The 111880-nt window shown below is 75.7% G+C and carries 106 protein-coding genes and 6 tRNA genes (1 of these 112 cut by a window edge); 47 read left to right on the top strand and 65 right to left on the bottom strand.

What is annotated here, in order from left to right; all coding sequences use genetic code 11:
- Positions 1-866, top strand: partial view of an AMP-dependent synthetase/ligase gene (locus AC3WUG_RS03975; protein WP_492326458.1) — the final stretch only. It extends 949 nt beyond the left edge of the window; 866 of the gene's 1815 nt are visible here — the last part of the coding sequence; the start codon falls outside the window, past its left edge; it ends in the stop codon at positions 864-866.
- 91 nt (positions 867-957) lie between these two features.
- Here the strand turns inward: AC3WUG_RS03975 and AC3WUG_RS03970 are convergent, their stop codons facing one another.
- The 8 genes from AC3WUG_RS03970 to AC3WUG_RS03935 all read right to left on the bottom strand — a co-directional run bounded on the left by AC3WUG_RS03970 (position 958) and on the right by AC3WUG_RS03935 (position 10441).
- Complete coding sequence (locus tag AC3WUG_RS03970; RefSeq protein ID WP_492326457.1) at positions 958-2160, bottom strand: baeRF2 domain-containing protein; 1203 nt, start codon at positions 2158-2160, stop codon at positions 958-960.
- 164 nt (positions 2161-2324) lie between these two features.
- Entirely contained in the window at positions 2325-2690 is a 366-nt protein-coding gene (locus AC3WUG_RS03965; protein ID WP_492326456.1) for a chorismate mutase, read from the bottom strand.
- 31 nt (positions 2691-2721) lie between these two features.
- Positions 2722-4008, bottom strand: a complete 1287-nt coding sequence (gene clpX, locus AC3WUG_RS03960) for an ATP-dependent Clp protease ATP-binding subunit ClpX (RefSeq protein WP_147796220.1) — start codon at positions 4006-4008, stop codon at positions 2722-2724.
- Positions 4009-4264: 256 nt separating this feature from the next.
- Positions 4265-4975, bottom strand: coding sequence for an ATP-dependent Clp protease proteolytic subunit (locus AC3WUG_RS03955; RefSeq protein WP_203667823.1), 711 nt, complete (start codon positions 4973-4975; stop codon positions 4265-4267).
- A 41-nt stretch (positions 4976-5016) separates the two neighbouring features.
- Positions 5017-5637: an ATP-dependent Clp protease proteolytic subunit gene (locus AC3WUG_RS03950; RefSeq protein ID WP_147796218.1), complete on the bottom strand. Its 621-nt coding sequence runs from the start codon at positions 5635-5637 to the stop codon at positions 5017-5019.
- 179 nt (positions 5638-5816) lie between these two features.
- The gene (gene tig / locus AC3WUG_RS03945; protein ID WP_492326455.1) at positions 5817-7208 is read right to left on the bottom strand and encodes a trigger factor; all 1392 of its coding nucleotides are present in this window, start codon (positions 7206-7208) and stop codon (positions 5817-5819) included.
- A gap of 185 nt (positions 7209-7393) precedes the next feature.
- The gene (locus AC3WUG_RS03940; protein WP_492326454.1) at positions 7394-7831 is read right to left on the bottom strand and encodes a DoxX family protein; all 438 of its coding nucleotides are present in this window, start codon (positions 7829-7831) and stop codon (positions 7394-7396) included.
- A gap of 129 nt (positions 7832-7960) precedes the next feature.
- Positions 7961-10441 carry an RCC1 domain-containing protein gene (locus AC3WUG_RS03935; RefSeq protein ID WP_492326453.1) on the bottom strand — a complete coding sequence of 827 codons (2481 nt, stop codon included), beginning with the start codon at positions 10439-10441 and terminating at the stop codon, positions 7961-7963.
- 167 nt (positions 10442-10608) lie between these two features.
- Here AC3WUG_RS03935 and AC3WUG_RS03930 point away from each other — a divergent pair, with 167 nt between their 5' ends.
- The gene (locus AC3WUG_RS03930) at positions 10609-11361 is read left to right on the top strand and encodes an ABC transporter permease (protein WP_492326452.1); all 753 of its coding nucleotides are present in this window, start codon (positions 10609-10611) and stop codon (positions 11359-11361) included.
- A 43-nt stretch (positions 11362-11404) separates the two neighbouring features.
- Here the strand turns inward: AC3WUG_RS03930 and AC3WUG_RS03925 are convergent, their stop codons facing one another.
- Positions 11405-12331: a phosphotransferase family protein gene (locus AC3WUG_RS03925; protein WP_492326451.1), complete on the bottom strand. Its 927-nt coding sequence runs from the start codon at positions 12329-12331 to the stop codon at positions 11405-11407.
- Positions 12332-12345: 14 nt separating this feature from the next.
- Positions 12346-12422: transfer RNA gene (locus AC3WUG_RS03920), tRNA-Pro, on the bottom strand.
- Between the two features lie 127 nt (positions 12423-12549).
- Between AC3WUG_RS03920 and AC3WUG_RS03915 the strand changes: the two genes are divergently transcribed.
- Positions 12550-12620 (top strand) — tRNA-Gly (locus tag AC3WUG_RS03915).
- Here AC3WUG_RS03915 and AC3WUG_RS03910 read toward each other — a convergent pair.
- Entirely contained in the window at positions 12592-13854 is a 1263-nt protein-coding gene (locus AC3WUG_RS03910) for a TIGR03862 family flavoprotein (RefSeq protein WP_492326450.1), read from the bottom strand. The two genes, AC3WUG_RS03915 and AC3WUG_RS03910, sit on opposite strands and share 29 nt — an antisense overlap.
- Positions 13855-13938: 84 nt before the next feature.
- Here AC3WUG_RS03910 and AC3WUG_RS03905 point away from each other — a divergent pair, with 84 nt between their 5' ends.
- From AC3WUG_RS03905 to AC3WUG_RS03890, 4 genes are all read left to right on the top strand, one after another.
- Entirely contained in the window at positions 13939-14658 is a 720-nt protein-coding gene (locus AC3WUG_RS03905; protein WP_492326449.1) for an MSMEG_4193 family putative phosphomutase, read from the top strand.
- A gap of 9 nt (positions 14659-14667) precedes the next feature.
- The gene (locus AC3WUG_RS03900; protein ID WP_492326448.1) at positions 14668-15228 is read left to right on the top strand and encodes a DUF3090 domain-containing protein; all 561 of its coding nucleotides are present in this window, start codon (positions 14668-14670) and stop codon (positions 15226-15228) included.
- A 122-nt stretch (positions 15229-15350) separates the two neighbouring features.
- The gene (locus AC3WUG_RS03895; RefSeq protein WP_147796193.1) at positions 15351-15749 is read left to right on the top strand and encodes a DUF7144 family membrane protein; all 399 of its coding nucleotides are present in this window, start codon (positions 15351-15353) and stop codon (positions 15747-15749) included.
- A gap of 66 nt (positions 15750-15815) precedes the next feature.
- Complete coding sequence (locus AC3WUG_RS03890) at positions 15816-16589, top strand: SCO1664 family protein (RefSeq protein WP_492326447.1); 774 nt, start codon at positions 15816-15818, stop codon at positions 16587-16589.
- 28 nt (positions 16590-16617) lie between these two features.
- Here the strand turns inward: AC3WUG_RS03890 and AC3WUG_RS03885 are convergent, their stop codons facing one another.
- Both AC3WUG_RS03885 and AC3WUG_RS03880 read right to left on the bottom strand, forming a co-directional pair.
- Complete coding sequence (locus AC3WUG_RS03885) at positions 16618-17346, bottom strand: tyrosine-protein phosphatase (protein ID WP_492326446.1); 729 nt, start codon at positions 17344-17346, stop codon at positions 16618-16620.
- A 118-nt stretch (positions 17347-17464) separates the two neighbouring features.
- A complete protein-coding gene (locus tag AC3WUG_RS03880) occupies positions 17465-18430 on the bottom strand; it encodes an alpha/beta hydrolase (RefSeq protein WP_492326445.1) in 966 nt (321 codons plus the stop codon).
- 531 nt (positions 18431-18961) lie between these two features.
- Here AC3WUG_RS03880 and cysK point away from each other — a divergent pair.
- Positions 18962-19897 carry a cysteine synthase A gene (gene cysK / locus AC3WUG_RS03875; protein WP_492326444.1) on the top strand — a complete coding sequence of 312 codons (936 nt, stop codon included), beginning with the start codon at positions 18962-18964 and terminating at the stop codon, positions 19895-19897.
- Between the two features lie 5 nt (positions 19898-19902).
- On the top strand, positions 19903-20616 hold the full coding sequence (gene epsC, locus AC3WUG_RS03870; protein WP_492326443.1) for a serine O-acetyltransferase EpsC: 714 nt from the start codon (positions 19903-19905) through the stop codon (positions 20614-20616).
- A gap of 124 nt (positions 20617-20740) precedes the next feature.
- Here epsC and AC3WUG_RS03865 read toward each other — a convergent pair whose 3' ends face one another.
- Positions 20741-21187, bottom strand: coding sequence for a methylglyoxal synthase (locus tag AC3WUG_RS03865; protein ID WP_147796187.1), 447 nt, complete (start codon positions 21185-21187; stop codon positions 20741-20743).
- A 275-nt stretch (positions 21188-21462) separates the two neighbouring features.
- Between AC3WUG_RS03865 and AC3WUG_RS03860 the strand changes: the two genes are divergently transcribed.
- The 10 genes from AC3WUG_RS03860 (at position 21463) to AC3WUG_RS03815 (ending at position 32599) form a co-directional block, all read left to right on the top strand.
- Positions 21463-22254, top strand: a complete 792-nt coding sequence (locus AC3WUG_RS03860; RefSeq protein WP_492326442.1) for a class E sortase — start codon at positions 21463-21465, stop codon at positions 22252-22254.
- Positions 22254-22415, top strand: a complete 162-nt coding sequence (locus AC3WUG_RS03855; protein WP_218706293.1) for a hypothetical protein — start codon at positions 22254-22256, stop codon at positions 22413-22415. Before AC3WUG_RS03860 ends, AC3WUG_RS03855 begins: the two co-directional genes overlap by 1 nt.
- Positions 22416-22508: 93 nt before the next feature.
- On the top strand, positions 22509-23543 hold the full coding sequence (locus tag AC3WUG_RS03850) for an LLM class F420-dependent oxidoreductase (protein WP_492326441.1): 1035 nt from the start codon (positions 22509-22511) through the stop codon (positions 23541-23543).
- Positions 23544-23759: 216 nt separating this feature from the next.
- Positions 23760-25049: a benzoate/H(+) symporter BenE family transporter gene (locus AC3WUG_RS03845; protein ID WP_492326440.1), complete on the top strand. Its 1290-nt coding sequence runs from the start codon at positions 23760-23762 to the stop codon at positions 25047-25049.
- A 483-nt stretch (positions 25050-25532) separates the two neighbouring features.
- On the top strand, positions 25533-26420 hold the full coding sequence (locus AC3WUG_RS03840; protein WP_492326439.1) for an ABC transporter ATP-binding protein: 888 nt from the start codon (positions 25533-25535) through the stop codon (positions 26418-26420).
- Between the two features lie 51 nt (positions 26421-26471).
- On the top strand, positions 26472-27551 hold the full coding sequence (locus AC3WUG_RS03835; protein ID WP_492326438.1) for an aliphatic sulfonate ABC transporter substrate-binding protein: 1080 nt from the start codon (positions 26472-26474) through the stop codon (positions 27549-27551).
- Positions 27552-27724: 173 nt separating this feature from the next.
- Positions 27725-28603, top strand: coding sequence for an ABC transporter permease (locus tag AC3WUG_RS03830; protein ID WP_492326437.1), 879 nt, complete (start codon positions 27725-27727; stop codon positions 28601-28603).
- A complete protein-coding gene (gene acs / locus AC3WUG_RS03825; RefSeq protein WP_492326436.1) occupies positions 28600-30666 on the top strand; it encodes an acetate--CoA ligase in 2067 nt (688 codons plus the stop codon). The genes AC3WUG_RS03830 and acs overlap by 4 nt, the downstream gene beginning before the upstream one ends.
- Positions 30663-32105 carry an O-acetylhomoserine aminocarboxypropyltransferase/cysteine synthase family protein gene (locus AC3WUG_RS03820; RefSeq protein ID WP_492326435.1) on the top strand — a complete coding sequence of 481 codons (1443 nt, stop codon included), beginning with the start codon at positions 30663-30665 and terminating at the stop codon, positions 32103-32105. Before acs ends, AC3WUG_RS03820 begins: the two co-directional genes overlap by 4 nt.
- Positions 32105-32599, top strand: coding sequence for a CoA-binding protein (locus AC3WUG_RS03815; RefSeq protein WP_492326434.1), 495 nt, complete (start codon positions 32105-32107; stop codon positions 32597-32599). The genes AC3WUG_RS03820 and AC3WUG_RS03815 overlap by 1 nt, the downstream gene beginning before the upstream one ends.
- Positions 32600-32754: 155 nt before the next feature.
- On the opposite strand, the gene AC3WUG_RS03810 is transcribed toward AC3WUG_RS03815, so the two are convergent.
- Positions 32755-33435 (bottom strand): TetR/AcrR family transcriptional regulator, encoded by a 681-nt coding sequence (locus AC3WUG_RS03810; RefSeq protein ID WP_492326433.1) that lies wholly within the window; start codon positions 33433-33435, stop codon positions 32755-32757.
- A gap of 138 nt (positions 33436-33573) precedes the next feature.
- On the opposite strand from AC3WUG_RS03810, the gene AC3WUG_RS03805 reads away from it, so the two are divergent.
- On the top strand, positions 33574-35109 hold the full coding sequence (locus AC3WUG_RS03805) for an MFS transporter (protein ID WP_492326432.1): 1536 nt from the start codon (positions 33574-33576) through the stop codon (positions 35107-35109).
- Between the two features lie 192 nt (positions 35110-35301).
- Here AC3WUG_RS03805 and AC3WUG_RS03800 read toward each other — a convergent pair whose 3' ends face one another.
- From AC3WUG_RS03800 to AC3WUG_RS03785, 4 genes are read right to left on the bottom strand one after another with little or no spacing between them, the layout of a single operon-like run.
- Positions 35302-35718 (bottom strand): HepT-like ribonuclease domain-containing protein, encoded by a 417-nt coding sequence (locus tag AC3WUG_RS03800; RefSeq protein WP_492326431.1) that lies wholly within the window; start codon positions 35716-35718, stop codon positions 35302-35304.
- Positions 35715-36026: a nucleotidyltransferase family protein gene (locus AC3WUG_RS03795; protein ID WP_492326430.1), complete on the bottom strand. Its 312-nt coding sequence runs from the start codon at positions 36024-36026 to the stop codon at positions 35715-35717. Before AC3WUG_RS03795 ends, AC3WUG_RS03800 begins: the two co-directional genes overlap by 4 nt.
- 41 nt (positions 36027-36067) lie before the next feature.
- The gene (locus AC3WUG_RS03790; RefSeq protein ID WP_217616558.1) at positions 36068-36397 is read right to left on the bottom strand and encodes an MGMT family protein; all 330 of its coding nucleotides are present in this window, start codon (positions 36395-36397) and stop codon (positions 36068-36070) included.
- 3 nt (positions 36398-36400) lie between these two features.
- A complete protein-coding gene (locus tag AC3WUG_RS03785) occupies positions 36401-37498 on the bottom strand; it encodes a PP2C family protein-serine/threonine phosphatase (RefSeq protein ID WP_492326429.1) in 1098 nt (365 codons plus the stop codon).
- A 108-nt stretch (positions 37499-37606) separates the two neighbouring features.
- Here AC3WUG_RS03785 and AC3WUG_RS03780 point away from each other — a divergent pair, with 108 nt between their 5' ends.
- Positions 37607-38884 (top strand): GNAT family N-acetyltransferase, encoded by a 1278-nt coding sequence (locus AC3WUG_RS03780; protein WP_492326428.1) that lies wholly within the window; start codon positions 37607-37609, stop codon positions 38882-38884.
- A 110-nt stretch (positions 38885-38994) separates the two neighbouring features.
- Here AC3WUG_RS03780 and AC3WUG_RS03775 read toward each other — a convergent pair whose 3' ends face one another.
- Positions 38995-39447, bottom strand: coding sequence for a ribose-5-phosphate isomerase (locus AC3WUG_RS03775; protein WP_166940651.1), 453 nt, complete (start codon positions 39445-39447; stop codon positions 38995-38997).
- 141 nt (positions 39448-39588) lie between these two features.
- On the opposite strand from AC3WUG_RS03775, the gene AC3WUG_RS03770 reads away from it, so the two are divergent.
- Complete coding sequence (locus tag AC3WUG_RS03770) at positions 39589-41565, top strand: M13 family metallopeptidase (RefSeq protein ID WP_492326427.1); 1977 nt, start codon at positions 39589-39591, stop codon at positions 41563-41565.
- 66 nt (positions 41566-41631) lie between these two features.
- On the opposite strand, the gene AC3WUG_RS03765 is transcribed toward AC3WUG_RS03770, so the two are convergent.
- On the bottom strand, positions 41632-42189 hold the full coding sequence (locus AC3WUG_RS03765) for a hypothetical protein (protein ID WP_492326426.1): 558 nt from the start codon (positions 42187-42189) through the stop codon (positions 41632-41634).
- 63 nt (positions 42190-42252) lie between these two features.
- A complete protein-coding gene (locus AC3WUG_RS03760; protein WP_492326425.1) occupies positions 42253-42876 on the bottom strand; it encodes a mycothiol-dependent nitroreductase Rv2466c family protein in 624 nt (207 codons plus the stop codon).
- A 248-nt stretch (positions 42877-43124) separates the two neighbouring features.
- Between AC3WUG_RS03760 and pepN the strand changes: the two genes are divergently transcribed.
- Positions 43125-45764 (top strand): aminopeptidase N, encoded by a 2640-nt coding sequence (gene pepN, locus AC3WUG_RS03755; protein ID WP_492326424.1) that lies wholly within the window; start codon positions 43125-43127, stop codon positions 45762-45764.
- 163 nt (positions 45765-45927) lie between these two features.
- On the opposite strand, the gene AC3WUG_RS03750 is transcribed toward pepN, so the two are convergent.
- Positions 45928-46500 (bottom strand): P-loop NTPase family protein, encoded by a 573-nt coding sequence (locus tag AC3WUG_RS03750; RefSeq protein ID WP_492326423.1) that lies wholly within the window; start codon positions 46498-46500, stop codon positions 45928-45930.
- A 40-nt stretch (positions 46501-46540) separates the two neighbouring features.
- A complete protein-coding gene (gene malQ, locus AC3WUG_RS03745; RefSeq protein WP_492326422.1) occupies positions 46541-48694 on the bottom strand; it encodes a 4-alpha-glucanotransferase in 2154 nt (717 codons plus the stop codon).
- A gap of 130 nt (positions 48695-48824) precedes the next feature.
- Here malQ and AC3WUG_RS03740 point away from each other — a divergent pair, with 130 nt between their 5' ends.
- Positions 48825-51050, top strand: a complete 2226-nt coding sequence (locus AC3WUG_RS03740) for a prolyl oligopeptidase family serine peptidase (RefSeq protein ID WP_492326421.1) — start codon at positions 48825-48827, stop codon at positions 51048-51050.
- Between the two features lie 117 nt (positions 51051-51167).
- Positions 51168-52175, top strand: coding sequence for a mechanosensitive ion channel family protein (locus AC3WUG_RS03735; RefSeq protein WP_492326420.1), 1008 nt, complete (start codon positions 51168-51170; stop codon positions 52173-52175).
- A gap of 232 nt (positions 52176-52407) precedes the next feature.
- Here the strand turns inward: AC3WUG_RS03735 and AC3WUG_RS03730 are convergent, their stop codons facing one another.
- Positions 52408-52785: a PTS sugar transporter subunit IIB gene (locus AC3WUG_RS03730; RefSeq protein ID WP_492326419.1), complete on the bottom strand. Its 378-nt coding sequence runs from the start codon at positions 52783-52785 to the stop codon at positions 52408-52410.
- Between AC3WUG_RS03730 and AC3WUG_RS03725 the strand changes: the two genes are divergently transcribed.
- The 3 genes from AC3WUG_RS03725 (at position 52784) to AC3WUG_RS03715 (ending at position 55336) form a co-directional block, all read left to right on the top strand.
- Complete coding sequence (locus tag AC3WUG_RS03725) at positions 52784-53284, top strand: globin (RefSeq protein ID WP_492326418.1); 501 nt, start codon at positions 52784-52786, stop codon at positions 53282-53284. The two genes, AC3WUG_RS03730 and AC3WUG_RS03725, sit on opposite strands and share 2 nt — an antisense overlap.
- 75 nt (positions 53285-53359) lie before the next feature.
- Positions 53360-54253 (top strand): acyl-CoA thioesterase, encoded by an 894-nt coding sequence (locus tag AC3WUG_RS03720; protein WP_492326417.1) that lies wholly within the window; start codon positions 53360-53362, stop codon positions 54251-54253.
- A gap of 87 nt (positions 54254-54340) precedes the next feature.
- Positions 54341-55336, top strand: coding sequence for a DNA topoisomerase IB (locus tag AC3WUG_RS03715; RefSeq protein ID WP_492326416.1), 996 nt, complete (start codon positions 54341-54343; stop codon positions 55334-55336).
- A 31-nt stretch (positions 55337-55367) separates the two neighbouring features.
- Here the strand turns inward: AC3WUG_RS03715 and AC3WUG_RS03710 are convergent, their stop codons facing one another.
- Entirely contained in the window at positions 55368-56051 is a 684-nt protein-coding gene (locus AC3WUG_RS03710) for an O-methyltransferase (RefSeq protein ID WP_492326415.1), read from the bottom strand.
- Positions 56052-56183: 132 nt separating this feature from the next.
- Here AC3WUG_RS03710 and AC3WUG_RS03705 point away from each other — a divergent pair, with 132 nt between their 5' ends.
- Positions 56184-57884: an SDR family oxidoreductase gene (locus AC3WUG_RS03705; RefSeq protein WP_492326414.1), complete on the top strand. Its 1701-nt coding sequence runs from the start codon at positions 56184-56186 to the stop codon at positions 57882-57884.
- A gap of 205 nt (positions 57885-58089) precedes the next feature.
- Here AC3WUG_RS03705 and AC3WUG_RS03700 read toward each other — a convergent pair whose 3' ends face one another.
- From AC3WUG_RS03700 to AC3WUG_RS03670, 7 genes are all read right to left on the bottom strand, one after another.
- Positions 58090-58626, bottom strand: a complete 537-nt coding sequence (locus tag AC3WUG_RS03700; RefSeq protein WP_492326413.1) for an acyl-CoA thioesterase — start codon at positions 58624-58626, stop codon at positions 58090-58092.
- A gap of 261 nt (positions 58627-58887) precedes the next feature.
- Positions 58888-60525: a GTPase family protein gene (locus AC3WUG_RS03695; RefSeq protein WP_492326412.1), complete on the bottom strand. Its 1638-nt coding sequence runs from the start codon at positions 60523-60525 to the stop codon at positions 58888-58890.
- Positions 60522-62591, bottom strand: coding sequence for a dynamin family protein (locus tag AC3WUG_RS03690; RefSeq protein ID WP_492326411.1), 2070 nt, complete (start codon positions 62589-62591; stop codon positions 60522-60524). Before AC3WUG_RS03690 ends, AC3WUG_RS03695 begins: the two co-directional genes overlap by 4 nt.
- Positions 62592-62839: 248 nt before the next feature.
- A complete protein-coding gene (gene ettA, locus AC3WUG_RS03685; protein WP_147796161.1) occupies positions 62840-64522 on the bottom strand; it encodes an energy-dependent translational throttle protein EttA in 1683 nt (560 codons plus the stop codon).
- Between the two features lie 151 nt (positions 64523-64673).
- On the bottom strand, positions 64674-65240 hold the full coding sequence (locus AC3WUG_RS03680) for a single-stranded DNA-binding protein (protein WP_492326410.1): 567 nt from the start codon (positions 65238-65240) through the stop codon (positions 64674-64676).
- 242 nt (positions 65241-65482) lie between these two features.
- Complete coding sequence (locus AC3WUG_RS03675) at positions 65483-66967, bottom strand: GTPase (protein WP_492326409.1); 1485 nt, start codon at positions 66965-66967, stop codon at positions 65483-65485.
- Positions 66964-68655, bottom strand: coding sequence for a dynamin family protein (locus AC3WUG_RS03670; RefSeq protein WP_492326408.1), 1692 nt, complete (start codon positions 68653-68655; stop codon positions 66964-66966). Before AC3WUG_RS03670 ends, AC3WUG_RS03675 begins: the two co-directional genes overlap by 4 nt.
- Positions 68656-68817: 162 nt before the next feature.
- Here AC3WUG_RS03670 and AC3WUG_RS03665 point away from each other — a divergent pair.
- Positions 68818-68890, top strand: a tRNA-Arg gene (locus AC3WUG_RS03665).
- A gap of 412 nt (positions 68891-69302) precedes the next feature.
- Here AC3WUG_RS03665 and AC3WUG_RS03660 read toward each other — a convergent pair.
- The 6 genes from AC3WUG_RS03660 to AC3WUG_RS03635 all read right to left on the bottom strand — a co-directional run bounded on the left by AC3WUG_RS03660 (position 69303) and on the right by AC3WUG_RS03635 (position 77038).
- A complete protein-coding gene (locus AC3WUG_RS03660; RefSeq protein ID WP_492326407.1) occupies positions 69303-71645 on the bottom strand; it encodes an exo-beta-d-1,3/1,6-glucosidase in 2343 nt (780 codons plus the stop codon).
- Positions 71642-72619, bottom strand: a complete 978-nt coding sequence (locus AC3WUG_RS03655; RefSeq protein ID WP_492326406.1) for an ABC transporter permease — start codon at positions 72617-72619, stop codon at positions 71642-71644. Before AC3WUG_RS03655 ends, AC3WUG_RS03660 begins: the two co-directional genes overlap by 4 nt.
- A gap of 3 nt (positions 72620-72622) precedes the next feature.
- Positions 72623-73690, bottom strand: a complete 1068-nt coding sequence (locus AC3WUG_RS03650; RefSeq protein ID WP_492326405.1) for an ABC transporter permease — start codon at positions 73688-73690, stop codon at positions 72623-72625.
- Positions 73687-74484: an ABC transporter ATP-binding protein gene (locus AC3WUG_RS03645; RefSeq protein WP_492326404.1), complete on the bottom strand. Its 798-nt coding sequence runs from the start codon at positions 74482-74484 to the stop codon at positions 73687-73689. Before AC3WUG_RS03645 ends, AC3WUG_RS03650 begins: the two co-directional genes overlap by 4 nt.
- Complete coding sequence (locus AC3WUG_RS03640) at positions 74481-75302, bottom strand: ABC transporter ATP-binding protein (protein WP_492326403.1); 822 nt, start codon at positions 75300-75302, stop codon at positions 74481-74483. Before AC3WUG_RS03640 ends, AC3WUG_RS03645 begins: the two co-directional genes overlap by 4 nt.
- A gap of 62 nt (positions 75303-75364) precedes the next feature.
- Positions 75365-77038 (bottom strand): ABC transporter substrate-binding protein, encoded by a 1674-nt coding sequence (locus AC3WUG_RS03635; RefSeq protein ID WP_492326402.1) that lies wholly within the window; start codon positions 77036-77038, stop codon positions 75365-75367.
- Between the two features lie 218 nt (positions 77039-77256).
- Here AC3WUG_RS03635 and AC3WUG_RS03630 point away from each other — a divergent pair, with 218 nt between their 5' ends.
- On the top strand, positions 77257-77916 hold the full coding sequence (locus AC3WUG_RS03630) for a TetR/AcrR family transcriptional regulator (protein WP_492326401.1): 660 nt from the start codon (positions 77257-77259) through the stop codon (positions 77914-77916).
- 81 nt (positions 77917-77997) lie between these two features.
- On the top strand, positions 77998-78414 hold the full coding sequence (locus tag AC3WUG_RS03625) for a PGPGW domain-containing protein (RefSeq protein ID WP_492326400.1): 417 nt from the start codon (positions 77998-78000) through the stop codon (positions 78412-78414).
- 84 nt (positions 78415-78498) lie between these two features.
- Here the strand turns inward: AC3WUG_RS03625 and AC3WUG_RS03620 are convergent, their stop codons facing one another.
- Entirely contained in the window at positions 78499-79023 is a 525-nt protein-coding gene (locus AC3WUG_RS03620) for a MarR family winged helix-turn-helix transcriptional regulator (RefSeq protein ID WP_492326399.1), read from the bottom strand.
- 103 nt (positions 79024-79126) lie between these two features.
- Here AC3WUG_RS03620 and AC3WUG_RS03615 point away from each other — a divergent pair, with 103 nt between their 5' ends.
- The 5 genes from AC3WUG_RS03615 (at position 79127) to AC3WUG_RS03595 (ending at position 81704) form a co-directional block, all read left to right on the top strand.
- A complete protein-coding gene (locus AC3WUG_RS03615; RefSeq protein WP_492326398.1) occupies positions 79127-79744 on the top strand; it encodes an NADPH-dependent F420 reductase in 618 nt (205 codons plus the stop codon).
- A 2-nt stretch (positions 79745-79746) separates the two neighbouring features.
- A complete protein-coding gene (locus AC3WUG_RS03610) occupies positions 79747-80412 on the top strand; it encodes an alpha/beta hydrolase (RefSeq protein WP_492326397.1) in 666 nt (221 codons plus the stop codon).
- 185 nt (positions 80413-80597) lie between these two features.
- Positions 80598-80801: a hypothetical protein gene (locus AC3WUG_RS03605; protein WP_492326396.1), complete on the top strand. Its 204-nt coding sequence runs from the start codon at positions 80598-80600 to the stop codon at positions 80799-80801.
- A gap of 107 nt (positions 80802-80908) precedes the next feature.
- Complete coding sequence (gene orn / locus AC3WUG_RS03600; protein WP_492326395.1) at positions 80909-81571, top strand: oligoribonuclease; 663 nt, start codon at positions 80909-80911, stop codon at positions 81569-81571.
- Positions 81572-81628: 57 nt separating this feature from the next.
- Positions 81629-81704 (top strand) — tRNA-His (locus AC3WUG_RS03595).
- Positions 81705-81903: 199 nt separating this feature from the next.
- On the opposite strand, the gene AC3WUG_RS03590 is transcribed toward AC3WUG_RS03595, so the two are convergent.
- Together AC3WUG_RS03590 and AC3WUG_RS03585 are read right to left on the bottom strand one after the other, a co-directional pair.
- Positions 81904-82821 (bottom strand): ATP-grasp domain-containing protein, encoded by a 918-nt coding sequence (locus AC3WUG_RS03590; RefSeq protein WP_492326394.1) that lies wholly within the window; start codon positions 82819-82821, stop codon positions 81904-81906.
- A gap of 10 nt (positions 82822-82831) precedes the next feature.
- A complete protein-coding gene (locus AC3WUG_RS03585; RefSeq protein WP_492326393.1) occupies positions 82832-83881 on the bottom strand; it encodes an ABC transporter ATP-binding protein in 1050 nt (349 codons plus the stop codon).
- A gap of 118 nt (positions 83882-83999) precedes the next feature.
- Here AC3WUG_RS03585 and AC3WUG_RS03580 point away from each other — a divergent pair, with 118 nt between their 5' ends.
- The 3 genes from AC3WUG_RS03580 (at position 84000) to AC3WUG_RS03570 (ending at position 86577) form a co-directional block, all read left to right on the top strand.
- Positions 84000-84680: an ABC transporter permease gene (locus tag AC3WUG_RS03580; RefSeq protein ID WP_492326483.1), complete on the top strand. Its 681-nt coding sequence runs from the start codon at positions 84000-84002 to the stop codon at positions 84678-84680.
- A 3-nt stretch (positions 84681-84683) separates the two neighbouring features.
- Positions 84684-85406 carry an ABC transporter permease gene (locus AC3WUG_RS03575; RefSeq protein WP_492326392.1) on the top strand — a complete coding sequence of 241 codons (723 nt, stop codon included), beginning with the start codon at positions 84684-84686 and terminating at the stop codon, positions 85404-85406.
- Between the two features lie 169 nt (positions 85407-85575).
- Positions 85576-86577 (top strand): glycine betaine ABC transporter substrate-binding protein, encoded by a 1002-nt coding sequence (locus AC3WUG_RS03570; RefSeq protein WP_492326391.1) that lies wholly within the window; start codon positions 85576-85578, stop codon positions 86575-86577.
- Between the two features lie 82 nt (positions 86578-86659).
- Here AC3WUG_RS03570 and AC3WUG_RS03565 read toward each other — a convergent pair whose 3' ends face one another.
- Positions 86660-88174, bottom strand: coding sequence for a dihydrolipoyl dehydrogenase family protein (locus AC3WUG_RS03565; protein WP_492326390.1), 1515 nt, complete (start codon positions 88172-88174; stop codon positions 86660-86662).
- A 229-nt stretch (positions 88175-88403) separates the two neighbouring features.
- Here AC3WUG_RS03565 and AC3WUG_RS03560 point away from each other — a divergent pair, with 229 nt between their 5' ends.
- Positions 88404-88616, top strand: coding sequence for a hypothetical protein (locus tag AC3WUG_RS03560; RefSeq protein ID WP_217614241.1), 213 nt, complete (start codon positions 88404-88406; stop codon positions 88614-88616).
- A gap of 121 nt (positions 88617-88737) precedes the next feature.
- Here the strand turns inward: AC3WUG_RS03560 and AC3WUG_RS03555 are convergent, their stop codons facing one another.
- From AC3WUG_RS03555 to AC3WUG_RS03535, 5 genes are all read right to left on the bottom strand, one after another.
- Positions 88738-90363, bottom strand: coding sequence for a methyl-accepting chemotaxis protein (locus AC3WUG_RS03555; protein WP_492326389.1), 1626 nt, complete (start codon positions 90361-90363; stop codon positions 88738-88740).
- A gap of 120 nt (positions 90364-90483) precedes the next feature.
- On the bottom strand, positions 90484-90855 hold the full coding sequence (locus tag AC3WUG_RS03550; protein ID WP_492326388.1) for an STAS domain-containing protein: 372 nt from the start codon (positions 90853-90855) through the stop codon (positions 90484-90486).
- Positions 90856-91054: 199 nt separating this feature from the next.
- Positions 91055-91127: transfer RNA gene (locus AC3WUG_RS03545), tRNA-Lys, on the bottom strand.
- A 78-nt stretch (positions 91128-91205) separates the two neighbouring features.
- Positions 91206-91526: a hypothetical protein gene (locus tag AC3WUG_RS03540; RefSeq protein ID WP_492326387.1), complete on the bottom strand. Its 321-nt coding sequence runs from the start codon at positions 91524-91526 to the stop codon at positions 91206-91208.
- Between the two features lie 81 nt (positions 91527-91607).
- On the bottom strand, positions 91608-91904 hold the full coding sequence (locus tag AC3WUG_RS03535) for a GroES family chaperonin (protein WP_246855405.1): 297 nt from the start codon (positions 91902-91904) through the stop codon (positions 91608-91610).
- Between the two features lie 131 nt (positions 91905-92035).
- Here AC3WUG_RS03535 and bcp point away from each other — a divergent pair, with 131 nt between their 5' ends.
- From bcp to AC3WUG_RS03520, 3 genes are all read left to right on the top strand, one after another.
- On the top strand, positions 92036-92506 hold the full coding sequence (gene bcp / locus AC3WUG_RS03530) for a thioredoxin-dependent thiol peroxidase (protein WP_492326386.1): 471 nt from the start codon (positions 92036-92038) through the stop codon (positions 92504-92506).
- Positions 92507-92540: 34 nt separating this feature from the next.
- Positions 92541-92623, top strand: a tRNA-Leu gene (locus AC3WUG_RS03525).
- Positions 92624-92820: 197 nt separating this feature from the next.
- Positions 92821-94431: a methyl-accepting chemotaxis protein gene (locus tag AC3WUG_RS03520; protein WP_492326385.1), complete on the top strand. Its 1611-nt coding sequence runs from the start codon at positions 92821-92823 to the stop codon at positions 94429-94431.
- 72 nt (positions 94432-94503) lie between these two features.
- On the opposite strand, the gene trxA is transcribed toward AC3WUG_RS03520, so the two are convergent.
- Positions 94504-94875, bottom strand: a complete 372-nt coding sequence (gene trxA / locus AC3WUG_RS03515; protein WP_492326384.1) for a thioredoxin — start codon at positions 94873-94875, stop codon at positions 94504-94506.
- A 144-nt stretch (positions 94876-95019) separates the two neighbouring features.
- Between trxA and AC3WUG_RS03510 the strand changes: the two genes are divergently transcribed.
- Together AC3WUG_RS03510 and AC3WUG_RS03505 are read left to right on the top strand one after the other, a co-directional pair.
- Complete coding sequence (locus AC3WUG_RS03510) at positions 95020-95574, top strand: NUDIX hydrolase family protein (RefSeq protein WP_147796132.1); 555 nt, start codon at positions 95020-95022, stop codon at positions 95572-95574.
- 10 nt (positions 95575-95584) lie between these two features.
- Positions 95585-96280, top strand: coding sequence for a Pr6Pr family membrane protein (locus AC3WUG_RS03505; protein ID WP_492326383.1), 696 nt, complete (start codon positions 95585-95587; stop codon positions 96278-96280).
- A 16-nt stretch (positions 96281-96296) separates the two neighbouring features.
- Here the strand turns inward: AC3WUG_RS03505 and AC3WUG_RS03500 are convergent, their stop codons facing one another.
- The 7 genes from AC3WUG_RS03500 to clpS form a co-directional block, all read right to left on the bottom strand.
- Positions 96297-97913, bottom strand: a complete 1617-nt coding sequence (locus AC3WUG_RS03500; RefSeq protein ID WP_492326382.1) for an ABC-F family ATP-binding cassette domain-containing protein — start codon at positions 97911-97913, stop codon at positions 96297-96299.
- The gene (gene rdgB, locus AC3WUG_RS03495; protein ID WP_492326381.1) at positions 97906-98538 is read right to left on the bottom strand and encodes an RdgB/HAM1 family non-canonical purine NTP pyrophosphatase; all 633 of its coding nucleotides are present in this window, start codon (positions 98536-98538) and stop codon (positions 97906-97908) included. The genes AC3WUG_RS03500 and rdgB overlap by 8 nt, the downstream gene beginning before the upstream one ends.
- The gene (gene rph / locus AC3WUG_RS03490) at positions 98535-99380 is read right to left on the bottom strand and encodes a ribonuclease PH (RefSeq protein ID WP_492326380.1); all 846 of its coding nucleotides are present in this window, start codon (positions 99378-99380) and stop codon (positions 98535-98537) included. The genes rdgB and rph overlap by 4 nt, the downstream gene beginning before the upstream one ends.
- A 29-nt stretch (positions 99381-99409) precedes the next feature.
- Positions 99410-100213 carry an MBL fold metallo-hydrolase gene (locus AC3WUG_RS03485; RefSeq protein WP_492326379.1) on the bottom strand — a complete coding sequence of 268 codons (804 nt, stop codon included), beginning with the start codon at positions 100211-100213 and terminating at the stop codon, positions 99410-99412.
- Positions 100214-100389: 176 nt separating this feature from the next.
- Positions 100390-101205, bottom strand: coding sequence for a glutamate racemase (gene murI / locus AC3WUG_RS03480; RefSeq protein ID WP_218706045.1), 816 nt, complete (start codon positions 101203-101205; stop codon positions 100390-100392).
- Positions 101206-101215: 10 nt separating this feature from the next.
- Entirely contained in the window at positions 101216-101974 is a 759-nt protein-coding gene (locus AC3WUG_RS03475) for a DUF2017 family protein (RefSeq protein WP_492326378.1), read from the bottom strand.
- A complete protein-coding gene (gene clpS / locus AC3WUG_RS03470; protein WP_371300440.1) occupies positions 101975-102262 on the bottom strand; it encodes an ATP-dependent Clp protease adapter ClpS in 288 nt (95 codons plus the stop codon).
- A gap of 59 nt (positions 102263-102321) precedes the next feature.
- Between clpS and AC3WUG_RS03465 the strand changes: the two genes are divergently transcribed.
- Positions 102322-103659 (top strand): nicotinate phosphoribosyltransferase, encoded by a 1338-nt coding sequence (locus AC3WUG_RS03465; protein ID WP_492326377.1) that lies wholly within the window; start codon positions 102322-102324, stop codon positions 103657-103659.
- A gap of 92 nt (positions 103660-103751) precedes the next feature.
- Here the strand turns inward: AC3WUG_RS03465 and AC3WUG_RS03460 are convergent, their stop codons facing one another.
- The 9 genes from AC3WUG_RS03460 to AC3WUG_RS03420 all read right to left on the bottom strand — a co-directional run bounded on the left by AC3WUG_RS03460 (position 103752) and on the right by AC3WUG_RS03420 (position 111770).
- The gene (locus tag AC3WUG_RS03460) at positions 103752-103907 is read right to left on the bottom strand and encodes a hypothetical protein (RefSeq protein ID WP_168217007.1); all 156 of its coding nucleotides are present in this window, start codon (positions 103905-103907) and stop codon (positions 103752-103754) included.
- Positions 103908-104091: 184 nt separating this feature from the next.
- Positions 104092-105897 (bottom strand): DEAD/DEAH box helicase, encoded by a 1806-nt coding sequence (locus AC3WUG_RS03455; protein WP_147796122.1) that lies wholly within the window; start codon positions 105895-105897, stop codon positions 104092-104094.
- Positions 105894-106277 carry a DUF3039 domain-containing protein gene (locus AC3WUG_RS03450; protein WP_492326376.1) on the bottom strand — a complete coding sequence of 128 codons (384 nt, stop codon included), beginning with the start codon at positions 106275-106277 and terminating at the stop codon, positions 105894-105896. The genes AC3WUG_RS03455 and AC3WUG_RS03450 overlap by 4 nt, the downstream gene beginning before the upstream one ends.
- A gap of 151 nt (positions 106278-106428) precedes the next feature.
- Positions 106429-107394, bottom strand: a complete 966-nt coding sequence (locus AC3WUG_RS03445; RefSeq protein WP_492326375.1) for a hypothetical protein — start codon at positions 107392-107394, stop codon at positions 106429-106431.
- A 259-nt stretch (positions 107395-107653) separates the two neighbouring features.
- On the bottom strand, positions 107654-108004 hold the full coding sequence (locus AC3WUG_RS03440) for a DUF2200 domain-containing protein (RefSeq protein ID WP_492326374.1): 351 nt from the start codon (positions 108002-108004) through the stop codon (positions 107654-107656).
- Positions 108005-108006: 2 nt separating this feature from the next.
- Positions 108007-108801 carry a glucosamine-6-phosphate deaminase gene (nagB, locus tag AC3WUG_RS03435; protein WP_492326373.1) on the bottom strand — a complete coding sequence of 265 codons (795 nt, stop codon included), beginning with the start codon at positions 108799-108801 and terminating at the stop codon, positions 108007-108009.
- On the bottom strand, positions 108801-109829 hold the full coding sequence (locus tag AC3WUG_RS03430) for an ROK family protein (protein WP_492326372.1): 1029 nt from the start codon (positions 109827-109829) through the stop codon (positions 108801-108803). The genes nagB and AC3WUG_RS03430 overlap by 1 nt, the downstream gene beginning before the upstream one ends.
- A gap of 1 nt (position 109830) precedes the next feature.
- Positions 109831-110802: a carbohydrate ABC transporter permease gene (locus AC3WUG_RS03425; protein WP_492326371.1), complete on the bottom strand. Its 972-nt coding sequence runs from the start codon at positions 110800-110802 to the stop codon at positions 109831-109833.
- Positions 110799-111770 (bottom strand): carbohydrate ABC transporter permease, encoded by a 972-nt coding sequence (locus tag AC3WUG_RS03420; RefSeq protein WP_492326370.1) that lies wholly within the window; start codon positions 111768-111770, stop codon positions 110799-110801. Before AC3WUG_RS03420 ends, AC3WUG_RS03425 begins: the two co-directional genes overlap by 4 nt.
- Between the last annotated feature and the right edge of the window lie 110 nt (positions 111771-111880).

The raw sequence follows: 111880 nt of genomic DNA, 5'->3' as shown, positions 1-111880 counted from the left end.
CGTCCGGCCCGTCCGCGCAGCTCAAGGCCGCGCACGCCCTCGCCTCCTCGCTGGTGCTCCGCAAGCTCCGCGACGCGATGGGCGGCTCGCTCCGGTACGCGATCTCCGGCGGCGCCCCGCTGGGCGAGCGCCTGGGCCACTACTACCGCGGGCTGGGCCTCGTGGTGCTCGAGGGCTACGGCCTGACCGAGACCACCGCGCCGTCCGCCGTGAACCGCCCCGGCCTCATCAAGATCGGCACCGTCGGCCCGGCGTACCCGGGCACCTCGCTGCGGGTCGACGACGACGGCAACGTGTTCGCCAAGGGCCCGCACGTGTTCCGCGGCTACCACGACAACGCCGCGGCGACCGCCGAGGTGCTGGACGCCGACGGCTGGTTCGCGACCGGCGACATCGGCACCCTGGACGACGACGGCTACCTGCGGCTCACCGGCCGCGCCAAGGAGCTCATCGTCACCGCGGGCGGCAAGAACGTCGCGCCGGCCGTGCTGGAGGACCGGTTCCGCGGCCACCCGCTGGTCAGCCAGGTCGTCGTCGTCGGCGACGGCCGCCCGTTCATCGGCGCGCTGGTCACCCTCGACGCCGACATGCTCCCCGGCTGGCTGTCCATGCACGGCCTGCCGCCGATGGACGTCCGCGCCGCCGGGAAGCACCCCGAGGTGCTCGCGGCCCTGGACCGCGCCGCCGCCCGCGCGAACGAGGCCGTGTCCCGCGCGGAGTCGATCCGCAAGGTGCGGGTGCTCGACGGCGACTTCACCGAGGCGAACGGCTACCTGACCCCCTCGCTCAAGGTGAAGCGCGCGCTGGTGCTCAAGGACTTCGCGGCCGACGTCGAGGAGCTCTACGTCGACACCCGGGAGCACTGACCGCACCCCCGCGCGCTGACAGTGGAAGGTTCTGACCGACACGCCGTGCGCGCGCCGGTCAGAACCTTCCACCGAGCGAGGGCCTCGCGGATCAGACCACGTCGTGCAGCCGGCGCTGGTCGGCCGACTGCGTCGGCACCGCCTCGCTGGGCGTCGACCCGTCCGTGTAGCGCAGCACCGCGCCCACCCCGTCGACCGCCTCGACCTGCCCGTCGAGCGCGATGGCGAGCCCGGCGTCCTGCCCGAGCGCGGCGCGCAGCAGCGCCACGTCGGCGGGCATCCTCCGGGCGCCCTCGGTGACGCCGATGCCGGCGAGGTCGTCCTCGCTGGACGCGATCTGCAGCGGGTCCGGGCCGACCCACAGCTGCCGGTCGCCGAGCGCCGAGCCCGGCAGCGTGACGTCCTCGTGCAGGACCAGCGCGCGGACCTGGCCGCGCTGCAGCACGGTCACCACGTCGTCGACGGAGGTCACCGCCGCTCCCCCGCGGCCGAGCTCCTCGCGGTAGCGCGCCAGCGTCTCCTCGCGCCGGCGCTGCCGGAACGCCTCGAGCGCCTCCGCCACCCGCTGGTGGAACACGTCCTGCTTGACGCCGTCGGCCCGGGAGCCGCCCGGGACCTCGACCAGGAGGTCCTTGGTCCGCGGCGCGACCGCGTGGCAGAGCAGCGACACGGCGCGCACGTCCCCGGTGACGAGCACGATCTCGGGCTTCTTCTCGACGACCTGCTTGTCGAGCTCGGCGGCGACGGTCTCCGCGTTGCGCTCCCAGGAGTCCTCGGCGCGCATCTGCACCCGCCGGGCCTTCCAGCCGTCGCCGCTCTCCTTGACCTTGCGGAGCTCGTCGTGGTCGCCCTCGACGGACTCCTTCTGCGCGGTGCGCAGGCCCGAGCCGTCCGACCAGGTGAGGTCCGCGCCCTGCCGGTCGACCTCGACCAGCAGGAACCGGGTGGCCTGGTCCGCGGCGCGCACCGCCGGCAGCAGCACCGGCACGTCGTCCAGGTGCGCGGTCGACTGCGCCGGCGCCTCCTTGAGCACGCGGTCCACGACGACGCCGTCGGCGTCCGCGATGACCACCCGCCCGTGCGGGCCGGCGACGCCGGTGGGCCGCGTGACCCGCTCCTCGATCTCGTCCAGCACGGCGGTGGCCGCCCCCGAGCGCTCGAGCTCCTTGCGCAGGGCGCGCCAGCGGCCCTCGACCTCCTCGTCGCCCGACGCGTCGGCGCGCGTGGCGTCGAGATGGATCGTGATGAACGGGGCGGGACGTCCGAGCAGGGGCTTGAGCCAGTGCAGTTCCACGAGCGACCTCCGAGGGTCCGGTTGCGTGGGTCGTGCCGGCGCAGCGTCGTCCGGGCCGCACCGACCGACCGGTCCTGACCCCTCCCACCCTCTGACAGCCGGTCGCGCGGCGCCACCCCGGAGGGCGGCGAGTTCCCGGCCGGGCGCCTCGTGGGCCGCGGCGGTCAGTCGGTGACCGGGTCGTCCGAGGCGGTCACCGGGGCGCGCTGGCCGTCCGGGCCCGCCGCGATCTCCTCGTGGTGCCGGATGACCTCCTCGACGATGAACGCGAGGAACTTCTCGGCGAACACCGGGTCGAGGTCGGCCTGGTGCGCGAGGTCCCGCAGCCGCGCGACCTGGCGCGCCTCGCGGCCCGGGTCGGACGCGGGCAGGCCCAGGCGGGCCTTCAGCACGCCGACCTGCTGGGTCGCCTTGAACCGCTCCGCGAGCAGGTGGATCAGGGCCGCGTCGATGTTGTCGATGCTGCCGCGCAGGCGGGCGAGCTCGGGCGGGAGCGCGGGGGTGCCGGCCGGGGTGCTGGGAGTCGTCACGCCCTCGATCGTAGGGGGCGGGCGGGACCGCTCAGGCGCTCTTCTCGCGGGGCGTGCGCTTGGCGGGCGCCTGCCGCGGGACGAGCGTCGGGTTGACGTTCTCCAGGACCACGCCGCGGTTCACGACGACGCGCTCCACGTCGTCGCGGCTCGGCACCTCGAACATCACCTGCTGGAGGACCTCCTCCATGATCGCCCGCAGGCCGCGCGCGCCGGTGCCCCGGAGCAGCGCCTGGTCGGCGATCGCCTCGACGGCGTCCTGCGTGAACTCGAGCTCGACGCCGTCGATCTCGAACATCCGCTGGTACTGCTTGACCAGGGCGTTGCGCGGCTCGGTGAGGATCCGGACGAGCGCCGACTGGTCCAGCGGCGAGACGGTGGTGATGACCGGGACGCGGCCGATGAACTCGGGGATCAGCCCGAACTTCAGCAGGTCCTCCGGCATGACGTCGCCGTAGACGTCCTTGTCGTCCGCGCTGTGCAGCGGGGCGCCGAACCCGATGCCCTTGCGGCCCGAGCGGCTGGTGATGATCTCGTCCAGCCCGGCGAACGCGCCGGCCACGATGAACAGCACGTTCGTCGTGTCGATCTGGATGAACTCCTGGTGCGGGTGCTTGCGGCCGCCCTGCGGGGGCACCGAGGCCGTCGTGCCCTCGATGATCTTGAGCAGGGCCTGCTGCACGCCCTCGCCGGAGACGTCGCGCGTGATCGACGGGTTCTCGCTCTTGCGGGCGATCTTGTCGATCTCGTCGATGTAGATGATCCCGGTCTCGGCCTTCTTCACGTCGAAGTCGGCGGCCTGGATGAGCTTGAGCAGGATGTTCTCGACGTCCTCGCCCACGTAGCCCGCCTCCGTGAGGGCCGTGGCGTCCGCGATCGCGAACGGGACGTTGAGCATCCGGGCGAGGGTCTGGGCGAGGTACGTCTTGCCGCAGCCGGTGGGGCCGATCAGCAGGATGTTCGACTTCGCGATCTCGACCGAGTCCTCGGCCTGCGCGGTGCCGACCGACGGGGTCGCCTCGCCCGCCTGGATCCGCTTGTAGTGGTTGTAGACCGCCACCGCGAGCGACCGCTTGGCGGGCTCCTGGCCGACGATGTACTGCTCGAGGAACCCGAAGATCTCCTTCGGCTTGGGCAGCTCGACCATCCCGATCTCGGTGGCCTCCGCCCGCTCCTCCTCCATGATCTCGTTGCAGAGCTCGATGCACTCGTCGCAGATGTAGACGCCCGGACCCGCGATGAGCTTCTTCACCTGCTTCTGCGACTTCCCGCAGAACGAGCACTTGAGAAGGTCCGCGCCGTCCCCGATGCGAGCCACGTGCGTCCCCTTCCCTCGGTGCGACCGGTCGGTCGCGAGTCACTGCGCTCCCGGGCGGACCGGCCACGGCCGACCGCCCATCGGTCCATTGCACACCACGGCGGGCCCGGTGTCAGCCCGCCACGCACCGGGCGCCGGGCGTGTCGGCCGGGTTCGCCCGTCCGGCGGTGGTCGCGCGCCCCGTCGCAGCCGCCCGGGGGCGGTCACGACGGGGCGCGCGGGGTGCCGCGGGGGCCTCAGCGGCCCCCGGGCTCCGTCACGGCTCGACGCGGGTGGCGATCGCGCCCTTGCGGCTCTCGAGCACCTGGTCGACGATCCCGTACTCGTGCGCCTGCTTGGCGGTGAGGATCTTGTCGCGCTCGATGTCCTGGCGGACCTTGTCCAGCGGCTGGCCGGTGTGGTGCGCGATGGTCTCCTCGAGCCACTCGCGCATCCGGATCAGCTCGTTGGCGTGGATCTCGATGTCCGACGCCTGGGCGTAGCCGCCGCCCTCCATCGCGGGCTGGTGGATCAGCACGCGGGCGTTCGGCAGCGCCAGGCGCTTGCCCGGGGTGCCGGCGGCCAGGAGGACCGCGGCGGCCGAGGCCGCCTGGCCGAGGCACACCGTCTGGATCTGCGGCTTGATGTACTGCATCGTGTCGTAGATCGCGGTCAGCGCGGTGAACGAGCCACCGGGCGAGTTGATGTACAGCGTGATGATGCCGTCGGGGTCGGTCGACTCCAGGACCAGCAGCTGGGCCATGATGTCGTCCGCGGAGGCGTCGTCCACCTGCACGCCGAGGAAGATGATCCGGTCCTCGAACAGCTTGGTGTACGGGTCCTGCCGCTTGAAGCCGTAGGCGGTGCGCTCCTCGAACTGGGGCAGCACGTAGCGGGACGACGGCGAGGTCGCGACGGACCCGGCGGTGCCGCCCCAGCCGCCGGCGAGGCGCCCGGCGCGGGCGATGAACTGCGACTCGGTGCTCACGAGTTCTCCTTACGAGGTCTGTTCTGGTCGGCGGGGGTCGGTCAGGCCGCGGTGCCGCCGCCGCCGGTGACGGCGCCGGCGTGGGTGACGACCTTGTCGACGAACCCGTACTCGAGGGCCTCGGGGGCGGTGAACCAGCGGTCGCGGTCCGAGTCCGCCGTGATCTGCTCGACCGACTTGCCGGTCTGCTCGGCGATCAGCTCCGCGAGCACCGTCTTCATGTGCAGGATCAGCTGGGCGTTGATGCGCACGTCGGTCGCCGTGCCGCCGATGCCGCCGGACGGCTGGTGCATCATCACGCGGGCGTGCGGGGTGGCGTAGCGCTTGCCCTTGGCGCCCGAGGAGAGCAGGAACTGCCCCATCGAGGCCGCCATGCCCATGGCCACCGTGGCGACGTCGGGCTGGATGTACTGCATGGTGTCGTAGATCGCCATGCCCGCGGTGATCGAGCCGCCGGGCGAGTTGATGTACAGGAAGATGTCCTTGTCCGGGTCCTCCGCCGCGAGCAGCATCATCTGGGCGCAGATGGCGTTCGCGTTCTCGTCCCGGACCTCCGACCCCAGCCAGATGATCCGCTCCTTGAGGAGCCGGTTGTAGATGGAGTCGTTGAGGCCGAGTCCCCCGGACTCTGCCCGGGCGATGGCCGGCGTCTGGTCGTTCACGAACGCTCCCTCGATCAGGACTGGTTGCTTGTCAGCGACCCTAACGCCCGGCCCGCCCGGCATCAGTCCCGGTCGGGCCCCGTTTCGCTGTCGGCGCAGGGGGTGCGCCCGCCCCCGGACGCGCGAGGGCCCCGCACCGTCGCCGGTGCGGGGCCCTCGCGTCGAGCGGGTGCCGGGGCTCAGGCCTTGGCGTCCTCGGCGGGCGCCTCGGTGGCCTCGGCCGCGTCCTCGTCGCCCTCGGCGGCCGCGGTGGCGGCGTCCTCGAGCGCGGTCTGCGCCGCGTCCTCCTCGTCCGTCCCGATGTACTCCGACAGGTCGACCGCCGCACCGGAGCCGTCGACGACGGCGACGTGCCGCAGCGCGACCGCGAGGGCCTTCGAGCGCGCGACCTCGGCGACCATCGCGGGGATCTGACCCTGCTGGTCGATGGTCTGGATGAACGTGTTCGGGTCCATGCCGTACTGGCGGGACGCGCTCACGAGGTAGTCGACGAGCTCGCCCTGGTTGACCTTGACCTCGAGGTTCTCGGCCAGGGTGTCCAGGAGGATCTGGTTGCGCAGCGCGGTCTGCGCCTGCTCCGTCACCTCGGCGCGGTGCACGTCGTCCTCCAGGCGGCCCTCGGACTCGAGGTGGCGGTGCACCTCGGCCTCGACGGCGCCGGCCGGGACCGGGATCTCGAGCTGCTCGAGCAGCTGCTCCAGGAGCAGGTCGCGGGCCTGGACGGCCTGGTTCTGCGCCTTGATCTTGGTGGCCTGCTCGCGCAGGTCCGCCAGCAGCTCGTCGACCGTGTCGAACTCCGACGCCATCTGCGCGAAGTCGTCGTCGGCCTCGGGCAGCTCGCGCTCCTTGACGGAGGACGCGGTGACGGTGACCTCGGCCTGCTCGCCGGCGTGGTCGCCGCCGACCAGCGTGGTCGAGAACGTCGTGGTCTCGCCGGCCGACAGGCCGGTCAGCGCCTCGTCCAGGCCCTCGAGCATGTTGCCCGAGCCGATCTGGTAGGAGACGCCGGAGACCGTGTCGACCTCCTCGCCGTCGATCTTGGCGACCAGGTCGATGACCGCGAAGTCCTTGTCGGCGGCCGGGCGGTCGACGCCGACCAGCGTGCCGAAGCGCTCGCGCAGGGTGTCCAGGCGGCCCTGGACGTCCTCGTCGGTGATCTCCGAGTCGTCCACGGTCACGGACAGGCCGTCGAGCGACGGGATCTCGATCTCCGGGCGGACCTCGACCTCGGCGGTGAACACCAGGTCGCCGTCGGTCTCGCCGGGCACCAGGCCGGGGACCTTCGTGACGTCGACCTCGGGCTGGCCGAGCGGGCGCAGCTTGTTCTCGCGGACGGCCTCGGCGTAGAAGCCGGACAGGCCCTCGTTGACGGCGTGCTCCATGACCGCCGGGCGGCCGACGCGCTGGTCGATGATCCGCGGCGGGACCTTGCCCTTGCGGAAGCCGGGGATGTTCACCTGCTCGGCGATGTGCGAGTAGGCGTGATCGATGCTCGGCTTGAGCTCGTCGTACGGAACCTCGACGGTCAGCCTGACCTTGGTGGGCTCCAGGGTCTCGACGGCGCTCTTCACTTCAGTGCTCTCCAACTGCTCGGATTCGTCTGCGCCGGGGTGCCCGGCGTGGGCGCTGGGGCGGGCCGGTCGGGCGGTTCCCCGCTCTACCCCGAGGGGCGGCACGCTTCGGCGCGCGCGGGCATGGCTCGCCGCACCGGCCCACGAAGCCTACGCCACCGCGCCGCGCCGCCGCCAAAGGGCGGTCAGCCCCGGCGGCGGTTCCGCCACTCGCGCCACGCGCCCGTCGACCACAAAGACCACGCGACCAGCGCGCCCTGGCCGGGGAGCCTGGCGAGCCGCTTGGCGTCGGTGTCGAGCCCGAAGGCGTCCGTGTGCGTGAGGTACTGCGACACGTTGCCCGGGAAGATCGCGACGAAGAACGCGGCCGCGGCCCACCCGACCGTCGTGCGGTGCCGCGCGGGCGCGACGGCGAGCGCGGTGCCGAGCGCGATCTCGACGACCCCCGAGCCGAGGACGACGAGGTCCTCGTCCAGCGGCACCCACGGCGGGACCTGCGCCCGGAACTCCTCGCGCGCGAACGTGAGGTGGCTGGTGCCGGCGAACGCGAGCACCGCCCCGAGGCCGATCCGGCCCACCGTCCGCGCGAGGCCGCCGCCCGGCCGCCTCTGCTGCTCCGCCATGTCCGCTCCCTGGGTAGACGAGTTCGTCTACCCATCGAAGCACAGGTGCGGGGGCGGCCGCACCCGTTGTCGCGCGGGCGCCGGCGCGGGCGCCGCGCCGGGCCGTCGGCCCGGGCGCGACCGGCGCGATCAGCCCGCGGGGTCGACGCGCCGACGGGCGGAGGCCCGCCCTCGCCCGGACCAGACGACCAGCGCTGCGCCCACCGCCCCGGCTGCACCGGCGAGGGCGGCCGCCGCCAGCACCGCCGTCCCCGTCGCGGCGAGGCCGGCGGACGGCCGCGTGGCGCGCGCGCCGGGGTCGCCGGCCGTCGCGGCCGTGGTCCGCGGCCCGGGCACCGGCCCGGGCGCCGAGCCGGGTGCGGAGCCGGGTGCGGAGCCGGGTCCGGCCCCGGGGACGGAGCCCGGCGCCGTCACCGCGACGTCGCCCGTCAGGACGCCGGACACCTCGCCCCGGAGCACCAGCGGCAGCGATCCGCCGGGCGGGACCTCGGCCGCCGTGGCGGTGACCGCGACGGACCCCTCGGCGTCGGCCGGCACCGTCCCGAGGTCGGCCCCCCCGAGCGTCACGCCGACGAGCTCGCCCGGCTGGAACCCGGCGGCGCCCAGGGACCCGGCGCGGCCCGCGACGAGGGCCGCGGCGGTGATCCCGGGCAGCCCGACGCGCCAGCGCACCGCGGTCGACGCGTTGCCGGCGGCGTCCTCGGCCTCGATGTCCAGGCGGTCCCCCGGCGCCGCCGCCGGCGTCAGGGCGAGCGACCACGTGCCGTCCGCGGCGGCCGTCGCCGTGCCGGCGAGCGCACCGTCCGCGTGCCGGACGCGCAGGAGGGCTCCCGGCTCGGCGGTCCCGGTGAGCGCGCGGCCGTCCGTCGGGCGCAGGACCGGCGCGGCGGGAGCGACGGCGTCCACCGTGACCGGCGCGCCCGGCCCGGCGACCCCGCGCACGGCGGCGACGGCCGTGAGGACCTCGCCGTGGAACGCTGCCGGGGCGAGGTCGACGACGACGGCCCCGTCGGGGCCGGCCACCGCCGACCCGAGGTCGGCGCCGCCGGCGTCCCGCACGGTCACGGTGCTGCCGGGCGCCGCCCGCGCGGTCAGCCGGGCGGCGGACGCGACGACGTCCCGGGGGGCGGCGGGCGGGTCGACGTAGGTGAACGGGGCGTCGAGCTCGAGGTCCGGGCCGGCGGTCACCCCGTCGCGCAGGACCGTGGCGAGCCGGACCGTGACGGGCCCGGCGGCCTGCGCCGGGGCGGTCGCGCGGACGTGACGGTCGTCGACGACCGTCACGTCCGTCCCCGCCACGGCGCCGAACGACACGGCGGCCACCCCGAGCGGCGGCCGGACGCGTGTCGGCACCGCGCTGTCCGCGCCGGTGCCGTCGGACGTCGCCCCGGCGGTGCCCGACCCCCAGGTCCACAGCGTGCCGTCGTCGAGCACCACCTCGGTGTGCTCGCCCTCCGACGCCAGGGCACGCGCCGGCCCGGGCAGCGGCACGCGCGCGGGTGCGGACGCGAGCGGGCGGGCCGGGTCGCCCAGGGCCGCGCCGCTCCCCCAGCTCCACACCTCGCCGTCGGTGGTCCGGACCACGGTCGCGGTGGCCGACAGCGCGGCCTGCGCGACGCGCGCGTCCGCCAGGCCCGGCACCTGCTGCGGCACCGCCGCCACCCCGCCGAGCGCCCCGTCCCCCAGCTGACCCCACCCACCGGAGCCCCACACCCAGAGCGTGCCGTCCTCGGCGACGGCCGCCGAGTGGTCGGCGCCGGCGCCCACCGCGACGATCCGCCGCGCACCCCAGCCGGTCACCTGGACCGGGGTCGACGAGGACGTCCTCGCGCCGTCACCGAGCTGGCCGAGCTCACCGCGGCCCCAGGCCCAGACCGTGCCGTCCTCCCGGAGCGCGAGCCCGTGCGCGGTCCCCGCGGCGACCGCGACGGACCGGGGCGTGTCGGCGAGCCCCCCGACCCGCACCGGCAGCGAGACCCCGACCTGGGCCGGCCAGCCCAGCTGGGCCTCGTCGTTGGCTCCCCAGGCCCACGTCCGCCCGTCCTCGGTGACGGCGAGGCTGAACTCCGCACCGGCGGCCACGGAGACCACGGGGACGTCGACGAGGAGCACCTGCCCCGGCACGTCGCGCCCGGCGCCGGAGCCGTGGCCCAGCTGGCCCGAGGACCCGTCGCCCCACGACCACAGGCTCCCGTCACCGGCCACCGCCAGGGTGTGCCGCTGACCGCCGGCGACCTGCGTGACCCCGCCCGGCAGACCACCGACGGGGACGCGGGTCGCCCGGTCGGCCGACGCGCCGTCGCCGAGCTGCCCGGCCGCCCCGCTGCCCGCCGCCCACAGCCGCCCGTCCGACGTGACCGCGAACGACGACGAGGCGCCGGCCCAGACGTCCGCGTACGTCGACCCGGGGACCTCGAGCTCGACCACCGCGCCCCCGGCGGTCGACCCCGCGTCCGGGCTCGGCGGCGCCGCGGCCGCCGACACCGGCACCCCGACCGCGAGCGCCACCGCGGCCACCGCCACCAGGCGCCGCGCGAACCCGGGCCGCGCGGGGCGGCGCCCGACCCGTCCGGGCGCGGCGGCGGGCGGCACGGTGCGGGCGGGCGGCATGCACGCGTCCTTCGGGTCGGGGGTCCCGCAGGGCACGGGTGGACGTCGCGGACGGTACTCGACGGGCGCGGGGGCACGGAAGACGGTTCCCTCCGGCGGCCCACACGGGGCCGCCGGCGGACGCGGTACGGTCAGACGGTGCCCGCCGCCCCCGCCCGCCGCGCCGCGTGACCGGCGGCTCCGCCCTGCGGACGGGTCTCGCGCTGGTCGCCCTGCTCGCCGTGTTCCTCGCGGTGACGACGGCCGCCCGGGTGCCGGTCCGCCGGGAGACCGTCGTGGCGGTGCTGCGGGGTGCCGTGCAGCTCGTCGCCGTCGCGGTCGTCATCGCGTGGGTGTTCCGGCATCCCGCCGCAGCGGGCCTCTACCTGGCGGTCATGGTGGCGGTGGCGGCCTGGACCGCGACCCGGCGCGTCGGCCTCGGCCCGCGCACGCTCGGCGCGGTCGGGCTCGCGGTGCTGGCGGGGGCGACCACCGCCGTCGTCCCCGTCGTCGCGAGCGGCGCGCTCGCGCTCGGCGCGCCCACGCTCGTGCCGTTCGGCGCGCAGATGATCGGCGGCGCGATGGCGGCCGCCTCCGTGACCGGCCTGCGGCTCCGGGACGACCTGCGCACCGAGTGGGACGTCGTCGAGGGCTGGCTCGCGCTCGGCGCGACGGGTCGGCAGGCGGTCGCGGGCCACGCGCGGCGCGCGGTGGCGCGGGCGCTGGTGCCCGGGATCGACCAGACCCGCAGCGCCGGGCTGGTGACGCTGCCGGGGGCGTTCGTCGGGCTGCTGCTCGGCGGGGCGAGCCCGGCGGTGGCGGCGCAGGTGCAGGTGCTGGTGCTCGTCGGGCTCCTGGCGGCGCAGGCGGTGTCGGGGGTCCTGACCTCGACGCAGCTCGCGGGGCGGCTGGGGGCGGCGCGCCCGGCGGCGGTGGTCTGAGGCCCCGAGAGACGCGGCCCGGGCCGGTCGAGCCGCGCCGGCGTCAGACCCGGGCGCGCAGCAGCCCGTCGAGCCGATCCACCGACTCCCGCCACCGGGACGGTCGGTCGACCGCGACCCACACCCGCTCGGCGAGCAGGTGCAGCACCTCGTGCACCCCGAGGCGCGCCGTCTCGTCCGTGGTGAGGCCGCGGTACCCGTCGAGCAGCGCCCCGGCGTCCCCCGGCACGTGCTGCCGCACGTGCACCAGCGTCAGGGCCAGGTCGGCCACCGGGTCGTCCCACGCGGCCCGCTCCAGATCGACGATCCCGCTCACCCGCGCCGGGTCGCGGTCGTCCACCAGAACGTTCCCGTCGACCAGGTCCCGGTGGCAGAGCACCGGGACGACATCGGCGTCGAGGGCGTCGCGCCGCTCCGCCAGCAGCGCGCGGACGCCCTCGCCCACCACGGTCGGCCCGCCGACCCGCCGGTAGGCCGCCACCAGCTCGTCGGCGCGGGCCGTCACCCGGTCCCCCGCACCGGCCCGGCGCGGTCCGGCCGCCGCGACGTCGCCGAAGGACTCCCCGGTGACGGTGTGCACCCGGCGGAGCACCGCGCCCACGGCCGCCGTGAGCGCCGTGGTGGCCGCCGCCCCGAGCGTCGACCGCCGGTCGGCCCAGCGCGCGCCGCCCAGCCGGGACATCAGGAGGTAGCCGGCGCCGCCCGCCGTGACCCCGCGAGCGTGCACGACGGGCACCGGCACGCCCGGCACGTCGCGCAGCAGGCCGAGCGCCGTGACCTCGGCGGGCAGCCGGTCGCGCACCCGGGGGCCGAGCACCTTGAGGACGTACCGCGTGCCGTCGTCGCCCGTTAGCCCGCGCACGTGGCCGACCGCGCCCTGGACCGACGGCGACCAGCCGTCCGCGCGGAGCCCGGGCACGTGGACGGCGAGGTCGGCCAGGACGGCGGGCAGCAGGTCCGCGTCCGGCACCGGGCCTCCTCGCGTGGTCGGGATGGCGGGATTCGAACCCACGACCTTCCGCTCCCAAAGCGGACGCGCTACCAACCTGCGCCACATCCCGTCGGGCCGGAGTCTAGTGGCGCCACGCGCACCCCCGGCGGCGGCGTGGGTGCCGTGCGGGCGCGCAGGTGCGGGTGGTGGTCGCGCGAGCCGGTACCCTGGTCCGGCGGCCCGCCCGGCGGGCCTGCGCGGATGTAGCTCAATGGTAGAGCCCCAGTCTTCCAAACTGGCTACGCGGGTTCGATTCCCGTCATCCGCTCCGAGCGCCCCGCGAGCCACCCGAGCATCCCCCGCGCCGCGGCGACCCCGGTGCTGAACGACGCCTGCAGCAGGTACCCCCCGGTGGGCGCCTCCCAGTCGAGCATCTCCCCCGCCACGAACGTGCCCGGCAGCGCCCGCAGCATGAGCTGCTCGTCGACCGCGGACCAGCGGATGCCGCCGGCGCTGGAGATCGCCCGGTCGATCGGCTGGGTGGCGGGCACCTCGACCGGCACCGCCTTGACCAGCGCGGCCACCGCGGCCGGGTCGTCCGGCACCGCGTTGCCGGTCGCCTCGCGCAGCAGCCCCACCGCCACCGGGTCGAGGCCGACGGAGCGCTGCAGCCAGGTCGACCGGGAGTCCTTGGGGCGCCGCCGCGCCAGCCGCTCGGCCAGCCGGTCCGCCGGGGTGTCCGGGCGCAGGTCGACCTCCAGCACGCAGCCGCCCGCGTCCAGCGCCGCGCGCACCGCGGCCCCGACCGCGTACAGCGGCCCGCCCTCCAGGCCGGTCCGGGTCACCATCGCGTCGCCGCGCACGGGCGCCCGGTCCTGACCGCGGACCGTCAGCGCGACGTGCTTGAGCGGCACGCCCTGGAACCGGTCCGCGAACGCCGGCGTCCAGCCGACGCGGACGCCCACGTTGGCCGCGCGCAGCGGCGCGGTCGCCACCCCGCGCGCCTCGAACGCCGGCACCCACGACCCGTCGGAGCCGAGCCGGGGCCAGGACGCGCCGCCGAGCGCGAACAGCACGACGTCGTGCTGCGCGGTCCGGCGCTCGCCGTCGACGGACCCGCCGACGCCCGCGAGCCGCAGGCCCGAACCGTCCTCGGCCCAGCCGTCCCAGCGCTGCCGCCGCTCGATCCGCACGCCCAGCGCGTCGAGCCGCGCGAGCCACGCCCGCACCAGCGGCGTCGCCCGGAACGACCGCGGGAACACGCGGCCGCTCGTGCCGACGAACGTCTCCTCGCCCAGGCCGGCGCACCAGGCGCGCAGGTCGTCGGCGGTGAAGGCGTCCACGAACGGGGCGAGTCGCCCGGCGGCGTCGCCGTACCGCGGCAGCATCCGGTCCCGGCCCTCGGAGTGCGTGATGTTGAGGCCGCCGTGGCCGGCCAGCAGGAACTTGCGGGTCGGGGAGGGCATCCGGTCGTAGACGGTGACCGCCACGCCGGCCCCGGCCAGCACCTCCGCGGCGATCAGCCCCGCCGGGCCGCCGCCGACCACTCCCGCCGTTCGCACCGGCCGACCGTAGCCCACCGCGCCGCCCAGCCCGGGCGCGGCCCGCCCGGCGCCCCGACCCCGCACCTGCCTACGCTGCACCGCATGGCCACCGTCCTGCTCGTCCGCCACGGCCGCACCACCGCCAACGCCTCCGGCGTGCTCGCCGGCCGCACCCCCGGGGTGCTGCTCGACGCCGTCGGGCACGAGCAGGCCGCCCGCACCGCCGAGCGGCTGGCCGCCGTGCCGCTGGTCGCCGTGGTGACCAGCCCGCTCGAGCGGTGCCGGGAGACGGCCGACGCGCTGCTGGCCCGCCAGGCGGAGGCGCCGGCGACGCGGGTCGAGGACCGGCTGACCGAGTGCGACTACGGCGCGTGGCAGGGCCGGCCGCTGCGCGAGCTCGCCGACGAGCCGCTGTGGCGCACCGTCCAGGGCCAGCCGTCCGCGGCGGTGTTCCCGGGCGGCGAGTCGCTCGCGGCGATGCAGGCCCGCGCTGTGGCCGCCGTGCGGGAGCAGGACGCGGCGGTCGAGGCCGAGCACGGACCGGGCGCCGTGTGGGCGGCGGTGACGCACGGCGACCTGGTGAAGGCGCTGCTCGCGGACGCGCTCGGGATGCACCTCGACCTGTTCCAGCGGCTGCACGCGGGCCCGGCGTCGGTGTCGGTCGTGCGGTATGGTCCCGCGCGGCCCGAGGTCGTGGCCACGAACACGGACGCCGGCGACCTGTCCTGGCTGCGCGCGGCGGCGCCCGCGGGGGACGCGGCGGTCGGCGGCGGCGCGGGCGCGGCCGAGGCCGCGCGCGACGGTGTCGGTCCGCGCTCCTAGCATGGGGTCATGGCCACCCTCCTCCACCTGCACGACTGGCCCGACCGCGCGGTCATCGGCACCGTCGGCCGGCCCGGGGCCCGCACCTTCTACCTCCAGGCGCGCACCGGGCGCCGGCTGACCTCGGTCGCCATGGAGAAGGAGTGGGCGGCGACGCTCGCCGAGAAGATCGACGAGATCCTCGACGAGCTCATGACCACCGACGGCAACCCGTACAGCGTGCCCGCGGAGGCGTTCGCCGAGCTCGTGGACGCGGACCCGGTCGAGCAGCCCGTCGAGGAGGACTTCCGCCTCGGCCAGATGCGCCTGCACTTCGACCGGGCCACCGGGCAGATCGTCGTCGAGGCGTTCCCGCTCGTGCTGGTCGACTCCGAGGAGGAGGCCGAGCGGCTGGCCGCGGAGGACCCGGAGCCCGAGGAGGCGATGGTGCTGCGCATGCCCGTGGGCTCGGCACGCGCGTTCGCCGAGCGCGCCCGCCGGGTCGTCGCGCAGGGCCGCCCTGCCTGCCCGCGGTGCGGCGAGCCGATGGACCCCGAGGGCCACGTCTGCGGCGCGGCCGACCCCCGCTGACCGGCGCGGGCCCCCTCAGCCACTCGGCGCGGGTGATGCCGCCGCTGCCCGACCCTCCCTAGCGTCGGTCCCGGCTGCGGGTCCACCTGGCCCGATCGGCCCGGAGCGAGAGGGGTACCGGGATGAGCGAGCGTCGCAGCGGCCTGGCGGTCGGGATGACCGTCTTCGCCGGCACGATCATGATCATGATCGGCGTCATGCACGTCTTCCAGGGCATCGTCGCCCTGGTCAACGACACCTTCTACGTCGCCGGCGAGGAGTGGGTCCTCCAGCTCGACGTCACCTCGTGGGGCTGGGTGCACCTGATCCTCGGCGCGGTGGTCGCGCTCGCCGGGTTCTTCGTGTTCAGCGGCGCGGTCTGGGCCCGGACGATCGGCGTGATCATGGCCGTCGTCAGCGGGCTCGCGTCCTTCGCCTGGCTGCCGTACTACCCGGTGTGGGCGCTGGTCGTGATCGCGCTGGACGTGTTCGTGATCTGGGCGCTGACGGCGCACGGGCGGGAGATCGCCGAGCCGATGTGACGCGCTCGCGAGGGTCCGGGCCCGGCGAGCGGGCCCGGGTCCGCGCCCGCTCCTAGCATGGGCCGCATGCCCGCCGTGACCCCGCCCGACCTCGAGTCCGGCCCGCTCGAGGTGCTCGGCCGGATCACGGTGGCGTCGAACGCGACGTTCCTCGCCGAGATCGCCGGCACGCGCGTCGTCTACAAGCCGGTCGCGGGCGAGAAGCCGCTGTGGGACTTCCCCGACGGCACGCTCGCGCACCGCGAGGTCGCGGCCTACCTGGTGTCGGAGGCGACCGGCTGGGGGGTGGTCCCCCGCACCTGGCTGCGCGACGGTCCCCTGGGCCCCGGCATGGCCCAGCTGTGGCAGGAGCCGGACCGCGAGCAGGACCCCGTCGACGTCGTCCCGACGGCCGACGTGCCCGCGGGCGTCCGCACGGTGCTGGAGGGCGGCGACGAGCAGGGCGACCCCGTCACGCTGGTGCACGAGGACTCCCCCGCGCTGCGCCGGATGGCCGTGCTCGACGTCCTGCTGAACAACGCGGACCGGAAGGGCGGCCACGTGCTGCCGATGCCGGACGGCCGGCGGCTCGGCGTCGACCACGGGGTGACGTTCCACGTCGAGCCCCGGCTGCGCACGGTGCTGTGGGGCTGGCTCGGCGACGACCTGACGGCCGACGAGGTCGCGGGCGTCGAGCGCGTCCGCGTCGGCCTGGACGGCGACCTCGGTCGGCTGCTCGGCGCGCTGCTGGCGCCCGCCGAGGTGACCGCGCTCGCGGCGCGGTGCGACCGGCTGCTGCGCGACCCGCGGTTCCCCGGCCCCGAGGGCGAGATGCCCGCGGTGCCCTGGCCGCTGTTCTGACGCCGGCGCCGCCGTCCCGGCCCCGGGGTCAGGCCGGCACGAGCAGCGTCGCGCGCAGCCGGTCCAGGTCGTCCGCGCCGACACCCACCGACGCGAGGTAGCCCGCCACCCCGCCCCGCTCGCGGTCGAGCCACGCCAGCTCGTCCCGGAGCACGGCCGCCGGGCTGCTGCCGATCATCGCCCGCAGCCGCGCGTCGGGCCGCACGCCCAGCAGGCGCAGCCGCCGGAGCATGCGGTCGGTCCACTCCCCGGCCAGGTGCCCCTCGCTCGCGGCGTAGTCCGCGACCACCTCGTCCGGGTCGGCGCCGAGGACGAGGAGCACCAGGGCGACCACGATCCCGGTGCGGTCCTTGCCGGCGGTGCAGTGCACGACGACCGGCCCGGGCGACCCGGCGACGGCACGCACCGCCGCCCGCACCTCGGGCCCGTGCCCGACCAGGATCTCCCGGTAGACGTCGGACAGCTCCCAGCGACCCAGGAAGCTCGCCGTGGAGCCGCCGAGCATCGGGATGCGCACCACCTCGACGCCCCCGCCGAGCCGGTCCCGGCCGCCGAGCCGGCGGTCCCGGTCGGACCGCAGGTCCACGACCCGCCGGATCCCGAGCGCCGTCAGCGCGGCGCGCCCCTCCCGCCCGAGCCGGGACAGCGCGTCGGAGCGGAACAGGTACCCCGGGCGCAGCCGGTACCCGCCGCCCACGGTCGCGCGGACCTCGCGGAAGTTCGCGGTCCCCGGGACCTGCACGTCGGTGTCGCTCATGGTCGGACCAGTACACGGCCCCCGGCGCCCTGGGTGGTGCCCCCGGTACCGCTGCGTGGGTACCGCGCGCGACGCGGGCGTCGGTCAGGCGCGGGCGTCGGTCAGGCGCGGGCGTCGGTCAGGCGCGGGCGAGCGTCACGTCCAGCCAGCCGACGACCTCGTCCAGGTACCGGGTCCGGGCGGGCAGCGGGGACAGCGCGAGGTCGTGCGCCCCGCCGCTGATCTCCTCGAACGTGACGTCCCGCCCGAGCCGGGGCGCCAGCCGCCGCATGTCCGCGGGGTCCAGCACCGAGTCGGTGGTGAGCAGGCCGTCGTGCCAGCGGTCGTCCGGCCCCGAGGCGTCCGACGCGAGCACCAGCACCGGCACGTCGATGTCGAGCCCGCGCGCGACCTCCGCCTGCCCGCGCTTGATCGCGCGGACGAACCCCGCCCGCACCGGGAAGCCCGCGTACGGCTTCCAGGCCAGGTCGTACGACCACTCGCCGCCGCCCTCCGCGTGCAGCGCCCGGCCGTAGTGCTCGCCCACGTGCGACACCACCAGCCGCGGGGCGACCCGGCCGACGACGTGGTCGATCGTCCACGCGAGGACCGTGCGCTCGACGAACGAGCCGCGGACGTCCAACCACGGCGAGTTCAGCACCACCGCGTCGACCAGCCCCCGCCCGCGCCGGTGCTGGGCCCAGAGCGCCGCGATGAGGCCGCCTGTGGAGTGGCCCAGCAGCACCACGCGGTCGTGCCGCTCCCGCACGAGGCGGACCGCGGCGTCGATCTCCTCGGCGTAGACCGCCAGCGACCGGGTGTCGTTCGGCTCCCGGCCCGCGCGGATCGACCGGCCGTAGTCGCGCAGGTCCAGGGCGTACAGGTCGTAGCCGCGGTCGCCGAGCGCGTCGGCGACGTGCGTCTGGAAGAAGTAGTCGACGAAGCCGTGCACGTAGAGGACGGCCGGCCGCGCCCGGTCGCCGCCGGCGTCCCGCCGGTGCACCAGGGTCGCGACGGCGTCGCCCTGGGCGTCCGGGCGCAGGTGCAGCGTGCGCCGCACCCAGTCGCCGCCGAGCACGTCCTCCGCCGCGTCGTCCACCCGCATGCCGGTGATCCTGCCACCCGCGCTCACCTCCGCCTGACCCGCCGCGCGGCGGGTGCCCGCGCCGGCGTCCTCGCGGGTCGTGCGCCGCGTCGCCGCTGCTCCCGGTGGCGGCGCGCCTGGCGGTGCCGCACGGTGGAGGGGTGGAAGCCGGCCGTCGACCGGGCCCGCGCCGGGGTCCGCGGACCACCCGATCGGGGCGCCCGGGCATCTTTGTGGGCCCGCATGCGTTGGCGCTACTGTCGGCGCTGTCGGGTGCCGACCACCAGGGAGAGGGGACCGGGCATGCGCCTCGCGCCGAGCACCGCGCTCCTCCCGTCGCGCCCCGCCCCGCGCACCCCCGCCGCGCACACCGTGCCTGCTGCGCCCACGGCGACCCGCTGTCGCTGTCTGTAGAGCGCTGGCCGCACCGCCGCACGCCGGCTCCCGGCCCGACCCGGGCCCACCCCGGGCCAGCGCTCGCCCTCGACCCGCGGCCGGGCGCGCCCCGCGCCGTTCCCCCTGCACCGCCGACACTCCCAAGGACGGACTGACATGGCACGCATCTACGACGACGCGACGCAGCTCATCGGCAACACCCCGCTGGTGCGGATCAACAAGCTGACCGAGGGCGTCGACGCGACGGTCGTCGGCAAGCTCGAGTTCTACAACCCCGCCAGCTCGGTGAAGGACCGCATCGGCGTCGCGATCGTCGACGCGGCGGAGCGCTCGGGCGAGCTGCGGCCCGGCGGCACGATCGTGGAGGCGACCTCGGGCAACACGGGCATCGCGCTCGCGTTCGTCGGCGCGGCCCGCGGCTACGACGTCGTGCTCACCATGCCGGAGTCCATGTCGAAGGAGCGCCGCGCGCTGCTCCGCGCGTACGGCGCCGAGCTCATCCTCACCCCCGCGTCCGAGGGCATGAAGGGCGCCGTCAACCGCGCGAACGAGATCGTGGCGGAGCGCCCGGGCGCGATCCTCGCCCGCCAGTTCGCCAACGAGGCCAACCCGGAGATCCACCGCCGCACCACCGCCGAGGAGATCTGGGCGGACACCGACGGCGGCGTCGACATCCTGGTCGCCGGCATCGGCACCGGCGGCACGATCACGGGCGTCGGCCAGGTGCTCAAGGAGCGCAAGCCCGGCGTGCAGATCGTGGGCGTCGAGCCCGCCGAGTCGCCGATCCTCAACGGCGGCCAGCCCGGCCCGCACAAGATCCAGGGCATCGGCGCGAACTTCGTCCCGGAGATCCTCGACACCGACGTCTACGACGAGATCATCGACGTGGACGCCGACACCGCCGTCGCCGTCGCGCGCCGGGCCGCGAAGGAGGAGGGGCTGCTCGTCGGCATCTCCTCCGGCGCCGCCCTGCACGCCGCGATCGAGCTCGGCAAGCGCCCCGAGAACGCCGGGAAGCTGATCGTCGTGATCATCCCGTCGTTCGGCGAGCGCTACCTCTCCTCCATCCTGTACGCCGACCTCCTGGACTGATCGCCATGACCTCGACCACGCGACCGCCGCTCACGGGCGGCACCTCCCGGCCCGGTGGCCGCGGGGTGCCGACCCCGGCGCGCGCGTCCTCCGCCGAGCGCAGGGCGACCGGGGCCACCGGCGCCGGCGAGCACTGGCGCAGCCTGCGCCGGTTCGCCCGCACTCTGCGCGAGGACCTGGAGGCGGCGCAGCGCCGGGACCCGGCCGCGCGGTCGCGGGTCGAGGTCGCCCTGGCGTACCCGGGCCTGCACGCGGTGTGGGTGCACCGGGTCGCGCACCGGATGTGGCGCGAGCCGGCGCTGCGGCTGCCGGCCCGGCTGCTGTCCCAGGTGTCCCGGGCCGTCACCGGGGTGGAGATCCACCCCGGCGCGACGATCGGCCGGCGGCTGTTCATCGACCACGGCATGGGCGTCGTCGTCGGCGAGACCGCCGTGGTCGGCGACGACGTGGTGCTGTTCCACGGCGCGACGCTCGGCGGCAAGACGATGAAGCGCGGCAAGCGGCACCCGACGGTCGGCGACCACGTCGTCATCGGCGCGGGCGCGAAGGTGCTCGGGCCCGTGTGGATCGGCGACGGCGCGCAGGTCGGCGCGAACGCGGTGGTGCTCAAGGACGTGCCCGCGGGCGCGGTGGCGGTGGGCGTCCCGGCGCAGATCCGGCAGAAGCCGAGCTCGGCCCCGCCGGAGCCGGAGGTCGACGACCCGGCGATCTACATCTGACGACCCGGCGACGCGCGCGCCCGGCACCCGCCCTACGGCTTCCGGCCCCGCCTCCTGCGATCGCAGGGTGCGGGGCCGGAGACCGTAGGGCAGGCGGCCGCCGGCCGACCGCGACGACGCGAGGTCAGGCGACCGGGGAGCTGCCGTCCCAGGCGCGCGGGGTGATCTCCGGGCGGCTGGTCCACTCCTCGCCCAGCATCGGCGACGAGATCAGCATGTCGGCGGTCGCGACGTTCGCCGCCATCGGGACGTTCCACACCGCGGCGATCCTGAGCAGCGCCTTGACGTCGGGGTCGTGCGGCTGCGGCTCCAGCGGGTCCCAGAAGAACACCAGCATGTCGATGGTGCCCTCGGCGATCTTGGCGCCGATCTGCTGGTCGCCGCCGACCGGGCCGGACAGCAGCCGGGTCACCGGCAGGCCGAGCTCGAACTCCAGCATCGTGCCGGTGGTACCGGTCGCGTACAGGTGGTGCCGCGACAGGGTGCCGCGGTTGAACTCCGCCCAGCGGAGCAGCTCGACCTTCTTGTTGTCGTGCGCGACGAGGGCGATGTGGTGGGCGGCGCCGGGCATGGGCGGGGTCCTTCCGTGGAGCGGTGCATCGGTGGGCGGGCTGCGACGACGGCGGGGCGCCCGGAGCACACCCTAGGGCCCGCGGATGTCGGCCCGGTGCGGGCGCCCCGACCGGCTCACCGGGACCGGCCCACGCGCCCACCGGGGCGGCACCGAGCCGCCCACCGGGACCCCCCGATCCCCCACCCGGACCGTCCGCGCGCGCACTCACTCCCCCGCCCGTGCACCACTCAGCCGCCGACTGAGTGGTGCGCGGGGCACCTAGCGTCGACGGCGTGACCCAGCCGCCCGCACCCGCCCCCGCGCCCGTGCGCGCCCGGACGCCCGCCTCGGCCCGCGTCCGCCGCGCGCCCGCGCCGGTGTCGGCGACCGGCGTCGTCGGGGAGCTGCTCCTCACCCTGGGCGCGCTGCTCGCGCTGTTCCTCGTGTGGCAGCTGTGGTGGACGACGGTCACCGCCCGGCAGGACGCCGATGCCGTGCTCGCCGAGGTCCGCGTCGGGTTCCCGCCCGCCGCCGTGACGGCGCCCGCGCTGCGCACGGACGACCCGCCGGTCCCCGAGCCGGTCGCGCACGGCGAGGTCGTCGGCGTGCTCACCGTGCCGCGCTGGGAGGGGCTGACCCGGAACGCGATGCCGGTCGTCGAGGGCACCACCCCGGACCTGCTCGACCGTGCGATGGCCGGACGGTACGCGGGGACGCAGCAGCTCGGCGAGGTGGGCAACGTCGCGCTCGCCGGGCACCGGCGCACCTGGGGCGACTCCTTCCGGCACGTCGACCGGCTGGTCCCCGGCGACCCGGTGGTGGTCGAGACGGCCAGCACCTGGTACGTCTACGAGGTCACGTCGCACGAGATCGTCGAGCCGTCGGAGTCGTCCGTGCTCGCGCCCGTCCCCCGGCAGCCCGGCGTCGCGCCGACCGAGCGGCTGCTCACGCTCACCACCTGCCACTCGCGCACGCTCGGCGAGTTCGGCAACGACCAGCGGTGGATCACCTACGCCACCTTCGTCGGCTGGCTCGACCGGGCCGAGGGGACGCCCGAGCCGGTCCTCGCCCTGGGAGGCGCCTGATGTACGCGTGGCTGTTCCGCCGGCTGCCCGGGCCGCTGCCGGTGCGGGTGCTGCTCGCGCTGGTCGTGCTCGCCGCGGTGCTCGTCGGGCTGTTCGGGTGGGGGTTCCCCGCCGTGGCACCGCACCTGACCTGGCTGACCGGCGACCCGTCGCTCGGCTGACGCGCGCCCGACCTCCTCGCGCCGCGCGGCCGCGCACGGCAGCATGGGCCGCGGCCGCGCTCACCGGCGAGCGCGCGAGGACGAGGAGGCGGCATGCGGCTCGGCTACCACACCGGGTACTGGTCGGCGGGTCCCCCGCCCGGGGCCGCGGAGGCGGTGCTGACGGCCGACCGGCTCGGGCTCGACTCCGTGTGGACGGCCGAGGCGTACGGCTCGGACGCGTTCACCCCGCTCGCGTGGTGGGGCGCCCGCACGTCGCGGGTCCGGCTCGGCACCGCCGTCGCGCAGGTCGCCGCCCGGACCCCGACCGCCACGGCGATGGCCGCGCTCACCCTGGACCACCTCTCGGGCGGGCGGTTCACGCTCGGCCTCGGGGTGTCCGGGCCGCAGGTCGTCGAGGGCTGGTACGGGCAGCCGTACCCCCGCCCGCTCGCCCGGACCCGCGAGTTCGTCGCGATCGTCCGCGACGTGCTCCGCCGGGAGGGGCCGGTGCGCGCCGGCGGGCCGTTCTACCGGCTCCCGCTGCCCGAGGACGAGGGCTCGGGGCTGGGCAAGGCGCTGCGCTCGACCGTGCACCCGCTGCGCGCCGACCTGCCGATCCACCTCGCCGCCGAGGGGCCGAAGAACATCGCGCTCGCCGCGGAGATCGCCGACGGCTGGCTGCCGCTGTTCTACGCGCCGCGGCTCGACGACGAGTTCCGCGGGCTGCTCGCCGAGGGCTTCGACCGCCGGCTCGCCGGGACGCGACCGGTCGAGGACTTCGAGGTCACCGCCACGGTGCCGGTCGTGCTGGGCACCGACGTCGAGTCCGCCGCGGACGCCGTGCGGCCGTTCGTCGCGCTGTACGCCGGCGGGATGGGCGCCAAGGGGGCGAACTTCCACGCGAACGCGCTGGCCCGGCTCGGCTACGCGGAGGCGTGCGCGGAGATCCAGGCGCACTACCTCGCGGGCGACCGCGCGCGGGCCGCGGCCGCGGTGCCGACCGAGCTGGTGCGGGACGTGGCGCTGGTCGGCACGCCGGACGACGTGCGCCAGCAGGCGGCGGCGTGGCGCGGCACGGCGGTGACGACGCTGCTGCTCCAGGCGGCCCCCGACCAGCTGGAGCAGATCGCGGGCCTGCTCGGCTGACCGCGGGGGGCGCCGCACGTCGGGCGGGCGCCGCCGCCGGTGAGGTCGTCACAACCTGGTGAGGTCGTCACTCGTGTGTGACGACCTCACCACGATGTGACGACCTCACCGCGGTGCTCCGACCTCACGAGCCCGCCTCGGACGCGGTCCCGGCCGCCGGCCCGACGGGCGGACGGCGCAACGCGGTGGACACACCGCGGGGATAGCGTCCGGCGCGTGACCCTGCCCGATGCGCAGCCCGACGACGCACCCGGCGGCCCCGACGCACCCCTGCACGGCGCCACCGGAGCCCCACCGCTCCCGCGCACGCCGTCCGCGGCGTCGCAGCCGGCACCCGGCTCCGCAGCGCCGCGGGACGGCGGCACGCACGTCGCCGCCGGCGTCGTCACGGCGCTCGTGGGGTTCACCAGCGCGTTCGCCGTCGTGCTCGGCGGGCTGCGCGCGGTCGGCGCGACCCCCGCGCAGGCGGCGTCCGGGCTGCTGGCCGTCACGCTGGCGATGGGCGCCGCGACGATCCTGCTGGCGTGGCGCACCCGGCTGCCGATCACGGTCGCCTGGTCGACCCCCGGCGCCGCGCTGCTCGCGACCACCGGGACCGCGGCGGGCGGGTGGCCGGAGGCGGTCGCGGGGTTCGTCCTGTGCGGGGTGCTGCTCGCGGCGGTCGGGCTGTGGCGGCGGCTCGAGCGCTGGGTGCGGCTGATCCCGGTGCCGCTGGCGAACGCGATGCTCGCGGGCGTCCTCGTCGACCTCTGCCTGCAGCCGGTGCTCGCGCTCGCGGACCGGCCGCTGCTGGTCGGACCGGTGGTCGTCGTGTGGCTCGTGCTGCTGCGGCTGGCGCCGCGGTGGGCCACGCCCGCGGCCATCGGGCTCGCGGTGGCGATCGCCGTCGCCTCGCCCGGCGTGCGCGCGCTCGACGCCGCGGACCTGGTGCCGTCGCTGACCTGGACCACGCCGCAGCCGTCCTGGTCCGCCGTGGTGTCGGTAGCGGTGCCGCTGTTCGTCGTGACGATGGCGTCGCAGAACATCCCGGGCGTCGCCGTGCTGGCCGGCTTCGGCTACGCCGCTCCCCTGCGCCGGGTCATGCTCGTGACCGGCGCGGGGACCGTGCTCGCGGCCCCGTTCGGCGGCCACGCGATCAACCTCGCGGCGATCAGCGCGGCGCTCGCCGCCGGCCCCGAGGGCGGGCCGGACCCGCGGCGGCGGTGGCGGGCGGCGGTCGTGGCGGGCTGCGGGTACGTGCTGCTGGCCGTGGCCTCGGCGGCGGTGGCGGCCGTGGCGCTGGCGGCGCCCGCCGGGCTGATCGCCGCGGCGGCGGGGCTGGCGCTGGTGGGGACGCTCGCCGCGTCGCTGGGCGGGGCGTTCGGCCCGGCCGGGCACCGCGAGGCGGCCGCGGTGACGTTCCTGGTCACGGTGTCGGGCGTGAGCGTCGGCGGCGTCTCGGCGGCGTTCTGGGGCCTGCTCGCGGGCATCGCCGTCCACCTCACCCTGCGCGCCGCCCGCCGCTGACGGGCGGCGGGATCCTCTCGCCCACGGTTTCCGGCCCCGCCGCCGACGATCGGAGCGCGCGGCGCCGGGAACCGTAGGCCGCGAGACACCCAGGCCGGCGCGACGGCTGAGCGCGGCCGGGCGGGCTTGTCGCGTCGGGCGGCGGACGCTACTGTCGGCGGTGATCCCGAGACGTGAACACTTGCGTCTCGCCAGGCGAGACAACGTGAGGAGGCGGCCCGTGGCCCGGTCGATGCACCCGCGCACGACCCAGCGCCCGGGCCTGCCGATGCCCGCGTCCGCGCGCTGCTGTCGCCCCTCGGCGAGCTGTCCGCGCACCTCCCGCGCCGCCTGACCCGCGTCCTCGACGCCCACCGGCCGCGCCCCGGCAGCACCCCGCCCGCCCGCGACCCGTCCGACCCGCGCACCGCCGCCGGTCGCCGACAGGTCCGGGCCCGCCGCCCCGCGCCGCGTCCACGTGGCCCCGACGACCCGGGAACTCCCATGACCTCCGCCCCCAGCGCCGCCACGGCCCACGCCGCCACCACCGCCCGCGCCACCGCCGGCCCCGCGAGCGCCCCCGCCGCCGCACGCCCCGTCGCGCTCCGCGGCGTCGCCCGCACCTTCGCGACCCCGGCCGGCCCGCGCCCGGTGCTCGCCGCCCTCGACCTGGAGGTCGCCGCCGGCGAGATCGTCGCCGTCATCGGCCCGTCCGGCTGCGGCAAGTCGACGCTGCTGCGCCAGGTCGCCGGCCTCGACGCCCCGGACGCGGGGTCGATCCTGATCGGCGACGCGCCGGTCGCGCCGTACGACCCGCGCACCGCCGTCGCGTTCCAGGAGCCGCGCCTGCTGCCGTGGCGGACGCTGGCGCACAACGTCGCGCTCGGCGTCCCCCGCGGCACCCCGCGCGCCGAGTCCCGCGAGCAGGTCGCCCGGCTGCTGGACCTGGTCGGGCTCGCCGGGTCGGCGGGGCTGCGCCCGCGGCAGGTGTCCGGCGGCATGGCGCAGCGCGCGTCCCTGGCCCGGGCGCTCGCCCGCCGGCCGGGGGTGCTGCTCCTCGACGAGCCGTTCGGCGCGCTCGACGCCCTGACCCGCCTGCGGATGCAGGACCTGCTGCTCGAGGTGCACGCCACCCGCCCGACGACCGTGCTGCTCGTGACGCACGACGTCGAGGAGGCCCTGTACCTGGCCGACCGCGTCGTCCTGCTCGGCGCCCTCGACCCCGCCGCGCCGGACGCCGCCTCGGTCCGCTCCGTCATCGCCGTCCCCGGCGACCGGCCCCGCGACCGCGCGGACGCCCGGCTGGCCGAGCTGCGCGCCGAGCTGCTGGACGGCCTCGGCGTGCCCTCGCACCACCCGACGCACGACCCCGACGCGCACCACTCGATCTGACCGCGCACCACCCGAGACCCCGACACCCCGACACCCCACCTGGAGCCCGCCATGACCGCCCTGACCACCGCCCTCCGTCGCCGAGCGCGCGGCCCGATCGCCCTCGGCGCCGCCGCCGTCGCCGCGACCCTGCTGCTCGCCGGCTGCGTGGCCGGCGAGGGCGAGACCGCCCAGGCGGCGGACGCCCCGGAGGACGGCGCCACAGCCGCCGACGGCTGGAGCGCCGACACCCTGACGGTCGACTTCGCCACCTACAACCCGCTGAGCCTGGTCATCAAGGACCAGGGCTGGCTGGAGGAGACGCTCGGCGATGACGTCGACGTCGAGTGGGTGCAGTCCGCCGGGTCGAACAAGGCCAACGAGGCGCTGCGCGCCGGCGCGATCGACGTGGGCTCCACCGCGGGCTCGGCGGCGCTGCTCGCCCGGTCCAACGGCTCGCCGATCCGGACCATCGACATCTACGGCCAGCCGGAGTGGGCCGCGCTCGTCGTCCCGGCCGGCTCGGACATCACCGACGTCGCCGACCTGGCCGGCCGCTCGGTCGCCGCGACCAAGGGCACCGACCCGTACTTCTTCCTGCTGCAGTCCCTGGAGGAGGCGGGCGTCGACCCGGCGGACGTCGAGGTGCAGAACCTGCAGCACGCCGACGGCAGGGCGGCGCTGGAGAACGGCTCGGTCGACGCGTGGTCCGGCCTGGACCCGCTGATGGCCGCGAGCGAGGCCGAGGCCGGCTCGACGCTGCTGTACCGGAACGTCGACTTCAACACCTACGGGTTCCTCAACGCGACCCAGGACTTCCTGGACGCGAGCCCGGACCTGGCGCAGGTCGTCGTGGACGCCTACGAGAAGGCGCGCGCCTGGGCGCAGGAGAACCCCGACGAGGTCGTGAACATCCTCGCCGAGGTCGCCGGCATCGACCCGGCCGTCGCCGAGACCGTCATCACCGAGCGCACCACGCTCGACATCGACCCGGTCCCCGGCCAGGCGCAGCGCGACGTGCTCGAGGTCGTCGGCCCGATCTTCGTCGAGTCCGGCGACGTGTCGAGCCAGGACCTGGTGGACACCGCCCTGGACGAGCTGTTCGACCCGCAGTTCGCCGAGAACGCCGACCCGTCGACGATCGCGGACTGACCCGCACCGGGCCTGTCTCTTCTCCACATCTGACGCTGCCGACGAAGGCCGTGGAGTGTAGATCTCTGTGGTCGCCNNNNTACGCCCCCCCCCCCCCCCCCCCCCCCCCCCCCCCCCCCCCCCCCCCCCCCCGGCCCCGGCACCACCGACCACCCCCGACGGAAGAGCCCGCCATGACCAACGCCTCCGCGACGATCACCGGCTCCGCCGCGCCCGTGACGGACGCCCGCGGCCGCGCGCTGCCCGGGCTGAACCCGTTCAGCCTCGGCCTGGCCGCCCGGCCCGGCGCCGGCCCGCTGTCCCGCCGGCCGGTCCGGATCGCGCTCGGGCTGGTCGTCCCCGCGGTGCTCCTGGTCGCGTGGCAGCTCGTCACGACGTCCGGCCTGGTCGCCCCGTACCAGCTGCCGAGCCCGGCGTCCGTCTGGACGGCCGCGGTCGACCTCGCGGAGCGCGGCCTGCTCGGCCAGTACGTCGCGATCTCGACGCAGCGCGTCGTCCTCGGGTTCCTGATCGGCGCGGCGCTCGGGCTCGCGGTCGGGTCCGTCGTCGGGCTGTCCCGGCTGGCGGGCGCGCTGCTGGAGCCGGTGCTCGGCGCGATCCGGGCGGTGCCGTCGCTGGCCTGGGTGCCGCTGCTCATCCTCTGGATGGGGATCGCCGAGGACTCCAAGCTGACCCTCATCGCGATCGGGGCGTTCTTCCCCGTGTACACGACCGTCGTCGCCGCGCTGCGGCACGTCGACGCGCACCTGGTCGAGGCCGGGCGTGCGTACGGGCTGCGCGGCGCGCGGTTGCTGGGCGCGGTGCAGCTGCCCGCGGCCGTCCCCTCCGTGGTGGCGGGCCTGCGGCTCGCCCTCGCGCAGTCCTGGCTGTTCCTGGTGGCCGCCGAGCTCATCGCGTCGTCGATGGGCCTCGGCTTCCTCCTGATGGACAGCGGGCAGAACGGCCGCGTCGACCGGGCGATCCTCGCGATCGTCCTGCTGGCGCTGCTGGGCAAGCTGACCGACGCGCTGATCGGCCTGGCCGAGAAGTCGCTCCTGAGAAGGTGGGCATGACGAGCACGACGAGCGCGACCATCGCCGCGCTGCAGACCGAGACCCGCGCGTACCCGGCCCCGGCCGGCGACTGGAACGTGGGACCGGAGGAGGCGGCCCGGCTGCGGGCGCACGCCGACGCCGACCACGTGGGCTTCTGGGAGGACGCCGCGCGCCGCCTGGAGTGGGCCGAGCCCTGGCACACCGCGCACACCTGGTCCCCCGCGGTCGAGGGCCCGGACGGCGAGCTGACGGTGCCCGAGGCGCAGTGGTTCGTCGGCGGCCGGCTGAACGCCGCGGTGAACTGCGTCGACCGGCACGTGGCCGCCGGCCGGGGCGACAAGGTCGCGATCCACGCCGAGGGCGAGCGCGGCGACCGGCGGTCGATCACGTACGCCGATCTGCAGCGCGAGGTGTCCCGAGCGGCCAACGCGCTGACCGACCTCGGCATCGGCCCCGGCGACCGGGTGGTCGTCTACCTGCCGGTGATCGCCGAGACGATCGTCGTCACCCTGGCGATCGCCCGGATCGGCGCGGTGCACTCGCTGGTGTTCGGCGGGTTCTCCGCGGAGGCCGTGCGGTTCCGGGTGCAGGACACCGGCGCGAAGCTGCTCGTCACGTCCGACGGCCAGTTCCGCCGCGGGCAGGCCGTCGAGGTGAAGTCCGCCGCCGACGCCGCGGTCGAGGGCCTGGACCACGTCGAGCACGTGCTGGTCGTGCGCCGCACCGGGCAGGACGTGGCCTGGACCGCGGGGCGCGACGTCTGGTGGCACGACGTCGTGGACACGGCCTCCGACGAGCACGAGGCGCAGGCCTTCGACGCCGAGCACCCTCTGTTCATCATCTACACCTCGGGCACCACCGGGAAGCCCAAGGGCCTGGTGCACACCACCGGCGGCTACCTCACGCACGCGTCGTGGACGCACTGGGCGATGTTCGACGCCAAGCCCGACGACGTGCACTGGTGCACCGCCGACCTCGCGTGGGTCACCGCGCACACCTACGAGATCTACGGGCCGCTGAGCAACGGGCTGACCCAGGTGATCTACGAGGGCACGCCGGACACCCCGCACCGCGAGCGGCACCTCGAGGTCATCGAGCGGTACGGCGTCACCGTGTACTACACCGCGCCGACGCTGATCCGGACCTTCATGACCTGGTTCCCCGAGGGGCTGCCCGCCGGGTACGACCTGTCGACGGTCCGGCTGCTCGGCACGGTCGGCGAGGCGATCAACCCCGAGGCGTGGGTGTGGTTCCGCGAGCAGTTCGGTGCCGGGACCGCGCCGGTCGTCGACACCTGGTGGCAGTCCGAGACCGGCGCGGCCGTCATCGCCCCGCTCCCCGGCGTCACGACGCTGAAGCCCGGCTCGGCGACCCGCGCGCTGCCCGGGTTCTCGGCGAAGGTCGTCGACGACGCCGGCGCCGAGGTGCCACGCGGGTCCGGCGGCTACCTCGTGCTCGACCGGACCTGGCCCGGCATGGCGCGGACCGTCTGGGGCGACCCGGCGCGGTTCCGCGACTCCTACTGGCGGCCGTTCGCCGCGCACGGCTACTTCCTGGCCGGCGACGGCGCGTCCTGGGACGCCGACGGCGACGTGTGGCTGCTCGGCCGGGTGGACGACGTCGTGAACGTGGCGGGCCACCGGCTGTCGACCATCGAGATCGAGTCGGCCCTCGTCGCGCACCCGGCGGTCGGCGAGGCCGGCGTCGCGGGCGTCGTGGACGCGGTCGGCGGGCAGGCGGTGGCGGCGTTCGTCGTCCCGGCCGTCGCCCCCGGCCCGGTCGAGGACCTGGCCGCCTGGCGGGCCGCCGCCGCGGCGCTGCGCGAGGACCTGCGGGCCCAGGTGCAGCGCGAGATCGGCCCGGTCGCCAAGCCGAAGCACGTCGTCCTCGTCCCCGAGGTCCCCAAGACCCGGTCCGGCAAGATCATGCGGCGGCTGCTGGCCGAGCTGCACGACGGCCGGCCACTGGGCGACGTCACCTCCCTGCAGAACCCCTGGGCCGTGGACCAGGTCGCCGCGCTGCTGCGCGACGGCGCTAGCCTCGCCCCGATCCCCGAGGCCGAGGAGGCCACCGCCCGATGAGCTCCGAGCACCGCTTCGGCTTCCGCACCCGCGCCCTGCACGCCGGGGCGATCCCCGACGCCGCGACCGGCGCCCGCGCCGTGCCGATCTACCAGACGACGTCGTTCGTGTTCAGCGACACCACCGACGCCGCGAACCTGTTCGCGCTGCAGAAGTACGGCAACATCTACTCCCGGCTCGGCAACCCCACGGTCGCCGCGTTCGAGGAGCGGATCGCGTCGCTCGAGGGCGGCATCGGCGCCGTCGCCACCGCGTCCGGCATGGCGGCGGAGTTCATCACGTTCGCCGCGCTGGTCGGGGCCGGGGACCACATCGTCGCCTCGGCGCAGCTCTACGGCGGCACCGTCACCCAGCTCGACGTGACCCTGCGCCGGTTCGGCGTCGAGACCACGTTCGTCGCCGGCACCGACCCGGCCGACTACGCCGCGGCCATCCGCCCCGAGACCAAGGCCGTCTACACCGAGGTCGTCGCGAACCCGTCCGGCGAGGTCGCCGACCTGGCCGGGCTGGCCGAGGTCGCGCACGCCGCGGGCGTCCCGCTGGTCGTCGACGCCACGCTGTCGACCCCGTACCTGGTGCGGCCGATCGAGCACGGCGCGGACATCGTGATCCACTCCGCCACCAAGTTCCTCGGCGGGCACGGCACCACGCTGGGCGGCGTCGTCGTCGAGTCGGGCCGGTTCAACTGGGGCAACGGCAAGTTCCCGCAGATGACCGAGCCGGTGCCGTCGTACAACGGCGTGAAGTGGTGGGAGAACTTCGGCGAGTACGGCTTCCTCACCAAGCTGCGCTCCGAGCAGCTCCGGGACATCGGCCCGTCGCTGTCCGCGCAGTCGGCGTTCCAGCTGCTGCAGGGCGTGGAGACGCTCCCCCAGCGGCTCGACGCGCACCTCGCCAACGCCCGGGCCGTCGCCGAGTGGCTGGACGCGGACCCGCGGGTCACGTCGGTGCAGTGGGCCGGCCTGCCGTCGCACCCGCACCACGAGCGCGCGCAGCGCTACCTGCCGCTCGGCCCCGGGTCGGTGTTCGCGTTCCGGCTCGCCGCGACCGCGGACCGCGACGGCCGCGAGGTCGGGCGCGGGTTCATCGAGAACCTGCAGCTCGCCAGCCACCTGGCCAACGTCGGCGACGCGCGCACGCTCGTCATCCACCCGGCGTCGACCACGCACCAGCAGCTGTCCGCGGAGCAGCTCGCCACGGCGGGCGTCCCCGAGGACCTGGTGCGGATCAGCGTCGGGCTCGAGGACCCGGAGGACATCCTCTGGGACCTGGACCAGGCGCTCACGGCGGCGACGGCGCCGCGCGAGGCGTCCGACGGCGCCACCGACGGGGCCGCGGCCGCGGCCACCCGCCCGAGCGTTCCCGCCGCGCCCGTCGTCGGTGCGGCCGTGACCGGCATCGCCGGCGGCGCGTCCTGCTCTGTCCCGGAGGCGAACTGATGACCACGACCCCCGAGCGCACCTGGCAGGGCCCGAGCGCGCCCGAGCGGCTGGCGCTGCTCCGCCGCACCCGGTCGATCGCGATCGTCGGCGCGTCGAACAACCCGGCGCGCGCGTCGTACTTCGTCACGACGTACCTGCTGTCCAGCACGCCGTACGACGTCTACCTGGTGAACCCGCGCGAGACGTCGATCCTCGGCCAGCCCGTCTACCCGTCGCTCGACGCGCTGCCGGTCGTCCCGGACCTGGTCGACGTGTTCCGCCGGCACGACGACCTGCCGACCGTGCTCGACGAGACGCTGGCGGTCGGCGCGAAGGCCCTGTGGCTCCAGCTCGGCTCGTGGCACGAGGAGGTCGCGGAACGCGGCGAGGCGGCCGGCCTGACGGTCGTCATGGACCGCTGCGTGAAGATCGAGCACGCCCGCTTCCACGGCGGCCTGCACCTCGCGGGCTTCGACACGGGCGTGATCAGCAGCAAGCGCGCCCTGGCGTAGGCCCCCTCCTGCCGCCGAGATGGCAACTCTCGGCTGTGCGCGGGCGCCCCGCCGCAGCCGAGAGTTGCCATCTCGGCGTCGTGTCCGCGCGAGGCGAGCGGGCGCGGGCGGGCGCAGGCGGCGCGTCAGCGGGGCGGCGTCGCCCGCGTGGCGCGTCAGCGCGCGTCGGCGAGGAGGGCCTGCTCGCCCGCCGCGGCGTCGGCCGGGCGGCCCGTCGCCAGCGGCAGGATGATCGTGTCGATCAGCCGCTCGGCGAACTCCGCGTCCATCGGGCGGTGCGCCACGACCTTGCGGTAGTGCGCCATCGCCGGCGCGACCGCCGCGACCATGTCGAGGTCGACCCCCGGCGCCGTGTCGCCCCGCAGCCGCGCGCGCTCGAGCACCTCGCGCGCGAGCCGGACCCGGCCGGCCACGAACTGCTCGTGGAACACCTCGCGCACCTCGGGCTCCTCGCGGACCGCCGTGAGCAGGCCGGTCATGAGGTCGTCGCTCTTCATCCGGGTGGCGCGCACGAAGATGCTCAGCAGGTCGTCGCGGATCGACCCGGTGTCGGGGACCTCGTCGATCGTCATCTGCTTCGCGCACAGCAGGCAGTCGACGGTGAGCTGCACCTTCGACGGCCAGCGGCGGTAGACGGTCGACTTGCCCGCCCCGGCACGCTCGGCGACCGCGTCCATCGTCATGCCGTCGTAGCCGCGCTCGATGAGCAGCTCGCGGGCCGCGGCGAGGATGACCTCGTCCTTCGACTCGTCGCGGCGCCGGCCGGGTCGGCGGGCGGCGGAGGCGGTCCCGCCCGCGGGCGCGCCGACGGCCGCGGCGTCCTCGCGCGCGGTCATCCGGGCTCCTCTCGACGTCGTCATCATGCCCGCCCGGCGCCGCGGAAACAAATCGAGACTCGGGGGTTTCGAAACTGACCGGTCCTGGTTTACGGTCGTGCCATCCCCCCACACCGTCGTCCCGACCGGAGCACCCGCATGTCCTCATCCGCCGCACCCACCACCCCGGCCGCGGCCGCCGCCGGCCCGGCCGGCGTCCCGCACCGGCGCCGCTGGTTCGTCCTCGCCACCGTCGCGCTGGCGCAGCTGATGGTCGTCCTCGACGCCACCATCGTGAACATCGCCATGCCCTCCGCCCAGGCGGAGCTCGGCTTCAGCGACAACGACCGGCAGTGGATCGTCACCGCCTACGCCCTCGCCTTCGGCAGCCTGCTGCTGCTCGGCGGCCGGCTGTCCGACATGTTCGGGCGCCGCCGCATGTTCCTCATCGGCCTGGTCGGCTTCGCCGTCGCGTCGGCACTCGGCGGCGCGGCCAGCACGTTCGAGCTGCTGGTCGCCGCCCGCGCGCTGCAGGGCGTGTTCGGCGCCGTGCTCGCCCCCGCCGCGCTGTCCGTGCTGACCACCACGTTCACCGTGCCGAAGGAGCGCGCCCGCGCGTTCGGCATCTTCGGCGCGATCGCCGGCATGGGCGGCGCCATCGGCCTGCTGCTCGGCGGCTACCTCACGGAGAACTTCGACTGGCGCTGGAACCTGTACGTCAACGTCGTGATCGCCGCGATCGCCCTCGTCGCGGGCAGCGTGCTGCTCTCGCGGGCCGGCGGCGCCGCGGGGCACCGGCTGGACGTCCCCGGCGTCGTGCTCGGCTCGGCCGGGCTGTTCGCCCTGGTCTTCGGCTTCTCGCAGGCCGAGCCGCAGGGCTGGGACTCGCCGCTGACCTGGGGCTCGCTCGCCGCGAGCGCCGTGCTGCTCGTCGCGTTCGTCGTCCGGCAGCGCACGGCCCCGAACGCGGTGCTGCCGCTCGACGTCGTGCTCGACCGCGACCGCGGCGCCTCGTTCCTCGGCATCCTCGTCGCCGGGTCGGGCATGTTCGGCGTGTTCCTGTTCCTCACCTACTACCTGCAGACGACCCTCGGCTACACCCCGATGCGCACCGGCGTCGCGTTCCTGCCGATGGTGCTGTCGATCATCGTCACCGCGCAGATCCAGTCGAACCTGCTCATCCCGAGGTTCGGGCCCAAGGTGCTGGTGCCGATCGGCATGCTGCTGGCGGCCGTCGCGATGCTCACGTTCACCCGGCTCGAGCTGGACAGCACCTACGCCGCGCACGTGCTCCCGGGCCTGATCCTCATGGGCATCGGCATGGCCTCGATCATGCCCGCGTCGTTCCAGCTCGCGACCCTCGGCGTCGAGTCCCGGCTCGCGGGCGCCGCGTCGGCCCTGGTGTCCACGAGCCAGCAGGTCGGCGGCGCCATCGGCACCGCGCTGCTGAACACGCTGGCCGCGACCGCCGCGTCGGCCTACCTCGCGGACCACGCCCCGGTCACGCCCGAGGTCGCGGCCGAGGCCGCGCTGCACAGCTTCGACACCGCGTACGCGTGGTCGGCGGTGATCTTCGCGGGCGGCGCCGTCATGGCGGCCCTGCTGTTCCGCACCCGCGCCGACCGCCAGGCCCGCGCGGCGCTGGCCCCGGCCCCGGCGGCCGCCGTGGCGGAGGCGCCGGTCGCGGCGCACTGACGACCGCCCCCCGAGTCGGCGGAGGACCTCGGCGCGAGGGAGGACCGAACACGGCTGTCTCTTCTCCACATCTCCGCGCCCACGAGACATGGCGCCTGATCTGGGGGGGCGCGAGGGAGGACCGAACACGGTGCTCCCTCGCGCCGGGATCCGCTCCCGGCCTCCGGGCGCCCGGGCGGGACGCCGACCGGGTCAGGACGGGTCGAGCGGGCGCAGGTGGCCGGCGCGCCAGGCCTCGGCATCACCGGCCGTGCGGCGCGCGTCGCCGACGACCGCCCGCGCCGCCCGGAGGTCGTCCTCCATGCGAGCGCGCGCGACCGGGACGTCGTCGACGAGGGACCGCCAGAGCACCGCCTCGTCGATCCCGAGGTAGTGGTGGGCGAGCCGGTTGCGCATGCCGCGCAGCTGACGCAGGCCCTCGGCGGTGAGGTAGCGCTCGGCCTGGTCCCGGTCCAGGGCCTCCGCGGCCTGGTGAATCCGCTCGACCACCCGTTCCGCGGCCAGCCGCAACCACGGCGGGCGGTGCCCCTCCGGCTCCGACGCGAGCGCCGCGGCGGTGTCGAGCTCCTCCGCCAACGCGACGACGCGCTCCGCCTCCTCGGGAGTCACAGCGGGACGGTCTCGGCGAGGATCCGGCCGCCGATCCCGGTCCGGCTCGCGCGGTCGAGCACCTGCTCGTCGTCCACCACGTCGACGCGGACCCCGGTCAGCGACTCGAGCGCGGCGGTCAGCGCCACCAGGTCGCGCCTCGCGCCGGCCCCGAAGTGCACGATCAGGTCGAGGTCCGAGTCGGCTCCGTCCTCGCCCCTCGCCACAGAGCCGAACACCCCGGCCGCCACCACCCCGTGGTCGGTCAGCACGCGCAGCACCGCGTCGTGGTGACGCGCGAGCGCGTCCCGCGGCAGGTCTCGCTGCACGACTCCTCCTCCGGCTCCGAGCCACCAGGCTAGCGACCGCATCAGTCGTCCGGGAACCAGATCGCCCGGCGCAGCGCCACCCGCGTGCCGTCCGCCGACAGCGGCGTCCCCTCCGCGCGCAGGTGCTCCAGCGCCGCCCGCGCGTGGTGCGCCGGCGGGGACCCGGCGGCGTTCACCACCCGCCACCACGGCACCCCGGACCCGCCGCGGGACATGATCTGGCCGACCTGCCGGGGCCCGCCCCGTGCGGGCAGCCCCTCGGCGACGAACCGGTCCGCGACCACCTCGGCGATCGTCCCGTAGGTCATCGCGCGGCCGGACGGGATCGCGTCGACCAGGTCGAGCACCGCCTCCAGGTACGCCTCGTCCACGCCTCAGCCCCGCCGCACCAGCACGAGCGCCCGGTCGTCGCCCTCGCCGGCACCGACCCGCGCGATCACGTCGTCGGCGTCGCCGCGCCCCGTCGACAGCACGCTCTCGACGGCCCCGCAGAGCCGGTCGATCCCGAGGTCCAGGTCGCCGCCCGGCGTCTCCACGAGGCCGTCCGTGTACAGCAGCAGGACGTCGCCCGGGTCGACCCGGCCCCGCACCGACGGGAAGACCGCCCCCTCGAGGACGCCGAGCGCGGGCCCGCCGCGGGCGGGGACCAGGCCCACCGCCCCGGAGCCGGCGTCCAGGTGCACCGGCGGCAGGTGGCCCGCGGAGTACACGGTGTACTCCCCCGTCGCGAGGACCAGGCTCACGTGCACCGCGGTCGCGAAGCCCTCGTCCCAGTCCTGCGCCAGCAGGTAGGCGTTCGCCGCGGGCAGGAAGTCCGGCGGGGGCAGCTGCCCGATGAGCCCGGCGAGCGCGCCGGAGAGCTGGAGCGAGCGCACCCCCGCGTCCTGCCCCTTGCCCGAGACGTCGACCAGCGCGATCTCCAGCACGGCGCCCTGCAGCCGCGGCGCCGCGACCACGAAATCCCCGGAGAACGCCTCGCGGTGCGCGGACCGCAGCGCCGTCTGCACCGTCCAGCCGTCGGGCAGCGCCGGCACGGCGCCGTGCGCGGCGAGCCGGTCCCGCAGGTCGACGAGCATCAGCTCGCCGGGCGCGCCCTGCAGGCCGAGCCGCTCGCGGTGCGCGGCGAACGCCAGCAGCGCGCCGATCGCGATGCCCTGCAGCACGAACGTGCCCGGCGTGAAGTCCCCGAGCCCGGCGAGCGGGATCGCGACGAACTGCACGACGATCGCCCCGCACAGCACGACCATCCCCCGCATCCGCAGCAGGAACGCGCCCAGCAGCTCGATGAGGATGAACGTCGACGGCGGCACCCACGGCCGCGCCCAGACGATGCCCGCGGACGCCAGCAGCGTCAGGCCGACCAGCATCGTGGTCAGCGCGGGCTGGGAGCCGACGCCGTACCGCCGCAGGCAGGACCGGACCCGGTCGAGCACGCTCGCGGCCCGGCGGCGGCGCGGGGCGGGCGGGGTCACGCCGCGAGGGTACCCAGCACCCTGAGGGCGCGGCCAGGTGCCGCCACGGCAGGGTCGGCGGGCGAAATCGCGTGACCCGCCGCGACGCCGGCCAGCAGGATGGCGGCCATGAGCACCGCGACGACCACCGGGTACCGCCAGTTCGAGATCACCGCCGACCGCGTCGAGGAGTACCGCGCCCTCGACGCCATGGCCTTCGCCGAGCCGGCCCACGACCCGGCGCTGGACGCCGAGGTGCCGTTCGCGGTGCCGCTGGACCGCGCGGTCGCCGTCGAGACCGACGCGGGCGAGGTCGTCGCCGTGCACGGCTCGTACGCGTTCACGCTCCCCACCCCCGGCGGCGAGGTGCCGTGCGCCGGGCTGACCTGGGTCGGCGTCCGGCCGGACCACCGGCGCCGCGGCCTGCTGTCGACGATGATCCGGGCGCACCTCGACCGGTCGCTCGGCCGGGGCGAGCCGGTGTCGGCGCTGTTCGCGGCCGAGCCGGGCATCTACGGCCGCTACGGCTACGGCTCGGCCTCGGACCACCTGCGCCTGACGCTGCCCCGCGGCGCCGCGCTGCGGGACGTGCCCGGGTCGGCCGACCTGACCGTGCGGTTCGCGACGCTCGACCCGGCGGCGCACGAGGGCCTGGTCGAGGACGTGTACGCCGCGGCGGGTGCGGGCCGGCCGGGCTGGATCCGGCGCGGGTCGGACGCCCTGCGGCGCATCGCGGTCGCGGACCCGGCGGCCTGGCGGAGCGGCGGGGAGCCGGCGCGGCTGGTCACGGTGCACGCCGCCGACGGCGCGGCGCGGGCCTTCGCGATCCTGCGGCGCAAGCAGACCTGGGGCGACGGCGGACCCGAGTACCCGGTGCAGGTGCGGCTCGCCGCCTCCGTCGACGCCGCGGCCGCGCACCGGCTGTGGTCGATGCTGCTCGACCTCGACCTGACGACGACGGTGGCGACCCCCATGCTGCCCGTCGACGACCCGCTGCTCGCGCTGCTGGTCGACACCCGGCGGCCCGTGCCGAAGGTCAGCGACAACCTGTGGGTCCGGCTGCTCGACGTGCCCGCCGCGCTCACCGGCCGCCGGTACGCGGCGCCGGTCGACGTGGTGCTCGGGGTGCGCGACGCGCTGCTGCCCGGCAACGACGGCGCGTGGCGGGTCGTCACCGGCGAGCCCGGGGCCGACGGCACCTACGCGGCCCGGGTCGAGCGCGCCGGCACGGCCGCGCCGGACCTCGAGCTGGACGTCCGCGAGCTCGGCGCCGCCTACCTGGGCGGCCGCAGCCTGACGGCGCTGGCCGCGGCCGGCCAGGTCACCGCCGCCCGCCCCGACGCGCTGCACCGCGCGGCGACGGCGTTCGGCTGGCCCGTCGCCCCGGTGTGCCCCTGGGTGTTCTGAGCGACCCCCGTTCGCCGAGATGGCAGCTCTCGGCTGTCCGCGGCGCCCGCGAGACAGCCGAGAGCTGTCGCTTCGGCGGCGCAGCGCGCGCGAGGCGGCGGTGCGGCGCGTCAGGCGCGCGCGGCCTCGTACGCCGCGAGCTGGTCGATCCGGCGCTGGTGCCGCGGGTCCTGGGAGAACGGCTCGTCCACGAACACGTCGACCAGCTCCAGAGCCTCGTCGACCGAGTGCTGCCGGGCGCCGATCGCGACGACGTTCGCGTCGTTGTGCTGCCGCCCGAGCCGCGCGGTGTCGGTGTTCCAGGCGAGCGCGGCGCGCACGCCGGTGACCTTGTTCGCGGCGATCTGCTCGCCGTTGCCGGACCCGCCGATGACGACGCCCAGGCTGCCCGGGTCGGCCACCACGGCCTCCCCCGCGGCGAAGCAGACGGCCGGGTAGTCGTCCTGCGGGTCGTACTCGGCGGCCCCGTGGTCGACGACGTCGTGCCCCGCGGCGCGCAGGTGCTCGACCAGCGCGACCTTGAGCTCGAACCCGGCGTGGTCAGCGGCGACATGGATACGCATGGGGCCATCCTGCCGCACGCCCGGCCGCGGCGTCGCGGGCATCCGCGTCCGGCGGGGCAGCGCGCCGTCGGCCCCGCGACCTAGGCTGGCTCCCGGTGCGCGCTCGCGCGCCTGCCCGACCGGAAGGGACCCTCCTCGACCATGACCCGCAGCGGCATCGACACCTCGGCCCTCGACCCGGCCGTCCGCCCCCAGGACGACCTGTACGCGCACGTCAACGGCCGCTGGGTCGCCGAGCACGTGATCCCCGCCGACCGGGCGATGGACGGCTCGTTCCGCGCGCTGCACGACCAGGCCGAGGAGCAGGTCCGGGACATCATCGTCGAGGCCGGGGAGGCCGCCGACGCCACCGGCGTGCAGGCGCAGATCGGCGCGCTGTACGCGTCGTTCATGGACGTCGACGCCGTCGAGGCCGCCGGCACCGACCCGCTGCGCCCCGACCTGTCGGCCGTCGCCGCCGCGAGCAGCCGCCAGGACCTCACCGACGTGCTCGGCACCCTGCAGCGCACGGGCGCCGCGGCCGGCACCGGGTTCTGGGTCGACAACGACGCCAAGGACCCGGAGCGGTACGTCGTCTACCTGTACCAGTCCGGGCTGGGCCTGCCCGACGAGTCGTACTACCGCGACGAGCAGTACGCGTCCGTGCTGGCCGCCTACCGCCCGCACGTCGCGCGGATGCTGCGGCTCGGCGGCTGGTCCGCGGACGAGGCGGCGGCCGACGAGGCCGCGGGCCGGGTCGTCGCGCTGGAGGCGAAGATCGCCGCGGGCCACTGGGACGTCGTGAAGGACCGCGACGCCGACCTCACGTACAACCCGACCACGCTCGCCGCGCTGGCGACCACCGCCCCCGGCTTCGACTGGGAGGCGTGGTCCCGCGCGCTCGGCGCCCCGCGGGGCTCGCTCGACGAGCTCGTGGTGCGCGAGCCGTCGTTCGCCACCGCGTTCGCCGGCCTGTGGGCGTCCGAGCCCCTCGAGGACTGGCAGGCCTGGCTGGCGTACCACGCGATCACCGCGCGGGCCCCGTACCTGTCGTCCGAGCTGGTCGAGGCGAACTTCGACTTCCACGGCCGCACGCTGACCGGCGCCCAGGAGCTCCGCGACCGCTGGAAGCGCGGCGTCTCGCTCGTGCAGGGCGTGCTGGGCGAGGCCGTCGGCGAGGTGTACGTCGCCCGGCACTTCCCGCCGGCGCACAAGGAGCGGATGGAGGTGCTCGTCGGCCACCTCGTCGAGGCGTACCGCGAGTCGATCACCGCGCTCGACTGGATGGGCGAGGACACGAAGGCCAAGGCGCTCGCCAAGCTCGACGCGTTCACCCCGAAGATCGGCTACCCGGTGAAGTGGCGCGACTACTCGGGCCTGGAGGTCCGCGCCGACGACCTGGTGGGCAACGTCCGGCGCGCGTCCGCGTTCGAGCAGGACTTCGAGCTGAACAAGATCGGCAAGCCGATCGACCGCGACGAGTGGTTCATGACCCCGCAGACGGTCAACGCCTACTACAACCCGGGCATGAACGAGATCGTGTTCCCCGCCGCGATCCTGCAGCCGCCGTTCTTCGACGCCGACGCGGACGACGCCGTGAACTACGGCGGCATCGGGGCGGTCATCGGCCACGAGATCGGCCACGGCTTCGACGACCAGGGCTCCAAGTACGACGGCCAGGGCCGGCTCGAGGACTGGTGGACCGAGCAGGACCGCGCGGAGTTCGAGAAGCGCACCTCGGCGCTCATCGAGCAGTACAACGCGTTCTCCCCCGCGCAGCTGAACGGCTCGCACCACGTCAACGGCGCGCTCACCATCGGCGAGAACATCGGCGACCTGGGCGGCCTGTCGATCGCGCTCAAGGCCTACCGCATCGCGCTCGGCCGCTCGCTGGACGAGGCGCCCGAGGTCGACGGCCTCACCGGCGTGCAGCGGGTGCTGCTCGGCTGGGCGCAGGTGTGGCGGGCCAAGGGCCGGGACGAGGAGATCATCCGCCGGCTCGCGGTCGACCCGCACTCCCCGGACGAGGTCCGCTGCAACGCGGTCGTGCGGAACGTGGACGAGTTCTACACGGCGTTCGACGTGCAGGCCGGCGACGGGCTGTACCTCGCGCCCGAGGAGCGCGTGCGCATCTGGTGACGCACGACCGCGGCGCCCGTCCCCGGCCGGGGGCGGGCGCCGCGGCGCGTCGCGGGGGGTCCGCCGTCAGGGCAGCGTCGTCAGCGCCGCCGTCGCGACCCGGAACCCGGTCCCGGTCTCGTCGACCACGCAGGACATGCCGTTCGAACCGCTCGTGCAGGTGTACGGCCCGACGGTCTGCGTCTGCCCGTACTCGAGCACGGGCGTGTCCGCCGAGGCCGGTGCCGGCGCCGGACCCTCGACGCACGGCGTGCTGACGCCGTCGGCCTCGTTCAGCACCACGGTGTGCCCGGTGGTGCCGGTGCACCCCTCGGACGCCGGGACCTCGTACTGGATGTTCGCGATCGTGCAGGTCACGCCGTCGGGCGACATGGTGCACGCGATGTTCCCCGTCGGGGACGCGAACGACGTCGCGACGTCGCTGGTCGCGCCCGTCGTGGCGCCGTCCGTCGCGGCGCCGGACGCGGCCTGCGAGGCGGGGGCCGACGGGCTCGCGGTCGCGCCGCCGCCGTCGGAGCCGCCGCCGAGCACGACGATCGCCGCGACGACCAGGCCGAGGACCAGCACGACGTCGACGGCCAGGAAGATCTTGACGCCGCGGCTCAGGTTCGCGAGGGCTGCCATCTGCTACCTCCGGGGGTGGGGCGGGTGCGGCGCGCTCCCGGGGGCGGGTGCGCGCGCCGGCGCTCAGTCGAAGACGGGGCCCTTGGTGCGGGTGCGCTTGAGCTCGTAGAAGCCGGGGACGCCGGTGATCAGCACGAAGCCGTCCCAGAGCCGCCCCGCCTCCTCGCCCTTCGGGGCCGGCGTCATCACCGGGCCGAAGAAGGCGGTGCCGTTGACCGCCACGACCGGGGTGCCGACCTCGTCGCCGACCAGCGCGATCGCCTCGGCGTGCGAGGCCCGCAGCTGCTCGTCGAACTCGTCGGTGTCGCCGTAGGCCACGAGCGACTGCGGCAGGCCGACCTCGTCGAGCGACTCGCGGATGATCGCCCAGGTGTCCTTGCGGCCGCCCGGGTGCCGACGGGTGCCGAGCGCGTCGTACAGCGGCTTGAGGTGCTCGGCGCCGTACAGCTCCTTGGCGGCAGTGAGCACGCGCACGGCGGCCCAGGAGTCGTCCATCAGCTCGCGGTACTCGTCGGGGAGGTCCCGGCCCTCGTTGAGCACGGACAGGCTCATCACGTGCCAGCGCACGTCGACGTCGCGGACCTGCTGCACCTCGGTCATCCAGCGCGACGTCATCCACGCCCAGGGGCACGCGGGGTCGAACCAGAAGTCGGCGGTGTCGCGGTCGGGCGCGGTCGTCTCGGTCACTGGGAGGGCTCCTCGGGCTGTCGACGTCGGGGTGCGTGCGCGCGGACACGGGCGCCGTCCGGTCGACCGCGCCGTCCGCCATCATGCCTCGTGACCCCGGGGCCGTGTCACGCGGGGGGTCGGGCCGCGGGACGTGCGGCCGGGGCACCGGCGGACGCACGCACCCGCCGGTTGGTGGAATGATGCGGCGACGGTCAGGCAGCCTGACCACCGCACACCTGCGACCCCGCACCACGAGGAGACCCCGCGTGCCCGCAGAGAACCTGACCCGCGACGAGGCCCGCACCCGGGCCGGGCTGGTCGACGTCCAGTCGTACGACGTGGCGCTCGACCTGACGACGGGGCCGGTGACGTTCACCTCGACGACGACCGTCCGGTTCACCGCCCGGGAGGCCGGAGCCGGCACGTTCCTCGACCTCATCGCCCCGGCCGTGCACCGCGTCGTGCTGAACGGGACCGAGCTGGACCCCGCCGACGTCGTCGCCGACTCGCGCATCCGCCTGGACGGTCTGGCCGAGCAGAACGAGGTCGTCGTCGTCGCCGACGCCGCCTACATGAACACCGGCGAGGGCCTGCACCGGTTCGTCGACCCGGTCGACGACGAGGTCTACCTCTACTCGCAGTTCGAGGTCGCCGACTCCCGGCGCGTGTTCGCCGTGTTCGAGCAGCCCGACCTCAAGGCCACCTTCGCGTTCACGGTGACCGCGCCGGCGCACTGGGTGGTCGTGTCGAACTCCCCCGCCGTCGGCCAGCCCGTCCCCGTCGAGGGCGGCACCAACCGCAACGGCGGCCGCGACGAGGGCACCGCCACCTGGACCTTCGAGCCGACGCCGCGCATCGCGTCCTACATCACGGCGGTGGTGGCCGGCCCGTACCACCACGAGCACGGCGAGCTCACGTCGCGCGACGGCCGCACCATCCCGCTCGGCGTCTACTGCCGCGGCTCGCTCGCGCAGCACCTCGACACCGACAACATCCTCGACATCACGCGGGCCGGCTTCGCGTTCTACGAGGAGCAGTTCGACTTCCCGTACCCGTTCGCCAAGTACGACCAGCTGTTCGTGCCGGAGTTCAACGCGGGCGCGATGGAGAACGCCGGCGCGGTGACGTTCCTCGAGTCCTACGTGTTCCGGTCCAAGGTCCCGGAGGCCACGGTCGAGCGCCGTGCGGTGACGATCCTGCACGAGCTCGCGCACATGTGGTTCGGCGACCTGGTGACCATGCGCTGGTGGGACGACCTGTGGCTGAACGAGTCGTTCGCCGAGTACGCCTCCACCCTGGCGACCGCCGAGGCCACCCGCTGGACGACCGCCTGGACCACCTTCTCCTCGCTGGAGAAGGGCTGGGCCTACCGCCAGGACCAGCTGCCGTCCACGCACCCCATCGCGGCGGACATCCGCGACCTCGAGGACGTCGAGGTCAACTTCGACGGCATCACGTACGCCAAGGGCGCGAGCGTGCTCAAGCAGCTCGTCGCCTGGGTGGGCCAGGAGCAGTTCTTCGCGGGCGTCCGGCAGTACTTCGCCAAGCACGCGTGGGGCAACACCGAGCTGCGCGACCTGCTGACCGAGCTCGAGGCCACCTCCGGCCGCGACCTGTCCGCGTGGTCGGCGCTCTGGCTGCAGCAGTCCGGCGTCACGCTGCTGCGCCCGGAGGTCGCGTCCGAGGTCGGCGAGGACGGCGTCGAGCGGATCACCGCGCTCGCCGTGCGCCAGGAGGTCCCCGCGACGCACCCCGTGCAGCGCCCGCACCGCCTGGTGGTCGGCGGCTACGACGTCGTCGCGGACGCCGCCGGCGAGACCCGCCTGGAGCGCGTCGTGCGCGTCGAGCTCGACGTGGACGGTGAGCGCACCGAGGTGCCCGAGCTCGTCGGCACGAAGCGGCCCGACCTGCTGCTGCTCAACGACGAGGACCTCGCCTACGCCAAGGTCCGGCTCGACGAGCGCTCGCTCGCCACCGCGATCGCGCACCTCGGCCACTTCACCGAGTCGCTCCCCCGCACCCTCGTCTGGGCGGCGGTCTGGGACGCGACCCGCGACGGCGAGACCCCGGCGCGCGACTACGTCGACCTGCTGCTCGGCAACATCGCGCACGAGACGGACTCCTCGGTCGTGCTCGTGCTGCTCCGCCAGCTGCACACCGCGCTCGACCTCTACGTGGCCGCCGAGCACCGGCCGGCCACCGAGGTCGCAGCCGCGGACGCGCTGTGGACGCTCGCGACCGACGCCGAGGGCGGCAGCGACACCCAGCTGCAGCTCGTCAAGGCGTTCGCCGCCCGCGCGTCGACCACCGAGCAGCTCGACGCCGTCGCGGCGCTGCTGGACGGCGGCACCCGCCTGGAGGGCCTGTCGATCGACACCGACCTGCGCTGGGAGCTGCTGACCTCGCTGGTCGCCGGCGACCGCGCGGGCGAGGCCGAGATCGACGCGCAGCTCGCGGCGGACCCGACCGCGACCGGCCAGCGCGCCGCCGCGGCCGCCCGCGCCGCGCTCCCGACGGCCGACGCCAAGGCCGCCGCCTGGGCCGCCGTCGTCGAGTCCGACGCGCTGCCGAACGCCCTGCAGGCCGCCACCATCGGCGGGTTCGGTCGCGTGCACGACCGCGCGCTGCTCCGCCCCTTCGTGGCGCCGTACTTCGACGGGCTCGAGCGCGTGTGGTCCGAGAAGACCAACGAGATGGCGCAGAACATCGTGACCGGCCTCTACCCGACCGAGCTGGCGGACGACGCCGGCGACGGCGCGGTCGACGTGGCCGGGGCGACCGACGCGTGGCTGGCCGCGCACCCGGACGCAGCCCCGGCGCTGCGCCGGCTGGTGGTCGAGGCCCGCGACGGCGTGCGCCGGCTGCTGGCGGCCCAGGCGGCCGACCGGCACTACCACGAGGTCTGACCCGCACCCCGGCCCGGCCTGACGCGCCCGGCGCCCGACCTCGCACGCGGGGACGGGCGCCGGGCGCGTCGTCGTCCCGGGCGGCGACCCAGGGGTCGATCGTCGAGATAGGACCCACGCGCCGAGATAGGACCGCCCACGGCCCTATCTCGGCGCAGCGGTCCTATCTCGGCGAGCGGTCGGCGGGCGGCGCCTGCGGGAGGGCCGCCAGCCAGCGGCGCGCCGCGCGCGGGGTGCGCAGGCGCACCACCGGGACCGTCCCCGTCGCCGCGAGCCGCCGGTACCGCTCCCGGTAGGCCGCGTGCTCGGTCCACGACCACAGCACGATGTTCTCCTCCGGGTCGGTGCGCAGCAGCGACGCGAGCGACTCGGTGTTGCCGTGGTAGATCGGCCGGCGCAGCACCGCCCGCGCCAGCGTCCGACGCACGACCCGCGCCATGACGAGCGGGCGCGGGTAGTCGAGCCACACGACGGCGTCCACGTCGTCGGCGAGCCCCTGCCGGACGTCGTTCCAGTTGCCGTCGACCACCCACCCGCGCGGTGCCCCGTCGAGGAACTCCCGCAGGATGCCCCGGGCGACCTCCGGGTCCTTCTTCACCCAGCCCGGCCCCCAGAACACCTCGTCGAGCTCGCGGTGCGGGACGCCGAGGCGCCGGGCGAGCGCGCGGGCGAACGTGGTCTTGCCGGCGCCGGAGTTGCCGACGACGCGCACGCGCCGCGGGGGCCAGGTGGTCATCGGGGCAGCCTAGCGAGGGGCCCGGCGCCGCCCGCGGGGCTCAGCCCTCGGCCAGCACCGCCGCGAGCGACCGCAGCCGCGCGTTGGTGAACAGGTCGTCCAGCAGCACCAGCCGCCCGGCGCCGTCGGCCAGCGGCACCCGCCAGTTCGGGTACTCCTGGTCGGTCCCGGGCTGGTTCTGCGCGCGCCGCTCCCCCACCGCGTCCGCCAGCGACACCCCGACGAGCACGCTCGGCGTCCGGAGCACGTACCGGTGCAGCGCCTCGACGACCTCGCGCTCGCTCGGGTCGTCGCCCAGCAGCCCGCGGTCGCGCAGCACCGCCAGCATCGCCTCGCGCTCGGCCCGCGCCGCGCGCCGTACCTGCTCGACCGGCTCCGTGAGCAGGCCCAGCCGCTCGCGGAGCGCGACGTGCTCCTCGGCGAGGTAGCCCGCCGTGGGCGGCAGGTCGTGCGTGGTCACCGAGGACAGCGCGAGCCGCCGGTAGCCCTCGGGCGGCAGCGGCCGGCCCTCGGCGTCCTTCTCGAACCACAGGATCGAGGTGCCGAGCACGCCGCGGTCCAGCAGGTAGTCGCGGACCCAGGGCTCGACGTTGCCGAGGTCCTCGCCGATGACGGCCGCGCCCGCGCGGTGCGCCTCCAGGGCGAGGATGCCGATCATCGCGTCGTGGTCGTACCGGACGTAGGTCGCCTCGGCGGGGCTGTTGCCCTGCGGGATCCACCAGAGCCGGAACAGCCCGATGATGTGGTCGATCCGGACGGCGCCCGCGTGCCGGAGGACGGTGCGCAGCATGTCCCGGTACGGCCGGTAGGCGACGCGCTCCAGCTCGGCGGGGTGCCACGGCGGCTGCGACCAGTCCTGGCCCTGCTGGTTGTACATGTCCGGCGGGGCGCCGACCGACGCGCCGCGGGCGAGCACCGAGCCGAGCGCCCACGCGTCCGAGCCGTCCGGGTGCACCCCCACCGCGAGGTCGTGCATGACGCCGATCGACATGCCCGCCTCGTGGGCGGTGCGCTGCGCGGTGCCGAGCTGCTCGTCGCACAGCCACTGCAGCCAGCAGTAGAACCGCACGCGGTCGGCGAGCTCGGTCCGGGCGCGCAGAGCGCCGGGGGCGGCGGGGTCGCGGAGATCGGCGGGCCAGGGCGGGGCGCCGTGCTGCTCGGCCAGCGCGCACCACAGCGCGAAGTCCTCGAGCCCGCGGCCCTCGCGCCGCCGGAAGTCGTCGAACGCCGACTGCCGGGCGGCCGACCGGGGCGCGGCGAACACGACCTCCAGCGCGGCCTTCTTGGCGGCCCACACGACGTCGCGGTCGATCGGCCCGTCGTCGGTGTCGAGCGCGAGCGCCTGCTCGGCGGACCACGCGACCAGCGCGCGGTCGGCCGACGACAGGTACGCCGTCTCCGGCACGTCCTCGACGCGCAGGTACAGCGGGTTCACGAACCGGCGCGTGGTCGGCAGGTACGGCGACGGCGTGAGCGGCGGGACCGGCTCGGCGGCGTGCAGCGGGTTGATGAGCAGGAACTGCGCGCCCGCCTCGTGGCCCGACAGCCACGCGAGGTCGGCCAGGTCGCGCAGGTCGCCCGCGCCCCAGGACGCCCGCGAGCGCACCGAGTACAGCTGCACCATGAGGCCCCACGCGCGCTTCTCGTCCAGCGCCGCGGGCAGCTCCAGGCGGTCGGGCGTCACGGCCAGCGGGCTCGCCGCCTCGCCCGACGGGCCGGACGTGCGCAGCAGGTGCCAGCCGAGCGGCAGCCCCGCGGGCACCACGAACGTCGCGCGCCCGACCTCGCGGCCGTCGACCGTCCGCGGCTCCACGACGACGTCGGCCTGCTCCAGCTCGACCCGCTCGGTCACCGCCCCCGCAGCGCGGCGGCCGCGGCCCTCGGCGCCGTCGATCTCGACCCAGGCGCGGACGGGGTCGCCGTGCGTGACGTGCACCGGGACCCGGACGTCGTCCGACTGCCGGACGACGACCACGGGCGGCAGCACCCGGCGCCAGGGGACGTCCTCGGCGTGCCGCAGCGCGACCTCGACCCGCTCGGGCGTCGAGGCGTCGACGCCCAGCGCGCCCAGCACGGCGACCAGGGTGGCGGGCGCGACGTCGCGCATCCCGCCGTTGAACTCCTGGAACTCCGTGGCGACGCCGTGCGCCCGTGCCAGGTCCAGCAGGGACTCGGGGGCGGTGTGCTCGGCCACACGCCGATCCTGCCAGAGGGGGACCACTCACGCCGGGCAGCCGCGCTGGTGGCTGCGGGTGCGGGCCGGTCCCGGCACCCGCCCGGAGCCCGCGGCGGCCCCCGTCGCGCCGGGCCGTAGGGTGGCGCGCATGACCGCCGAGCACGCCGCCGCCGCGGCCGCCGCCGCCACGCCCACCACCGGCTACCCCGCCGCCCGCCGCCTCGACCTGGTCGAGGACCTGCACGGCCGCGCGGTCGCCGACCCGTACCGCTGGCTGGAGGACGCCGACGACGCCGAGACCGAGGCCTGGTCGACCGCCCAGGACGACCTGTACGCCGCGTACCGCGCGCGGGTCACGTCCGGCTCCCTCGCCGAGGGCCCGCTCGCGACCGGCCCGCTGACCGGCCGGCTGCGCGCGCTGCTCGGCGCCGGCTTCGTGGGCGCCCCGGCCTGGCGCGGCGACCGCCGGTTCTTCTCCCGCCGCACGGGCGACCAGGAGCACGGCGTCGTCGTCGTGGCCGAGCCGGACCCGGACGCCCCCGGCCGCGAGCGCGAGCGGGTCCTGGTCGACCCGGTCGCGCTCGACCCGGCCGGCACGACCACGCTCGACGCGTGGCAGCCCAGCAAGGAGGGCGACCTGCTCGCCTACCAGGTGTCGCACGGCGGCACCGAGGAGAGCGTGCTGCACGTGCTCGATGTGGCGACGGGCGAGCTCGTGGACGGACCGGTCGACCGCGCGCGGTACTCCCCCGTCGCGTGGGAGCCGGGCGGCGGCTCGTTCTTCTACGTGCGCCGCCTGGCGCCCGAGCTGCTGCCCGAGGGCGAGAAGCAGTACCACCGCCGGGTGTGGCGCCACGTGGTCGGCACCGACGCGGCGCAGGACGTCGAGGTGTTCGGCGCCGGCCTCGACCTGACCAACTACTACGGCGTCTCCGTGTCCCGCGACGGCCGGTGGCTCATCGTCTCCGCGTCGGCCGGCACCGCGCCGCGCACCGACGTGTGGATCGCCGACCTGCACGCGACCGAGCCGGGCGCGGTGCCCGCGTTCCGCGAGGTCGCCGTCGGCCACGACGCCGAGATCGCCGCCTGGGTCGGCCGGGACGGGCGGCTCTACGTGCACACCACGCTCGACGCCGACCGCGGCCGGCTGGCCGTCGGCGACCCCGAGGACCCGGGCGTCCCGCACTGGACGACCCTGCTCGCCGAGGACCCCGAGGCCGTCCTGGAGGACGTCGCGTTCACCGACGGCGGCGGCGACGACACGACCCCGCGGCGGCTGGTCGCGGCCTGGCGCCGGCACGCGGTCAGCGAGATCACGGTGCACGACCCGGCGACCGGCGAGCGGCTCCCGGACGCCGCGGGCACGGTGCCGCTGCCCGGGCTGGGCTCGACGGGCGGGCTCGTGACCCGGCCCGACGGCGGCGCCGACGTGTGGTTCACCTACACCGACCACACGACGGTCACCGAGGTGCACCGGTACGACGCGGAGTCCGGCACGACGACGCTCTGGGCCGCCCCGCCCGGCGCCGTGGCCGACCTGCCCGACGTCCGGGTGCAGCGCGTGGTCGCGACCAGCGCCGACGGCACGGAGGTGCGCGCGTTCGTCGTGGCGCGCGCCGACGCGCTGGACTCCGACGGCCGCCCGCTGGCCCCGGCGCCGACGATCCTCTACGGCTACGGCGGCTTCCAGATCTCGCTCGACCCCGCCTACTCCGCGACCACGCTCGCGTGGGTCGAGGCCGGCGGCGTGTACGTCGTCGCCAACCTGCGTGGCGGCGGCGAGGAGGGCGAGGAGTGGCACCGCGCCGGGCGCCGCGGGCACAAGCAGCACGTGTTCGACGACTTCCACGCCGTCGCCCGGCTGCTCGTCGACGAGGGCTGGACCACCACCGACCGGCTGGCGTGCTGGGGCGGGTCGAACGGCGGCCTGCTGGTCGGCGCCGCGCTCACCCAGCACCCGGAGACGTTCGCGGCGGTCGTCTGCTCGGCCCCGCTGCTCGACATGGTCCGGTACCAGCGGTTCGGGCTCGGCACGACGTGGAGCGACGAGTACGGCGACGCGGACACCCCGCGCGAGCTGGACTGGCTGCTGTCGTACTCGCCGTACCACCGGGTCGTCGAGGGCACCGCGTACCCGGCGACGCTGTTCACGATCTTCGACGGCGACACCCGCGTCGACCCGCTGCACGCCCGCAAGCTCGGGGCCGCGCTGCAGGCCGCCACGTCCGCCCCGGTCGAGGACGCGCCGGTCCTGGTGCGCCGCGAGAAGGGGGTCGGCCACGGCGGGCGGGCGCTGTCCCGCACGATCGCCCTGACGGTCGAGCAGCTGCAGTTCGTCGCGGACCGCACGGGCCTGGCGGCCGCCGGGCGCTGACCCCGCCCCGCCCCCGCGCGGGACCCGTGTGAGGGTCCCGTGCGGGCCGCGTGCGGGGGCGGCGGGCGCCCTGCGCCGGGGCGGCGGGCGGCCGCGCGCTCCCGCTAGCGTGGTCCGGTGATCTTCTCGTCCCTCCCCTCCGCGTTCGCCGCCGCGGGCGACGACCCGGGCGCCGAGCTCGCCGACAACGCGAACGCGCTCGTCGACTGGCTGCTCGGCCCGGGCCTGCGCATCGCGATCATCGTCGTGATCGGCGTGGTCGCGCTGCTGGTGGTCCGCCGGCTCATCAAGGCCGTCACCGAGCACATCGCCGACGGCACGTCCCTGCTCCAGCGCGGGATCGCCAAGCCGCTCGGCGGCGGCGAGGTGGCCGCCGCGCTGCGCAAGGTCAACCCGATCGCGAACGCCCGGCGCACCCAGCGGGCGCGCACCATCGGCTCGGTGCTGCGGTCCACGGCGGGCATCGTCATCGGCACGATCGTCGTGCTCTCGGTGCTCGACCAGGTCGGCGTGAACATCGCACCGTTCATCGCGTCGGCCGGCATCGTCGGCGTGGCGCTCGGCTTCGGCGCCCAGAGCCTGGTGAAGGACTTCCTGTCGGGCATGTTCATGCTGCTGGAGGACCAGTACGGCGTGGGCGACGTGGTCGACGTCGGCCCCGCGCAGGGCACGGTGGAGTCGGTCGGCCTGCGGGTGACCAAGATCCGCGACGCGGACGGCACCCTCTGGTACGTCCCGAACGGCTCCATGCTCCGGGTCGGCAACAAGACCCAGGGCTGGGCGAACGCCGTCGTCGAGGTGAAGGTCGACTACTTCGCCGACCTCGACCGCGTGGGCGACGTGCTGGTCGGCGCGGCCGCGCGGCTCGCCGAGGACCCGGCGCTCGGCCCGTCGATGGAGGGCTCGGCCACCGTCACCACCGCCGAGGACCTGTCGTTCGACGCGGTGACCGTGAAGCTCGTGCAGCGCACCGCCCCGGCGCGGCAGTGGGCGGTCGCCCGCGCGCTGCGCACCGCGGTCCGCGAGGCGCTGGAGGCGGCGGACATCCCGCTCGCCGGGCAGCGCGAGGCGCTGGAGGCGCACCGCGAGCGCGTCTCGGCGACGGACGACCCGACGACGGACTGACCCGGCGCGCCCGGTCCGCCGCCCGCACCGCTGCCGCGGCAGCCCCGCGGCCCGGACCAACCTCCGTGAGGCCGTCACAAGACCGTGAGGTCGTCACTCGTTCCTGCCGACCTCGCGAGCTCGTGCCGACCTCACCGCCAGAGCCCGCCGGACGCGCGACGGCCCCGGCCGCACCGGACCCGCTCGGGGTCGGGTGCTGCCGGGGCCGTCGTCGTCCGCGGGGCGGCCTGCCTCAGCGCAGGCCGTCGAGCTCCGCGGCCAGGTTGTCGGCCTCGGGGCCGACGATGACCTGCACGATGCGCCCGGAGCGCACGACGCCGAACGCGCCGGTCGCCTTGAGGGCGTCCTCGTCGACGCGCTGCGGGTCGGTGACCTCGACCCGCAGGCGCGTGATGCACGGCTCCAGGTCGACGACGTTGCCGCCGCCGCCCAGCGCCACCAGGATCTGCTCTGCCTTGCTCAATGGAACCCCCGTCGTGCTGTTCGTGCCGGACTGCCCCCGCGGCCACCCGCGCGGGCGGTCGCCTGCCGTCCAGCCTAGTCCGCGCGGCGGCCCGCGACCCGGTGCGACGCCCGGACCCCGCCGCGCGCGGTGCGAGACTGGGGCCATGTCCGAGCAGCCGCCGCTCCCCGCGCCCCGCCCGGCCGGCCCCACCCTCCCGCTGACCGCCGCCGCGCCCGCCCCGTCCCCCGTCGCCCCGGCGCCCGAGGGCAGCTCCGAGGCCCGGCGCCGGGAGTCGTTCTACGAGGCCGTCGGCGGCCACGTGACGTTCACCCGGCTGGTCGACGCGTTCTACGAGGGCGTCGCGACGGACCCGGTCCTGAAGCCGATGTACCCCGAGGAGGACCTCGGCCCGGCGAAGCGCCGGCTCACGATGTTCCTCGAGCAGTACTGGGGCGGGCCGACCGCGTACTCCGAGGAGCGCGGGCACCCGCGGCTGCGGATGCGGCACATGCCGTTCGCCGTCGACCCCGACGCGCGCGACCGGTGGCTGCGGCACATGCGCGCGGCGGTCGACACCCTCGGGCTGGCGCCGCTGTACGAGGCGACGCTGTGGGACTACCTGGAGCGGGCCGCGCACTCGCTGGTGAACACCGCGGGACGCTGAGCCGGGCGGGCGCGGGCACGCAGCCGACGCCGACGGGCACCGTCCGGGGCCCGGGGGCGTGAGACGCTGGCCCGCGTGACCGACGCCGCGCCCTCGACCGCTCCCGCCACCGCCCCCGACCCGATCACCGCGCTGCTGGCCGTCCTCGACGTCGCCCCCGGCGCCGGCCCGGACGCCTTCACCGCCGCGAGCCTGCCGAAGCCCGGCGGCCGGGTGTTCGGCGGCCAGGTCGTCGCGCAGGCGCTGGTCGCCGCCGGCCGCACCGTGCCCGCGGGCCGGCTGCCGCACTCCCTGCACGGCTACTTCCTGCGCGCGGGCGAGGTCGGCACGCCGATCGAGCTCGGCGTCGAGCGGCTGCGCGACGGCCGGTCGTTCTCGGCCCGGCGCACGCACGCCGCCCAGGACGGCGACCCGATCCTGTCGATGATCGCGTCCTTCCAGGAGGACCAGCCCGGCGTCGAGCACACCGAGCCCGCCCCGGACGTCCCGGCGCCCGAGGACGTCGAGTCGGCGATGGACCGCATGGGTCACCTCGACCACCCGGTCGCCCGGTTCTGGACGCACGAGAGCGCGTTCGACGTCCGGCACGTCGGCGGCTCGCTCTACCTCGGCCCGGCCCCGACGCCCGAGGGCCGGCAGCGGGTGTGGATGCGCGCCAAGGGCGCCCTCCCGGACGACCAGCTGCTGCACCGCGCGCTGCTCGCGTTCGCGTGCGACCAGATCATGCTCGAGCCCGTGCTCCGTCGCGCCGGGCTCTCCTGGCTGACGCCGGGCCTGTCCGTCGCGAGCCTCGACCACGCGATGTGGTGGCACCGGGACGTGCGGGTCGACGACTGGCTGCTGTTCGACCAGGACAGCCCGTCGGCGCAGGGCGGCCGCGGGCTCGGCAGCGCCCGGGTGTTCGACCGGTCGGGCGCGCTGGTGGCGACGATCGCGCAGGAGGGCATGGTCCGGGTCCCGACGGCCTGACCCGCGGCGCGGCCGTGGTCGCGCCGCCTCCCTGACGGCTCAGGCGCTCCGCTGGCGGGGCCCCGCACCCCGGTGCACAGTGTCCCGGTGGTGAGGCTGCGACGGGTCAGGATCGACTCCCCGGGGTGGACCCGGCGACGTGCAGGGAAGGGCTTCTCCTACCTCGACGTCGACCGCGTCACGCGGATCACCGACGTCGAGCACCTGGACCGGATCACCGCGCTGGCCATCCCGCCGGCCTGGCAGGACGTGTGGATCAGCCCGTGGGCGAACGGCCACATCCAGGCGGCCGGGCTCGACGACGCGCAGCGGCGGCAGTACCTCTACCACGAGCAGTGGCGCCGCCGGCGCGACCGGCTGAAGCACGACCACGTGCTCGACGTCGCCCGGCGGCTGCCGGCCGCACGCCGGTCGGTGCGCCGCGACCTCGCCCTCCCGGGGTTCCCGCGGGCGAAGGCGCTGGCCCTGGCGTTCCGGCTGCTCGACCTCGCGTACTTCCGGGCCGGCGGCGAGGGCTACGCGCAGCGCAACGGCTCGTACGGCCTGGCGACGCTGCGCCGCGAGCACGTCCAGGTGCTGGCCGACGACGACGGCGCCGAGACCGCCGTGCGGTTCCACTACCCGGCCAAGTCGGGGCAGATCCGGGACGTCGTCGTCGAGGACGCGCAGGTGGCGGAGCTCGTCGGCACCCTGCTGCGCCGGCGCGGCGGCGGACCCGAGCTGCTGGCGTGGCGCGACGACGACGGCTGGCACGACATCACCAGCGCCGAGGTCGGCGCGGACGTGAAGCACCGGCTCGGCGACGACGCCAGCCCGAAGGACTTCCGCACCTGGCACGCGACGGTGCTCGCGGCGCGCGGGCTGGCGGCGTCCGGCGCGGCGCCGAAGTCCGAGCGCGGCCGGCGGCGGGTCGTGGCGACGGTCGTCAAGGCGGTGTCCCACGAGCTCGGCAACACCCCCGCGGTGTGCCGGGCGTCCTACATCGACCCGCGCGTCGTCGACCTGTGGACCCACGGGACCACGATCCGCCCCACCCGCTCCCAGGCGGTCGCGGAGAAGGAGACCCTGGCGCTGCTCTCCTGACCTCGCCGGTGACCTCGCCGGAGGCCGGGTGTCAGTCCCGGACGCGGGCCAGGGCGAAGCCGTCCCAGCCCTTCGCGCCGACCGTCTGCAGGGCGGTCGCGTCCAGGCGGGGGTGGCTGCCGAGCGCGCGCAGCACCTCCCGGGAGCCGACCACGCGCGGGTCCCCGGACGCCGCGTCGGCCACCTCGCCCCGGCGCACCACGTTGTCGACCACGATCACCGTCCCGGGGTGCGACAGCCGCACCGCGAGGTCGAGGTAGCGCGCGTTGCTCGGCTTGTCGGCGTCGATGAACACGAGGTCGAACGGGTCCTCGCCCTGCGCGACCAGCCCCTCGACCGAGTCGCCCGCCGGCCCCTCGACCAGCCGCACCCGGTCCGCGACGCCGGCCCGCTCGAAGTTGTCCCGCGCCACCGCGGCGTGCGCCGGGTCGATCTCCAGCGTGGTCACGTGCCCGCCCGGCCCGACGGCGTCGGCGAACCACAGCGTGCTGTACCCGGCGAGCGTGCCGAACTCCAGCACCCGCCGCGCGCCCGCGATCCGGCACAGCAGCCACAGCAGCCGGCCCTCCGTCGGCGCGACCTCGATGGCCGGCAGCCCGGCCGCGCGGCCGGCGTCCCGCGCCGCGACCAGCGCGGCGCTCTCCGGCACCAGCTCCTCGACCAGGTACGCCTCGACCGCGGCCCAGCCCTGCTCCCCCGACCCCTGCTCGCCCATGGTCCGATCATGCACCCACCCGCGGCGCGGACGCTGTGGCGCGGGCACGCCGCGGGTGGGTCGGGCCGGACCGACCACGTCCCGGCAGGGCCACCGGATGCGGGCCGCCCCGGGGCGTCGGAGACTGCGGACGTGCCCCAGGACCCCGCCGTGACCACCCCGGGCGCGGACGCGCCCACCGCCGACGACCTGCTCCACGAGCCGGTCGCCCGCACCCTGACCGGGATCGTCCCCGGCGTCGGGCCCGACGGCCGCCCGCGCCCCGACGCCCCGCTCGTCGCCGTCACCGGCGTGACCGGCTACGTCGGCGGCCGCCTCGTGCCCGAGCTGCTGGCCGCCGGGTACCGGGTGCGCGCCATCGCCCGGCGCCCCGAGCGGCTGCGCGGCCGCCCCTGGTACGACGCGGTCGAGGTCGCCCAGGCCGACGCGGCCGAGCCCGAGGAGATCCGCGCCGCGCTCGAGGGCGCCGACGTCGCGTACTACCTGATCCACTCGCTCGGCTCGGGCCGCCGGTTCGAGCAGCGCGACCGGCACACGGCGCTGGTGTTCGGCGCGGCCGCGCGCGAGGCGGGCGTCGGCCGGATCGTCTACCTCGGCGGGCTGTCCCCCGACACCGAGGACCTGTCCCCGCACCTCGCGTCGCGCAAGGAGGTCGGCGAGATCCTGCTGGCTTCCGGCGTCCCGACGACGGTGCTGCGCGCGGCGATCATCCTCGGCTCGGGCTCGGCGTCGTTCGAGATGATGCGGTACCTCACCGAACGGCTGCCCGCCATGACCGTGCCCAAGTGGCTGGACAACCGGATCCAGCCGATCGCCGTCCGGGACGTGCTGCGCTACCTGGTCGGGTCGGCGTCGATGCCCCCGGAGGTCAGCCGGGAGTTCGACATCGGCGGGCCCGACGTCCTGACCTACCGCGACATGATGCAGGGGTACGCGAAGGCCGCCGGGCTGCCGCGGCGGCTGATCGTCAAGGTGCCGGTCCTCACCCCGCGCCTGTCGAGCCACTGGGTCGGACTGGTGACCCCCGTGCCGTCCGGCATCGCCCGGCCGCTCGTCGAGTCGCTGATCCACGAGGTCGTCTGCGACGAGCACGACATCGCCCAGTACGTGCCCGACCCGCCGGAGGGGCTGATCTCGTTCTCCCGCGCGCTGGAGCTCGCGCTCGCCCGGATCCGGGAGGCGGACGTGACGACGCGCTGGTCGTCGGCCGGCGTGCCCGGTGCGCCGTCCGAGCCGCTGCCGTCCGACCCCGACTGGGCCGGCGGCTCGCTCTACGAGGACGCCCGGAGCGTCGACGTCGACGCGTCGCCCGCGGCGCTGTGGCGGGTGCTGGAGTCCGTCGGCGGCGAGCGCGGCTGGTACTCGTGGTCGCTGGCCTGGCGGGTCCGCGGGCTGATGGACCGGGTCGTCGGCGGACCGGGTCTGCGGCGCGGCCGGCGGGACCCCAGGCGGCTCGTCGTCGACGACGCGGTGGACTTCTGGCGCGTCGAGGAGGTGCAGCCCGGCCGGCTGCTCCGGCTGCGCGCCGAGATGCGGCTGCCGGGGCTGGCGTGGCTGGAGCTGCGGGTCGAGCCGGAGGGCGGCGAGCCCGCGCGCCCCGCGACCGGCTCCACCGGCGCCGACGACCGCCCCGCCGACGTGTCCCCCGACCGCTGGACCACGCCGCCGACCCGGTTCGCGCAGCGCGCGGTGTTCCACCCGCACGGCCTGCTGGGGCAGCTGTACTGGTGGTCGGTGTACCCGTTCCACGGGGTGGTGTTCGGCGGGATGCAGCGCAACATCGCCCGCGCGGCGGAGACGGCGGAGCGCTCGCGCCGCGACCTCCCCCGCTGACCCGGCGCGGGCCCGCGCCGCGCCCGCCCGCGCCCGCCTGCACCCGCCCGCCCGCCTCTACGCCGAGATAGGACCGCCGCGCCGAGATAGGACCGTCTGCGGCCCTATCTCGGCGCGCGGGTCCTATCTGGGCGAACTGGAATCCCCGGCGTCGGTGGTCGGGAGCACCCGTCTCGGGTCGCGGGCAGTCGGCGCACGCGAGGAGTCAGCGGCCGCGGCGGCGGAAGGTCGGCGGAGCCTCGACGTACGGGAGCCAGGCGGCGCGCTCCGTCTCGCCGATCCGGCGGGGCGAGCCGCTCGCGGCGTCGACCAGGACCAGCGTGGTCACCGCGCGCGCGTAGGGACCCGGCGCACCGGCGCCCGCGTCGTCGGGGGACGCGTCGTGCACCTCGTAGCAGACGTCGATGCTCGCCCCGCCGAGGTGGCCGATCCACATGTCGACGACGACCGGCGTCCGGCGGTAGCCCAGCGGGCGCAGGTACTCGACCTCCTGGTGGGCGACCAGCGTCGCGGTGCGCGCGCCCGGCCCGGCGTCGAGCACGGCGGTCGGCCACGTCTCGCGGTCGGCCGGTCCCGTCGCGGGCGTGGCGCCCTCGCCCAGCGGGTCGGCGGGCGCGGGGTGCGCCCAGAACGCCTCGATGCGCGCCTCCTCGAGCAGCCGGAGCAGCTCGACGTTGTTCACGTGCCCGTACGCGTCCATGTCGGACCAGCGCAGCTGGACCGGCACCCGGAGCCTGGTCATCCGTCCCCCGTTCCTCGGTGCGGCGCCGCGGGGTGGCGCCCCCAGCATCCTGCCCCTCCCGCCGGGGCGCGCGGGTGCGGCGCGCGTGTGGCGTCGGCCGCACCCGATCCCGGCACGCCGCCGGGGCCGCCGGCAGGGCGCCGTCCGGCTCGACGGCCCCGGTCCGCCCCCGCGTCGCGCGCGGGTGCGGGCACGGCACCGGGCACCGGGCACCGGGCACCGGGCACCGGGCACCGGGCACCCGAGCGTCGACCCGCCCGGTCACCGCCCCCGGTCGCCCGCCGCGCGGAGCGCCTGCTCCCGGCACGCCGCCAGGTCGCCCAGCACCGCGGCGGCCGGGTCGGCGACCCGCTCCCGCGCGACCCGCGTCACCGCCGCGAGCAGCCGCGCCCGCGCCGCGCGCGCCCGACCACGGGCCCGCAGGCGCGCGAGCCCGGACGCCAGGAGCGCCAGCAGCGCACCCGCGAGCAGCCCTCCGACGAGCAGGACGGTCGGCGCCGGGAACGGGCCCCACTCCGGCGTCCGCGGCACCGGCAGCTGCAGGTACGCCAGCCCGGCGAGCGCCGCGAGCCACAACGCCCCCGCGACGGCCGCCGCGAGCAGCAGCCACTGCAGCCACCCGGCGACCCGCACCCACGCCCCCGGGCGGTCGGGCAGGAGCGGCGTGCCGCCGACGGCCCGGTCGAGGTCGTCGGCCAGGTCGGCCACGCCCACCGCGTCCCGGACGGCGAGCGCCCAGGCGTCCGGGACGTCCGCGGTGGCGGCGTCGACGTACCGCCGCACGGCCGACGACGCGGCGGCGCGGGCGGCGGGGCCAGCGGGCGGGAGCGAGGTCCGCTCGACGGCTCCCGGCTCGGCGTCGTCGGCCGACGCGCCCCGACCTCGGCGGCCCGCGCCCGCGCCCGTCGCCAGGTGCAGCCGCCGCAGCGGGTCCGGTCGGAGCCGGGCGAGCCAGCGCACCGGCGGCCAGCCGGCCCGCGCGCCCGCCCGGCGCACCGCCGCGCGCCGCACGGCCTCGACCACCACCGGCACGCCCGCCGCCTCGGCGAGCGCGTCCGCGAGCGCCGGCAGGCCGCCGTCGTCCCGGCCCCGCCGCCGACCCGGTGCCGAACCGCACCCGTCGAGCACCCGGCGTGCGGCCACCTCGACGTCGGCCGTCATCCGCGCGACGGCGACCCGGCGGCGCTCGGCGGCGTCGTCGAGCAGGTCGCGCAGCGCGGGCACCCCCTCCCCGGTGCGCGCCGACACGGCCAGGGTCCGCACCCCGGGCAGCCCGTCGGCGGCCGCCAGCCGGCGCAGGTCGCCGAGCACGGCGTCGACCTCGGCGGGCGCGAGCCGGTCGGCCTGGTTGAGCACGAGCACGACCACCTCGGCGTGCCGGGCGAGCGGCCGCAGGTAGCGCTCGTGCAGGGCCGCGTCGGCGTACTTCTGCGGGTCGACGACCCAGACCAGCAGGTCCACCCGCTCGATCAGGTGCTCGGCCCGCAGCCGGTGCGCCTCGACGACCGAGTCGTGGTCCGGCAGGTCGAGCAGCACCAGCCGCGATCCCGCCGCGCCCGGCCCCGCCGGCAGCCCGTGCCGCCGCCGCACCCCGAGCCAGTCGAGCAGCGGCTCCGCGCCGGGCCCGCGCACCGCGGCCAGCGCCTCGCCGGTGGTGGGCCGCTGCACCCCCGGACGCGCGATCTCCTCGCCGACGAGGGCGTTCACCAGCGACGACTTGCCCGACCCGGTGGCGCCGGCGAGCGCGACGACGGTGTGCTCGGCGGAAAGCGCCGCCCGCTCGCCGACCCGCGCCAGCACGGCGCGGCCGTCCGCGACGGCGTCCGCGGGCAGCCGACCCTCCCCCACGTCGAGCGCCGCGGCGAGGGCGGCGACGCGGTCGTGCAGCGGGAGGCTCATCCGCGGTCCTCCCGGCCGAGCAGCCGCCGCCAGAACCCGCCGCCGCGGGGGTGCTCGCCGGCGCCGTCGGCGGCGTGCGTGCCGTCGGCGTGCGCGGCCCCCGGTCCGGCGCCTGCCCGATCACCGGCTCCGGCCGACACGGTCGCCGCGGACCACGTCCCGCCGCCCGCGCCCGGCGTCCGGCCCGGCCCGGCGCCGCCGGACACCGCGCGCCACCGGTCCGCGCCGCGCAGGCTCGTCGTCGTGCCGGCCGGGGCGGGGACGTCGGCGGCGGTCGCCTGGAGGGCACCCGCGCGCCCCGCCCGTTCGGCCCGCGCCGCGTCCGCCACCGCCGTGGCCGCGCCACGCAGCGCCTCCCCACCCGTGAGGACGAGCGCGTCGAGCTGCGCCGTGTACCGGGCCGCCTCCCCGGCGAGCAGCGCGCGCACCCGCGCGTCCAGCCGCTCCCGAGCCTCTGCGGTCAGCCGGCGCACGGCGTCGTCGCCGAACACCGCCTCCAGCAGCTTCTGCGCCACCACGGCCGTGCCGCCCGCGATGCCGACCTCGACCCCGGTGAGCCCGCCGGTCGAGGCGAACGCCAGCACCATGAGGCTGACGCCGAGCGCATTCACCCCGAACGACAGCGCCCGGGCCGTGCCGCGCCGCTGCGCGCCCTGCTCGCCGACCAGCGCCAGCACGTCCGCCTGCCACGCACGGATCTCCCGGTCCACGTCGGCCCGCAGCGTCGCGGACGACCGGGACAGCCCGAGGTCCGGCAGCAGCCCGGCGCCGGACGGGTCGCCGCGCCACGCGGCGTGCGTGCGCTCGGCCGCCGCGTCGGCGGCGTCCAGGACGACGGCGGCGAGGCCGTGCGCGATCGCCTGCTCGACGGGCGCCGGTGCGGCGGGCCGGCCGCGCAGGAACCCGACGACCGCGTCCCGCACCCGGCCGACCCCGCGCTCGACCGAGCGCAGCAGGTCCCCCGTTCCGACGAGCTCCTGCCAGCGGGCCAGCACCTCGCCGCGGAGCATCGCGCCGTCCGACGTCGCCGCCCCGACCTGGGTCGCCGCCTCGGCGTAGGCGCGCGCGACCGCGTCCCGCAGCCGGGCCGCCGCGACCACCTGCTCGTCGGCCGCCCGGGCGAGCGCCAGCCCGCGACCGGCGAGGTCGTCGACCACCCCGTCCCGGGTCGCGACCGCGACCGCGCGCCGGGCGGCCGCGTCGCCGCCGAGGTCCGACAGCCAGGCCGCGACCGGGCCGACCACGTCCTCCGGCAGCAGGCCGTCCGGGCCGACGCCCTCCGCCACGGCGAACAGCGGGGCGGCGGCCAGGCCGTTCGCGTCCAGCATGCGACGCAGGTCCTCGACCGCCGCCTCGGACCCGGGGTCGACCCGGTCGACGACGAGCGCGACCTGGGCGTGCCGCTCTGCGGCGGTGTGCAGCAGGTCCCACGGCACCGCGTCCGCGTACCGGGCGGCGGTCGTGACGAACAGCCACAGGTCCGCCGCGGCGAGCAGCTGGGCCGCGAGCCGGCGGTTCGCCTCCTCGACGGAGTCGACGTCCGGCGCGTCCAGCAGCGCGAGGCCGCGGGGCAGCGCGGGGCTGGGGACGAGCCGGACCGCCGCGGCCCCGGGCTCCGCGGCCCCGACGTCGGCGGCCGCGCCCCCGTCCGGCCCGCGGTCCCCCGCCAGGCGGGCGAGCCCCGGAAGCACCCGGTCGCCGGCGAACCAGCCCGCGTCCAGCGGGTGGTGCACCAGCACCGGGGAGCGGGTGGTCGGCCGCAGCACGCCGGGGTCGCTGACCCGCTCGCCGAGCAGCGAGTTCACCAGCGTCGACTTCCCGGCCCCCGTGGAGCCGCCGACCACGACCAGCAGCGGCGCCCCGGCGGAGCGGAGTCGCGGCAGCAGGTAGTCGTCGAGCTGGTCGAGCGCGGCCCGGCGGCCGCCGCGGGCCTGCGCGGCGCCCGGGGCGTCGAGCGGCAGCGCGAGGTCGCGCAGCCGGGCGCGGAGCCTGTCCAGGGCGTCCGCGAGCGCGGCGTCCGCGCCGGTCACCGCGCCGGCGGCGGGCGGGGGCGTGTCGTCGGCCATGACGCCCATCCTGCCGTCCGCGGCCCCTCCCCGCCCTCCCGCCCGGTACCCACCCACGGGTCGGGCCCGCAGGTCGGGCGCGAGAGCCGGACCAGCGGGTCGGGCTTGCGGGTCAGGCCCGCGGGTCGGGCGTGCGGGTCGGGCCGGAGAGTCGGACGAGCGGGTCGGACCAGCAGGTCAGGCCGGGACGCGCAGCGGCCGCCGCCCCCGGGAGGGGACGACGGCCGTCGCGGGTGGTGCGGGGACGCTCAGTCGCGCGTGAGCTTGCGGTACGTCACGCGGTGCGGGCGGGCGGCGTCGGCGCCGAGCCGCGCCACCTTGTTCTCCTCGTAAGAGGCGAAGTTGCCCTCGAACCAGTACCAGCTCGCCGGGTTCTCCTCGGTGCCCTCGTACGCCAGGATGTGCGTCGCCACCCGGTCGAGGAACCACCGGTCGTGGGACACCACGACGGCGCAGCCGGGGAACTCCAGCAGGGCGTTCTCCAGCGAGCCGAGGGTCTCGACGTCGAGGTCGTTGGTGGGCTCGTCGAGCAGCAGCAGGTTGCCGCCCTGCTTCAGGGTGAGCGCGAGGTTCAGCCGGTTGCGCTCACCACCGGACAGCACGCCCGCGGGCTTCTGCTGGTCCGGGCCCTTGAAGCCGAACGAGGCGACGTAGGCGCGGGACGGCATCTCGACGTTGCCGACCTTGATGAAGTCGAGCCCGTCGGACACGACCTCGAACAGCGTCTTCTTGGGGTCGATGCCGCCGCGAGACTGGTCGACGTAGGACACCGACACCGTCTCGCCGACCTTGAGCGAGCCGCCGTCGAGCGGCTCCAGGCCCACGATCGTCTTGAACAGCGTGGTCTTGCCGACGCCGTTCGGGCCGATGACGCCGACGATGCCGTTGCGCGGCAGCGTGAAGCTCAGGCCGTCGATGAGGACGCGGTCGCCGAAGCCCTTCTCGAGCTTCTCGGCCTCCAGCACGACGCTGCCCAGGCGCGGGCCCGGCGGGATCTGGATCTCCTCGAAGTCGAGCTTGCGGGTCCGGTCGGCCTCCGCCGCCATCTCCTCGTAGCGGGCGAGGCGGGCCTTCGACTTGGCCTGGCGGCCCTTGGCCGAGGAGCGCACCCACTCGAGCTCGTCCTTGAGGCGCTTGGCGAGCTTGGCGTCCTTCTTGCCCTGCACCTCCATGCGGGCGGCCTTCTTCTCCAGGTAGGTGGAGTAGTTGCCCTCGTAGGGGTACAGCCGGCCGCGGTCGACCTCGCAGATCCACTCCGCGACGTGGTCCAGGAAGTACCGGTCGTGGGTGACCGCCAGGACGGCGCCGGGGTACGTGGCGAGGTGCTGCTCGAGCCAGAGCACGCTCTCGGCGTCGAGGTGGTTGGTGGGCTCGTCGAGCAGCAGCAGGTCGGGCTTCTCGAGCAGGAGCTTGCAGAGCGCGACGCGGCGGCGCTCACCACCGGAGAGCACCGTCACGTCGGCGTCCGGCGGCGGGCAGCGCAGGGCGTCCATCGCCTGCTCGAGCTGGGCGTCGAGGTCCCACGCGTCGGCGGCGTCGATGGCCTCCTGCAGCTGGCCCATCTCGGCGAGCAGCGCGTCGAAGTCCGCGTCGGGCTCGGCCATGAGGGCGGAGATCTCGTTGAACCGGTCGATCTTGCCCTTGATCTCGGCGACACCCTCCTGGACGTTGCCGAGGACGGTCTTCTCCTCGTTCAGCGGCGGCTCCTGCTGCAGGATGCCGACCGTGAAGCCGGGGCTGAGGCGCGCCTCGCCGTTGGAGGGCTGGTCCAGCCCGGCCATGATCTTGAGGATGGTCGACTTGCCCGCGCCGTTCGGCCCGACGACGCCGATCTTGGCGCCGGGCAGGAAGTTCAGCGAGACGTCGTCGAGGATGACCTTGTCGCCGTGCGCCTTCCGCGCCTTGTACATGCTGTAGATGAACTCAGCCACTGGCTTCTCGTCCGCCTCGGGGTCGTCGGTTCCGGTGTCGCGCGCGCCGGGCGACCTCGCGGTTGCCGGGCGACGGCGCGATCCCCCAGCCTAGGCGATCCCGGCCCGTCGGACCGCGCCGCCGCCGCGAGCAGCCGCCCGGCGGCGCGCCTCAGGCCGTGAGCCGCTCGGCCCGGGCGAGCCCGTCGCCCAGCGGGTCGTCGTCCGGCAGCTCCACCGCCCGGCTCAGGTCGACCGGGACGGGCTCGCCGGCCTCCGCGCCCGATCCACCGGCCACGTCGTCCCGGTCCTCGGCCGCGTCGCCCGGCCCGCCGTCCTCGCCGCCGGCACCCGGACCGCGCATCGCGTGCACCGTCCGCGTGAACCGCGTCGTGCCACGGGACAGGTCGTGCCCCACGGCGTCCGCCGTCAGCTCGGCGGTGGTGCGCGGCCGACCGTCGGGGGCGACCCAGTCGACGAGCCGGAGCCGGCCGTGCACCACCACCGGCTCGCCGCGGCGCACCGCGTCCGCGACGTTGAGCGCGAGGTGCCGGAACGTCTTGACCGTGAACCAGCTGGTGTCGGCGTCGACGTACCCGTCCTGGTCGCGGTCGTACACGCGCGGGGTGCTGGCCAGCCGGAACTTGGTGAACGGCACCTGCCCGTCGTCCCCGAGGTAGCGGACCGGGTCGCTGCCGACCCAGCCGACCACCGTGACCGTGAGCTCGTTGACCGCCATGCGTCCTCCTGGTGCCCGGGGCCGGCGCCCGTGCGGGCCGGCCGTGGGGACGACGCTGCCGGGTCCCGCGCCGGCCGGGTGCGGCACCCGCGCCGACGCTGGGGACGACCCGCGGCACCGAGGCCTGTGGACGGGTCGGCGCCCCCTGATCACGCGGCCGCACCGCCGGGGTAGGCGGGCAGCGCCGTGACCGGCGTGCGGGCGGTCGCCGCGCGGGTCTCAGGCCTTCCGCGCGACCGGCCTCAGGCCTCGCGCGCCCCTGCGGCCAGCTCCCGGACCCGGCGGTGCTCCGCGAGCACGGCCGTCGTCGGCTCCGCCAGGCACCGCCGCGCGACGCCCTCCAGCGCCTCGCGCCCGTCCCGCCGCACCCGCTCGGCCCGCCGGGTCGCCGCCGCGCGCCGCGCCCGCACCGCCAGCCACGCGCACAGCGCGGCCAGCACCGCGAGCCCGGCAGCGAGCGGCCAGCCCAGCCGCAGCAGGTCCTCCGGGCCGGTGCCCGACCCCCACGTGCGCCACGCGCCTGCGCCGGCCGCCGCGACCGCACTGACGCCGAGCACCACCGCCAGCACCAGCAGGGTCACCGCGAGCCGCGACCGCCGGGTCACGACCGCCACCCGGGACAGCGCCTCGTCCGCCGCCGACCGGATCTCGTCGGTCGGGGCCAGCGCGCCGCGCACCGCCTCGACCCAGCGCCGCGGCAGCCGGGCCGTGACCGCGTCGGTCCACTGGCTGCGCGCGAGAGCGACGGCGCCCTCCTGCACGGAGACGAGCTCGGGGACCGTCGTCGCGCTCCCGCGGACCACCGCGGCCACCGCGTCGGCGAGCGCCGGCAGCCCCGCCGCGTGCGCCAGGGTCACCGCCACCGGGGTCACGTCGAGCGCGTCCGCCGGCGGCTCGGCGTCGCCGACCTCCCCCTGCACGAGCCGCGCCGCGTCGGTGATCTCCGCGGACGCGCGCCGCGCCGCGAGGCTCTGCCGCCCGACGACCTCGGCCAGCGTGTCCCGCATCTCCGCGACGCCCTCGCCGGTGCGCGCGGACGTGGCCCGCACCTCGACGCCGGTGAGCCCGTCCGCGGCCAGCAGCCGGCCGACGTCGGCCACCAGGGCCTCCCGCTGCTCGGCCGGCACCGTGTCGACCTGGTTCAGCACCACGAGCATCGCGCCCTCGTGCCCGACCAGCCCGCGCAGGTAGCCGGAGTGCAGCGAGTCGTCGGCGTACTTCTGCGGGTCGACGACCCAGATCAGCAGGTCGGCCATCGGCAGCAGCCGGTCGACGGCCTCGCGGTGCGCGTCCTCGATCGAGTCGTGGTCCGGCAGGTCGAGCAGCACGAGCCCGCGGAGCGGGGCCTCGGTGTCCCCGTCGAGGGCGCTCTCCCGCTCGATCCGGCGGTCGTCGGCGACGTCCAGCCAGTCGAGCAGCTTCTCGCCGCCCCCGCCCCACACGCACGCGGTCGGCTGCGAGGTGGTGGGCCGCTTCACGCCGACCTCGGCGAACTCGAGGCCGCAGATCTCGTTGAACAGGCTCGACTTCCCGGAGCCGGTGCCGCCGAGCAGCGCGACGACGGTGTGGTCGACGCCGAGCGCCAGCCGGGTCCGCACCTGGTCGCCGATCCCCCGGACCCGGGTCGCGACGGCCGGGTCGACGCGGTCGCCGGCCACCGCGAGCGCCTCGTCCAGCCGGGTGAGCCGCTTGGTGAGCGCCGCGGTGTCGCTGCGCGGGTCGGTCATGTCAGCCCCTTGATCACGGCCAGCCGCAGCCGCAGCGTCGACGCGGCGTCCGGTGCGAGCGCCGGACGGTCGAGCACGGCGAGGGCCGCGTCCCGCTCGCGCTCGGCCTGGTCGGCGGCGTGCTGCGCGAGCCGGTCGCGGAGGGTGGCCGCCACGGCGGTGCCGCGGTCGCCGAGCAGGTCGACGAGCATCCGGTCGGCGGGCTCCAGCCCCGCGGCCGCGGCCAGCGCCAGCGCCGCCAGCCCCTCGTCCCCGAGCGCGCGCTGCGCGGCGGCGGCCCGCTTGGCGGCCTTGGCCGCGGCGCGCCTCGCGGTGCGGTCGTCGGTGGCGGGCGCGGGCGGGGTGTCGTCGGCGGTGAGCACCTCGACGGCGCCGCCGACCCAGTCCCGGGCGGCGCGCTCGACCTCGCGCGGCCGGTCCGCGGCGCGGTCCGTGGTCGACCAGTCGCCGGCGAGCGTCGTCGCCCCCGCGGGGCCCGACGCCAGCGCGTCGCGCAGCGCGGTCTCGGTGGCCGCGCCGACCGCCGACAGCGTGGAGCTCGCCGACGAGACCAGGTCCTGCACCAGCGGCAGCACCGCGGCCGCGCGGTCGCGGCCCGCCCGCCGGGACCGGTCCACCCGGCCGCCGCCCTTGAGCACGTCCGCGAGCGCCGCACCCGGAGCCGTGAGCTCGGTCCAGCGCGCCTGGACCGTGCCCTGCGCGACGGCGCCGCGGGTGATCGTCCGACGCGCGTCCTCGGCCGGCGCGCGCACCGCGTCGTCCAGCGCCGTGCGCACCGCAGCCGCGGCCTCGGCCTGGCGGTCGACCGCCTCGATCAGCTCGTCGACCCAGGGCCGCAGCGCGGTGAACGACCCGCGCAACGTCCGGGCCACCACCGTGCGCGCCCGGTCGGCCCCCGCGAGCATCGTCAGCCAGCGCGTGATCGGCGCGACCAGCGGCGGATCCATGAGCCCCTCGTGCGGGCCGAGGTCCGGGACCACGAACAGCGGGGACCCCTGCATGCCGTGCGAGCGCAGCCGGTCCAGCAGGTCGCCGCGCACCGTCGGCAGCGAGGCCGGGTCGACGCGGTTCAGCACCATCGCCACGGACGCGCCGCGCTCGGTCGCGCCGGTGAGCACCCGCCACGGCAGCGCGTCGCCGTACCGGGCGGCGGTCGTGACGAACAGCCACAGGTCGGCCGCCTCGAGCAGCCGGTGCGCCGAGCGCCGGTTGGCCTCCTCGACCGAGTCGACGTCCGGGGCGTCCATCAGCGCGATGCCGCGGGGCACCTGCTCCGACGCCACGACCTCGACCGCGTCCGTGACCGGGTGCTCGCGCACCAGCTCGGCGTCGTCCGGGTGGTGCACCAGGACCGGCCGCCGGGTGGTCGGCCGCAGCACGCCGGCGGTCGTCACCTCGGTCCCGACCAGCGAGTTCACCAGCGTGGACTTGCCCGCCCCGGTCGAGCCCGCGACCACGACGATCGCCGGCGCGGACAGCTGCCGCAGCCGCGGGACCAGGTGGTCCGCGAGCTGGTCGACCAGCCGGGTGCGGGACGCGCGCGCGGTGCCGACGCCGGGCACTTCCAGGGGGAACTCGGTCGCCCGGACGTCGCGCAGGAGGTCGGTCAGGGCGTCGAGCAGGGACGTCGCGGCGAGCGGCCGGTCGAGGACGTCCCGCGCCGCCGAGCTCTCCGCCTGCACGTTCACGCCGTCATCCTCTCGTGTGAACGGGGAGGCGGCCAAACGTCCGCGCCGTGTGACCTGCGGCGACTTCTGCGAGCGGCCCGTCTAGGGGCGCCGGACCGGGCCGCGGCGGGCGCGTACCCTGGGTCCGCCGGTCGCGCGCCCCGCCGCGCGGCGACCGGCGACGCCTCCATAGCTCAATGGATAGAGCAACGGCCTTCTAATCCGTCGGTTGCAGGTTCGAGTCCTGCTGGGGGCACCTGACCGCCCGCGTGCGGTCGCGCCGCTGCGGCATCCGCCGCGCGCGGAGCCCTCGCGGCTCCGTGGCAACGATTCTCAGCCGCGAGTACCGGTGCGACGCTCCGGGATGACTGCAGACGCTGCTCCCGCGTGATCGTTGGCGTTTCGTAGGCGTCCCACAGGAGGTTCACGATCAGCAGAAAGTCGGCCAGCAGGAAGAGGCCGAGCCCGATGGTGACGCTCGAATGGTCGGTTCGGCGGTCGAGGTTCCGGCGCGCTGGCCACCCCGCCGCCGGACGTCTCTGCCACGAGTGAGCATGAAACGTGTCGAGTGCCTATCCCGCAGATAGGCACTCGACACGTTTGCTACTCACTCGGCGCTGCTCACCCAGCACACGGTGGGCGGTCGCACCGCGCGGCCTACCGCGCCCTCAGCGCACCTCGAACGCCGCCCGCAGCAGGTCCGCGTCCCGCGAGGACCGCCCCACCAGCACGTCGAACCGCCCCGGCTCCACGACCCGCCGCCCCGCGGCGTCGACGATCGTGCAGTCCGCCACCGCCAGGTCCACGGTCACCTCGACCGACGCGCCGGGCGCGACGTCGGCCTGCGCGTACGCCTTGAGCTCCTTGTCCGCCCAGGACACCGAGGTCACCGCGTCCGAGACGTAGAGCTGCACGGTCTCCCGCGCCGGCCGCGTCCCGGTGTTGGTCAGCGTCACTGTCGCCCGCACGGTGTCCCCCACCGCCGCCACCGACCGGTCCAGCCGCAGGTCCGCGTACTCGACCGTGGTGTACGACAGCCCCTCGCCGAACACGTACGCCGGCTCCTGGGTGAGGTCGGCATAGCGGTCGCCGTGCTGGCCGCGGATCTGGTTGTAGTACGTCGGCTGCTGGCCTGCGTGCCGGGCGAACGAGATCGGCAGCCGCCCGGACGGCTCGGTGAGCCCGAGCAGCACCTCGGCGATCGCCTGCCCGCCCTGCATGCCCGGGTTCGCGACCCAGAGCACCGCGTCGGCCGACGAGACCGACGGGGGCAGCACCAGCGGCTTGGACGCCAGCAGCACGACGACCAGCGGCTTGCCGGTGGCGGCGAGCGCGTCGAGCAGGGCGACCTGGCCACCGACCAGCTCGAGCGTCGCCGTCGACCGGCCCTCGCCCACGAGCTGGATCTGGTCCCCCACCACGGCCACGACGTAGTCCGCGTCCTCGGCGGCGGCCACGGCGTCGGCGACGAGCGCCGCGTCGGGCGGGCACGGCACGCCGATCTTCGGGCGGGGCTGGCCGTCGGGGTAGAGCTCCCCCGCCGGGTCCGGCACCAGGTCGAGGATGTCGGCGCCCCGGCTGTGCGACACGGCCCAGCCGACCGGCGCCGCGGCGCGCAGGCCGTCGAGGATCGTCACGATCATGTCGCGCGGGTGGCCGTCGGGCAGCCAGTCGGCCTGACCGGAGTTGCCGGCCCAGTCGCCGAGGTGCGCCTCGTGGTCGTCCGCGAGCGGGCCCACGACCGCGACCCGGCGCGGGGTGTCGTCGCCGCCCGAGGCCCGCAGAGCGCCCGGCGCGGGCACCCCGCCGCCGTCGGCCGCCCGCGCGGCCGCCCCCGGCACGCCCGCGAAGCCGCCCGCGAGCGGCAGCACGCCGGAGTTCCGCAGCAGCACCACCGAGCGCCGCGCGACGTCCAGGTTGAGGTCCGCGTGCGCCGCCGCACCCACGACGGTCGCCTGCGCCGACGCGGACGGCCGGCGCGGGTCCTCGAACAGCCCCAGCCGGAACTTCAGCGTGAGGATGCGGCTCACGGCGGCGTCGAGCTCGGACTCGGCGAGCAGCCCGGACTCGATGGCCTCGAGCGCGCCGGCGAAGAAGCCCGGCGTCGTCATCACCATGTCGTTGCCCGCCTTGACCGCGGCCGCGGCGGCGTGCGCGTAGTCGGGCTGCACCTTCTGCTCCCAGACCATGCGGCCGACGTTGTCCCAGTCGGTGATGAGGGTGCCGGTGTAGCCCCACTCGCCGCGGAGCACGTCGTTCAGCAGCCAGTCGTTGACCGTGATCGGCACGCCGTCCATCGTCTGGTAGCCGAGCATGAAGGTGGCGCAGCCCTCCCGGGCCACCCGCTCGAAGGGCGGCAGGAACCAGGACCGCAGCTTGCGCCGGGAGATGTCCGCCTCGGACGCGTCGCGCCCGCCCTGGGTCTCGGAGTACCCCGCGAAGTGCTTGGCGGTCGCGAGGATCGCCGTGGGGTCGTCCAGGCCGGTGCCCTGGTAGCCGCGGACCATCGCGGAGGCGAGCTCGCCGATCAGGAACGGGTCCTCGCCGAACGTCTCGTCCACGCGGCCCCAGCGCAGGTCGCGGGCGATGCAGAGCACCGGGCTGAACGTCCAGTGCACGCCGGTGGTGGCGACCTCGCGGGCCGTGACCCGGGCGACCTGCTCGACGAGGTCGACGTCCCAGGACGCCGCCATGCCGAGCTGGGTCGGGAAGATCGTCGACCCCACGAAGAACGAGTGCCCGTGGATGCAGTCCTCGCCGACCAGCAGCGGGATGCGCAGCCGGGTCTCGGCCGTCAGGTCGTGGGCGTGCGCCAGCCGCTCGGGCGACGCGTGCAGGATCGACCCCACGTGCTTGTGCAGGATGTCGTCCGCGTAGTCACCTCGGGCGTCGAGCTGGAGCATCTGCCCGACCTTCTCCTCGACGGTCATCCGGGCGAGCAGGTCCCGCACGCGGTCGGCGACGGGGAGGCCGGCGTCGAGGTAGCGGGCGTCGAGGGACGTGGCGTTCATCTGGTGGTCGGTCCTTGCGTCGTGGTCGAGGTGACGGCGGTGACGCCGTCGGTGGCGTCGAGGCCCTTGCGCCGCATGGCGCGGGCCAGCTCTCCGGCGGAGCGCAGGCGTGGGTTGATGTACTCGTCGATGCCGAAGTTCAACAGTGCCAGGGCGACGCCGATCGCGGCGATGCAGAGCCCGGGCGGCAGGAACCACCACCACTGGTTCTGGGTGAACGCGCCCTGGGCCGAGGCCCAGTTCAGGATGGTGCCCCAGTTGTAGGCGTTGACCGGGATGACGCCGATGTAGGACAGCGTGGTCAGGCCGAGGATCGCCGCGGTGACCGAGCCGACGAACGACGAGGCGATCAGGGCGGTGAGGTTCGGCAGCATCTCGACCCCGATGATCCGGCGCAGCGGTTCGCCGTTGAGCTTCGCCGCCTGCACGAAGTCGCGGTTGCGCAGCGACATCGTCTGGGCCCGCAGCACGCGCGCGCCCCAGCCCCAGCCGAGGATCCCGAGGATCGCGGCGACCACCCACAGCGGCGGGTTGGTGAACCGCGAGGCGATGATGATGAGGATCGGGATGCCCGGGATGACGAGGAAGACGTTCGCCAGGGCCGACAGCGCCTCGGAGCGCCACCCGGGCAGGTAGCCGGCGAGGACCCCGATCACGAGGGCGATCGCCATCGAGATGAGCGAGGTCAGCGCCCCGACGACGACCACGCCGCGGGTGCCGTAGATCACCTGGCTGAGCACGTCCTCGCCGAGGTGGGTCGTGCCGAACCAGTGCGTGCCGCTCGGCGGCTGCAGCCGGGCGGTCGCGTCGATCTGCGTCGGGGAGAAGGGGGCGAGCTGGTCGGCGAAGACGGCGACGACCACGAACACCGCCAGGATGGCCAGGCCGGTGACCGACTTGGTGTTGCGGAACATCGCGAAGGACGCGCCGAGCCGGGCGCCGCGGCTCCGCGGGGTCAGGGGGGTGATCGACATCTCTCAGGCCTCCGACTGGCGGGTACGGGGATCGAGGACCGCGTAGGCGACGTCCGCCAGGATGTTGGCGACCAGGACGGCCAGCACGATCACCAGGAAGCCGCCCTGCATGAGCGCGTAGTCCTTGGCGTTCGTGGCGTCGAGCAGCATCTTGCCGACGCCGGGGTAGGAGAAGACCTGCTCGACGATGATCGCGCCGCCGACGATGAAGCCGATCGACAGGGCGAACGACTGGATCTGCGGCAGGACGGCGTTGCGCGCGGCGTAGCGCCACAGCACGCGCCGGTTCGGCATGCCCTTGGCCTGCGCGACGGTGACGTAGTCCTCGTCGAGGACCGTGAGCATCATGTTGCGCATCCCGAGCATCCAGCCGCCGAGCGAGGCGACGACGATCGTGGCCAGCGGCAGGGTCCCGTGCTCGACGACCTCCCCGAGGAACTCCAGGGACAGGCCGGGCGTGGTGCCGATGCCGTAGGCCTTGCCGATGGGGAACCAGCCGAGCGTGACGGCGAACACCGAGATCGCCATCAGCCCGATCCAGAAGTACGGGACGGTCGACAGGAAGGTCGTCACCGGGATGAGCGCGTCCAGGCGGGACCCGCGCCGCCAGCCGACGACCGCTCCCCCGACGGTGCCGATCACGAAGGAGACCACGGTCGCCAGCCCGATCAGGCCCACGGTCCACGGCAGCGCGTTGGCGATGACCTCGCCGACCGGCTGCAGGCCGTGGGTGATGGCGATGCCGAGGTCGCCGCGGGCGAGCATCCCCAGGTAGTCGACGTACTGCTGCCACAGCGTCCGGTCGGAGTCCAGGCCGAGCAGGGCGCGCAGCGCGTCGGCCGCCTCCGGGGACATCCCGCGGTTGCGGGCGAGGTAGTTGTCGACCGCGTCGCCCTTCATCAGGCGGGGCACGAAGAAGTTGATGGTGATCGCGGCCCACAGGGTGAACAGGTAGAACGCGACGCGCCGGCCGATGAACCGCCAGGGCACCCGCGCCCTGGTCCTGGCGGCCCGGGTCGCGGTCGTGCCGTCGGCGACCACGTCGGTCTCCGGGCTGCTGATGGTGGTCATCGCGCACCTCCCACGTGGTCGGCGAAGAAGGACTCCGGGTCGGGGGACGCCTCGCGGAGCTCCCGGGTGTACGGGTGCTGCGGGCGCAGGATGACGTCGTCGGCGGGGCCGTGCTCGACGACCCGCCCCTGGTTGAGCACGATGATCTCGTCCGAGAAGTACCGGGCCGTCGCGAGGTCGTGGGTGATGTAGAGCACCCCGAGCCCGTCCTCGGCCTGGATGTCGGACAGCAGGGACAGCACCCCCATCCGCAGGGACACGTCGAGCATCGAGACCGGCTCGTCCGCGACGAGCAGGGCCGGGCGCGGGGCCAGGGCCCGGGCGATGGCGACCCGCTGCCGCTGGCCGCCGGACAGCTCGTGCGGCCGGCGGTCGACGACCCCGGCGTCGAGCTGGACCCGGTCCAGGAGGCGGTGCACCTCGGCGTCGACCTGCGCGGGCGGCACGACACCGGAGAGCACGAGCGGGCGCTCCACGTGGTGCCGGATCGAGTGATACGGGTTCAGCGACGCGAACGGGTCCTGGAAGACCATGCGCAGCTGCTGCCGGTAGGCGCGCAGCGCGGCACCCCGGGTCGGGATCGGCTCGCCGTCGAGGAGCACCTGCCCGCTGGTGGGCCGCTCCATCTGGGTGAGGATCTTGGCGACGGTCGACTTGCCGGAGCCGGACTGGCCCACCATGCCGATGGTCTGCCCGCTGGAGAGCGTGAACGACACGTCGGACAGCGCGTCGATGGATCCCGCGCCGCGGACGCGGTAGGTCTTGGAGACGCCCTGGACGTCGATCGAGGTCATCGGTTCACCGCCCGCTCGGCCGTCAGCCGCGGGAACGACGACAGCAGGGTCCTCGTGTACTCGTGCTGCGGCCGGAACCAGATGTTGGCCGCGGTGTCGAGCTCGACGATCTGCCCGGCGCGCATGATCGCGATCCGGTCGGAGATCTCCAGCAGCAGCGGCAGGTCGTGGGTGATGAAGACGACCGAGAACCCGAACGCCTCGCGCAGGCTCGTGATCTCCCGCAGGATCTCCCGCTGCACCAGCACGTCCAGCGCCGTCGTCGGCTCGTCCATGACGACGAGCTGCGGGCGCAGGGCGAGCGCCATGGCGATCATGATGCGCTGGCGCATCCCGCCGGACAGCTCGTGCGGGTAGCTCTTGATGCGGGCCGCACCGACCTTGACGATCTCGAGCAGCTCGACGACCGCGGCGGTGCGCTCGGCCCGGGACATCGCGGGCCGGTGCACCTCGAAGACGTCGGCGAGCTGGGCGCCGACGGTCGCCACCGGGTTCAGGGCGCTCATCGCGCCCTGGAACACCATGGAGATCTTGTCCCACCGGAACGCCCGCAGCGCGGCGGCGTCCAGGGCGAGGAGGTCGGTGTCGGTGCCGTCGGCGTCGTGCCAGGTGACCGAGCCGCCGGGGATGACGGCCGGGGGCTTGAGCAGGCGCTGGACGCCGTAGGCCAGGGTGGTCTTCCCGCACCCGGACTCGCCGGCGAGCCCGAGGACCTCGCCGCGGTGGACGGTGAGGGACACGTCCCGGACCGCGTCCACGGGTGCGGCGGTCTCGTACCGGACCGAGAAGTCCCTGACCTGCAGGAGGGGGTCGCTCATCTGGGGGGTCTCCTTGCGTGGGGGTGCCAGGGGCGGCGGTGCCGCCGCCCCTGGCACCGGGATCACTCGGCGGGCTCGAGGGTGCTCAGGACGAGGGCGACCTCGGCCTGGGTCGGGTCGGCCGAGGCGTACATGTCCTCCTCGGTCGGCCAGCCGGTGTAGCTGCGCTCGTTGAACAGGCCCAGCAGCGGGTGCGAGCCCAGCGGGATCGCCGGGACGTCCCGGACGAACGCCTGCTGCAGCGTCGTCATCGCGGCGGCGCGGTCGGCGTCGTTGTCGGTGCTCGCGTAGGTGTTCAGCGCCGCGTCGACCTCGGGGTTGCTGTACCGCCCGAAGTTGAAGTCCGCGTTCTCCACGCCGGCGTCGTCGGTCGTGATCCAGCGGGTGCCCATGATCGAGTCGTAGACGCCCCAGGCGCCCTCGCCGTCGAGCCAGTGGATGATCGCGTCGAAGTTCCCGGTCTTACGGGCCTCGTCCCAGCCACCCCAGTCCGGCTGCTCGATCGTGACCTCGATGCCGAGCTCCTTCAGCTGCTCGGAGAGCAGCGCCTGCTCGGTGTTCCAGTCGGTCCACCCCGCGGGGACCGAGATCGAGAAGGTCACCGGCTCGCCGTCCGGGTCCACCAGCTTGTCGCCGATGCCCGTGTACCCGGCGTCCTCCAGGATGGACTCCGCCTTGTCGAGGTCGACCTCGTAGGTCTCCCCCGCGAACTCGTCGACGACGTCCGGCTCCAGCGACGGGCCGAGGCCGGTCACCGAGTCCACGACGGCCGAGGCGCCCTCGCGGGCGATCTCGACGTACGCCTCGCGGTCGATGGTCCACGCGAGCGCCTCGCGCAGCGCGACGTCGTCGAACGGCTTGCGGGTCAGGTTGAGGAACAGCGTCCCCGCGCCGGCGGTCGGGGTGACCAGGTACCGGTTGGCCGGGTCCTTGTCGAGGAAGGTCTCCTGCACCTGCGGCAGGAACGCCTGCGCCCAGTCCGCCTCACCGGTGGCGAGGGCCGTGGCCAGGGCGGAGTTGTCGCCGTAGGAGACGTAGTGCAGCTCGGGGACGGCCAGGTCGCCGTCCCAGTAGTCCGGGTTCGCCGTGAGGGTGACCGACTCGGTCGACCAGTTCGACAGCACGTACGGGCCGGTGCCGATGGCCTCCCCCTCGCCCGTCAGGGCCGCGGTCGAGGGGTCGTCGAGGGTGTCCCAGATGTGCTTCGGGACGATCGGGACGTGCAGCACCGTGCTGCGCTTGACGAACTTGGAGTTGCCGAACTTCAGCGTCGCCGAGTCCCCGTCGACGTCGGCGCCCAGGTAGTCCAGCGCGGCGGTGTCGGTGAGCCGGCCGTCGAGGTACATGTCGAACGTGCCGACGATGTCGTCGATGGTGAACGGCTCGCCGTCCTGCCACGTGACCCCCTCGCGGGCGGTGACGGTGAGCTCCGTGTAGTCCGCGTTCCACTCCACGCTCGAGGCCAGGCGCGGGGTGACGACGGTCGGGTCCGCGGTGTTGACCAGCGCCATGGTCTCGAACATGGCGTAGCGGTAGCCGTACATGCTGGCCGAGCTGTCCCCGAGGAACGGGTTGTTCGACTCGGTCGTGATGGCGCCGTCGGGCTTGGCGATGGTCAGCGCGGCACCGGACCCGCCGGTCGAGCTGCTCTCCCCGCCGCCCGTGTCTCCGGAGCAGGCCGTCAGCGCCAGCGCGGCGGCCACGCCGAGCGCGATCGCCGGGAACTTCACCCTCATGGTTTCTCCTTCGAAACGAGACGCCCGCACGGGCGTCTGTGAGGTCGCGCCGCGTCGTCGCGATCGCGCTGGCCGGAACGTTACTACACTGTCAGTAAGTTCTTTCCAGCCCTCCGGCGGACCCGTGACCAAGTCGTGACCCGGGGGTCGGCGGCGCGGTCGGCGCCACTAGGGTTGGCCGCGCGCCGGGAGGCGCGACACGAGGATGTGAGGAACGGATGAGCACGACGAGGCGCGCCCCGCGGGCCCGGCCGGAGACGCTGGCCAAGCGCACCGAGATCCTCCGCGCCGCCACCGCCACCTTCGGGGCCAAGGGGTACAACCGGGGCCCGCTCACGGAGATCGCCGACCAGGTCGGCATGACGCACGCGGGGATCCTGCACCACTTCGGCTCCAAGGACCAGCTCCTCGTCGAGGTCCTCAAGTACCGCGACCGCACCGACGTCGAGGGGCTGCAGGACCAGCGGATGCCGGACGGGCTGGACCGGTTCCGGCACCTCGTGCGCACCGCGTTCGCCAACGAGAGCCGCCACGGCATCGTCCAGGCCTACGCGGTGCTGTCCGCGGAGTCGGTGACCGACGGCCACCCCGGGCGGGCGTACTTCGAGGAGCGGTACCGCACCCTGCGCCAGGACCTCCGCGACGCGTTCGAGGACGTCTGCGCCGAGCGCGGGATCACCGTGCCCGAGACGGTCGACCGCGCCGCCGCGTCGATCCTCGCCGTGATGGACGGGCTGCAGGTGCAGTGGCTGCTGGCGCGGGACGACGTGGAGCTCGCGGAGGCGAGCGCGTTCGCGATCGAGGCGCTGGTGTCGGCGGTGCTGGACCCGCGGCCGGCACTGCTGGGCGCGGGCGGTGCGGCCGGCGGGGGCGCCTGACTGCCGGGGCGCAGCCGTGCCGCCCGAGGGCTCACCCGCGCGACCGGGAACAAACCGGGCGGCCCGGTCGTCTCTGCTGGCATGACGTCACCGACCCCCGCCGGCTCCGCCGACGGGCGCCCGCCCGCCGACGGGCCCGCGCCCGCCGACGGCCTCGCCGCCGAGATCGCCGCGGGCGAGCGCACCGACACCGGCGCGCACCGCGCCCTCGCCCGGCTGCGCGCGCGGCTGGACAGCCGGCCGTGGCTGCGGCTGACCTACAAGGTCGTGGTGACGGTCGTCGGCGCGACCGTCGTCCTCGCGGGCATCGCGATGCTGGTGCTGCCCGGGCCGGGTTGGCTCGCGATCTTCCTCGGGCTGGGCATCCTCGGGACCGAGTTCGCGGTGATCCAGCGGTTCAACCACCGCCTGAAGGCGCTGGTACTGCGGTACTGGCACGCGTTCCGCGAGCGCCGGGCCCGCCGGGCGGCCGAGCGCCGCGGGGCTCCGGCGGCCTGACCCGGGGCGCGCGGCCCGCGGCTCCCACCCGATCACCCGCGGCCACCCGATCGATCGGGGGGCGGCGCGACGACCGGGTGGGGATCAGGAAGCCTCGTTGCCGCAGGCGTCCGCCGGGTCAACCACCGGGTTCTGCGCCTGCAGCCGGTTCTCCGGGTCGAGGGCTCCGAGCACCGCGAGCGCGATCGCGTCCAGCTGCTCGACCTGCTCCGGCGTCAGCCGGTCCACGACCAGCCGGCGCACCTCCCCCACGTGCGACGGCGCCGTGGCGACGACCTTGCGCCAGCCCTCCTCGGTGAGCGTGGCGAGCGTCGCGCGCCGGTCCTCCTCGTCGCGGGTGCGGGTGAGGAACCCGCGGGCCTCGAGCCGCGCGGCGACGTGCGACAGCCGCGGCAGCGTGGCGTTGGTGCTGGCCGCGAGCCCGCTCATGCGCAGCGTGCGGTCGGGCGCCTCGGAGAGCTTCGCCAGCACCAGGTAGTCGTAGTGCGACAGGTCGGCGTCGCGCTGCAGCTGGTGGTCGAGCGCGGCCGGCAGCAGCTCCGCGACCGCCTCCAGGCGCATCCAGGCCTGCAGCTCGCGCGCGCTCAGCCAGCGGGTGTCGTCGGTCATGCGGGACATCCTAGCGAATGGTTGACGCTTCAACCTGGAAGTCGTACGTTGGTTGAAGCGACAACATGTCGGTTGCCGCGGAGCGACCCATCGAGGAGCAGACATGACCAGCGTGACCATCATCGGGGCGGGCAACATCGGCGGCGCGGTGGCGCGCCTGGCGCTGAAGGCCGGCGCCGACGTGCAGGTGCTCGCCCGGGACGCCGCCAAGGCCGCCGCCGTGGACCCGGCCGTGACCGCCGGCACCGTGGGCGACGCCGTGACCGGCGACGTCGTCGTCCTCGCCCTCCCCTACCCGGCGCTCGCCGAGGTCGCGGCGCAGTACCCCGACGGCTTCGCGGGCCGCGTGGTCGTCGAGACCACCAACCCCGTCGACTTCGCGACCTTCGACTCGCTGGTCGTCCCCGCGGGTTCGTCGGCGACGGCGGAGCTCGCCGCGCTGCTGCCCGAGGCCCGGGTGCTGAAGGCGTTCAGCACGAACTTCGCGGCGACGCTGGCCTCCGGCACGGTCGGCTCCCTGCCGACGACGGTGCTGATCGCGGGCGACGACGCGGACGCCAAGGCCGCGCTGGCCGGGGTCGTCGAGGGCGGCGGCCTGCGCGCCGTCGACGCGGGCTCGCTGAAGCGGGCGCACGAGCTCGAGGCGCTCGGCTTCCTGCAGATGACGCTCGCCGCGGCGGAGCAGACGTCCTGGACGTCCGGCTTCGCCCTGGAGCGCTGAGCGTGACCGCTGACGGGCTCGCGGTCGACCCCGCGGCGGCCCGCTGGGCGGCGACGCCCGGTGCCGGCCGCCCGGGGCCGGACGCCCCGCTGCTCGTGCTGCTGCACGGCTACGGCTCGCACGAGGGCGACCTGCTCGGGCTCGCCCCGCACCTGCCCGGCGGGCTCGCGCTCGCCGCGCCGCGCGGGCCGCTTCTCGGCGGGCCGGGGTTCGCGTGGGCGCCGCTGGCGACCCCGGGGCGCCCGGAGCCGGCGCGCGTCCGGGCCGCCGCGGACGCGCTGCTGGCGTGGCTGGACGGCGACTCCCGCGTCGGGGACCGACCGGTCGCGCTGCTCGGGTTCTCCCAGGGCGGCCTCATGGCGACGCAGCTGCTGCGCGCGCGGCCCGACCGGTTCGCGGCGGCGGTCGTGCTGTCGGGGTTCGCCCTCGACGCCGAGGAGCCGGGGGACGCGACGCTGGCCGCGCGGGACCCGCGGGTGCCGGTGCTGCTCGGCCACGGGGACGCGGACCCGGTGATCCCGCGGGACGCCACGACGCGGACGGCCGCGTGGCTGGCGTCGCACGCGGACCTGGAGCACCGCACGTACCCGGGCCTGACCCACGCCGTCGACGCCCGCGTCCTGGCGGACGCCGCGGCGTTCCTCTCCCGCACGCTGGCGGTGGGCTGACGCGAGGTCGAGGGTTCCCGTCGAGGTCGAGGGTTTCGGGCGGCTCCAGGCGGGCGAACCCTCGACCTCGACGTCCGATAAACGCGTGACCCGCGGGCGGTGCGGGTGGGAACGTTCTGTCACCGCGCGGTGCGTCCCGGGGCCCGGCCAGGCCCCTCCCGGAACGTTCGAAGGACCCACCGACCATGCACCCCACCCCGACGTTCGACCTGATCCAGGCCGACCACCGCGAGCGCGTCGAGACCGCCCGCCTGCTGTCCCGGCACGCCGCCCGGCGGGCCGAGCGCAGACCCGGCGCCGAGACCCGCGGCCGACCGCCGGAACCGCGTCGGCAGCCGCGCCTGCGGGCCCTGCTGCCGGCGACCACCACGGTCGCCGCCATCCGCTGACCCGGGCACGCCCCGTGGCCGGCACCGCGGCGGCCGTCGCGCCGCCCGCACGACCCGGTGAGCCCGTCGGACGCCCCGTCCGGCGGGCTCACCCGTACCCTGGGCGGGTGAGCACCCTGAACAACGGCAACGGCAAGGCCGACCGGATCGTCTGGATCGACTGCGAGATGACCGGTCTGGACAGCGTCCAGGACGCGCTGGTCGAGGTCGCCGCCGTCGTCACCGACTCCGAGCTCAACGTCCTCGGCGAGGGCGTCGACGTGATCATCGCCCCGCCCGCCGAGTCCCTGGCGCAGATGGGCGACTTCGTCCGCGACATGCACACCGGCTCCGGCCTGCTCGACGCGCTCGCCACCGGCACCACGCTCGAGGACGCCCAGGCCCAGGTGCTCGCGTACATCCGCGAGCACGTGCCCGAGCCGGGCAAGGCGCCGCTCGCCGGCAACTCGGTCGGCACCGACAAGGTGTTCCTCGACCGGGACATGCCCGAGCTCGTCGGCCACCTGCACTACCGGATCATCGACGTCTCCTCGATCAAGGAGCTCGCACGCCGCTGGTACCCGCGGGTGTACTTCTCCTCCCCGAAGAAGAACGGCGGGCACCGCGCGCTCGCCGACATCCTGGAGAGCATCGACGAGCTGCGGTACTACCGCGCCGCGCTGCTGGTCCCCCAGCCGGGCCCCGACTCCAAGGCCGCGAAGGCGATCGCGACGCAGATCGAGGCGACCTCGGTGGCCGCCGCGCACCGCGGCACGACCGCCACGTCCTGAGGACCCCTCGGGACCCGGTATGCTTGTCGACGGCCCCGGAGGTTTCCCCCGGGCATGGTGGCTATAGCTCAGGTGGTAGAGCGCCTGGTTGTGGTCCAGGAGGTCGCGGGTTCAAGTCCCGTTAGCCACCCCAGCGCGAAGGGCGCCGCTCCCCCGGGAGCGGCGCCCTTCGCCGTTGCTGCGGCCGTGCGCCCCGCTGAGGTCGTCACCAGCCGTGAGGTCGTCACAAGCTGGTGAGGTCGTCACACACGAGTGACGACCTCACCGGGTAGTGACGACCTCACCGGACGACGGCCGAGCCGCCCGCCGGTCGCCCCGTGCGCCGCGCCGCGTCAGAGGCGGCGCGTGATCGCGTCCGCGAAGCGGTCGACCGCCTCCGGCGCCTGCGCGAAGAAGAAGCTCGGCTCGATGAGCTCGAGCTCCAGGACGACCGGGTTCCCCTCGTCGTCCGGGATGAGGTCGACCCGGGTGTACGCGAGCGGCTGCTCGATCCCCGGGAGCAGCTGCGGCAGGGCGTCGACGACCCGCTGCCCGAGGGCGAGCTCCGCCTCCGAGGCGTCGCGCGGGGTCATGACCTCCTCCTTGTAGAGGACGCCGTCGGTGTCGCCCGCGCGGTACGGGCCCTCGAGCAGCGGCGCCTTGCGGACCGCGTGCGACAGCTCGCCGTCGAAGTAGACCAGCGCCGTCTCGCCGACCGAGTCGACCTGCTTGAGGTAGCGCTGCACCATGACGTGCCGGCCGTCGTCGAGCAGGTGCTTCACGTGCTGGATCGCGAGGGCGCGCGAGGGCGTCTCGTCCGCGGCGTACCGGCCGGTGTCGCGGGAGCCGGCGCTGACCGTGGGCTTGATCACGAACTCGCCGAACGCCGGGAACCGGGTGTGGATCGCGCGGGCGTTGAAGTTGCGGGCCGGGTCCATCCAGATCGTCGGCACGATCGGCAGGCCGGCGGCCTCCATCGCGCGCTGGTAGATCTTGTCGATGTTCCAGGTGAGCGCCTGCGCCGGGTTGATCAGCCGCGACGCCTGGGCCACGCGCTGGGTCCACCAGCGGAAGTCGCGCGGGTGCTCGGTGTAGTCCCAGGTGGAGCGGACCACGACGGCATCGTACGACGACCAGTCGACGTCGGCGGCGTTCCAGACGGGCGTCTCGACCTCCAGGCCGCGGTCCCGCAGCGCCGTCACGAGGGGCGCGTCGTCGGGGTCGAGGTCCGGCAGGGCGGCGCAGGTGGCGAGGGCGAGGCGAGTGGTCACCCTCGGCAGACTACCCACGCGCTCCGGCGGACGGCTCGGGTTCCCCGGCGGCCGGGCTCGGGACCGCGTCCTGCGCCCCGTCGACGAGCCGCTGCAGCGCGGCGAGCACCCCGGCGGCGTCGAGCTCGCCGACGACCTGCTCCCCCTCCTGCACCGGGACGCGGCCGGTGGGCTCGGCCGCCAGCGCGGCGAACGCGGCGTCCAGCGGGTCGCCGACGCGGAGCGCCGCCGCCCGGGCGCGGCCGTTCGCGGAGGCCGGGCCGGCGCCGGTCGCCGGGCCGAGGTCACGCCGCTCGACGCGGCCGAGGGCGAGCAGCCGGACCGCCGCGCCCGTGCCGACCAGGTCGGCGACGGCCGGGCTCGCGGGCGCGGCGAGCAGGCGCACCGGGTCGGAGAGCTGCTCCAGGTGCCCGCCGCGGCTGAGCACGGCCACGCGGTCCGCCAGCCGCACCGCCTCGTCCACGTCGTGGGTGACGAGCATCACGGTGGTCCCGAGCTCGTCCTTGATGCGGCGGAACTCCGCCTGCAGCCGCCGGCGGCCGACGGGGTCGACGGCGCCGAACGGCTCGTCCATCAACAGCACCGGCGGGTCGGTCGCCAGGGCGCGGGCGACGCCGACGCGCTGCCGCTCGCCGCCGGACAGCTCGTGCGGGTAGCGCCGGGCGTACCGGTCCGGCGCGAGGCCGACCAGCTCCAGCAGCTCGGCCGTGCGGGCGCGGGTGCGCCGCTTGTCCCAGCCGAGCAGCCGGGGCACCGTGCCGACGTTCTGCTCGACCGTGCGGTGCGGGAACAGGCCGACGTTCTGGATCACGTAGCCGATGCGGCGGCGCAGGGCCACGGCGTCGACGTCGGTGACGTCGTCCCCGTCGAGGAAGATCCGGCCCGACGTGGGCTCCACCAGCCGGTTCGCCATCCGCAGCGTCGTCGACTTGCCGCAGCCGGACGGCCCGACGAGCGCGAGCAGCTCGTGCTCCTGCACGTCGAGCGACAGGTCGCCCACCGCGACGGTGCCGTCGGCGTACGCCTTGCGGACGTGGTCGAACGCGATCGCGGTGGCCATGCCGACGACCGTACCCGCGCCCACCCACAGGTGCTCGGCCGGGCGCGTGTCGGGGGTGCCCGGTAGCGTCTGGCCGGTGACCAGCCTCGAGACCACGGGGACGACCGCCGCCCACGTCGTGGCGGCCGCCGGCGACCCCGCGGCCAACCCCTGGCTGTCGTGGGACTACGTCCAGCGGAACTGGGGCGACATCTCCCGCGCCCTGGAGCAGCACGCGAGCCTCACCGTGCAGGCGGTGCTCATCGCGTGCGCGATCGCCGTCCCGCTCGGGATGCTCGCGCACCTGCGTCCTCGGCTCGCCGCCCCGATCGTCGGCACCTCCAGCGTGCTCTACACGATCCCGTCGCTCGCCCTGTTCACGGTGCTCGTGCCGTGGACCGGGATCGGGCGGACGCCGGTGCTCATCGGCCTGGTGGTGTACGCGCTGCTCGTGCTCGTGCGCAACGTGCTGGTCGGCCTCGGCGGCGTGGACGAGAGCGTCCGGGACGCCGCGCGCGGCCTCGGCTACGGGCGGCTGCGCCTGCTGCTGACCGTCGAGCTGCCCAACGCGGTGCCCGCGATCGTCGCCGGCGTCCGGCTCGCGACGGTGACCACGGTCGCCCTCGTGACCGTCGGCGTCGTCGTCGGCTACGGCGGCCTCGGGCAGCTCATGTTCCGCGGGTTCCGCAACAACAAGTACCACGCCGAGATCCTCACGGCGACGCTGCTCTGCCTCGCGCTGGCGCTGGTGCTCGACCTGCTGCTCTGGCTGGTCGGCCGCGCGGTGACGCCGTGGGCCCGGCGCGGACGGGAGGCCTGAGTCGTGGACGTGCTGCAGGAGGCCTTCACCTGGCTGAACGACCCGCTCAACTGGACCGGGCGCGACGGCGTGCTCGCGCTGGGCGCCGACCACCTGCGGATCAGTGCCCTCGCCGTGCTGCTCGCGGCGCTCGTCGCGCTGCCGCTCGGCGTCTGGCTCGGCCACCGGCGCCGCGGCGGCGTCGTGACGGTGGTCGCGGCCAACACCTCCCGCGCGCTGCCGACGTTCGCGCTGCTGACCATCTTCGCGTCGACCGGCCTGTTCGGGGCCACCGCCACCGTGCTCGCGGTCGCGGTGTTCGCGGTGCCGCCGATCCTCAGCAACACGTTCACCGGCCTCATGGAGGTGGACCCGGACGTGCGGGACGCCGCTCGCGGCGTGGGGATGTCGGGCGGCCGCTCGCTCGCCCTCGTCGAGCTGCCGCTCGCGCTGCCGCTCGTGGGCGCGGGACTGCGCACGGCGACGACCCAGGTGCTCGCGACCGTCCCGCTCGCCGCGCTCGTCGGCGGCTCCAGCCTCGGGTCGATCATCGTCCAGGGCATGGCCCTGCAGCGGTACGGCCAGGTGGTGGCCGGCGCGCTGCTGGTCGCCGGGCTGTGCCTCGTCGTCGAGGGCGTGCTCGCCGCGGTGCAGCGCGCGCTCACGCCCGCACCGATGCGCGCCGCCGGACGACGTCGCCGCCGGCCGGCCCGCACCGACGTCCCGCAGACCGTGACCCGATCGTGACCGCGACGACCGCCCGCAGCGGTTGCCGCACCCGGGTGGCCCCGGTCGAATGTCGGACGGCCACCCGACGCCCACCCGATGCCCACCCGGCCCCCGGCAGGTCCCGACCCGTCCGGGGCGCCGACCGCACCGAACACCGTGTGCCTACCCGAGACCAGAGGACCCGCACATGAACGCACGTCGCACCACACTCCCCGCCGCAGCGGCCGGCCTGCTCCTCCTGCTCGCGGCCTGCGGCGACCCGGGCTCCGGCGGCGGCACCGCCGAGACCTCGGCGAGCGGCTCCGGCGGCACGGTCTGCGAGCCCGTCGCGGGCGACCAGCTGGTCGTGCTCGAGGACGACCAGGGCCTGCAGAACGCGGACAACGTCATCCCCGCGGTGAACGCCGCGGCGGCGCAGGCGGACCCGAACCTGATCCCGCTGCTCGACACCGTGTCGGCGGCGCTCGACACCGACAAGCTGATCCAGCTGAACAAGGCGGTCGACATCGACCGGCAGACCTCGTCCGAGGCGGCGCAGCAGTTCGTCGAGGACGAGGGCCTGGCCGCGACCGACGCGACCGCGGGCAGCGGCAAGAGCGTCGTCATCGGCGCCGCGAACTTCTCGGAGAGCGCCACGCTGGCCGAGATCTACGCCGACGTCCTGCGGTCCGCCGGCTACACCGCCGAGGTGCAGACGATCGGCAACCGGGAGACCTACCTCCCGGCGCTGCAGAGCGGGCAGATCACGCTCACGCCGGAGTACGCCGCCACGCTCGCCGAGTTCCTCAACACCTCCGCGAACGGTGCGGACGCCGAGCCGGTCGCGAGCGGCGACCCGGACGACACCGTGGCCGCGCTGACCGAGCTCGGCACGGACGCGGGCCTGGCGTTCGGCGCCGCGTCGGAGGCCCAGGACCAGAACGCGTTCGCGGTGACCTCCGAGTTCGCCGACGAGCACGGCGTGACGACGCTCTCCGACCTGGCCGAGGCCTGCGCCGGCGGCGTGGTGCTCGCCGGCCCGGCGGAGTGCCCGGAGCGGCCGTTCTGCCAGATCGGGCTCGAGGACACCTACGGCATCACCGTGAGCGAGTTCAAGAGCTACGACTTCGGCCTGATCGGCGACGCCGTCCGCCAGGGCGAGGCGTCGATCGGCCTGGTGCTCTCGAGCGACGGCTCGCTCGCGAGCTGACCCGGCACGACGCACGACGAGAGGGGCGGGACCGCACGGTCCCGCCCCTCTCGTCGTGCGCGGCCCCCCGGGCCCCCGGCCCTCAGAGGCCGGCGGTCTCCAGCAGCCGCAGCCAGACCTCGCTCACCGTCGGGTACGCCGGGACGGCGTGCCACAGCCGGTCGAGCGGCACCTCCCCCGTCACCGCGATCGTCGCGGCCTGCAGGAGCTCCGCGGCGTCCGGTCCGGTGAACGTCGCCCCGACGAGCACGCCCCGGTCCTCGTCGATCACGACCTGCGCGGTGCCGGTGTACCCGTCGGCCGCGACGGACGCGCCCGCCACGGACCCGATCGGGTAGGACACCGCCCGCACCCGCAGGCCGACGTCCCGCGCCTGCTGCTCCGCGAGCCCGACCCAGGCGACCTCGGGCCGGGTGAACACCACCTGCGGCACCGCCACGTGGTCGGCCGACGCGCGGTACCGGCTGAACGCGCCGGCGTCCCGTTCCGCGGCGCGTGCCTCCGCGGCGCCCTCCCCCGGCTCCGCGACGTCGGCGGAGAACCGCGCGGCCACCACGTCGCCCACCACCCGGGCGTCGTACTTGCCCTGGTGCGTCGTGGCGGTGCGCCCGGTGACGTCGCCGACCGCGAACAGCCAGCCGTCCGCGACCCCGGTCGCCTGCAGCGCGTCGTCGACGGCCACCGGCGCACCGGGCTCCAGCCCGAGCACGTCCAGACCGAGGTCGGTCGTGCGCGGGCGCCGCCCGGTGGCGACGAGCACCTCGTCGGCGTGCACCTCGCCGGCGCCCTGCGGGCCGTCGACCGTCAGGTGCACGCCGTGCTCGTCGCGGTCCACGCGCGTGGCGCTCGTCCCGAACCGCAGGTCGACGCCGAGGTCGCGCAGCCCCGCCGCCACCTCCTCGGCCGCGAACGGCTCCGCCTTGTCGAGCAGCCGGTCGCCGCGGACCAGCAGGGTCACCTCGGCGCCCAGGTCGCGGTAGGCCACGGCCATCTCGACGCCGACCACGCCGCCGCCCAGGACCACCAGGCTCGACGGCACGTCCTTGACCGCGGTCGCCTCGCGGGACGTCCACGGGCGCGCCTCCGCGAGCCCCGGGATGCCGGGGACGGTCGGCTCGCTGCCGGTCGACACGATCACGGCGTGCCGGGCGATGACCCGGGTGTCGCCGTCCTCGGACTCGACGACGAGCTCCTTCGGCCCCGTGAACCGCGCCGTGCCGCGCAGCAGCGCGATGCCCGCCGAGTCCAGCCACTCCACCTGGGAGTGGTCGTCCCAGTGCGAGGTGAACTCGTCGCGGCGGGCCAGCACCGTGGCCGGGTCGAGGGTGCCCTGGACCAGCTCCGCGGCGCCCGGCACCGCCCGCGCCGCGGCGAGCACCGCGCCCGGCCGCAGCAGCGCCTTCGACGGCATGCACGCCCAGTAGGAGCACTCGCCGCCGACGAGCTCGTGCTCGACGACCAGCACGGACAGCCCGAGGCGGCCCGCCCGGTCGGCGGCGTTCTCGCCCACCGCGCCCGCGCCCAGGACCACGACGTCGTACGTCACGGTGTCGCCCGGGGCGCCGTCCCCGTCCGTCCGCAGGGTGCGCTCGGTCATGTCGTGGCTCCGTTCCTCCGGGGTGCCGCGGTCCGCGGTGGCACCATCGTGGCCCCGCGGCGCGGTTCCGGCAGGTCGGCGCGGCGGCGGCGCCCTCACTCCAGCGGCGCTTGAAGGATGGCCGCCCTCGACCGGCTATCAGGTGAATTGAGCCGTCCACCCGGCCCGTCGGCGGGTGAAAGTCGGGAGAAACCGGTCGTTCCGGAGATCGCGGTGGGACCTTGTACTCATGAACGAGGACCCCTGGCGCGTCGAGATCACGGACGCCGACATCCGCGCCGCCAAGCGCGCGTGGATCGCCACGCGCGACAGCGACGCGACCGACGCCGAGGTCGACCGCCGCTACGACGACCTCCGTCGCCTCGTCAGCGCCCAGGCGCAGCAGATCGCCGACGTCGTGCGTGCCCGCGCGGCCGCGCGCCGCAAGGCGCAGGCCGACTGACCGCCCGCCGCCGCACGCACCGCGACCCCCCGCGCACGCCGCTCGCGCGCCCGGGGGGTCGCCGCGTCCGGCCCCTGCCCCGGACCGCTCCGGGGGCCGCGGGGCGCCGGGGCCGCCGCCGTCAGTACCGGAACCGCGACACCTGGCCGCGCAGGTCCTCCGACATCCGGGCGAGCTCCGCGACGGCCGAGCCCATCTGGTTCAGCGTCTGGGACGACTGGGTCGTGGCGGAGGCCACCCCGGTGATGTTCGTGGCGATCTCCCCCGAGCCGGTCGCGGCCTCGGCCACCGACCGGGACATCTCCGTGGTCGTCGCCGTCTGCTCCTCCACCGCGCTCGCGATCGTCAGCTGGTAGTCGTTGATGCTCGCGATGATGTGCGAGATCTCCCCGATCGCGCCCACCGCACCGCTGGTGTCGGCCTGGATCGCCTCCACCCGGCGCGCGATGTCCTCGGTCGCCTTCGCGGTCTCCTGCGCCAGCTCCTTGACCTCCCCGGCCACCACCGCGAACCCCTTGCCCGCCTCGCCCGCCCGGGCCGCCTCGATCGTGGCGTTCAGCGCCAGCAGGTTCGTCTGCTCCGCGATGCTCGTGATCACCTTCACCACGTTCCCGATCTCCTGCGACGAGGTCCCCAGACGCGCCACCTGGTCGTTCGTCACCGCCGCCGCGTCCGTCGCCTGACCCGCGACCTTCGCCGCCTGCGAGGCGTTCTGCGCGATCTCCCGGATGCTGGCCCCCATCTGCTCGGCACCCGCCGCCACGGTCTGCACGTTGCGGGACACCTGCTCCGCCGCGGCCGCGACCACACCGGCCTGCGCACTCGTCTCGTCCGAGCCCGCCACGACCTGCTGCGACGCGGCGGCCAGCTCCTCGGCCGCCGCGGCGACCGTCTGCGCCGTGTGCACGACGCCGCTCATCAGGGACCGGAGCGAGCCCTGCGCCTCGTTCAGCGAGCCCGCCATCCGGCCGAGCTCGTCGCGCGAGTCGAGCGGCACGGAGACCGTGAGGTCGCCGTCGCCGATGCTCTGCACGGTCCGCTGCACCGCAGCGAGGTCGCGGACGATCCGCCGGACCAGCAGCACGCCGAGGCCCGCGGCGAGCAGCACGCCCACCACGCCGACCGCGATCATCTGCACCGTCGCCGACCGCGCATCGGCGGAGGCGTCCGCCACGCCCTGCGCCGCCTGCGCCGAGACCGAGTCGGTCAGCGCCTGGAGCGCGTCGCCGATCTCGGTCGTGATCCCGCGCACCTCGTCCGCGTAGGCGCGGTGATACGCCGTGGCGCTCTCGTCGGCCAGGGGCTCGATCGCGTCGGCGGCGGCCTGGTAGCGGCCGTAGGCGTCCCGCAGCGCGGCGTACGCGGCGTCGTCCAGCACGTACGGCTCGTAGTCCGCCACGTTCTGCAGGGCGTCGGCGTCGAACCCGGCGCGGTCCTCGATGATCCCGGCGCGGTCCTCCGGCGCGACCATGCCGTACTCGAGCACCCGGGCCCGGCTGGCCTGGAACCAGCGCTGGGTGTTCACCAGGTAGGTCTGCGGCTCGATCGCCTCCCGGCCGAGCCGGTCGATCGAGGACTCGAGGCCGCCCAGCCGGGCGATGCCCAGGCCGGCGACGACGCCGACCGCGACGGCGAGCAGACCGAGCACCGCGCCGATGCGGGCGCCCACGGGGGCGTCGGACACGAGCCGGCGGCCGCGGCGGGTGGCGGGCACGGCGGGTGCGGCGGGTGCGGCGGGTGCGGGCATGCGGAGGTCTCCGTCCGTCGGTGGGGGCGGGCCGCGAGGGGGCCCGCCGACACCATCGGACGGTCCCGGGCGCGGGTGAGCGCGGACCCGGGTGAAAGGTAGGACCTTTGCGGAGTCGCCTCAGCCCTCGACGACGAGGTGCGGCAGCAGGCCGGTCACCTGCAGCAGCGTCTCGACGGCCGCGCCGATCCCCCGGACCGCCAGCGACGCGCCGGTCGGCTCCAGCGCCATGACGAGACCGGCGAGCAGGCCGACGGCGGAGGAGTCCGCGAACGTCACCTCGGACATGTCGACCGCCCGCACGCCCGGCAGCACCGCCGCGAGGTCCGTGCCGCGCGCGCTGACCGCGCCGAGCCGGTCGCGCAGATCCTCGACCACGGCCACGTCGACCTCCCCGCGCATGCGGAGCAGGGCGGGGTCCGCGTCGTCGATCCACACGTGGCCCCGCTCGGGCAGCGGCGGTGTCGGGTCGGCGGCGGCAGTCTGAGGCACCCGTCCAGTATGCGTGCCGTGGGCTCCGCACGTGCGCGGGACGGCCGGGTGTGGCGCGAGCGACCGGCGCCGCGATCCGGGCGGCGCCGTCGCGGCGGGGCCGGCCGCGCGAGCCGGCGGACCGTTGTCCGGCGCCCGCGTGCCGGCGCACGAGAAAGGCCCCCGCCCAGCGTCTCCGCTGGTCGGGGGCCTCTCGAAGTGCGCCATCAGGGACTCGAACCCCGAACCCGCTGATTAAGAGTCAGCTGCTCTGCCAATTGAGCTAATGGCGCAACGAGGAGAAACGTTAGCAGCCCGGTGGCGCCGGACGCGAATCGGATCCCCCGCTCAGGGGGCCGACGTGGCGGACGTCACGCCGGCTGCGGACCGGCGGCCGCGTCGGGGTCGGCGGGGACGTCGTCCTCGGCGCGCGGACCGGTCGAGGGCGGCGCGTCGTCGCCCTCGTCCTCGCCCTCCCACCAGGCGTCCTCGGGCAGCCCCTCGGCCGCCAGGATCGCCTCGGACCGCGGCTCCGCCACGGCCAGGTCGGCCAGCAGCGTGAGCGGCACGTGCTCGGCCAGGAGGTCCATGACGACGCCGGTCGGGTCGCCCTCTGCGCCGCGCTCGTCCTGCACGGCCGTGTTCGTCTCGTCGTCCATCGCGGCCACCCCCGGGGTCGTTCCTGCGCTCATGGGAACACCGCGCCCAGGCGCGGCGCAACACATGACGCCGAAGGCGAACGCACTCCCGCGGACGCCCCGCGGGACGGCGCCCTACAGGTAGAGCCCGGTGCCCTGGCCGCCGTCGCGCGGCTCGGCCACGGCGTGCACGTCCTTCTCCCGGAGCAGCAGGTACGTCTGCGCCTCGAGCTCCACCTCGGCCCGCTCGTCGGGGTCGAACAGGACGCGGTCGCCGACCGCCACCTGCCGCACGTGCTGGCCCGCCGCGACGACCGAGCCCCAGGTGAGCCGCTTCCCGACGGCCGCGGTGGCGGGGATCACGATCCCGGCGCTCGACCGGCGCTCCGAGGCGTCCGCGTCGAGCTGGACGAGCAGCCGGTCGTTCAGCATCCGGATCGGCAGCTCGGGTCGGGTCGGGCTCTCGGGGCGCTGTGCACTCACGGGGCAGACGCTACCGCCCGGCCGTCGTACGCTGACGGCGCCCGCCGCGCGGGCGCCGCACCCACCAGCCAGGAGACGCCATGCCCCGCCTCGCCGCCGGCGACACCGCCCCGGACTTCACGCTGCCGACCGCCGACGGCGGCTCGCTGACCCTGTCGGACCTGCGCGGCCAGGGCGTCGTCGTCTACTTCTACCCGGCGGCCGGCACCCCGGGGTGCACCAAGCAGGCGTGCGACTTCCGCGACTCGCTCGCGTCGCTGCAGGCGCACGGCTACGCGGTCGTCGGCGTCTCCCCGGACTCCCCGGAGAAGCTCGCCCGGTTCGCCGAGGAGGAGGCCCTCACCTTCCCGCTGGTCTCCGACCCGGAGAAGCAGGTGCTCGAGGCGTGGGGCGCGTGGGGCGAGAAGTCGCTGTACGGCAAGACGGTCACCGGCGTCATCCGGTCGACCGTGGTCGTCGACCCCGAGGGCGCCGTCCGGCTCGCGCAGTACAACGTCAAGGCCACGGGGCACGTCGCCAAGCTGCGGCGCGACCTCGGCATCGACGGCTGAGCCGAGCTCGACCCCCGGCGCCGCCGGGGCGCCGGCGGGAGTGGTGAAACGGCAGCCACGCCAGGTTTAGGTCCTGGTGCCCGAGAGGGCGTGCGGGTTCGAATCCCGTCTCCCGCACCCCGTCCGACCAGGCAGGACGCGTCACCCGGCCGGCCCGCCCGGCCACCCGGATGCGCGCCGCCGCGGACCCCGTCCGGGTGACCGGGCCGCGGATCCCTCAGGCCTCGTCTCACCCGCTCGACGGGAGGACGGGACCCGTGACGGCGTCCCGCGCGGGCGCGCAGCCCGCGCCGCGCGCGACGAGAGGCCGACGGATGACCGGGACCAGGGGTGCGACGGGTCGGGACGGCGGGGCGACGGCGGCGGTCGGGACCACCGCGGCACGCGGCCGGGGGCTCGGCTTCACCGGGAAGATCCTCCTGACCGTGTCGGCGGCGATCGCCATGACCGGCCTGCTGGGCTGGATCTCGATCCTCACGCTCTGGCAGAGCACGGAGCGCACCGAGCGGATGTACACCGACCACGTGACGGGGCTCGCGCTCGCCAGCCAGGTGGCGTCGCACCTGAATGACGCGCAGTCGATCGGCACCGACATGCGCGCGGCCCGGGACGCGGGCGACCCGTTCCGCGCCGACGGCCTGGCGGACGACCGCGGCGAGGCCGTCGGCGCGGCGCTCGGCGCGCTCGACGAGTACGCCGCGATCCCGGCGCTGACCGACGAGCTGAGCGCCGCGGCGGCGGACCTCCGCACCGCGCTCACCACCTACCAGAACCTGGTGGGCTCCAGCGAGGGCGCCGACAGCGCGGCCCGGGGCGCCGCCGGGCGCGTGGACACCCTGATCCAGGCCCAGACCGCCGCCGCGGCCGACGCCGCCCGCGAGGCGACCGCCGCGGGCGACCGCAGCGTGCTGGTGGAGCTCATCGCCCTGGGCGTCGCGGCCGTCGTGCCCGCCGTGGCCGGCGTGGTCGTGGCCCGCCGCCTCAGCCGCCGCCTGAACCGGGTGGCCGACGCCGCGCAGTCGCTGGCCGGAGGCGACCTGACCGTGGTCAGCGGGGTGACCGGCGCCGACGAGATCGGCCGCACCGCGGCCGCCCTGGACCGCGCCACCGCGGCGCTGCGCGAGACGGTCTCCGGCATCGACGGGACCGCCCGCACGGTCGCCGACGCCGCAGGCCGGCTGGAGCGCTCGGCGGGCCAGGTGGTGTCCGGGGCCGACCGCACGTCCGAGCAGGCGGTCGTCGTCGCCGGCGCCGCCGAGCAGGTGAACCGGGACGTGCACACCGTCGCGGCGGGCGCGGAGCAGATGGGCGCGTCGATCCGGGAGATCGCGCGGAACGCGGCCGAGGCCGCCGCCGTCGCCGGCAAGGCCACCGAGGCGGCCGCGCGCACGAACGAGCAGGTCACCCGCCTGGGCACGTCGTCCCAGGAGATCGGGAACGTCGTCAAGGTCATCACGTCGATCGCGGAGCAGACCAACCTGCTCGCCCTGAACGCCACCATCGAGGCGGCGCGCGCCGGCGAGGCCGGCAAGGGCTTCGCCGTCGTCGCCGGCGAGGTGAAGGAGCTCGCCCAGGAGACGGCCAAGGCCACCGAGGACATCGCGCGCCGCGTCGAGACGATCCAGGCGGACACCGAGGGCGCCGTCGCCGCCATCGGCGAGATCGGCACGATCATCGCGCGGATCGACGACTACCAGACGACGATCGCGTCCGCCGTCGAGGAGCAGACCGCCACCACGACCGAGATGAGCCGCTCGGTCGGCGACGCGGCGGCCGGGTCCGGGGAGATCGCCGCCACCATCACCGGCGTCGCGGACGCCTCCGCCGGGAGCACCGAGGAGCTCGGGCGGATGGGCGAGTCGATCGCCGAGCTCGCGCGGATGGCCGACGACCTGCGGACCCGGGTGGCGCAGTTCCGGCACTGAGCCGCCTGGACGCGACGACGCCCCCGCACGCTGCTCGCGTGCGGGGGCGTCGTCGGATGCGATGAGCTCGCGTCAGCTCTGCGCGGCCTTGGCCGCCTCGATCTGCGCACGGACGTCGTCCATGTCCAGCGCCTTGACCGCGTCGACCACCTGCTCCAGCGCCGGCGCCGGGAGGGCACCCGCCTGGTTGAACACGAGGATGCCCTCGCGGAAGGCCATCAGGGTCGGGATCGACGTGATCTGCAGCTCGGCCGCCAGCTGCTGCTCGGCCTCGGTGTCCACCTTCGCGTGCACGACGTCGGTGTGCGTCTCCGACGACTGCTCGAAGATCGGTCCGAAGCGCTTGCACGGCCCGCACCAGTCCGCCCAGAAGTCCACGAGCACGATGTCGTTCTCGGTGATGGTCTTCTGGATGGTGTCGGCCGTCAGCTCGGTCGTTGCCATCAGTCGCCTCCTGTTGTCGGTGTGGCCAGTAGAGCACCCGGACCTCGTCCAGTATTCCCGCGCGGGCCGGGCCTCGCCCGCGGGGATGCGCCGCACCGCGCGTCGGGCTGTCGCGCGGCCCCCGGGCCGGGGTACAACTGCCGGGTGACCGACACGGCTGACCTGCCCCGCGAGCCCGAGCGCCCCTCCGGGTGGCTGAGTCCCGAGGGCATCGCGGCGGCCCGCCGCTCGCTCCCCCTGCTCTACGTCGACGCCGTCCCCGTGCGGGTCGACGACTCCGGCGACGTGGTCGCCGTCGGCCTGCTGCTGCGGGTCACGCCCGAGGGCGTGATGTCCCGCGCGCTGGTCTCCGGCCGCGTGATGTACCACGAGCGGGTGCGCGACGCGCTGCTCCGGCACATCGAGAAGGACCTCGGCCCGGTCGCGCTGCCGCAGGTCCCGCCGACGCCGCAGCCGTTCACGGTCGCCGAGTACTTCCCGACCCCGGGCGTCACGCCGTACCACGACCCGCGCCAGCACGCGGTGTCGCTCGCGTACGTCGTACCGGTGACCGGCGACTGCCGGCCGCAGCAGGACGCGCTCGACCTGGCCTGGCTCACGCCCGAGGAGGCGTGCAGCGAGCAGGTGCAGGTCGAGATGAACGGCGGCCAGGGCCTGCTGCTGCGCCAGGCGATGGCGCACGTCGGCCGGATGCCCTGAGGCGGCGGCGGTGACCACCGAGGCGCGGACCCCCGGCGCGCCGGGCGGCGCGCCCGCCCGCTCCGGGCTGCTCGTCGTCGCCCGCGTGCTGCACGCCCTGCTCGCGCTGGCGGCCGCCGGGGGCGTCGTCCTCGAGGTGTCCCGCGCGCTCGCCGAAGGCCCCGGCGACGCCGGCACCACCACCGAGCGGCTGGTCCGGCTGTTCTCGTACTTCACGATCCAGTCGAACCTGCTGGTGCTCGTGGCCTCGGCGCTGCTCGCCGCCCGACCCGCGCGCGCCGGGCGGCTCATGGCCGTCCTGCACCTGGACGCGCTGCTGTGCATCGCCGTGACCGGCGTGGTCTACCACACGGTCCTCGCCGACGCGGGCGTCGACCTGACCCCGTCCGGCGACCTGGCGAACTTCCTGCTGCACACCGTGACGCCGGTCGGCACCTGGGTCGTGTGGCTGCTGGTGGGGCCACGCCCGCGGTTCGGCGGGGCGACCGTCGGGTGGTCGGTCGTCTACCCGCTGGCGTGGATCGCGTACACGTTCGTCCGCGGGGCGGCGGCGGGCTGGTACCCGTACCCGTTCCTCGACGCGGGCGCGCTCGGCCTGGCGACCGCCGCCCGCAACACGGCGCTGGTCGCGGTGGCGTTCCTGGTGCTGGCGCTGCTGGTCCGCCTCCTGGAGCGCGTCCTGCCGGCCACGCCGCGCGCCCGCTGACGCGCGCCGGAGGCGCCTACAGCTCGATCGCCGGCCAGTCCGCCAGGTCGGCGCGCATCGCGCGGTCGTGGGTCGCCACGACCACCGCCGCCGAGGTCAGCCGGAGCGCCTCCGTGAGCTCGTCGACCAGCGCGATCGACAGGTGGTTGGTCGGCTCGTCCAGCAGCAGCACGTGCGGGGCGGCCACCAGCGCGGCCGCGAGCTCGAACCGCCGCCGCTGGCCCACGGACAGCTCGCCGAGCGGCCGGTCCAGGTCCTCCTCCTCGAGCAGGCCCAGCGCGGCCACCGGCAGCACGTGCGCCGGGTCGAGGGCCCCCGACCGCAGCAGGTCCAGCGCGCGCCGCGCGGCGGCCTCGAACCCCGTGGTCGCGAGCCGGGCCGGGCTGTCGTCGTCCTGCACCAGCACCCCGAGCCGCACCCCGGGCGCGACCGACCGGTGCCCCCGGTCCAGCGGGGTGCGTCCCGCCAGCGCGCCGAGCAGCGTCGACTTGCCCGCGCCGTTCGCCCCCGTGACCAGCAGGCGGCCCGCGGGCGGCAGGTCGACCCGCACGCCGGGCAGGTCCAGCCGGCCCGCGACGCGCGGCGCGCGCAGCTCCAGCAGCGGGCCGCCGGCGTAGTCGGCGGGGATGCTCGGCAGGTCCGGGAACGCCAGCGCGGGCGGCGGCACCGGCACCTCGACCGCCTCGGCCTCGAGCTTCTGCACCAGCCGGTCGGCGGCCTTCACGTGGATCCGGGCGCGGGTGCCGCGGCGGTGCTTCTGCGAGCCCTTGGGCGGGCGCCACTCGTCGGACAGGCCCTCGTAGGACTCGTCGAGCCGCTGCGCCAGCTTCGCCGCGCGCTTGCGCTCCTGCGCGTACCGGGCCCGCCAGCGGCGCAGCGCCTGGTCCTTGGCGAACCGGTAGGTGGCGTACCGGGTCGCCCCGTACAGCACCGGGCGGCCGTCCATCGACGGGTCCAGGTCGAGGATCGCGGTCATCACGTCGTCGAGCAGCCGCCGGTCGTGCGTGACGATCACGACGACGCCCGGCCACTGCTGCAGCTGGGCGGTCAGGTAGTCGATCCCGCCGACGTCCAGGTGGTTGGTCGGCTCGTCCAGCAGCAGGACGTCGGCGCGCTCGGCGACGTGGCAGGCCAGCCGCGCGCGGTACGCCTCCCCCACGCTCAGCGTGTCCAGCCGGCGGTCCGGGTCGCGCGGGGCGCCGAACCGGGTGAGCGCCTCGTCCACGCGCCGGTCGACGTCCCAGGCCGCGAGCCGGTCGACCGCGGCGATCGCGTCGGCCAGCGCGGCGAGGTCGCCGCCCTCGTGGTCGAAGCCCGCGACCACCTCGTCCAGCCGCGCCGCGGCGGCGCGCACGTGGGACGCGGTCCGGCGCACCAGGTCGCCGATCGTCGACCCCGGGGGGACGTCGAGCTCCTGCTGCACGACCGACACGGACCCGGACCGCCGGACCTCGCCCGCGGTGGGCGCGAGGTCGCCGGCGAGCAGCCGGAGCAGCGTCGTCTTGCCCGCGCCGTTCTCCCCGACGACGCCGACCCGGTCGCCCGCGGACGCGGACAGGCCGACGCCGTCGAGGACCGGCCGCCCCGGGTACCCGAAGGTCAGGCCGTCCGCGACCAGGTGGACGTCAGCCACGCGGCTCCCGGCCGAGCACGGCGACGACGGCGGGCACCAGCGCGCGGAACGCCTGCCCGCGGTGCGAGATGCGGTTCTTCTCCTCCGGCGCGAGCTCCGCGCAGGTGAGGTCGCCGCCCGCGGGCACCAGGATCGGGTCGTAGCCGAACCCGTGCTCCCCGCGCGGCGTGGTCGCCAGCGTGCCGGCCAGGTGGCCGAGCTCGACGTGCTCCTCGCCCTCCGGGGTGACCAGCGCGGCGGCGCAGGTGAACCGCGCGCCGCGGTGCTCGGGCGCGATGTCCGACAGCTGCGCGAGCAGCAGGTCGAGGTTGGCGCGGTCGTCGCCGTGCCGGCCGGACCAGCGGGCGGAGAAGATGCCGGGCGCGCCGCCGAGGACGTCGACGGACAGGCCGGAGTCGTCCGCCACGGCGGGCAGGCCGGTGTGCGCGGCGAGCGCGCGGGCCTTGATCAGCGCGTTCTCCGCGAACGTCACGCCGTCCTCGACCGGCTCGGGCGCGCCGACGTCGCGGGCGCCGACCACCGAGGCCGGGTCCAGCCCGGGCAGGGCCGGCACGAGGATCGCGCGCAGCTCGCCGAGCTTGTGGGCGTTGTGCGTGGCGAGGACGAGGCGGGCCGGACCGGTCACGCGGTCACCGCCGGGTCCGCCGCGTGCGCCCCGCCGCGGACCGTGACGGTCTGCCCGGCCGGCAGCGCCAGCACCTCGCGCTGCACGCGCGCCAGCTCCGACGTGCCGACCAGCGCCAGGTCGAGCAGGGAGTCGAGCTCGGCGCGGTCGAACGGCGCGTGCTCGGCCGTGCCCTGCACCTCGACGAAGCTGCCCGAGCCGGTCACGACGACGTTCATGTCGGTGTCCGCGCGCACGTCCTCCTCGTACGGGAGGTCCAGCACGGGCCGGCCGCCGACGACGCCGACGCTCACCGCCGACACCGAGTCGCGCAGCACGACCTTGCGGGCGTCGACGGACCCCTGGGCGATGCCCCAGGCCACGGCGTCCGCGAGCGCCACGTAGGCGCCGGTCACGGACGCGGTGCGGGTGCCGCCGTCGGCCTGCAGCACGTCGCAGTCGAGCACGATCGTGTTCTCGCCCAGCGCCGCGACGTCGATGATCGCGCGCAGCGACCGGCCGATCAGCCGGGAGATCTCGTGCGTGCGGCCGCCGACCTTGCCCCGGACGGACTCGCGGTCGGACCGGGAGGACGTGGCGCGGGGCAGCATGGCGTACTCGGCGGTGACCCAGCCCTCGCCGGAACCCTTGCGCCAGCGCGGCACGCCCGCGGTGAACGACGCCACGCACAGCACCTTGGTGCCGCCGAACTCGACGAGCACGCTGCCCTCGCCCGCGTCCAGGTAGCGGCGGGTGATCGCGATCGGGCGGAGCTCGTCGACGGCGCGGCCGTCCGCGCGGGGTGCGGCGGCGCGGCCGCCCGCGGGCGCGCCGGAGGTGGTGACGGTGGGGTCGGAGGTCATCCCCCGAGCCTAACGACCCGCGCCGGGCGTCAGAGCGCGACGACCGTCCCCGGCCGCGCCAGGTCCAGCGGCCCGTCGTACGCCGCGGCCGCCTCCGCGAGGCTCTCCGCCGGGTCGTTCCACGCCACCAGGTGCGTGAGCAGCAGCCGGCGGGACCCGTTGCGCTGCGCCGCCAGGCCCGCGCGCCGGGCCGTCAGGTGCACCCCGCGCGGCGCGGCGGGCGTCGACTCGAGGTAGGCGGCCTCGGCCAGCAGCAGGTCCGCGTCCGCGGCGAGCTCGTCCAGGCCCGGGCACTCGTCGGTGTCCCCGGTGTACGCGAGCGTCACCGTGCGCGCCGGGTCGGCCTCGGACGGGCCCGTGACCCGGAAGCCGAACGCGGGCACCGGGTGCTCCACCGGCACCGGCTCGATGGTCAGCGGCCCGACCCGCACCGGCTCCCCCGCGCGCCAGGTGCCCAGCGCCAGGTGGTCGGCGGTGCTCGTGGCCGGGTCGTGGCCGGACAGCTGCGCCAGCCGCTCGCGGACGCCCTCGGGGCCGTGCAGCGGCAGCGGCGTCGGCCGGGCGCCGCGCGGGTCGTAGCGCAGCATGACGCCGAGCACGACGACGTCGGCGACGTGGTCCGCGTGCAGGTGGCTGATCGCGACCGCGTCGAGGTCGGCCGGGGCGAGGTGCCGCTGCAGCGGGCCCAGCGCGCCGTTTCCGAGGTCGAGCAGCACGTTCCACGTGCGTGAGGTGCCCGTACCGTCCGGGCCCTCGGCCTGCACCAGGTAGCACGACGCCGCCGAGTCCGGGCCGGGGAACGAGCCCGCGCTGCCGACGACCACGAGCCTCATCCGCGGGTGCCCCTTCCGCACGCGTGTCGGCGCACCGACGTCCGCCGGCGGCCCAGGGAGCCATGATGCCGTGCGGGGCGCCGCGGCGGGCGGCGGTCGGTCCCGGCGGGGACGTGTCGCTCGTCACGGGGCGGCGCGGGCGGCGCGCCGACGGGCGCCGCGGCCGAGCCCGGCCGTCAGCGCAGCGCGCCGCGCGCCTCCACGTGCCGCACCTCGGGGCCGAGGAACCGCCGGGCCAGCGTCGCGAACGAGTCCGGGTCGCCGGTCGCGAGGAACCGGTGCTCCGGGGCGCCGGCGGCCGGGTCGCGCTCGAGGTCGTGCGCCACCAGCTGGCGGTACACGTCCTTGGCGGTCTCCTCCGCGGAGGACACCAGCGTGACGTCCTCGCCCATGACGTACGAGATCACGCCGGTCAGCAGCGGGTAGTGCGTGCAGCCGAGCACCAGGGTGTCCACGCCGGCCTCCTTGACCGGGCGCAGGTACTCCTCGGCGACGCTCAGCAGCTCGGGCCCGGACGTCACGCCCGCCTCGACGAACTCGACGAACCGCGGGCACGCCTGGGTGGTCAGCTGCACGCCCGGGGCCACGGCGAAGGCGTCGTCGTACGACTTCGACTTCACGGTCGACTCGGTCGCGATCACGCCGATCCTGCCCGTGCGGGTCGCGGCGACCGCCCGGCGCGCGGCCGGCAGGATCACCTCGACCACCGGCAGGCCGCGGCGCAGGGTGTACCGCTCGCGGGCGTCGCGGAGCACGGCGGAGGACGCGGTGTTGCAGGCGATGACCAGCATCTTCACGCCGGCGTCGACCAGGTCGTCCATCACCTCGAGCGCGTGCGCGCGGACCGCCGCCAGCGGCTTCGTGCCGTACGGGGTGTTGAGGGTGTCGCCGATGTAGAGCACCGACTCGTGCGGGAGCTGGTCGATGATCGCCCGCGCGTTGGTGAGCCCACCCACCCCCGAGTCGAAGATCCCGATGGGTGCGTCGTTCACGGCACCGATCCTAGTCCTGGCGGCCGGGCGCGTCCGGCAGGTCGGCCAGCAGGCACGCCATCAGGGTCTCCTGCCACCAGCCGAGCGCCAGGAACACCGAGCCGAGGTACTGCCGGGCCTGACCCGCCGCGTCGCCCGGGCGGCCGCGGACCACCTCGTGCTCCAGGCGCTCGCTCGCCTCCTCGTCGACGACGCCCAGCCGCTCGCCCAGCACCAGGCGGACGTCCGTGAGCGTGGCCGCGAGCGCCGGGGCCTGCTCCTTGGCGACGCGCACGACCGCGACGGCCTCGTGCCGGCCCCGCGACCGGCGGCGGCGGCCGTGCGGGTGGTCGTCGTCGGGGGCGCCGTGCGCGTCGGGGGCGTCCGGACCGCCGGGCTCGTCCGCCCCGTGCCCCAGCGCCTCGACGGTCAGCGCGTCGAACAGCACCGCCAGCCGCTCGATCTTCTGCTGCCGCAGGTCGTCCTCGGTCAGCCGGCGGAACTCCGCCGCCACGGCGTCGTCGTCCCGGGACGCGTCGGGCAGCAGCCGGTGCACGGCCGGGTCGTCGGGCGCGGGCAGCGGGTCGAGCCGCAGCCGCACCCCGAGCGCCGCGTCGTCGGCCGCGGCCGCGCGCCCCGGCCGGGCGCTGCCGGTCTCCCGCGCGCGGTCCTCGAACCGCCCGCCGCCCAGCAGCTCCGCGACGTCGGCCACCACGGTCGCGAGCACCTCCCGCTCGCCCGGGTCCACCTCCGCGACCAGCTCGTCGCCCTCCCGCCGGAACGCCCGCACCTAGGCGTCGCTCCGCTGCAGGGTGGCCCACAGGCCGAAGGAGTGCATGGCCTGCACGTCCACCTCCATCTGCTCCCGGTTGCCCGTCGACACCGCCGACCGGCCCTCCTCGTGCACCTCGAGCATGAGCTTCTCCGCCTTCTCCTGCGGGTACCCGAAGTACGACCGGAAGACGTAGGTCACGTAGGACATGAGGTTCACCGGGTCGTTCCAGACGATCGTGACCCAGGCGTCGGCGAGCTGCCCGTCGGCGCGGGCGGTCTCCTCGGGTGCGATCTCCACGGACACCCGACCACTGTAGGTCCCGCGGCGACGCGGACCCGCAGGTCGGCGCCTACCGTGGGCACATGACCGCACCGAGCACGCCGAGCACGGCCCTGCTGACCGACCGCTACGAGCTGACCATGCTCCAGGCCGCCCTCGCGGACGGCACCGCCGGGCGCCGGTGCGTGTTCGAGGTGTTCACCCGGCGCCTGCCCCACGGCCGCCGGTACGGCGTGCTCGCCGGGACCGGGCGGGTGCTGGAGGCGCTCGCCGACTTCCGGTTCGGCCCCGAGGAGCTGGACTGGCTGGCCCGGGAGCGCGTCGTCGACGACGCCACGCTGGCGTACCTGGCGGACTACCGGTTCACCGGCTCGGTGCGCGGGTACGCCGAGGGCGAGATGTTCTTCCCGCACTCCCCCGTGCTCACCGTCGAGGGCACGTTCGCCGAGGCCGTGCTGCTCGAGACGGTGGTGCTGTCGGTCCTCAACTACGACTCGGCGATCGCGTCGGCCGCGTCCCGGATGACCAGCGCCGCCATCGGCCGGCCGGTCCTGGAGATGGGCGCCCGCCGCGCGCACGAGCAGGCCGCGGTCGCCGCCGCGCGCGCCGCGGCCGTCGCCGGGTTCGCCGGGACGTCGAACCTGGAGGCCGGGCGCCGGTACGGGCTGCCCACGATCGGCACCGCGGCGCACGCCTTCACGCTGCTGCACGACGACGAGGAGGCGGCCTTCGCCGCGCAGGTCGCCTCGGCGGGCCCCGGCACGACGCTGCTGGTCGACACGTACGACGTGCGCCGGGGCGTCGAGCGGGCGGTCGCCGCGGCGGGGCCCGGCCTCGGGGCGGTGCGGCTCGATTCCGGCGACCTCGGCGTGCTCGCGCAGGAGGTCCGCGCCCAGCTCGACGGCCTCGGCGCGCGGGACACCAAGATCGTCGTCACCTCCGACCTGGACGAGTACGCGATCGCGGCGCTGGCGGTCGCGCCCGTGGACTCCTACGGCGTCGGCACCTCGCTGGTCACCGGCTCCGGGGCCCCCACCTGCGGGATGGTCTACAAGCTCGTGGCCCGCGAGGGGTCCGACGGCCGGCTCGCGCCGGTCGCGAAGGCGTCGAAGGCCAAGGAGTCGGTCGGCGGCCGGAAGTCGGCGGCCCGGCGGCTCGACGGCGACGGCCGGGCGGTCGAGGAGGTCGTGGTCGACGGCCCCGACGAGGCGGTGGCGGCGTGGGCGCCGTCCGAGGACGACCTGCGCGCGCTCGTGGTGCCGCTCGTGACCGACGGCGAGGTCCTCCCGGGCTGGACCGGACCCGAGGGCGTGGCCGCGGCGACGGCCCGGCACGCGGCGTCCCGCGACGAGCTCCCGCGCGGCGCCCGGCGCCTGTCCGCCGACGAGGCGGCGATCCCGACGGTGACGCTCACGCTCTGAGCGCGGTCGGGGCACGGTCCGGCCCCGGGCACACGACGGCGCCCGCGCTCCAGGGGGGTGCGCGGGCGCCGTCGTGGCGTACTGCGTGATCGCTAGACGCGAGCCTTCCCGCGGCGCAGCAGGCCGAGGATCAGGCTGACGACGAGGACGGCGATACCGATCCAGATGAGGATCTTGGCGGCCTCGACGGCCACGCCGACGATCAGCAGGACAGCACCGATGATGATGAGGATCAGCCACGTGGGCATCTGACGGCTCCCTTTCGTTCTGCGCATCGCGCCACCGGGGGTCTTCCCGGTGAACGCGCTGTTCACGGGGATGACGATGGCACCGATCCTGAGGTTCGGCACGTCGAACGCAGCGGTTGCACGCCGGCGGCGCGATGGTAAGGCGACGCGCTGACCTGCGGGTTCGCGTCGAATGTGACGTCGGTCAGCGCTTGCCGACGAACCAGCCGCGCAGCATCGCCACCCGCGCCTCGAGCTGCTTCGGGTCCGCCAGGGCCACCTCCGGCCCGCCGCACCGGCGCCGCAGCTCCGTGTGCACTGCGCCGTGCGGCTGCCCGCTCTTGCGGGACCACGCGCCCACCAGCTGGGCGAGCTCCTTGCGCAGCTCGGCCTGCTTGCGGTGGTCCATCTCGGCCCGGTCCTCGGCGGGCTGCGCCTTGGACCGCTTGGCGCTCTGCTGGCTCGCCTGGCGCTGCCGCAGCAGCGTCGTCACCTGGTCGGGGTCGAGCAGGCCGGGCAGCCCGAGGAAGTCGAGCTCCTCGTCCGAGCCGACGTCCGCGCCGGTGCCGAACTCGCCGCCGTCGAACAGCACGCGGTCGAACGACGCCTGCGCCTCCAGCGCCTCGAACGTGCCCTGCAGGGCGTCCGACCCCTTCTCGGCGCGGTTCGCCTGCGCGACCAGCGCGTCCTCGGGGTTGTAGCCCTCGCCCTGCTCCTCCGCCGTGAGCGGGCGGTCGAGCGCGTGGTCCCGCTCGACCTCCATGCTGTTCGCCAGCGCCAGCAGCGGGGCGACGCTCGGCAGGAACACCGACGCCGTCTCGCCGCGCTTGCGGGCGCGGACGAACCGGCCGATGGCCTGCGCGAAGAACAGCGGCGTGGACGTGCTGGTGGCGTAGACGCCGACCGCGAGCCGCGGGACGTCGACGCCCTCGGAGACCATGCGGACCGCGACCAGCCAGCGCTCGTCGGAGGCGGAGAACTCGTCGATCCGGGCGCTCGCGCCGTCGTCGTCGGAGAGCACCACCGTCGGCGACTTCCCGGTGAGCCGGGCGATGTGCCCGGCGTACGCGCGGGCGTCGGTCTGGTCGGTCGCGATGATCATGGCGCCCGCGTCCGGCACGGTGCGGCGGACCTCGGTCAGCCGGCGGTCGGCCGCGGCGATCACGGACGGGATCCACTCGCCGTCCGGGTTCAGCGCCGTGCGCCACGCCTGCGCGGTCATGTCCTTGGTCAGCGGCTCGCCGAGGCGCGCGCTGACCTCGTCGCCGGCCTTGGTGCGCCAGCGCATGGACCCGGAGTACGTGAGGAACAGCACGGGGCGGACGACGTGGTCCCGCAGCGCCTCGGAGTACCCGTACGTGTAGTCGGCCTTGCTGCGGCGGATGCCGTCGACGCCGCGCTCGTACTCGACGAACGGGATCTGCGCGGTGTCGCTGCGGAACGGCGTGCCCGTCAGCGACAGCCGGCGGGTGGCGCCCTCGAACGCCTCGTGGACCGCGTCGCCCCAGGACAGCGCGTCGCCGCCGTGGTGCACCTCGTCGAGGATCACCAGCGTGCGGGCGGCCGTCGTGCGGGCGGCGTGCAGCGCGGGCTTGGACGCCACGCCGGCGTAGGTCAGCGCCACGCCGTCGAAGCCGTGCCCGTGCCGGCCCTGGGAGTTCTTGAAGTTCGGGTCCAGCTTGATGCCGACCCGCGCGGCGGCGTCGGCCCACTGGTGCTTGAGGTGCTCCGTGGGCGCGACGACGGTCACGCGGCGCACGATGCCGGCCTGCAGCAGCTCGGTCGCGATGCGCAGCGCGAAGGTCGTCTTGCCCGCGCCCGGCGTCGCGACCGCGAGGAAGTCCCGCGGCTCGGTCGTCAGGTACTGCTCGAGGGCCTCGGCCTGCCAGGCACGCAGCTTGCCCGCCGTCCCCCAGGGCGCACGCGCAGGGAACGCCGGGGGCAGCTGCGATGCTGCCGACGGCGAGGCGTGCGTGCTGGGTGCGGAGGCGGGGCGGTCCGCGGCGCTCACTGTCCGCCGGAGGAGTCGCCGGACCCCTTGCCGCGGCCGAAGCCCCAGCGGCGTCCGCCGCCCGAGCCCGAGCCGGAGTCCCCGTCGCCGCCGTCCTGCGGCTCGCGGAGACCCTCGTAGATCTCCTTGCACACCGGGCACACGGGGAACTTGTTCGGGTCCCGGCCCGGCACCCACACCTTCCCGCAGAGCGCGACCACGGGCTTGCCGGACATCGCCGACTCCATGATCTTCTCCTTGCGCACGTAGTGCGCGAAGCGCTCGTGGTCCCCGGGCTCGGCGGTCTGCTCGGCGGGCCGCTCCAGCAGCCCGGTCCCCGCGCCGGTGCTGGGGTCCGAGAGTCGGTCCGGCTCGGTGCTCGGCGGCAGGGGCTCACTCATGGCGACCACTCTACGCGGCCCCTCCGACGCCCCCGGGGCCGGCGCGCGCCGGCCGCCGCGGGCTCGCGCCGCGCGCGGCCGACCGGTGAGGTCGTCACAAGCCGGTGAGGTCGTCACTCGTTCCTGACGACCTCATCAGCTTGTGACGACCTCACGGCCGGGTGCGAGATCCGCCGGGACGGGTGCGGCCGTCGAGCGCCGCGCGCACCCGTCGGGCGAGCGCCGCGGGGGTCCGCAGGTCGGTCCACGTGACGCGAAGCACACGCCAGCCCGCCTCCTCGAGGGCGTCCTGGCGGCGCTTCTCCGCGAACACCGCGGCGGCCGCGGCCCGGGCACCCCCACCGCTGTACTTCACGTACCCGTCGAACTCCAGCAGCAGCCGCGCGTCGGGCCAGCCGAGGTCGGAACGGAACCGCCCCGACGCCGTCTCCACGGGCACCTGGAGCTGCGGGGCGGGCACCCCGTGGCGGGCGAGGTGCCACCGGGTCAGCGACTCGCCGGGCGACTCCGACCCGCCGTCCGCGAAAGCCAGGACCTCACGGGCCCGTGCGATCCCCCGCCCGCCGGCGCGCTCCCGCAGCAGCGCACCGATCCGACCCTCGTCGGCGCCGGCGCGCAGGGCCGCGTCCGCGACGACGACGCCCGCCTCCCGGGAGAGGAGGCAGGCGCAGTCGACGGCCGTCCGCGCGAGCGACGTCACCGGGAAGCCGCCGACCTGGTCCCGGTCGACGTCGGGAACCGCGGCGTGGTGCCGGACCACCGCGGGGTCCCGGTGCGACCGCGACCGGCTGCGCTGCGTGACGTGCACCTCGTCGAGCACCTCGAGCAGCTCGCACCGCCACAGCAGGGCCGCCGACGTGTGACTGAACACGATCGCCGACCGGCTGTCCGCGTGCACCGCGGCGATCCTCGCGAGCACCGCACGGCGGCGCTCCTCGTGCGGCGGTTCGGCGCCGCCGCCGTCGGGTGGTGACAGGTATGCGCCACGTCGGAGTCGTCGCCAGGCGTCGTCGCGGCGCACCAGGGCGAGGTCCTCGGGCTCGGCGTCGCGGGCGAGCAGGAGCCCGCCGCGGGCGCGTCGGCGCAGGTGCTGGGTGGTCTCGCGGCCGGGAGGCATCTCGGCACTGTGCCCGTCGACCGGCGCCACGGACCAGCCCGGCCCGCTCGGCCTGGGGACGAGCACCGGCGTGCCGCGCCGTACGCGGGGTGTCGGGGCGTGGCCGCGGTGCCGCCCGCACCCGTGACGTCGGCGCCCGGTCGTCACCAGCCGGTGAGGTCGTCACCACGTGGTGAGGTCGTCACCAACGAATGACGACCTCACCAACGAGTGACGACCTCACCGACGCGTGCGGGCCCGCCGGCACCTGGGCGCGCAGCTACGAGCGGAGGATGCTCTGCATCTTCTTGCCGCGGGCCAGCTCGTCCACCAGCTTGTCCATCCAGCGGATCTGCTGCATGAGCGGGTCCTCGATCTCCTCGACGCGGACGCCGCAGACCACGCCCCTGATCAGCTCCGCGTCGGGGTTCATCCTCGGGGCGCGGGCGAAGAACTCCTCCAGGGTGCGCTCGTCCGCGACCGCCGCCGCCAGAGCCGCCTCGTCGTAGCCGGTCAGCCACTCCAGGACCGCGCCGAGCTCGGCGACGTCGCGCCCCTTGCGCTCGACCTTCGTCACGTAGTGCGGGTAGATCGCGGCGAACGGCGTCCCGAAGATCCGGTGCCCCGGCACGCTCAGATCCCCTGCCAGTCCGGCTTCGCGTCGAACGTCTCCCGGTAGTACGACGCGAGCTGCAGCCGCCCGGCCGCGGCCTCGTCGACCAGGACCGTCGCGTGCGGGTGGTGCTGCAGGACCGTGCCGGGCCACATGGCGCTGACCGAGCCCTCGACGAGCTGGTGCACCGCCTCGGCCTTGTGCTTCCCGCCGGCCAGCAGCACGACGTGCCGCGCGGACATGATCGTCGCGAGGCCCTGGGTGAGGCAGTGCGTCGGCACCTGGGAGACGTCGCCGCCGAAGAACCGCGCGTTGTCCTCGCGGGTCTGCCGGGTGAGCGTCTTGATCCGGGTGCGGGACGCGAGCGACGAGCCGGGCTCGTTGAACGCGATGTGCCCGTCGGTGCCGACGCCGAGGATCTGCACGTCCACGCCGCCGGCGTCCGCGATGGCCGCCTCGTAGGCCGCGCACGCTCCCGGGATGTCGTCCGCGAGCCCGTCGGGGCCGTGCACGTCGTCCGGGTCGATGTCGACGCGGGACGCGAACTCCTTCTCGATGACGTTGCGGTACCGCTCGGGGTGGTCGGCGGGCAGGCCGACGTACTCGTCGAGCATGAAGGCGCGCACCCCGGCGAAGGACAGCCTCTCCTCCGCGTGCCGGCGCGCGAGCTCGTCGTAGACGGCCAGCGGGCTGGACCCGGTGGCGATGCCGAGCACCGCGCGCCCGCCGTCCGCGGCGCGCCCCCGCACGACCCGCTCGATCGCGTCGGCGGCCAGCCGCGCGAGCTCGGGGCCCGGGGCGATGACGACCTCCATCAGGACTCCTTCCGTCCGACCAGCGCGGCGCCCACGGCACCCACCGGCACTCCGCGCGGCGCGAGGGTCACCCGCTCCGCCATGTGCATCGCGGCCAGGAACGCGGAGTCCCGGGCCTCGTCGTCCAGCCGTGCGCGCACCACCCGCAGCAGCGGGTCGCCGAGCTCGGCGACCCCGCCCCCGACGACGACGTGCGCGACGTCGGTGGTGAGCAGGAGCACGCGCACCGCGGCGGCCACGGCCCCGGCGAACCGGTCGCGCACCGCCACGGCACCAGCATCCCCGGAGTCGGCCGCCTCGAACAGGGCCACCGGCGCGGGTCGGTCGCCGGGCCCGGGCCACGCGGCGGACAGCGCGCCGCCGGACGCGTACTGCTCGAGGCAGCCGCGCTGGCCGCACGGGCACGGCAGCCCGCCGGGGACGTGCACCAGGTGGCCGATCTCGCCGGCGACGCCCGACGCGCCGCGCCGCAGCCGGCCGTCCAGCACGAGGCCCGCGGCCAGGCCGGTGCCGAGCGCCAGGAACGCGAGGTCCGGGGCGGGGTCGGGCAGCAGGTGGGCGGCGCCGAGCGCCGCCACGTTGAGGTCGTTCTCCAGCCGCACCGGCACCCCGTCGAGCGCGGCCGACACCCGCGCCGCGAGCGGCACCGCCACCTCGATGCCGAGGTTGACCGCGTGCTCGACGCGCCCGGTCGCGGGGTCGACGATGCCGGGCAGCCCGATACCGACGCCGACGAGCGACCCCGGCGTCAGCCCGGCCTGCGCGACCAGTGCCCGCACGGCCTCGGCGGCGGTCCCGGCGACGCCGTCGCCTCCGGGCCGGGCGGCGAGCCGCACCGACGGTCCGACGGCGCCGTCCGGCGCGACCAGCACGCCGAGCGTCTTGGTGCCGCCGACGTCGAGCCCCACGGACCACCCCGCGGCGACGTCCGGGCCGGCGGCGGGCCCGGTGGCCCCGGCCGGCGCCGGCACGCCCGGCCCCTCCGGCCCCGCGGACGCGCCGCGCGGCCAGGTCATCAGCTCGTCCACGTCAGCCCTTCACCGCTCCGGACACCAGCCCCGAGGTCATCCTGCCCTGCACCAGCAGGAAGAAGACGATCACGGGGACGGCGATGAGTGTCGACGCGGCCATGACCTCGCCCCAGTCGACCCCGCGGTTCGCGGACGCCGCGAGGAACGACCGCAGCCACAGCGGCAGCGTGCGGGCGGACTCGGCGGGCAGCGCGACGAGCGCGACGGTGAACTCGTTCCAGGCCTGCAGGAACGCGTACACCCCGGAGGCGACCAGGCCGGGCGCGAGCAGCGGGAACGTGATCCGCAGGAACGCCTTGACCCGGCTGAGCCCGTCGACCATCGCGGCCTCCTCGAGCTCGATCGGCACGCCCGCGACGAAGCCGCGCAGCATCCAGATCGTGAACGGCACGACGGCCGCGGTGTACAGGATCGAGACGCCGATGACGCTGTTCAGCAGGTTGACCGACGACAGCATCTTGTACTGCGCGATGAACAGGCCCTCGGCGGGCAGCATCTGGACGAACAGCACCGCGATGACGAACGTCAGCCGCCCGCGGAACCGGAACCGGCTGATCGCGAGCGCCGCGAGGAACGCGAACACCAGCACGGCCACGACGGTGACGGCGGTGATCGCGAGGCTCATCCGCAGCGCGGTGCCGAACCCCGCCCCGTCGAGCACGGACCGGAAGTTCGCCAGCGTGGCGCCGGTCGGCAGGAACGTCGGCGTCGTGGAGCGCAGCCGGGAGCCCGGCAGCACCGAGGACAGCACCATCCAGTAGACGGGGAACGCCCAGACGACGGCGATGACGACGGCCAGCAGCCCGAGCAGCGCACGGCGGACCCGGCGGCCCAGCCGGCCGCCGGCGGCGCCCCGTCGCGGCCGCGGCCCGGAGGCGCTCGGCACCGCGGGGGTCCCGGCGCGGGCGGGCGGGGCGGCGACCGGGTCCACCGACCCGGCGGGGCCCGCGGGGGACGTGGTGGCGCTCATGCGTCCTCCTTCAGCAGGTTCCGGACGTACGGCCAGCTCAGCAGCACGGTCAGCGCGAGCACGAAGATCGACACGGCGGCCGCGCCGGCGAAGTCCTGCCGGCCGATGCCGAGCTCGAAGATGAAGTTGCCCAGCAGGTTGGTCTCGCTGACCGGGGCGCCGCTGTCCTGCAGGAGCCGGATCTGCGCGAACACCCGCAGGTCCCAGATGATCTGCAGCAGCAGCACGATCGACAGCACGGGACGGATCAGCGGCATCGTGATGTGCCAGAGGATCCGGGTCGGGCCGGCGCCGTCGATGCGGGCGGCCTCGAGCACCTCGTCGGACACCTGCGTCAGCGCGGCGTAGACGGACAGCGCCACGAACGGCACCGACATCCACACGATGATCACGGTCGCGACGAAGAAGAACGACAGCGGCTGGGCGAGCCACGCGTGCCCGCTGTACTGGTCGAAGCCCAGCTGGACCAGCAGCCAGTTGACGACGCCGGTGCGCCAGTCGAACAGCCACTTCCACACGGTGACGGCGGCGACCATCGGCATGGCCCAGGCGAGCAGCAGGGCGACCTGCAGCACGATCCGGACGACCGGGTGCACGGCCTTCATCAGCAGCGCGAACAGCACGCCGAGGATCACGGTGGCGAACGCGTTGACCAGGCAGAACACGATGGAGCGGGCGACGACGGCCCACAGCCGGTCGTCGGTGAAGATGCGGGCGTAGTTGTCGAGCCCGACGAACGTCGGCGGCTGGCCGAACTGCTGCGCCAGGCCGAACTCCTGCATCGACGTGATGACCTGCCAGTACAGCGGGTACCCCATGCCGGCGACCAGGACGAGGACGGCGGGGACCAGCAGGACGTAGGCGGTGAGGCCGGGCCGGCGACGGCGCGGCCGGTGCGCGGCGGGCGCGGGGGCCGCCGGCGGCGCGGGCGGGGTGGCCGGCCCGGGGCGGGCCGCGGTGGTGGACATGGCACCTCTCCTGACGAGCGGTGGCCGGACGGTCCCGGGGGGGGGGGGGGGGGGGGGGGGGGGGGGGGGGGGGGGGGGGGGGGGGGGGGGGGGGGGGGGGGGGGGGGGGG

Source organism: Cellulomonas sp. EB106-03-03-XG116 (assembly GCF_058792015.1).
Note: the sequence above shows the minus strand (reverse complement) of the source record. Positions and strands in the feature narration are given on the sequence as shown.

Coding starts and splice junctions, on each gene's coding strand:
- epsC (WP_492326443.1), top strand. CDS start 19,903: ATGACCTCGACCACGCGACCGCCGCTCACGGGCGGCACCTCCCGGCCC.
- AC3WUG_RS03840 (WP_492326439.1), top strand. CDS start 25,533: ATGACCTCCGCCCCCAGCGCCGCCACGGCCCACGCCGCCACCACCGCC.
- AC3WUG_RS03805 (WP_492326432.1), top strand. CDS start 33,574: ATGTCCTCATCCGCCGCACCCACCACCCCGGCCGCGGCCGCCGCCGGC.
- AC3WUG_RS03485 (WP_492326379.1), bottom strand. CDS start 100,213: ATGAGGCTCGTGGTCGTCGGCAGCGCGGGCTCGTTCCCCGGCCCGGAC.
- AC3WUG_RS03710 (WP_492326415.1), bottom strand. CDS start 56,051: ATGGGCGAGCAGGGGTCGGGGGAGCAGGGCTGGGCCGCGGTCGAGGCG.
- AC3WUG_RS03635 (WP_492326402.1), bottom strand. CDS start 77,038: ATGAGGGTGAAGTTCCCGGCGATCGCGCTCGGCGTGGCCGCCGCGCTG.
- AC3WUG_RS03420 (WP_492326370.1), bottom strand. CDS start 111,770: ATGTCCACCACCGCGGCCCGCCCCGGGCCGGCCACCCCGCCCGCGCCG.
- AC3WUG_RS03620 (WP_492326399.1), bottom strand. CDS start 79,023: ATGACCGACGACACCCGCTGGCTGAGCGCGCGCGAGCTGCAGGCCTGG.
- AC3WUG_RS03890 (WP_492326447.1), top strand. CDS start 15,816: ATGCCCGCCGTGACCCCGCCCGACCTCGAGTCCGGCCCGCTCGAGGTG.
- AC3WUG_RS03940 (WP_492326454.1), bottom strand. CDS start 7,831: ATGGCGGAGCAGCAGAGGCGGCCGGGCGGCGGCCTCGCGCGGACGGTG.
- AC3WUG_RS03615 (WP_492326398.1), top strand. CDS start 79,127: ATGACCAGCGTGACCATCATCGGGGCGGGCAACATCGGCGGCGCGGTG.
- AC3WUG_RS03540 (WP_492326387.1), bottom strand. CDS start 91,526: ATGAGCGCAGGAACGACCCCGGGGGTGGCCGCGATGGACGACGAGACG.
- AC3WUG_RS03565 (WP_492326390.1), bottom strand. CDS start 88,174: ATGACCGAGCGCACCCTGCGGACGGACGGGGACGGCGCCCCGGGCGAC.
- nagB (WP_492326373.1), bottom strand. CDS start 108,801: ATGGAGGTCGTCATCGCCCCGGGCCCCGAGCTCGCGCGGCTGGCCGCC.
- AC3WUG_RS03830 (WP_492326437.1), top strand. CDS start 27,725: ATGACCAACGCCTCCGCGACGATCACCGGCTCCGCCGCGCCCGTGACG.
- AC3WUG_RS03655 (WP_492326406.1), bottom strand. CDS start 72,619: ATGTCGATCACCCCCCTGACCCCGCGGAGCCGCGGCGCCCGGCTCGGC.
- bcp (WP_492326386.1), top strand. CDS start 92,036: ATGCCCCGCCTCGCCGCCGGCGACACCGCCCCGGACTTCACGCTGCCG.
- AC3WUG_RS03765 (WP_492326426.1), bottom strand. CDS start 42,189: ATGGCAGCCCTCGCGAACCTGAGCCGCGGCGTCAAGATCTTCCTGGCC.
- AC3WUG_RS03630 (WP_492326401.1), top strand. CDS start 77,257: ATGAGCACGACGAGGCGCGCCCCGCGGGCCCGGCCGGAGACGCTGGCC.
- AC3WUG_RS03625 (WP_492326400.1), top strand. CDS start 77,998: ATGACGTCACCGACCCCCGCCGGCTCCGCCGACGGGCGCCCGCCCGCC.
- AC3WUG_RS03555 (WP_492326389.1), bottom strand. CDS start 90,363: ATGCCCGCACCCGCCGCACCCGCCGCACCCGCCGTGCCCGCCACCCGC.
- AC3WUG_RS03450 (WP_492326376.1), bottom strand. CDS start 106,277: ATGAGTGAGCCCCTGCCGCCGAGCACCGAGCCGGACCGACTCTCGGAC.
- AC3WUG_RS03855 (WP_218706293.1), top strand. CDS start 22,254: ATGTACGCGTGGCTGTTCCGCCGGCTGCCCGGGCCGCTGCCGGTGCGG.
- AC3WUG_RS03865 (WP_147796187.1), bottom strand. CDS start 21,187: ATGCCCGGCGCCGCCCACCACATCGCCCTCGTCGCGCACGACAACAAG.
- AC3WUG_RS03750 (WP_492326423.1), bottom strand. CDS start 46,500: ATGACCACCTGGCCCCCGCGGCGCGTGCGCGTCGTCGGCAACTCCGGC.
- AC3WUG_RS03900 (WP_492326448.1), top strand. CDS start 14,668: ATGGCCACCCTCCTCCACCTGCACGACTGGCCCGACCGCGCGGTCATC.
- AC3WUG_RS03445 (WP_492326375.1), bottom strand. CDS start 107,394: ATGCCTCCCGGCCGCGAGACCACCCAGCACCTGCGCCGACGCGCCCGC.
- AC3WUG_RS03885 (WP_492326446.1), bottom strand. CDS start 17,346: ATGAGCGACACCGACGTGCAGGTCCCGGGGACCGCGAACTTCCGCGAG.
- AC3WUG_RS03465 (WP_492326377.1), top strand. CDS start 102,322: ATGACCGCACCGAGCACGCCGAGCACGGCCCTGCTGACCGACCGCTAC.
- AC3WUG_RS03535 (WP_246855405.1), bottom strand. CDS start 91,904: ATGCTGAACGACCGGCTGCTCGTCCAGCTCGACGCGGACGCCTCGGAG.
- AC3WUG_RS03585 (WP_492326393.1), bottom strand. CDS start 83,881: ATGGCCACCGCGATCGCGTTCGACCACGTCCGCAAGGCGTACGCCGAC.
- AC3WUG_RS03570 (WP_492326391.1), top strand. CDS start 85,576: ATGAACGCACGTCGCACCACACTCCCCGCCGCAGCGGCCGGCCTGCTC.
- AC3WUG_RS03730 (WP_492326419.1), bottom strand. CDS start 52,785: ATGGCCCCAGTCTCGCACCGCGCGCGGCGGGGTCCGGGCGTCGCACCG.
- AC3WUG_RS03425 (WP_492326371.1), bottom strand. CDS start 110,802: ATGAGCGCCACCACGTCCCCCGCGGGCCCCGCCGGGTCGGTGGACCCG.
- AC3WUG_RS03460 (WP_168217007.1), bottom strand. CDS start 103,907: ATGCCCACGTGGCTGATCCTCATCATCATCGGTGCTGTCCTGCTGATC.
- AC3WUG_RS03770 (WP_492326427.1), top strand. CDS start 39,589: ATGACCCGCAGCGGCATCGACACCTCGGCCCTCGACCCGGCCGTCCGC.
- AC3WUG_RS03660 (WP_492326407.1), bottom strand. CDS start 71,645: ATGAACGCCACGTCCCTCGACGCCCGCTACCTCGACGCCGGCCTCCCC.
- AC3WUG_RS03605 (WP_492326396.1), top strand. CDS start 80,598: ATGCACCCCACCCCGACGTTCGACCTGATCCAGGCCGACCACCGCGAG.
- AC3WUG_RS03640 (WP_492326403.1), bottom strand. CDS start 75,302: ATGAGCGACCCCCTCCTGCAGGTCAGGGACTTCTCGGTCCGGTACGAG.
- AC3WUG_RS03680 (WP_492326410.1), bottom strand. CDS start 65,240: ATGGCGGTCAACGAGCTCACGGTCACGGTGGTCGGCTGGGTCGGCAGC.
- AC3WUG_RS03725 (WP_492326418.1), top strand. CDS start 52,784: ATGTCCGAGCAGCCGCCGCTCCCCGCGCCCCGCCCGGCCGGCCCCACC.
- AC3WUG_RS03810 (WP_492326433.1), bottom strand. CDS start 33,435: ATGACCGCGCGCGAGGACGCCGCGGCCGTCGGCGCGCCCGCGGGCGGG.
- AC3WUG_RS03815 (WP_492326434.1), top strand. CDS start 32,105: ATGACCACGACCCCCGAGCGCACCTGGCAGGGCCCGAGCGCGCCCGAG.
- AC3WUG_RS03560 (WP_217614241.1), top strand. CDS start 88,404: ATGAACGAGGACCCCTGGCGCGTCGAGATCACGGACGCCGACATCCGC.
- AC3WUG_RS03645 (WP_492326404.1), bottom strand. CDS start 74,484: ATGACCTCGATCGACGTCCAGGGCGTCTCCAAGACCTACCGCGTCCGC.
- AC3WUG_RS03740 (WP_492326421.1), top strand. CDS start 48,825: ATGACCGCCGAGCACGCCGCCGCCGCGGCCGCCGCCGCCACGCCCACC.
- AC3WUG_RS03835 (WP_492326438.1), top strand. CDS start 26,472: ATGACCGCCCTGACCACCGCCCTCCGTCGCCGAGCGCGCGGCCCGATC.
- AC3WUG_RS03650 (WP_492326405.1), bottom strand. CDS start 73,690: ATGACCACCATCAGCAGCCCGGAGACCGACGTGGTCGCCGACGGCACG.
- trxA (WP_492326384.1), bottom strand. CDS start 94,875: ATGGCAACGACCGAGCTGACGGCCGACACCATCCAGAAGACCATCACC.
- AC3WUG_RS03905 (WP_492326449.1), top strand. CDS start 13,939: ATGGCCACCGTCCTGCTCGTCCGCCACGGCCGCACCACCGCCAACGCC.
- AC3WUG_RS03935 (WP_492326453.1), bottom strand. CDS start 10,441: ATGCCGCCCGCCCGCACCGTGCCGCCCGCCGCCGCGCCCGGACGGGTC.
- AC3WUG_RS03695 (WP_492326412.1), bottom strand. CDS start 60,525: ATGAGCCTCCCGCTGCACGACCGCGTCGCCGCCCTCGCCGCGGCGCTC.
- AC3WUG_RS03675 (WP_492326409.1), bottom strand. CDS start 66,967: ATGACCGACCCGCGCAGCGACACCGCGGCGCTCACCAAGCGGCTCACC.
- cysK (WP_492326444.1), top strand. CDS start 18,962: ATGGCACGCATCTACGACGACGCGACGCAGCTCATCGGCAACACCCCG.
- rph (WP_492326380.1), bottom strand. CDS start 99,380: ATGACCTCCGACCCCACCGTCACCACCTCCGGCGCGCCCGCGGGCGGC.
- AC3WUG_RS03780 (WP_492326428.1), top strand. CDS start 37,607: ATGAGCACCGCGACGACCACCGGGTACCGCCAGTTCGAGATCACCGCC.
- AC3WUG_RS03775 (WP_166940651.1), bottom strand. CDS start 39,447: ATGCGTATCCATGTCGCCGCTGACCACGCCGGGTTCGAGCTCAAGGTC.
- AC3WUG_RS03880 (WP_492326445.1), bottom strand. CDS start 18,430: ATGCGGGTGGACGACGCGGCGGAGGACGTGCTCGGCGGCGACTGGGTG.
- AC3WUG_RS03700 (WP_492326413.1), bottom strand. CDS start 58,626: ATGACCAGGCTCCGGGTGCCGGTCCAGCTGCGCTGGTCCGACATGGAC.
- AC3WUG_RS03690 (WP_492326411.1), bottom strand. CDS start 62,591: ATGGCCGACGACACGCCCCCGCCCGCCGCCGGCGCGGTGACCGGCGCG.
- AC3WUG_RS03520 (WP_492326385.1), top strand. CDS start 92,821: ATGACCGGGACCAGGGGTGCGACGGGTCGGGACGGCGGGGCGACGGCG.
- AC3WUG_RS03895 (WP_147796193.1), top strand. CDS start 15,351: ATGAGCGAGCGTCGCAGCGGCCTGGCGGTCGGGATGACCGTCTTCGCC.
- AC3WUG_RS03820 (WP_492326435.1), top strand. CDS start 30,663: ATGAGCTCCGAGCACCGCTTCGGCTTCCGCACCCGCGCCCTGCACGCC.
- acs (WP_492326436.1), top strand. CDS start 28,600: ATGACGAGCACGACGAGCGCGACCATCGCCGCGCTGCAGACCGAGACC.
- AC3WUG_RS03850 (WP_492326441.1), top strand. CDS start 22,509: ATGCGGCTCGGCTACCACACCGGGTACTGGTCGGCGGGTCCCCCGCCC.